Raw genomic sequence first — 115343 nt, forward strand, 5'->3', positions numbered from 1 at the left:
GGGGGTCACGGCCAGCTGAGTCGTAGGGGTTGTTGGTCACGTTCTGCCTCGTTTCACTTGGGGGCTGCGGCGCCCGCTGCTCCTGTTTCTCCCTAGCCTACCGACCGGAGCGCCTGCCCCGGGGGCTTTTAGCCATGAGCCAAGTGGGAATTTGCTGGGGAGTGGGCTGGGCTGGGCGATTTTGCTAGTAGGCTAGTCCTATGGTTTTTTCGAAGAGGGACAATGCAGGTACCCGCCCCCGTGAACGCAGGGCTGATATGCGTACGGTCAGTGCTGTGGGCGCTTTGGGGCTGTCGATGCTTTCTTTGGTAGTTCCGGTTGATTTTGTGACTGAGTCTCCCGGCCCCACCTTCAATACAATTGGTGAGTTTAACAGCAAGCCACTCATTGAGATTGAGGGTGCTCAAACCTACCCGGTCAGCGGCAACCTCGATATGACCACTGTTTCGGTTGCCGGTGGTCCTAATTCATCCCTGTTCGCGGTTGAGGCTCTTGCCACCTGGCTAGAAGACTCAACAGCTGTGTTGCCCAGCGACCTCATCTACGATCCCTCAGTAACCAGCGAGCAGGTCACCGCGCAGAACACTGCCGATATGACCAACTCCCAGGAGGTAGCTCAGGCGGCTGCCCTCACCCAGCTGGGTATCGACTATACCGAAATTTTAACGGTGTCAGGTGCCGTTGAGGGTGGCCCCAGCCAGGGCATACTCCAGGAGGGCGACGTAATTACCGCTCTCAACGGTGAGCCGCTGGCAAGCTACACTGACCTGACCGAGCGGGTGAACGCGTCCGCCGGGCAGCCCGTCACCCTCACCGTGACCCGCGACGGCAGCGAGCAGGACGTCACCGTCACCCCCTCCTACAACGAGCAGGGGCAGCGCTACGTGCTGGGCCTCTACATTGCCCGGTCCTTTGAGTTCCCCATGACCGTTAACTACGGCCTCGAAGAAGTGGGCGGCCCGTCGGCCGGCATGATGTTTGCCCTGGGTATTATCGATGAGCTAACCGAGGGCGAGATGACCGGCGGAATTCACTTTGCTGGAACCGGCACCATCGACGCGGACGGAACCGTAGGCGGCATCGGCGGCATTGAACAAAAGATGCGGGGAGCAGCGGACGCCGGTGCTACGGTTTTCTTGGCCCCGGCAGATAACTGCGATGAAGTGGTCGGTAACGTGCCTCGGCGCCTGAACGTCATCAAGGTATCAACTTTGAATGAGGCGGTAGATGCGGTCACCCGCATCGGCCAGGGTGAAGACCTCTCAACCTTCCCCACCTGTTCCTAAGGGGCGGAGCTGGTCACCCCAGAGCTGAAATGCTAAGCCTACTCTCGAAACTCACAGCTTTCTTTGGCAAAATAGTGTCTTATATGTAGCGTCGCCCACTGTGCGGCGTCACCCACCACACAGGCCGCACCTTTTGCGGCAGACATGAAACACAACTGAAGGATACCCGTGAGTACCGGAAGCACCCCTCCCCGTTCATCATCACGCGCTCCTCAACGTAGAAACCGGCCGCTGACCGTGACCGTGGCAATCATTGCCGCCCTGGTCGTAGCCTTTGTTTTTGCAACCCAGGTGTACACCGACGTCCTCTGGTATGACCAGCTGGGCTACCTCAAGGTTTTCATCACCCAAAACCTGACCCGCGGTGCCGTCTTCCTGGTTGCAAGTATCGTTGTAGGTATCGCCGTCTGGGCCAGCCTCTTCTACGCCTATAGGCACGGCCAACTACAGACTCCCAGCCCTCGCCGTTCTGCTGGCCCCCGAGTGGATGCCAACGGCAACCCTGTGCCCGACCCCTACGGCGATATGCAGGACCTCTTCAACCAGAACATGGAGCGCTACCGCCAGGGTATTGAGCGCATGCGCAAGGTCCTTCTGATTGCTGTGCCGGTTCTCCTGGGCGCTTTCGTCGGTAGTGGGGCGATGACCCAGTGGGAGACCGTCCTGCTCTTCTTCCAGGGCGAAAGCTTTGGTACCACAGACCCCGAGTTCGGTCGCGACCTGGGCTACTTCATGTTTACCCTGCCCTTCCTCAATGTGGTGACCGGCCTGCTGAGCACCGCCATTATCTTCTCAGCGATGGCAGCCCTGGTAATGCATTACTTCTACGGCGGCATTGTAGTAGGGGAGCGCGGTATCACTACCACCGTGCACTTCCGCCGCCACATCGCAGTGCTCGGTGCCCTCTTCATTCTGCTGCGAGCCGTTACCCTGTGGCTGGCCCGCTACAACGCAACCCAGGACCAGTCTGGCTCCTGGGCCGGTGCCATGTACAGCGACGTCAACGCGATCATCCCGGTGAATGCGATTCTGGCAATCGCCTCCCTGCTGGTCGCTGCCCTCTTCGTTCTGGCCGCTGTGCGCGGGAACTTCCGTCTGCCCATCATCGGCACCGCCGTGCTAGTGATTGCTTCGCTGGTTGCCGGTGGTATCTACCCCTGGGTTGTACAGCGCTTCCAGGTCGTACCGAACGAACAGGCCGCAGAAGCCCCCTACATCCAGCGCAATATCGACGCTACCCGCGCCGCCTACGGCCTGGACCAGATCGAGGTTCAGAACTACGACGCCACCACCTCAACCGCAGCGGGTGCCCTGCGCGGTGAGAGTGAGACCATCTCTAACATCCGCCTGCTCGACCCCAACGTGGTCTCCGGTGCATTTGCCCAGCTGCAGCAGTTCCGCCCCTACTACCAGTTTGGGCAGAACCTCTCGGTTGACCGCTACACCATCGACGGAACAGAGACCGACACCGTTATCGCCGCCCGCGAGCTGAACCCCGACCAGAATGCCGGGTCTTCCTGGGTTAACCAGCACGTGGTCTACACCCACGGTTACGGCGTCATCGCCGCCTACGGCAACCAGGTTGAAGCCGACGGTAAGCCCAAGTTCATCCAGTCGGGTATTCAGGCAACCGGTGCAATTAGCGGTGACTACGAGCCCCGTATCTACTTCGGCCAGAGCTCACCCGACTACTCCATCGTGGGTGGCACCGCCGAGGACGAACCGCTAGAACTTGACCGCCCCCAGACGGCTGACGACGAAAGCGGTGCGGACGCCAAATACACCTTCAGCGGCAACGGCGGCCCCGTTATCGGCAACGCCTTCAACCGTCTGGCCTACGCCATCAAGTTCCAGTCCTCAGATATCTTGCTGTCGGACGCCGTCCGCCCCGAGTCCCAGATTCTCTACGACCGCGACCCCTCAGAGCGCGTGAAGAGGGTTGCCCCCTACCTGACCGTAGACGGCAACCCCTACCCGGCCATCATCGATGGCCAGGTGCTCTGGATCGTGGATGCCTACACCACCAGCAACCAGTACCCCTACTCGCAGGCAGCCCAGCTCGATAATGCAACCTCTGATTCAGAGACCGCATCCGGCGTAACCCAGGCCCTGCCCAGCCAGCAGGTCAATTACATCCGTAACTCGGTTAAGGCCACTGTAAACGCCTATGACGGCTCGGTTACCCTCTACGCTTGGGACGACCAGGACCCGGTGCTGAAGACCTGGCAGAAGGTCTACCCCGATACGGTGCGCCCCTACAGCGAGATGTCGGCTTCCCTGATTGAGCACGTGCGTTACCCGCAGGATCTTTTCAAGGTGCAGCGAGAGATTCTGAACGCTTACCACGTGACCAACGCAAGCAGCCTCTACAACGGGGACGACCGCTGGTCGATCCCCAACGATCCCACCAATGACAGCGGCCGCCCCCTGCCTCCCTACTACATGTCCCTGCAGATGCCGGGTGAAGACTCAGCTCAGTTCTCACTGACCACCAGCTTCATTCCCCAGCAGTCAGACAGCAACACCCGTAACGTCATGTACGGCTTCCTCTCCGCCAATGGCGATGCCGGTACCGGTAAGGACGGCGAAAAGGCTGAAGGCTACGGCAAGCTGACCCTGCTTGAGCTTCCCCGCTCGTCGGTTGTTCCCGGCCCCGGCCAGGCTCAGAACGTGTTCAACTCAGATACCGCTGTATCAACAGAGCTGAACCTGCTGCGCCAGGGTGCTTCTGATGTGATCAACGGTAACCTGCTCACCCTGCCCGTGGGCGGCGGTATTCTCTACGTGCAGCCGGTCTACGTGCAGTCCTCCGGTGACGCCGCCTACCCCTCACTGCGCCGCGTCCTTGTGGGCTTTGGCGAGCAGGTCGGCTTCGCCCCCACCCTGGAGGAAGCCCTGGACGAGCTCTTTAGCGGTTCCTCTGGTGCGGAAACCGCTGCCGATGCCGGTGTCGATGAAACCGAGGCCGCTCAGGCAGCTGACGGTACTGCGACCAGCACTGACAGCGCGAGCCTGACCGGCGCCCTGCAAGATGCCCGCAAGGCGATGCAGGACGCGGACGCCGCTATGAAGGCCGGCGACTGGGCCGCCTACGGTGAAGCCCAGACCCGCCTGAACGAGGCTCTGCAGCGCGCCATTGATGCTGAAGGTATCGAGGGTACTGCCACCACCGAGGCAAGCCCCAGCCCCTCACCCTCCAACTAGGAGTTAGGCTGTAGCAGGCTTAGGTAGATAAGGACGCCGCCTCCCGCACTCAGCGGGCAGGTGGCGTCCTTTTGTGTAGAGTGCATCACAAATGCCAGTTTTGGCTTGCGCTGTGTTGGTGAAGCGCGTATAGTTATATGAGTCGCCGCGGGGTGGAGCAGTTCGGTAGCTCGCCGGGCTCATAACCCGGAGGCCGCAGGTTCAAATCCTGCCCCCGCAACCAAATAAGTCGTCCCGTTCGGTATGAATCCGATCGGGGCGACTTTTTTTCTTGCCCTTTTCATCTTCCATATATTCGGAAGTGGGTACACGAGAGACTAGAAATGAGTCGCCTAGTAGCTCACTAAGAGAAAGATTTAGAATCCCGCCAATGCTCAGAAGTTCGTTCATTGTAAACGAAACCTCAGCGCGCATTTTGAGTGAGACATTAGCAGCGCTAATGCTAAGACGATTAGCGAGCTCCTTCTGGGATAGGCCTTCTCGGCTTAGGGCTGGCTTGATTTTGCGAGTTATAACTTGATTGACCCCAATTGATAGGGGACTAGGGGTTTATAACTGAGGAAGTAAAATAAAAAGAAACCATATCATTCCATGTCATGCAGAATGATATGGTTTCCTTGTCAAGTGGCGGAGAGCTCTAATCCTTGTTCCTGCCGATGTTCTTCTGTAGATATTCGAACCAGCCAAAAAAATTGAGCGCTAGTACGCAGGGTATTACATAGAGCAAGAGCCCTGTCCAGGAGAAGGTTATGTCCTCAGTGCTGTTTCTGACCAAGAGGTCTATGTTGAACTGGAGTCGTAGGAAGTAGATGAAAAGTCCTAGTGCTAGCCCAAAAATGTTCAATGGAACAAGGTGTTTCCAGAGGGTATCTTTCGAACGGGTTGTATTGCTCATTTATACTCTCAGATCTTTGCAAGCGTTGACGATAGCCGTGTAGCTTATGACACGTCCAAGGAGAAAACTCATTTCTTTGCCCCATCTTTCTGTAACTATGTCTTGCGTATTTTATTGGTCTTGGTTATTGAGGATTTCGCTCATTCCTTGTGCAAACTCGGTAACTCCACCTATTAAAAACGTAAGCCTCAAGAGTAAACGTCCTTGATGAAATCAGGGAAGGCTAGTTGTCTAGAGGTTCACTAGCATCGTGCTCATTGAGTACTTTGATAGTTGCTGCAACCGTGGTAGCTGTCAGTACTGAGATGCTTGCGCTCGCTGCCACCAGGGTTGTGGCTATCGGGGTAATTAAATGTCTGGAATTCATCACCATCGTTCACCTTTCCGCTTTAGTGTAGCAAAAATCTGTTTGTTTTTACCCACCCTTTTTTAGGTTGCATGATTGTGACGAAGGGTTGAGTTTCATTGTTTGAGCAGGTTCGTGACTTGAGTTGAACTTTTGTGATGTAAAACTTATTAAAAATTTAAATAATTAATGTGTGCAGTCGTACCTGAAATGCTTTACCGTGATACTTTTTAGTGTCACTCATTCGCGCCAGCTTTGGGCTCGCACCCCGTGAAGGCTGGCCATCACTGCAAGAGGAGCAACAAGTATGACTGTTGCCAATAGAAGAACCCTAACTCGCGGAGCTCTCTGGGCTGCGCCCGTCCTCCTGGCATCTGCTACGATTCCTGCCTATGCTGCCTCCCAGCTGGGAACCGCAAAGACAACCGCAGGCAAGTACTACCATATGGTTTCCACGACAACTCGACCACCGTCATGACCTATTTCGATGCCAACGGCAAGCAGACCTTCACCAAGAACACAGGTCCTTCCGGTATCTAGGTAGGCATTGCCTATCGTTAACTAGCTGTACACTGTGAGGGTGCTGAATTCTTCTTGGCACCCTCACTCGCATTTGTTTATTAGGGAACTCATGTCTAAATACACACCACGCCACGCCGCGCCCAAAAACACTGGCAAACGCCGGGCAACCGCCCTCTCACTCACCGCTCTGCTGGCCCTGAGCATGGCCCCGGCCAACGCAACTGACACCGCGCCCCTGACAGAAAACAGCCAGGCCGTACAAGAAGCAGAAGCGCTCATTCAAGAAGCCCTCACCAGTGAAGGCAGCAGCCCTGCAGTCATCTACAACGATGCCCCCGAAGCGCTCACTAGCGTAAACTTCTACGACGCTCCGGCCCAGCTGCCCACCGCTAACGGTGCCCTCATCAAGAAGGAAAACTTCACCTTCAAGGTCGACGCCAACAACGTCATCGCCCACCCCGTAGCCCAGGCCCAGCGGATTATGTACAAGTCCACCGACCATCTGGGTAACCCCGTGGCGGTCACCGGCACCGCGCTCACCACCACCAAGCGCTGGAGCGGCCCCGGCGAGCGTCCTATCATCGCCATGGCCCCCGGCACCCAGGGCATCGGGGACTCCTGCGCCCCCTCCAACCAGTTCGCAGCGGGAACCGAGTACGAGAGCCTGGTCGTTACCTCCTTGCTGAACGCGGGCTACAACGTCGTCATCACCGACTACATCGGCCTGGGCACCGCTGGCACCCACAGCTACCTCAACCGCGTTGACCAGGGCAATGCGGTGCTGGACGCTGCCCGCGCAGCTACCGCCGTTGACCTCGGCCTGGGTAGCGCTACCTCACCCATCGGTCTCTGGGGCTACTCCCAGGGTGGCGGCGCGGTGGCGTCCGCCGGTGAACTCCAGGCTAGCTACGCCCCTGAACTCAACCTCAAGGGTATCTACGCCGGCGCCGTCCCGGCTAACCTGCAGGCCGTTACCAGCTTCATCGACGGCGGTCTTTACACCGGTTTTTCCCTGATGGGCGTAGTAGGCCTGGCCGATAGCTACGGCATCGACCTGAGCCACAAACTCTCAGCCGAAGGGCAGGCTGCCCTTGAGACAGTGCGTGACCAGTGCACCCTAGACGCCGTCGGAACCTTTGGTTTCAAGAACACCCGCACCCTCACCGCCAGCGGCCAGACCCTGGCCCGCGAAATGACCACCGACCCCCAGGTCTCCCAGATCATGGCGCAGAATAACCTGGGACAGCAGGGGCGGCACCCCGACGTGCCAATCCTTATCGCATCCTCCTGGGGCGATGACGTGATCCCCTACCAGACCAACCGTCAGCTGGCTGCCAACTACTGCCAGCAGGGTTCTCGGGTCACCTTCTATACTCTGGCAGGTGTCACCCACGTTGCCGGTATTTTTGAAGGCATCCCCCGCGGTCTGATTTTCCTGGATCGTCAGTTCAAGGGGCTCTCCAGCATCAACTCCTGCTGGCAGTTCTAGCTTTTTATAAAACGTACATATAACAATAGGCCCGGGCAGGGCACTACTCCTGCTCGGGCCTATTGCACGTCTTTTTCAGGTGCCTCTCTCACAACTGAGAGGCTGACTCACGGTATAGGCTGCTCCTTACTCTCTGTTGATTAGATTAGATGGAAAAGAATTAGATACCTGCTGACAGATAGCTGACGACGCCCCAGGGGGAGGTTACGGTAACTCGATACTGAGTCTTAATGACTGCTCCGCTGGTGGTGGCGGTATCGCCGAAAGTAGCTGCCGGCATGCGGGTCATGAAAGACACCACGCTGGCACCGGCCTGACCGTTGGCAATGTTGCTCATGACCTCAATATCCCAGCTCCAGCCGTCGCGGCCGTCTGCGGTGGTGTAGTGGTTGCCGTAGCCCCAGGTATGCATGGTGTTCTTCGTGACCATAGGAGCTTCTGCAAAACGCAGGTAGTTGTAGAGCTTTGCATAGGTGGTGTCTGCACCCTTGAAGTCGTCGTTGAGGCGAATCATGGGGACGTTTGCACCAAGTCCACGGGTGCCGTTGGAGCCATAACTTGCACCGCCGTTAGTAAAAATAAAGCGGTCACTACCGGTAGGGGTGGGGCGATAGACCACATCACCTGCAACGTTTTCGATAGTTACAGAAATGATGGTTCCCTGGCCTACACCATCGATACCGTTAACTGAGTTGATGTTAGCATCAGACTTACCGCCTGCCGGATAGGTCGGAGGCCAGGTGTTGGCGGTTGCGTTTGATCTAGCGAGGGGGTTGCCTGCCTGAGCGGTAGGCAGCGAGTTGTCGAAAGAGAAAGCCTGCAGCCCGTTAACACAGCTGCTGGTGGGATAGACAGCCCACTCGAGTTCTTTGGCAACGGTGCCGGTGAAGTTGCCCTGAGAAGGCCAGACATTGGACCAGGGGGGGCAGAAACAATTTTGCCGTAGGTGCAGTCGTCTTCTACCGGGGGTGTGGACGCAGCAAAAGCAGGTACAGATGTGCTGGCAAGAATGACGGGGCTGCCCAGGCTGCTCCGCGTGCCAGGGTGCGACGCTGGATCTGAGGTGTAGTCATGGTAGTTTTCCTCTAGTGGTGGTGCAAGGTTATGGATGATTCTGCAACAGCTGTTGAAACAACCGTATCACCAAATCGTTTATTTGACACGTCCGTGTTCGAATCCTGGAGGAAGTTTTTCTGTTGCTACATAGAAAAAGCCTAGTCATATCTTTTTTGTCTAGAAACTTTGGGCTAAAAAATTATTTTTGATATCTAGCTAACTTTGTACTTGCCCCTATGAAGGGACGTTTGTGTTTCCATCTCGAGGCGGGCGGAAAGCAAAATAAAAGGCTGGCCGCACCTGGTGGTGCGGCCAGCCTTTGTATATGAAGACTGAGGGAGCTTAGGCTGCGTGAGCCCAGTGGCCTGCAAGGTCTGCTGCCAGCAGGGTTCGCAGGGTGCTGGTGTAGTCGGCAGGGATTCGGCTAAAGCGATAGCCGTCAATAGTAAGGGTGTTGCCCAGGAAGGGGAGGTGGGTCAGCTTGGCCTGATCAAGTGCATTAAGGTCAAGTGAAACGCTGTTGCCTGCCTGGAAGGAGTTCTTGAGAATCAGGACGCGCTCGTTAGTGATGACCAACAGAGAGTCGCCAAAGCTGCCAAACTTGCCGGTGGCTACATCAACAACGGTCTCATCGCGCACCATGGAATCTGCCATGTGCAGAGCCTTGTGGAACTTCTTGAGCCCACCGTGGGAAGAATGGCGCTTGACGGCAGAGCCCAGCGAAGCGCTGGTGTAGGTGTCGGTTGCCCAGTTTGCAAAAATCATGGTGCTCTTCCTCAAATGGTTGGTGGGGTGGTGTACGAGCTGTACCCAACTATACACATATTTTGTCCCCCAAAGGGCAGGTTGTAGAGAAAAAATTTGTCCCCCGCTTGTCGCATCTCCTAAATTGCTCCCTGTTTGAGCTGGTAGGCCCTATATCTGGGAAAAAGCTGGGTATTAAAGTTTGGCAAAAATTTACCTGTGAAACATATAGGTAGCGACTGGGGACAAGCTGTGCCAGGATTTTGGGGGACAAAGCCGGGTAGGTGCCGTCCCCCGGGGAGCATGCCACAATAGATAGCAGTAATACTTCGACCTATAGGGCTGCACTCACATGAAACCCCTGATTATCGGTATCGCCGGTGGCACCGGCTCCGGCAAGACCACCCTGACCAACTCCCTACTTGAAAAGTTTGATGGCCAGGTAGGCGTGATTTATCATGACAACTACTACAAGCGCAATGACCACCTCACCTACGAACAGCGCTGCCTGCTGAACTATGATGCGCCCGAAGCCTTCGACAATGATCTTCTAGTGACTCACCTTAAAGCCCTCATCGAGGGGCAGACTATCGAGACCCCTGTCTACGATTTCGCGGATCACAACCGGTCAGATGAGACTCTCATCGTTGAACCCCAGCCCATCATTATCCTCGAAGGCATCCTGATTTTTGCTGAGCCTGAAATTCGCGACCTGTGCGATATCAAGCTCTTTGTAGATACGGACGCCGATGTGCGCATCCTGCGCCGCTTGCGCCGTGACGTGATTGAGCGCGGCCGCACCATTGAATCGGTTGAAGCCCAGTACCTCACCACCGTCAAGCCCATGCATGAGCTGCATGTAGAGCCCTCAAAGCGCTATGTAGACATGATTATCCCCGAAGGCGTCAATGTGGTGGCTCTCGATATGCTGTTCCACCGGATTACCGGCCAGATTGGTGCCCAGGCAGGTTAGCTCTAGCCGTAAGGCGGGGGACGAACAGTTGCAAGGGGCGTCCTTGCACTTTTAGATACAGATGTGGGGCCCACCTCCTTGGGAGGTGGGCCCCACATCTGCTTTAACCCTTGTAGCTGTTTTACTGCTTGCCGGCCTTGAGGGCTGCTAGGCGGGCTTCGAGTTCTGACTGGCGGCCGAGTTCTTCAAGGTCGTTGAACTGGGCATCGAGGGAGGACGCCGCGAGCTCCTGCTGGCCACGCACGCGGGCTTCTTCGCGGCGCACCTTGTCTTCGAAGCGGGAGATTTCGCTGGTGGGGTCCATGACGTCAAAGGCCTTGAGGGCGTCGTTGACCTGGGACTGGGCAGCGGCTGACTTCTGGCGGGCTACGAGTTCATCGCGCTTACGCTTGATTTCGTTCAGCTTCTCCTTCATCTGGGTCAGGCCGGTCTTGAGCTGTTCAACCACGGCGGTCTGAGACTCAATCTGGGGCTTAATCGCTGAAGCTTCGTTCTCTGCCTGCATCTGGCGGCCCAGGGCGATTTTGGCCAGGTTATCGAACTTGTCGGCGTTAGCGGTGTCGCCGGCGGCGCGGAACTCGTCGGCCTTGTTGGAGGCTGCCAGGGCCTTAGCGCCCCATTCGCCTGCTTCGCGCAGGTCTTCGGCGTGGTCTTCTTCGAGCATGCGTAGGTTGCCGATGGTCTGGGCGACAGCCTGTTCTGCTTCGGCGATGTTGTTGGTGTAGTCACGCACCATCTGATCGAGCATCTTCTGGGGGTCTTCAGCGGCGTCAATCAGGGCGTTGATGTTGGCCTTGGTGAGCTGGGCGATGCGGCTGAAAATGGTCTGCTTAGCCATGAGGGTACCTTTCGGTGGGTGAGGAAAGCATGAGCGGGCTTGCTGTGCCTTCTTTTATTCTGTCAAGACTTGGGGCAGATGGTGGTCTGCCACACCTTGTGGTTACTACGTTGTCAGCGAAAACTAAGCCTGTGCACAGGCAGGGGGCTGTGTGCGAGCAAGAGGAGAGAGGCGGACGGACGCCGGTGGGCTAGAAATTGCCCCCGGCACCTCCGCCGTCGCCCCAGCTGCCTCCACCGCCGAAGCCGCCGCCAAAGGTGCCGCCGCCCATACCGCCGCCAAAGCCGCCTGAGCCAAATCCACCTGACCCGAAGCCGCCGCCGGAGCTGTGGTTGCTGCCCCCGAGTAGGGTGCCGAGCAGGATGCCGCCCAGCATGGCTGAGTTGTAGTTGCCGCCGCCGGAGTAACCGTTGCGCTGGTTGAAGCGGTCCACATCGGAGCGGGCGATGCGCTGGGCTTCCCCTGCGAGGCGGATAGCGTCATTGGCGTGGGACAGGGCCGCGATGGGGTCGCTGTGCTGGAGCTGCTGGGCTTCGGTGAGGTGGCGTTCTGCCTCGCGGAGGCGGGTGCGGGCTTCGGCCTTTACGCCGCCTCGTCGTGCCCAGACGTATTCGCTGGCTGACGATACCTGGGCCTGGGCGGACACCAGGGTATGGCCCAGGGTTTCACGGGCGCTGCGCTCTTGTTCGTGGGTTTGGCGCACCGCATCGAGGGCAGTGTCTAGGTCTGACCGTACTTCGTGGAGCCGCTGGTTGAGCAGGTAGGGGTCAATCAGTCCGGCGGAGCGTTCGGCTCGAATCTGGCCGAGCACGGCCTGAACCCCGGCGGCAGCACCGGAGAGCTGGCTGCTGCTGCCCGCTCCGCTGCGGGCCAGCTCCTGGGCCTGGGCAACGTCGCGATCAGCCAAAATCAGGGCATTATCGAGTGAGGCTGCCATCTTGCCCAGGTCGGTTTCAGCGTGATGAATAGACTCGAGTAGCCCCCTGGCCTGGCCGAGCGCTTCTTCACCGGCACGCAGGGCAAGAATGGCCTGGCTTCGCTGGCTGGTCAGTAACTCTTCGGCCTCAGTAGCTTCTTGGCGAGCAAAGTCGAGGCGGGCCTGGGCTTCGCTGATGTTGTCTGCCACCGCCCCGAAGGCGCTGGGGGAATAGAGGGTACCGAGGCGATCGAGGGACGCCTGGGCGGCAGGAAAGAGCGGGGCTGCTGAGGCTATGCCCTGGTTGAGGGTAGCGAGAGCCTGGGGTGCTGTTTCTTCGAGCTTGCGCAGGTTGGTGAAGTTGGCAACCTGCTCGTTGAGGGCCTTCTGGGCGTCTTCGGTGCGGGCAAGAATTTCGTTCAGCCAGGCCCGCTGGTCAGCTTCAGTGTCGGGGATTTCATCGCCCAGCTGTTTTTGTAGCTGGAAGGAGCGCTGCATGTGGTTCTTAGCCGCCTCAATAGCAGCCAGGAAGGGTTTGACCTCGTCATCGCCGTACTGTAGCCGGGCGAACTCAACTTCCTGCTGGGAGTGGGCGATGGCGTCATCGGTGGCGACCAGCTGGGCACCTGCCCGGGTACGCAGCTCTTCGATAGAGGGCAGGGGCTGGGATGAGCTAGGTTGCCCGCTGCTGCTGCCACCGGTGTTTTTACGCGCGGACGCCCGTGAGCGGCTCAAAGCCCAGGCTCCACCGCCTGCTAGAGCGGCTACGCCCAGAAGGGTAGCGCCGCCTGCCAGGGCTCCGGAGGCACCAGAGACGACAGAGCCTGACCCCAGCTCAGATTCGATACCGGTAACGGCGGCCCGAGCCGCTGCCGCATAGTCGGAGTTGGCAAGTTCAGGATAGATGTAGGTCTGATAGATTTTTTCCTGCTGGCTGTTAGAAAGCACCGAGGTGGAACCGGCCATAAAGTAGGCCTGGCGGGCTTCGGTAGCGATGACCAGTACCACGTCGTTGGTGCCCATGTTGTTGAGTGTGGCAAAGTCACTGGTCCACTCTGAAGAGGAGCTAGGGCTTTCAAACTGATCAATAGTTATAACAAAGAGATTGACCTGTTTGTCACTGGCAAGCTGGCTGATGGCGTCCTCTAGCGAGCTTGTATTCCCCAGGGCCGAGGTTGTATCGCTCACCCGAACCCCGGCGTCCAAATCATAAGGGGCTGCCGCAAGAGCGGCGGGTGCAACCCCGAGTGCCAGAGCAGCGGCAAGAAGGGCAGAAGCAACAGGTTTGCGTGACATGGGGTCTCTCTTCTGGCGGTCAGCTGTATTTGAGCTCTATTGTAGCCCCGCTCACCCTTGTTCAGGTCAGCTCCGGTGATGACGTTCACCCTCAGCTCACGGTGAGACTGCTACTTTCTGCGCCCACAGCAAACACACAGGGACGGTTCATCTTCAACACAGACCGTTAGCGCATAGTGGGAGCTAAGAAAACACTGTATACACCTGAATCCGGTGCATACCCTCAGACCTTATAAAGAAAGCTGCTTGAGATGTCACAGAACTCATGGGAACCCACTCCCGATTCGTCGTCCGCTGATCGCACCGTTCCTATGAATCAGCAGCAGGTAGCGGCTTCTACCACGGGAGCCTCCAGCCAGGATGATCCCACCGTCGCTTTCGCTGCCCAGCAGGCTCCTGCCGCCGGGGCCTACGCCTACGCAGGTGCTGCCCCGGGGGCTGCTTACACCGGTGATTACGCGGCGGTACCCGTGCAGCCCGAGCAGAACAAGGGCAAGCACGCAACCCGCACCGTCCTTGCAGCTGCAGCTATTGCTGCCCTCCTAGGCGGGGGTATTGGCGGTGGGGTAGTAGCCGCAACTTCCACCGGTTCAGCCTCAAGCATCACAACCGCCAGCTCGGGCACCACCATCGTCAATAACACCGACTCCGTCAACGCTGTCACTGCTGCTGCTGCCAAGGCAACCCCCTCCACTGTCACCATCGCAGCCACCTCATCGAACGCGTCCGGCTCCGGCTCCGGCGTTATTCTCGATGCTGAGGGGCACATCCTCACCAACACCCACGTGGTCACCCTCGACGGGGCCACCGCTAACGCCGCCATTGAAGTTCAGCTGGCCGATGGTAGCGTTCGCTCCGCTACCGTGGTCGGCACCGACCCCACCAGCGACCTGGCCGTCATTAAGCTCGATAGCACCAGTGGCCTGACCCTCACACCCGCTACCCTGGGCGACTCTGATGCCCTGAATGTTGGCGATACCACCGTAGCCATCGGTGCACCCCTGGGACTGTCTAACACCGTGACCACCGGTATCGTCTCGAACCTGGTACGAACAATCGAGGTAGCCTCATCGGCAGCCGATGAATCCACTAGCGACTCCGGCAGCAGCACCACCGACCCCTTCGGCAGCTCGCCCTTCCAGTTTGAGATTCCCGGCCAGCAGAGTCAGAGCACCACCTCAAGCTCCACTATCGCCATCAACGTCATCCAGACCGATGCTGCGGTAAACCCCGGCAACTCCGGCGGCGCCCTCATCAACTCCAACGGTGAAGTAATCGGTATCAACGTGGCTATTGCCTCCACCGACTCATCCAGCACCTCCACCAGCGGCAACATCGGTGTTGGCTTCGCCATCCCCATCAACTACGCCAAGCGGGTAGCCCAGGAAATCATCGATAACGGCTCAGCCACCCACGGCATGCTAGGGGCTACCGTCTCCACCTCACCCGCCAACAACGACTCATCCGAAGCCTTCGGCGACGGTGCCCTGATTCAGGAAGTCACCAGCGGTGGAGCCGCCGAAGCCGCCGGCCTGAAGCCAGGCGATGTTGTCACCGCCGTTGACGGGCGCAGCATCAGCGAGGCAGCCGAGCTGACCGCCGCCGTCCGCCAGGCAGCAGCAGGTGACACCGTCACCCTCACCGTTGAGCGCAACGGCTCAACCCAGCAGGTCACCGTGACCCTGGGAGATGCCGCTAACAGCTAGAGACATCAAAGGCTCTGCAGGCTCACGCTCGCTGTCGACCCTCTTGCCTGGTTCGCTTCGCTCACGAGGCAATTCACGCCAGCCCCGGGCCAACAGCTTCGCGGTGAGTCTGCAGAGCCTTTTTGTGACTAAATCACCCCACCGGCAAAGCCGTGCTGGCGCCAGGCCTCAAACACCGCAATCGAGGCGCTGTTGGCCAGGTTGAGGGAGCGGCGGCCCGGAACCATCGGAATCTTGACCCGCTGGGTAACGTGCGGGTCGTTCTGTACATGCTCGGGCAGCCCGACCGACTCGGGGCCGAACATGAGTACGTCCCCCTCTTGGTAGTCAATATCAGCGAAGTTAGTGGTGGCCGTGGTGGTAAAAGCAAAGACGCGGGCCGGGGCTAGGGCCTCCCAAGCGTCCTCGAGGGTCTCGTGCACGGTCATAACTGCCAGGTCATGGTAGTCGAGGCCAGCCCGGCGCAGGTTAGCGTCCTCAAAGTTAAAACCTAGGGGCTTGACCAGGTGCAGCTCTGCGCCGGTGATAGCTGCAAGGCGAATCGCGTTACCGGTATTGCCGGGAATTTCAGGAGTATAAAAAAGAATCTTGAACACCCCAACAGTTTACGCGGGCTGCACGAAATAAAAGCGCGCTGGGAGTCGTTGAGAGGGTGAAGCAGTCCATAGCCTGCCCCAAGAGCGGGGGAGTATGATGGAAGGCTGAATTGTTTTGACCAATCGCCACGGAAAGGCCAGCGCCCATGCCCCGGGTCTACCTGGACCACGCCGCCACTACCCCCATGCTCCCTCAGGCTATCGAAGCCGTGGTGGAGCAGATGAAAATTGGCGGCAACCCCTCGTCCCTGCATTCAGCGGGCCGCTCTGCTCGCGCTACCGTCGAGTACGCCCGCGAGCGCATTGCCCGGGTAGCCGGCTGCGATGCCGCTGAAATTATCTTTACCTCCGGTGGTACCGAGGCTGATAACCTGGCGATCAAGGGGCTCTACTGGAAACGCCGCGAAGCCAACCCGGCTGCGACCCGCATTGTCGTTTCGGGCATCGAGCACCACGCCGTGGGCGATGCCGTTGAGTGGCTGCAGGCCCATGAGGGGGCCGAGGTGAGCTGGGTAGCTCCGGACGCTAGCGGTGTAGTCAGTGCCGAAGCGGTTCGGCAGGCGGTGGGCAAGAGCCCAGAGACGGTTGCGCTGGTGACCGTCATGTGGGCCAACAACGAGGTGGGCACCGTGCAGCCCGTCGCAGAAATCGCTGCGGTAGCTGCAGAATTTGGAATTCCCTTTCACACGGATGCCGTCCAGGCTTTTGGCACCCTGCCGGTGAACTTCAAGGAATCCGGCGCCACCACCATGGCCATCTCAGCCCACAAAATTGGCGGGCCCATGGGAATAGGCGCCCTCATCGCCACCCGCAGCGCCCAGCTCATGCCCGTACTCCACGGCGGCGGGCAGGAACGCTCCGTGCGCTCAGGAACCATTGACGCCGCCTCTATCGCGGGCTTTGGCGCAGCAGCTGCCGAAGCAGGGCAGAACCTACTCGCCGAAGCAGGCCGCCAGGCCGAATTGCGAGACCGCCTGATTGAGGGCGTCCTCGATGCTGTCCCCGAAGCCCAGCTGCGCGGGGCCGCCCCCGAAAGCGCCCAGGACCGAGCAGCCGGCATCTTCAGCCGCCTGCCCGGCAATGCCCACTTCACCTTCCCCGGCTGCGAGGGCGATTCCCTGCTCTTCCTGCTCGATATGGCAGGGGTGGAGTCATCCACCGGCTCAGCCTGTAACGCAGGGGTGCCCCGTCCCTCCCACGTCCTGCTGGCTATGGGGCTGAGCGAGGACGAGGCCCGCGGAGCCCAGCGCTTCACCCTGGGGCACACCAGCACCGAGGACGACGTCACCGCTCTACTGGACGCCCTGCCCGGCGCCTGGGCCCAAGCCAAAAAGGCGGGCATGGCGGGCCACGCCCCGGACGCCGCCCGCTGGAACTAGTTCGATAAGGCGGTAGTCCGGGCAGGCACCTGGCCGCGACCCTCTCGGGACTCGCGCGGGGCGCTCGCCCGATTCACGCCAGCCCCGAGCCAGCGGCCAGGGCTGCCTGCCCGCCCCACCGCCCATCAACGTCAACGATTACTGGATATAGGACTTAAAACATGAAAATTCTTGCTGCTATGAGCGGTGGCGTGGATTCGGCCGTTGCCGCCGCCCGCGCCGTTGAGGCCGGCCACGAGGTGGTTGGCGTGCACCTGGCGCTCTCCCGCATGCCCGGCACCCTGCGTACCGGCTCCCGCGGCTGCTGCACTATCGAGGACTCCATGGACGCCCGCCGGGTCTGCGACCAGCTGGGGATCCCCTTCTACGTCTGGGACTTCTCCGAGCGGTTCAAGGAAGACGTGGTCGATGACTTTATCTCCGAGTACGAGCACGGCCGCACCCCTAACCCCTGCATGCGCTGCAACGAGAAAATCAAGTTCGCTGCCCTGCTGGAGAAGGCCGTGGCCCTGGGCTTTGACGCGGTAGTGACCGGCCACTACGCCAAGGTCATTACGGACGAGAACGGCAACCGGGAGCTGCACCGCGCAGCGACCTGGGCCAAGGATCAGTCCTATGTTCTGGGTGTGCTGACCCACGAGCAGCTCAAGCACGCCTGGTTCCCCCTGGCCGATACCCCCTCCAAGGACGAGGTGCGCGCGGAGGCCGCCGAACGCGGCTTCTCGGTAGCTAAGAAGCCCGACTCTTACGACATCTGCTTTATTCCCGAGGGCGATACCCGCGAGTGGCTCGAAGAGCACATCGACATGACCGAGGGCGATATCAAGGATACGGACGGACGCGTGCTCGGCAAGCACCGCGGCTCCCAGGCCTTTACCGTGGGACAGCGCAAGGGCCTGGCTATTGGGCACCCTGCCCCCGACGGTAAGCCCCGCTTCGTGCTAGAAATCCGCCCCAAGACCAACGAGGTCATCGTGGGCGGTAAGGACCTGCTCGAAATTGACGAGATTCGCGGTATCCGCGAAACCTGGGCCGGTCTACCCGTAGAAGAAGCTGCAGCCTTCCTATCCGAAGAGCCCGTAGAAGGTGCCCGTTCGGCGTCCTTTGACGTCACCGCCCAGGTACGAGCCCACGCAGACCCCGTTCCCTCGACCGCCCACCTGGAATGGGTAATTGACGATGAAGCCGCTGAGCCCGGTGCCCTGCGCCTGGAAACCGTGGTGCGCCTGCACGAGAAACTGCGCGGTGTGGCTCCTGGCCAGACCATGGTGATTTACCAGGGCACCCGCGTGCTGGGCCAGTCCACCATCGCCCGCGCCTACAGCCTCGACCGAGCTGACATCACCGCTAACTAGGTAAGGTTGTGCAGGCTCGCGCTCGCTGCTGAACCTTTTGAAGCTTCTACACCCGGATAAGTCCACAGGGTGAAATCTGTGGGCTTGCCCCTGCAAACAGCACCTGAGGTTTTTAGACTAAACACATGAACACAACTCCGAAGGCCCACGATGTGCAGGCCCACACCGATTTTGATACCCGGGCAACCTCGATGACCGGGGTTGCCCCGGCTGTCCTGGAAGAACTTTTCACTATGCGTCAGACCATCGACAACATGGACGCAGCCCTGGTGCATATTCTCGCTGAGCGTTTCCGCGCGACCCAGCGCGTCGGCCACCTCAAGGCTGAGCATTCTCTGCCGGCGGGGGACCCGGGGCGGGAGGAAGCCCAGATTAAGCGCCTGCGCTCGCTGGCTGAAGCTGCCCACCTTGACCCGGAGTTTGCCGAGAAGTTCCTGAACTTCATTATTTCTGAGGTTATAAGACACCACGAGAAGATTGCGGCTGAGGCCGAACAGAAGTCCTAGCCGCTCAATTTTCAGCCCGCAACCTACGGCCACCGGCAGGTGGCAGAAAGAGTTCCCTATGCCTGTATCGAGGCCTGCTCGTCCTGCCCTCTACCTGCCGACTGACGCCGAAATGCTGGCTGCCCGTAAGGACTTAGAGAGCCCGCTGACCTTTGAGGAGCACCTGACGGTTGGGGCTACCGGCCTTGGCCCCTGGGCTGGGAGTGATGTGCTTGATGCGGTGACCCGTATCCGCGGTGAGCTGGGGGAGCCCCATATTAGTTACCTGCCGGAGCTGGCCGACCGGGGCTACAGGGCAACCCTGCTGGCACGGTCTATCGCGGCCCTGGAAGGGCTGAGCGCGGACGGCACCGCCGCAGGTTGGCGGCTTACCGGCGGCTACGCTGCTGAGGGGGAGGCTGCCAGGTCGCTCCTGGAATCTGATATCAATATCCTGGCGGACGTCGTGGGGAAGGAAAGCGGGGCTGCCCCCGGAACCATTAAGTTGCGTCTTCTGGGCCCGTTGAGCCTAGCTGCCAGTACCTACTTAACCAGTGGTGAGCGCGTCCTCTCAGATCATGGTGCCCGACGCGATGTTGCCGAGGCCCAGCGGGCTGGTTTTCACGGTGTGGTGAAGCTGCTGCGGCAGGCTGTGCCCGGTGCGCAGGTGCTGGTGCAGGTAGAAGAGCCCCTGCTGGTTGAGGTGGCGGCAGGTCAGTTGCCGACCTCTAGCGGCTACCGTACGCTGCGGGCTGTGCCGCGTCATGAGCTGGTGGCCCTGCTGGGGGCCCTGCATGATGAGCTAGAGGGCTTGGGCGCTCAGGTGGTCACCCGTACTGATTATGTGAAGCTGCACCCTGAGGTCAGACAGACCCTTGCTATCCCCCTGCTGTCGATGGCAGGCCAGCCTACCTCGGCCTGGGAGGCCCTAGCCCCCCGCCTAGAAGCTGAGCGGGGGCTTTACCTAGAGGTCGTTGACCCGCTGGTCCGGGTGCCTGCTGGCGACCTGGCCCGGGGGCTGTGGCGCACCTGGTCGGATCTTGGTCTGGGGAAGAAGCTTCTCAACCAGCTGGTGCTGACCGAAACCGGTAGCCTGGCCGCCACCGACCCGCAGCGGGCTACTACCGTTCTGGGGCACCTAACCGAGACAGCCCGTGCCCTGTCTGAAATCGCCCAAGACGCCTAAACCGGCTCACCGCCTAACCCCGGTACACTAGGGGAAGGCCCATTGTGAACCTCACCAGGAGACCCACCGTGAAAGAAACCATTCTTGTAGTTGATGACGACGATGCCCTGTCAGAGATGGTCGGTATCGTGCTGGCGCAAGAGGGCTACGAGACGGTCTTCTGCGACGCCGGTGACCGTGCCTTTGAGGCTTTTGCCACCCACCACCCCGACCTGATTCTGCTGGACTTCATGCTGCCGGGTATGGACGGCATTGAGGTCTGCACCCAGATTCGCGGGGAGTCGGACGTACCCATCATCATGCTGACGGCTAAGGGCGATACCGAGGACGTGGTCAAGGGGCTAGAGGCTGGCGCCGACGACTACATGACCAAGCCCTTCAAGCCCGCTGAGCTGCTGGCCCGCGTCCGCGCCCGTCTGCGCCCGCGTGAAGACCGCCATAACGAACCACTGCGCATCGGCAATCTCACCATTGACTTGGCAGGGCACACTGTGAGCCGCGAGGGCGAAACGATTCAGCTCACCCCCCTCGAATTTGAACTTCTGGCGAACCTGGCCCGCCAGCCCGGCCAGGTCATGACCCGCGGGGCCCTGCTGGGTAACGTATGGGGCTACGAAAAGACCGTCGATTCTCGCCTGGTCAACGTGCATATTCAGCGTCTGCGCGCCAAGATTGAGCGCGACCCCGAGAACCCCGAGATCGTGCTGACCGTGCGCGGTGTGGGCTACAAGGCCGCGGCAGGCCAGCGCTAAACAGTGGCTGGTACTTCACCTCGCGCGTCCGCTCGGACTACCGCCCCCGCAGGCCCCTCCCGGGCCTACGGGCCCCTGGCCAGCGCCCGCAGGCTCTGGCAGCAGTCCCTACAGTTTCGCGCTGTGGTGGCAGCGGCCGGCCTGCTGCTGGTTGCCTTCGTCTTTGTGGGCTCTTTTATCTCCCACCAGATTGCTAACTCCCTCTTCCGGGGCAACTTAGAGCAGGCCCTCGAAGAGTCGTCGGCCGGTTTTAGTAATGTGCAGACCCTGATCAACGGCTCTGATGCCACCGGCCGCACCGAGATCCAGCGCGATGTCTCGCGTTTCTTGACCGTACTCGAGAGCAGTAGCGCCGATAGCAACCGCAACTGGGTGCTTCTCAAGGACGCGAACGCCACCACCGATGGCTTTATCGTGGAGCAGGCCCAGAGTAGCGAGGTCACGGTCAGCGACGTGCCCCAGGCGCTCGCCCAGAGCGTGAGTGAGGGCACGGGGATTTACTGGCAGTCTTCGAGTATTACCTCAGCGGACGGACGCCGCACCCCGGTTCTGGTGGTCGGCACCAGTATCTCGATACCCCAGAACCCCGACTACTCCCTGTACCTGATTTATGACCTGTCGACCTCGCAGGCGACCGTGCAGTATATCAACCTGGTGGTTTGGGTGGGCTTCGGCGTGCTTCTGGTCGTGGTGCTAACTATCGTGTGGATGATTGCCCGTTTTGTGATTCGCCCGATTAGTTCTACCGCTATTACCGCTGAGAAACTGGCAGCCGGTGACCTTGACCAGCGTGTGCTGGTGCGCGGCCAGAACGAGACGGCGCGCCTGGGTATGTCTTTTAACCGTATGGCTGACTCCCTGCAAGACCAGATTTCTCGCCTTGAGAAGCTGTCAACCATGCAGCAGCGCTTTGTTTCTGACGTGTCGCACGAGCTGCGTACCCCGCTCACCACGGTGCGCATGGCCGCCGATATGCTGCACGATAACCGCGACAACATGGAGCCCCTCTATAAGCGCTCCACCGAGCTGCTCTATAACCAGGTGGACCGCTTCGACTCCCTGCTGGCTGACCTGCTCGAAATTTCCCGCTTCGATGCCGGCTCCCAGACCCTCGATACGGTGTCGGTCGATTTCATGGCCGTGCTCGATGAGGTACTCAAGGCCGTAGAGCCCCACCTGATTCGCACGAATACCAGTTTGACCGTGCACACCGACCACACCGAGATTATGGTCGATATGGACCACCGCCGCATTGAGCGAGTGCTGCGCAACCTGCTATTCAACGCCGTAGAGCACTCCGAGGGTCAGCCCATCGATGTATACGTGGATGCCACCGAAAGCACCCTGGGCGTTGCCGTGCGTGACCACGGTATCGGCCTGAGCCCCGAAGAAACCGAGCAGGTCTTCAACCGCTTCTGGCGGGCTGACACCTCCCGCAAACGTACCCTGGGCGGTACCGGCCTGGGGCTCTCTATCGCCGCCGAGGACGTCCGCCTGCACCAGGGCACCCTCGAAGCCTGGGGAATCAAGGGGCAGGGAGCCAGCTTCCGCATGACTATCCCCATTGACCAGGACGTGCCCATGGGCCCCTCCCCGGTCCTGCTAAGCGGCGAGCCGCTGCCCGCTCCGTCCGCTCCGGCTACCGATGCCACCCCGACCGTGAACCCCGACGCCCCAACCCCCTCGGAGCCCACCGTTGAACCCTAACCTTTCCCGCCGGTCAGCTCTCGGCCTGGCCCTGAGCTCTCTCGCGACCCTCACCGCCTGCGCCGCTATTCCCACCGACGGCGAAGTCAACCACTACGCCGACCCTCAGGCTACGGGCAGCACCTCCACCAGCGGCAACTCACCCGAAGGTCCTACTCCCGGGGCTCGGCCCACCGAGATCATCGAGGGTTTCTTGCACGCCGGGGTAGGGGTGAAGGACGACTACAGCGTAGCCAGGCTCTATCTAACCGAAGACCTGGCCCAGTCCTGGAAGCCGGACGGGCGCACCCTGGTCTACAACTCATCCTTCACCACGGCCTCCGTCAGCGACTCAAGCTACCTGGTCACCGTGCCCACGAGCACCCTGGTTGACGATAAGGGCCTGGCTACCTCCTACACCACAGTGGCTGATACCGAGGTAGAGTTCACCCTGCGCCAGGTCGACGGGGAGTGGCGTATCTCCTCCGCTCCCGATGGAACGGTGCTGAGCAGGAATGAATTCGCGGACGTCTTCAACCCCTTCACCCTCTACTTCTACGACCCCACCTACACCTATGCTGTGCCCGATGTGCGCTGGTTTGCCGAGCGCACCACGGTAGCTACCTCCCTGGTGAGGGTACTCCTTGAAGGGCCGGCCCCCTACCTCACCGGGGCTGTCGTGACCGCTGTACCGGCCGATACCAGCCTGACCCGCAACTCCGTCCCCATCGATAACGGGGTGGCTGATATCCAGCTTTCCGGAGGGTCAGCCCTGACCGCAGCTAGCACCCTGGAAACTGAGCGCCTGCGCACCCAACTCACCCAGACCCTCACCAACCTCGCCTCGGTCACCACGGTGCAGCTCACCATCAACGACCAAATCGTTGCGGCCCCCACCCTCGAGAACTACCGGGAACCTGCAGTCAACCCCGAAGCCGCCAGCAACATTGTGGGTATCGAAGATAACCGCCTGATTGCCCGGGCAGCCCTGGACGATACCGCCAGCCAGCAGACCATCGTAGAGACCTCGGCCCAGGCCCTCATTACCTTGCCTGCCATGAACTACACCCGTAACTACTACGCCTACACCAACACCGGGCAGAACGAGATTTGGCTGGCTAACTCCAACGGTGCCCGCTCGGTCTACCGGGGCACCCACGTTCTAGGGCCCTGCTTTGACCACCAGAACTGGCTCTGGGTGGGGGAGCAGGACGGCTCTGTTCGGGTTATCGCCGCAGGCCAGGAAGGCAGCGCCGCCCGCGAGGTCACCAGCTGGATTGAGGGGGAGCTCTTGCAGAGCATCTCTATCGCCCGCGACGGTAGCCGGGCCGTACTGGTCACCTCGGCAGCCGACGGAAGCAACTACGGGGCCTGGGTCTCGGCTATCCGCCGGTCGGCAGACGGTACCCCCACCCAGCTCCTTGACCCGGTGCGCTTGGGCGCAGAGATTAACCCGCGCGGGGCTGTATGGGTCAGTGACGTGGAGGTCTTCCTCTGGAACACCGACACTACCCAGACCGAACTGGTCTCCCTGACCGGCGAGAACACCCAGTACGATTCCCTGCAAGGCATTACCCGCATTGTCACCGGCAACGGTATTGACCAGGCAGTTGCGATGACCAAGGACGGCGGGCTGTATATCGTAGCCGGGCTGAGCTGGACCCGCATAGAAAGCAGCCTCAGCGAAATCAACTACGCCGGCTAAGAGAAATGGTCTGGACCACTTATCCCCAGCCCTGGCAGGTAGCCGCCTGACCCTGCCAGGCTGGGGGTATGACGTCCACCCACCCTCTTCTGCCCGATATGCTGACCAGCTGGCGGCAGACCACAGAACTCTTCTTCCCCAGGGTCTGCGCCAGCTGCCAGACCTACGGGCCCAGCATGCTGGCGTCCGCTGCCCTCTGCCCCCTCTGCGACCGGCTGGTGCGCCTGGCCACCCTCAACCTACAGACCATTACCCTGCCCGGCACGCAGCTGTCGGTGGTGTCTGCTGGCCGCTACGAGCACGAGCTGGGGCGCTGCGTCCTGGCCTATAAGGACGCCGGACGCACCGACCTGAGCCCCTACCTCGCCTCGGCCCTGGCCCGGGCTGTGACCTGCCTTCTAGAACTGAGCGAGAGCGAACTGGAGCCCGACGAGCCCATCTACCTGGTGCCCCTACCCTCCAGCCGGGCCTCGGTGCGCAGGCGGGGCTATGCCCCAGCCCCGCTCCTAGCCCGCGCGGTGCTACCCCTCCTGCGCTACCCGGCACCGGTCAAGGTGGCGGACGCGCTCGCCCAGGTTCCTGCCTGGAAGCGGGGAATGCGCGGTGCCAAAGGTGCCCAAGCCCAGAAAACACTGGGCCTCGAAGAGCGCCACCGGCAGATGCAGGGAAAACTTACCCTGGGCAAGCCTGCTCTGCACCAGCTGGGGCGTTACTACCGTCTAGAGGGGGCCCGCTGTCTGTTGGTTGACGATGTGTTTACCACCGGAGCCTCCCTGAAGGAGGGCCACCGGGTGCTGACCAGCCAGGGCGCCACCGTGATGGGAGGGGCAACGATTGCCTATGTTCCCAAGCGGCAGCCATATAGCACAGGGGAATCTAGGCCACCAAAATATTGAGCTCTTCCTGCGAAAAGAACCGTAAAAGGCTTAAAAAATGACTTAGACCACAAAAGGGCGTAGAGTTGCGTTAAGGAATCCACAAGATAGATTCCCCAATACCCGGCAGTCACAGGGTCGGGTATTCACCCCCTGAGAATGGAGGGAATTGTGGAACTCAACATCACCGGCCGCAACGTCAAAGTAAGTGAACGTCTGCAGGAACACGTTGAAAGTAAAATCACCAAGTTCGAAGCCCTTGGCGACAACGTAACCGACATCGAAGTCAAGTTCACCAAGGAAGGCCAGAACGGCCCCGCCGCGATCCGAGTGGAAATCACCGTCATCGGACGCGGCCCCGTGCTCCGAGCAGAAGCAACCGGTCAAGATAAGTTCGCAGTTTTCGACGAAACCTATGGCAAGCTCCTAGAACGCCTCCGCCGCGCCCGCGACCGTCGCAAAACCCGCCGCGCAGGGGGCAAGCACCCCATCTCGGTCTCAGAAGCCACCGGCTCACTGCCTGTCATCACCGACCAGGTCGCCCTCACCGAAATTCAGACTGACGACCTGCCGGTTGAAGAAGCAGCTTTTGCTGGCGAATACGACCTGCACGAAGAGGCAGATTCGCCCATCGAAATCCGTCAGAAGAGCTTCCCCGCCGACCACCTGACCCCTGAAGAAGCGGTTGACCGCATGGAGCTGGTTGGCCACGACTTCTTCCTCTATGTCGATAAGGCAACCGGATCCCCCGCAGCGGTCTACCGCCGCAAGGGCTGGTCCTACGGCGTCATTACCCTCGAAGAAGGTACTACCGACTAAGGTCGATACCCGCCCGGCCTAGGGCCCTCTGCCATACCCCTACCGCAGGTAGGGGAGCGCAGGGGGCCCTGCCCTGTGCCCGGCCCTACCCCTGTGAATCTAAAAGGTAGGCCCGTCAAGCCCACAGGTGAACGGCCCCAGCCCGTTTGCGGACTAAACTAGAATAGAGTGAGCACGGTGGGCTCACCCTGCCCACCTCCCATACCAAACCAATCAAGGAGCAAACTTCAGTGGCATCTCTCTTGGAAAAGCTACTCCGCAGCGGAGACCAAAAAGTCCTCAAGCAGCTGCGTGCTTACACCGATGCAGTGAACTCACTCGAAGACAGCTTTGTTGCGATGAGCGACGCCGAGCTACGCGCTGAGACCGACGCCTTCCGCAAGCGCGTTGAGGACGGCGAGTCACTGGACCTTCTGCTCCCCGAAGCTTTTGCTGTGGTCCGCGAGGCGTCTAAGCGTACCCTGGGCAAGCGCCACTACGACGTTCAGCTTATGGGCGGTGCCGCCCTGCACCTGGGCAATATTGCCGAAATGAAAACCGGTGAGGGCAAGACCCTTGTTGCTACTGCCCCCGCCTACCTCAATGCCCTCTCCGGTAAGGGCGTGCACGTGGTCACCGTCAACGACTACCTGGCTGAGTACCAGGCTAACCTGATGGGGCGTGTCTTCCGTTTCCTGGGTATGGAGTCGGGTGTTATTCTGGCGAACCAGACCCCCGATGTGCGCCGGAAGCAGTACGAAGCTGATATTACCTACGGCACCAACAACGAGTTCGGCTTCGACTACCTGCGTGACAACATGGCCTGGACCAAAGAGGAACAGGTGCAGCGCGGCCATAACTTTGCCATCGTCGATGAGGTTGACTCTATTCTGATCGACGAGGCCCGTACCCCGCTGATTATCTCTGGCCCCGCCATGGGCGAAGCCAACCGCTGGTACGGCGAATTTGCCCGTATCGCCCGCACCCTGGTGGCTGGCGAAGACTACGAGGTCGATGAAAAGAAGCGCACCGTGGGTGTGCTCGAATCGGGTATCGATAAGGTTGAAGACCACCTGGGTATCGATAACCTCTACGAGTCACAGAACACCCCCCTGATTGGCTTCCTCAACAACGCTATTAAGGCCAAGGAACTCTTCAAGGGCAACAAGGACTACGTCGTAATGAACGGCGAAGTCATGATTGTTGATGAGCACACCGGTCGTATTCTGGCAGGTCGCCGTTACAACGACGGCATCCACCAGGCTATTGAGGCCAAGGAAGAAGTCGAGGTTAAGCCTGAAAACCAGACCATGGCGACCGTGACCCTGCAGAACTACTTCCGCATGTACGACAAGCTCTCGGGTATGACCGGTACCGCTGAGACCGAGGCTGCCGAGTTCATGAACACCTACGAGCTGGGCGTCGTGCCGATTCCGACCAACAAGGAAAAGAAGCGCATCGACCAGCCCGATAAGGTCTACAAGAACGAGATCGCCAAGTTCAACGCGGTGGTCAAAGATATCGAAGAGCGCCACGCTACCGGCCAGCCCGTGCTGGTAGGTACCACCAGCGTCGAGAAGTCTGAGTACCTGTCTAAGCTGCTGGTTAAGGCCGGTATTCGACACGAGGTGCTCAACGCGAAGAACAATGCCCGTGAGGCTGCCATCGTGGCCCAGGCTGGCCGCAAGGGTGCCGTCACCGTGGCAACCAATATGGCAGGCCGCGGTACCGACATTATGCTCGGCGGCAACCCCGAGTTCGAGGCCGTTGAGACCATGAAGACCCTGGGTCTTGACCCCAATGAGAAGCCCGAAGAGTACGAGGCTAAGTGGCCCGAGGTACTCGCTGCGGCAGAGCAGGCCTCTGCTGCTGAGCACGAAGAGGTCAAAGAACTGGGTGGCCTCTACGTGCTGGGTACCGAGCGTCACGAATCCCGCCGCATTGATAACCAGCTGCGCGGACGTTCGGGCCGCCAGGGCGACCCCGGCGAGTCCCGTTTCTACCTGTCACTGTCTGACGACCTGATGCGCCTCTTCAACGGCCAGGCAGCTGCCCGCCTGATGGCCGGTGCCCCCGACGATACCGCTCTGGAAGCCAAGATTGTTTCCCGCGTCATCGCCAACGCCCAGGGCCAGGTTGAAGCCCGCAACGCTGAGCAGCGCAAGAACGTGCTCAAGTATGACGATGTGCTCAACCGCCAGCGCGAGGCCATGTACAAGGACCGCGCCCAGATTCTGGCAGGGGATGACCTCAAGGAACAGATTGCCAAGTTCCGCACCGAAGTTATCACCTCAGCAATCGACGCCCAGGTAGGCGAGGGCCATGCCGAGGACTGGGACTTTGAGAAGCTCTGGGAGAACCTGCGCACCATCTTCCCGGTTACCATTACCCCCGAAGATCTGGCTGAAGAAGCAGGTGACAAGACCAAGGTCACCCGCGACCAGATCGTCAAGGAAGTGCTGGCCGACGCTGAGATGCAGTACGGCGAGCGTGAAGAGTCCGTGGGTGAGGACGCCATGCGCGAGATTGAGCGTCGCGTGGTGCTCTCGGTCATCGGTAAGCGCTGGCCTGAGCACCTCTACGAGATGGACTACCTCAAGGAAGGCATTGGCCTGCGTGCTATGGCCCAGCGTGACCCCCTGGTGGAATACCAGCGTGAGGGTTATGCCCTCTACCAGAGCATGATGGGCGGCATCCGTGAGGAGACCGTGTCGATGCTCTACAGCGTGGACCTATCGAAGCAGCGTACCCAGCAGTCGAAGATTCAGCTGAAGATTCCTGCCCAGCCCAAGTTCCTGCAGTACTCAGCTCCCTCTGAGTCCGGTAAGACCGAGGTGCATACCGAGGCCGTGAACGACCGCAGCAACGAGCAGATTTCGATTCTGAACCAGCGCAAGAAGTAGTTCAGCACAAGAAATCGCTCAGACCAAAGGCCCTGAATCCTTGATGTAGGATTCGGGGCCTTTGGTCTAGGTTGAAGCATTTAGCCCGGTCTCGTGAGACCCCGGCTTTAGAGGGTCTTATCGGTTCCCAGGTAGGAAAGGACGGCCTCGTGCAGGTGGCCGTTGGTGGCTAGGGCGTTGCCGCCGTGGGGGCCGTCCGCCCCAGCCAGGGAGGTGAAGCGTCCGCCTGCTTCGGTCACGATGGGAACCAGGGCGGCCATATCGTAAAGGCCGAGTTCGGGCTCGGCGGCGGCGTCGACAACACCCTCTGCAACCATCATGTAGGACCAGAAGTCGCCGTAGGCTCGGGTCCGCCAGACGGTGTCGGTCAGGTCGATGAAGTTATCGCGCAGGCCCAAATCGCGCCAGCCGGTGAGGGATGAGTAGGAGAGGGAGGCGTCCTCGAGCTGGGCGACAGAGGAGACCGAGATGCGGGTAGCCTTGGCGAGGGAACGGCCGGTGTAGGCGCCGGTGCCTTCGGCTGCCCACCAGCGGCGCTGGAGGGCAGGGGCGGAGACGACGCCGACGACGGGCTTGCCGTGGTCGAGCAGGGCGATGAGGGTAGCCCAGACGGGCACTCCGCGCACGAAGTTCTTGGTGCCGTCGATGGGGTCGATGACCCACTGGCGGGGGGAAGACCCGGTTTCCCCGAATTCTTCACCCAGCACTGAGTCACGGGTGCGGACGCGGGAGAGCTGGGAACGGATGAGCTGCTCGGCTTCGCGGTCGGCGTCGGTGACGGGGGTGAGATCGGGTTTGGTGTCGACGGCAAAATCGTGGGAGGTGAACTTGGCCAGGGTGAGGCGGTCTACCGCATCAGCCATGATGTGGGCCAGGCGCAGGTCGTCGGTGTAGTTAGTCATGGTCTCGTGTGCCTTGGTGTGTTTAGAGGTCTACGACGCCGAGTTCTTTCTCAGTGTCGCCGGTTTCTTCGTCGACGCGCAGGAGCTTGCGCAGAGAGTCGAGGCGTTCTGGGCCTGCGGGGCCGGCCTGGCCCGCTTCGACGTAGGCGGTCAGGCCGCAGTCGGGGGCGGACGCCGAGTGGGTACAGCCCTTAGGGCAGTTGGCTGAGCCCGGGGCAAGGTCGGTGAAGGAGGCGACCAGGGTGTCGGGTTCGACGTGGGCTAGACCGAAGGAACGGATACCGGGGGTGTCGATAATCCAGGTGCCGGGGGCTGACTTCTGGGGCTGGAGGGCCAGGGCTGAGGACGAGGTGTGGCGGCCGCGCCCGGTCACGGCATTCACATGCCCCGTGGCGCGTTCTGCCCCGGTCAGGGCGTTGACCAGGGTTGATTTGCCCACACCGGAGTGGCCCAGGAGCACAGAGACCGAGCCATCGAGATACTCAGAGAGCTGCTCAACGAGGGTGGTGTCGAGCCCCTCGGAGCCTTCCTCGCTGGGGGCGCGGCCGTCCTTGGACTTAGACAGCAGGATGGTCAGTTCAACGTCCCGGTAGTAGTCCAGCAGCCATTGAGGGTGTTTGAGGTCGGTCTTGGTGATGCAGAGAATGGGGGTGAGCCCGGCGTCGAAGGCGGCTGCTAGGGACCGGTCGATAAAGCCGGTGCGGGGCTCGGGGTTTTCTGCGGCGACCACGATAACCAGGTTGTCAGCGTTGGCAACGACGACGCGCTCGACGGGGTCGGTATCGTCGGCGCTGCGGCGTAGCAGGTTGGTGCGCTCTTCGATCCGGACGAGGCGGGCTAGAGTATCGGGCTTGCCGCTGGTATCTCCCACGAGGGCAACCTTGTCGCCCACCACGATGGGGGAGCGGCGCAGCTCGCGGGCGCGTACGGCGGTGACGACCCGTTCGCTGCTCTTGCCCTCATCGAGGATGGCGGTGTAGCGGCCCCGGTCTACGGTGATGATACGGCCGATTTCGGCGTCCTTGTGGGCCGGGCGGTCCTTGGTGCGGGGGCGGGAGCCCTTTTTGTTGGGGCGGACGCGCACATCGCTTTCATCCCAGGAGCGGCGCATTAGGCGGCACCTGCCTGCCACTGATCCAGCATGTTCTGCCACAGCCCGGTGAAGTTGGGCAGGGTCTTGGAGGTGGTCTCGACGTTCTCAACCACGATGCCCGGTACCACCAGACCCATCACGGCAGCAGCGGTTGCCATGCGGTGGTCAGCGTAGGTGCGCATGAGGGCCCCGTGAGCTACAGGGGCGGTGACGCAGATACCGTCCGCAGTTTCTTCGGCTGAACCGCCCAGGCGGTTAATCTCGGCGGTCAGGGCGGCAAGCCGGTCGGTTTCATGGCCGCGCAGGTGGGCAATGCCGGAAAGGACGCTGGTCGCCGGTGAGAGAGCGATGAGGGCAGCAACGGTGGGGGCCAGTTCACCGGCCTCGGCCAGGTCGAGTTTAACACCGGGCAGTCCGGACGCCGCGCCGCCGGCAGGGCCGGTGACGGTCAGGTTCCCGTCAGCTAGCTCCACCTGAGCCCCGAAGAGGGGCAGAATCTTTCGCCAGTGGTCCCCACCCTGGGTAGTGGACTCGGGCCAGCGCGGAACCGTCACCGAGGCCCCTGTGGCTACCGCAGCAACCAGGAAGGGCCCAGCGTTAGAAAGATCGGGCTCAACGGTAACCTCAAAGCCAGGGAAGCCACCGGGGGCAACCGTCCAGGTATCGGTGCCGTTGAAGTCAACGCTAATACCGAGCTCACGCATGGTCTCAACGGTCATCTCAATGTGGGGCATCGAGGGCACCGGGCCACCCTCGTGCCGCAGCACCAGACCCCGCTCAAAACGGCAGGCAGCCAGCAGAAGGGCAGAGACAAACTGGGAAGAACCTGAAGCATCAATGGTCAGTTCGGGCACCTGCACCGAACCGGTAGAAACGACCGTAAAGGGCAGGGAGCCGCGACCGGCGTCCTCGACCTCAACCCCCAGGCCCCGCAGGGCCTCAACCACCGGCAGCATGGGGCGAACCCGCGCATGCTCATCGCCATCGAAATGGAAAGTACCGGGCAGTAGAGCAGCAACCGGGGGCACAAAACGCATCACAGTACCCGCCAATCCCACATCAATGGAGGCCTCACGGGCAACGGTCGCAGAAAAATCTAGGGGGGTCACCCGTAGGTCAGGGCCAAAGGCACTACCGGTTTCAATCTCTTCAAAACGGGCACCCAGAGCAGTCAGTGCGGCCACCATTAGCCGCGAATCGCGCGAATGCAGGGGAGCGTGAATCACCGAGGGGCTATCAGCTAAAGCCGCCAGCAGCAGGTAACGATTGGTGAGCGACTTAGACCCCGGAATCTCCACCCGGGCATGGGCACCGCCGGGCACCGTCACGGTGGGCGCTAGCCAGTCTCCATCGGCAACTAAGGGCTGCTTGGTCGCATCAACCACAAATAAAACCTACTTCGGAATCAGTTATTACGGCGTACTCCCTCCCTATTTTAGGTGGGCGGGGCAGCAAACAAGAAAACCCCGCACCGATATGATGCGGGGTTTATCGAAAGTTCACGGGGTCTTACACCCGGTAGGGGCCAGCTTAGGCGAAGAGGTCCTCAACCTTTTTCTGGGCGTCAGAAGCGGCGTCCTGAACATCGGATGCCAGCTGGTGGGACTTCTTAGCTACCTGATCACCCAGCTTGGAAGCTCGCCAGGCCAGTGAGGGGTTACCGTCGGTATCAACAGCTGAGATAGCAATAGCGCCCAACAGGGAGCCATTGAGCACAGCAGCATTGCGGCGGGCAGTCTTCTCTTCCTTAGTCTCAGCCTCGGTAGCGCGGTACTCAACGTAGGAGTTAATAGCACCGGTAGCCAGCAGTACGCTCGCAGAAAGACGGGGCAGCTTACCCAGAGCAAAAAGGGCACCGGCAGCTACCTGAGAGCCAGCCAAAGCCTGACCCACCAGCTTCTCCTGGCCACGCAGCACAGAAAGCTGAGGGGCAGAAGTCGCAGCCAGGTTAACCACCTTAGCCAGGTGCTTAGACGATTCGGGGTCACGCAGACGGTCAACACCCGAGATGATAAAGCTTGATGCCAGCAGAGGGCGAGCAAAACGGCGAACCAAAGACATGAGTTCCTCCTTCACGGGGTGCGAGGCCCCATTGCGATGTATCACAGATACCTAACACTACTAAGCATACATATAGACCGGTGGGTTCAGCCACTTTATTGCACCACCAGCGCAAAATTACTTTGATGCTGGGGAATAAACTCGCCTCTCTGTCGTTACACATGACGAGATTTGTTCAAGGTTTCTCAGGCTCACACTCGCTGTCGACCCTCTCGCTGGTTCGCTAGCGCTCACAAGCGATTCACGCCAGCCCCGAGCCAACAGCTTCGCTGTGAGCCTGTTCAACCAGTACAGGCTTCGTTGTACTCGGCGCGTAGCTACGCCCATTGGCAGGTACAGTAAGACAAAAGACCACAGCACACCTGGAGGGAAATGACAGCCACGCCCCCGGCCCCCAGCACTGAACCTGCGCCGACCACCGACGTCCTCGCCCCCGAAGGCAACGAACCCGATGTACGCTCCCGCGAAACCGATGCCGAGCGCAAAGCTCGTTTCGAACGAGAAGCCCTACTGTACGTAGACCAGCTCTACGCCGCCGCCCTGCGTATGGCCCGTAACCCGCAGGACGCCGAAGACCTCGTCCAAGAGGCCTACATGAAAGCCTTCTCCGCCTTCCACCAGTACAAGCCCGGAACCAACCTCAAAGCCTGGCTCTACCGGATCCTCACCAACACCTACATCAACGTCTACCGCAAACGCCAACGCGAGCCCTACCAGGCCAACACTGACACTGTCGAAGACTGGCAGCTAGCCCAGGCTGGAGCTCATGACTCCAAGGGCCTACCCTCTGCGGAGAACGAAGCCCTCGCCCACCTGCCCGACAGCGATATCAAAGAGGCTCTGCAGTCCATCCCCGAAGACTTCCGCATGGCCGTCTACTACTCCGATGTTGAAGGATTCTCCTACAAGGAAATCTCCGAGATCATGGACACCCCCATCGGCACCGTCATGTCCCGCCTGCACCGCGGCCGCAAGCTGCTCAGAGACAAACTCACTGACTACGCCGCCGAACGCGGCATCAAAACCACGACCACCGGCAAGGCCGGCGCCCGCCAAACCGCTAGGGCCTAAGAAAGGAGCCACCAATGACCGCCGTACACAACCCGAGCCCTTCTACCCCCTGCGAAGAGCGCCTGGCCAAGATCTACACCTACATTGACGACCCGCTCAGCTGCCAGGACCTTGAAGAACTCCAAGCCCACCTGGCCGAATGTGAAACCTGCGCCAAGGAATACGACCTAGAGTGCATCATCCGCCAAGCAGTGCGCCGCACCTGCAAGGAAACCGCCCCCGTCGACCTCAAAAGCCGTATCCGCGCCTGCATCGACGACATCCATACCGGAGGGCACCCGGCAGCTAACTAGCCAATAACAAAGGGCCCCTACTCGCTTCTGCGAGTAGGGGCCCTTGTTGATTGCCTTATGAGTTGGGGCGCTTACCGTGGTTAGCGCCACCCTTACGGCGATCCTTACGCTTGCGACCGCGCTTGCTCATGAGAGCCTCCTTGATCAAGGTGGAGTGCCCGTCAGGATAACGGAACACAAATGGTCGATAGCACCTTGGAACAGGCACTTCTCACTATTTTCGCATACCTTGGCTAGCTTTGCACACCCCGGGTTGGTCACAGGGGCAGGCACAAGCCAGGGGCTTCCTTAAACGGGCTCTGAAATCTGAAGCCAGTTGTACCAGCCGCGGTGCAGAACCAGCCAGGCGATCAGGCCGTAGCCGGACTGGCCGGGGCGGCCGTCATTTGCTGCCAGGTCATTGCGCCACTGCTCATGGTGCAGCAGGGGGTTGAAGGTATCAACGTAGACGTGGTTACGGCGGGTCACCACATCGGCGTAGGCTGCCGACAGGTCGGCAATCTTGCGGTTGCGCTCAGCATCGAGAGTGGGCGGGGGACCAACAACTAGAACCTTCACATTGTTCTGGGAGGCCATATCGACCATGTTCGCCAGGTTCAGGCGGGAGCGGGCACTGGTGAGGCCCAGGTCGATGTCGAAGGTCGAGGGGGCAATGACCAGGCGATTTTCGTGGCCCTGGGCAAAGCGACGGCTGGCTTCTTCAAACCAGCGAGCGTTGAGCTGTTCACTGCCCTCACCGGGAGCTGCCAGATTATAGGCAGAGATAGAGGCAGAGGTCTGAGGGGTACGTGCCATAACGCGCCCGAACCACCCGAGGGTGCGGGGGTCCCCGACGCCTGCGAGCAGATCATCGCCAACGGCTACAAGTCGAATTTTTCGCTGATCCACGTGTTTCTTTCTACAAGGTTGAGGGCTAGGTCGCCCCGCAACGTTGGTCTCGTTCGTTCTGTACCAGTCTAAACCCTGGAGCCTGCCAGCGCACGGTGGGCGCACCGCAAACAGGCAGTGCCCGAATCCTGACGGGCAAGATTCGGGCACTGGGAGCTGAGCGAGCGCCCTGCTTTATCGGTCGAATACCTCGGAGATGAGGTTATCGAGCTCGCGCTGGTGACGCTTACCGGTACCGGCTGCGGGGGAAGCAGCGGCAGGGCGGGAAATCAGCTTCATACGGTAGTCAATCTGGGGGAGCAGGTTGACAGCCATGAAGGGCCACTGGCCCTGGTTGGCAGGTTCATCCTGAGCCCAGACCAGTTCCGCATTGGGGTAGGTAGCAATCTGCTCCTTGATCTCTGCGGACGGCAGGGGGTAGAGCTGCTCGACTCGCACAATTGCGGTGCTCTTATCGCCGCGCTTAGCGCGCTCTGCTTCCAGATCGTAGTAGAGACGGCCCGAGACGAAGACCAGGCGGGTTACATCAGCGGGGTTCAGGTTACCCTGGTCCTCGATGACGGGCTTGAAGCTACCGCTGGTGAAGTCTTCAACCGACGAGGCAGCAGCCTTGAGGCGCAGCAGCTGCTTGGGGGTGATAACAATCAGCGGCTTGTGCGGACGGGAGTGGGCCTGACGGCGCAGCAGGTGGAAGTGGTTTGCCGGGGTCGAGGGAACAGCAACGGTCATGTTGTTCTCGGCGCACAGCTGCAGGTAGCGCTCCATACGGGCCGATGAGTGGTCAGGGCCCTGGCCCTCAAAACCGTGGGGGAGCAGCAGAACCAGTGAGGAACGCTGGGCCCACTTCTGCTCTGCTGACGAGATGAACTCATCAACGATGGTCTGGGCGCCGTTGGCGAAGTCACCGAACTGGGCCTCCCAGAGCACCAGGGAGTCCGGGCGTTCTACGGAGTAGCCGTACTCGAAGCCCATGACGCCGTACTCGGAGAGCAGGGAGTTGTAGATGGAGTACTTGCCCTGGGTTTCTGAGAGGTTGGCCAGGGGGTTCCACTCTTCGTCGGTCAGAGAGTCGTGGAGCACGGAGTGGCGCTGGACGAAGGTGCCGCGCTGGACGTCCTGACCGGTTAGGCGCACATCGCGGCCTTCCAGCAGCAGGGAGGCGAAGGCAGCAAGCTCGCCGAAGCCCCAGTTGATGTCGCCCTCGGTCGACATCTTGACGCGCTGTTCAAGCAGCTTCTTGAGCTTCTTGTGCACGGTGAAGCCCTCGGGAATCTTGCCGAAGGCCTGGCCAATCTGAGCCAGGGTCTCAGCGGAGATAGCGGTCTCGCCGGCAACGTGAACGGAGTCCTCATTCTGCTGGGCAGCAGGGCGCTCGATGTTAGAAACAGCGGCGGCATCTGCGGTGACCAGGGGAGCGGAGGACGACTGGGCCTCGTGGGTCTCGGTGAAAATCTGCTCCAGGCGGGACTGGTAGTCCTTCAGAGCGCGCTCGGCCTCGTCCTGGGAGATGTCGCCGCGGCCGACCAGGGCCTCGGTGTAAATCTTGCGGGTTGAGGGCAGTTCCTCAATCTGCTGGTACATCTTAGGCTGGGTCATCGAGGGGTCATCGGCCTCGTTGTGCCCGCGGCGGCGGTAGCAGACCAGGTCGATGACGACGTCCTTGTTGAAGGCATGACGGTAGGCGAAGGCGATGGAGCCTGCGCGAACAACGGCCTCGGGGTCGTCCGCATTCACGTGCAGGACGGGTGCCTGAATCATACGGGCGATATCGGTGGAGTAGGTGGCGGTGCGGCCATCACGCGGGGTGGTGGTGAAGCCAACCTGGTTGTTGACCACGATGTGCACGGTGCCGCCGGTGGTGTAGCCCTCAAGCTTAGACATCTGCAGGGTTTCCAGAACGATGCCCTGACCAGCGAAGGCCGCGTCACCGTGCACCAGGATCGGCAGTACGGGGTAGTTGCCGATGCCCTGTTCAGCCAGGGTGTCCTGCTTAGCGCGGACGATACCCTCAAGCACGGTGTTGACGGCTTCCAGATGGGAGGGGTTAGCGGCCAGGTAGACCTGGGTCTGGTTACCGTTGTGGGAGGTAAAGACTCCCTCAGTGCCCAGGTGGTACTTAACGTCGCCGGAGCCACCGGTCAGGCGGGGGTCCATCTGGCCCTCAAACTCACGGAAGATCTGGGCGTAGGACTTACCTGCAATATTGGTCAGCACATTGAGGCGACCGCGGTGGGCCATACCGATACCGACCCCGTTCAGGCCAGCGTCTGCTGCTTCAGAAATAACCGAGTCAAGTAGGGGAATCAGGGATTCGCCGCCCTCCAGCGAGAAGCGCTTCTGGCCCAGGTACTTGGTCTGCAGGAAGGTTTCGAAAGCCTCCGCAGCGTTCAGGGTGCCCAGCACACGGAACTGCTCGTCACGGGAGGGCTTGGTGTAGCCGTGCTCCAAACGATCCTGGAACCACTGACGCTCTTCGGGGTTCTCGATGTGCATGTACTCGACACCCAGGGTGCGGGTGTAGGCCTCGCGCAAGAGCTCAAGAATGGTGCGCAGGGGCAGGGATTCTTTTTCGCCAAAGCCGCCGGTGGGCCAGTAACGGTCAAGGTCCCAGAGGGTCAAGCCGTAGTTTTCCAGGCGTAGATCGGGGTGGGAGAGCATCTGGTAGCCGATGGGGTTGGTCTGGGCTACCAGGTGGCCGCGTACACGGAAGGCGTGAATGAGCTGCTGGATGCGGGCAACCTTGGAAACTTCGGCTTCGGGGTTGACCTGGTTGTCGCGGGCCCAGCGGACGGGCTCGAAGGGGATGCGCAGGTCTTCGAAGATCTGGTCGTAGAAGCCATCGCCACCGAGCAGGTAGTGCTCCACAATCTTGAGGAACTCGCCGGAGCCTGCACCCTGGATAACTCGGTGATCGTAGGTTGAGGTCAGGGTCAGAATCTTGGAGACGCCGTTGCGGGCAATGACCTTTTCTGAGGTGCCGCGGTACTCGGCAGGGTAATCCAGGGCGCCGGCGCCGATAATGGCTGCCTGGCCCTTAGAGAGACGGGGGACGGAGTGGACGGTGCCAATACCGCCGGGATTGGTGAGCGATACGGTGGTGCCGGCGAAGTCTTCAACGCCAAGCTTGCCCTCGCGGCCGCGCTTGACGATGTCGTTGTAGGCTTCCCAGAACTCTGAGAAGGAAAGCTTCTCTGCACCCTTGATGTTGGGCACTACCAGGTTGCGAGAACCGTCGGGGCGGGGCAGGTCAATGGCCAGGCCAAAGTTGACGTGGGCGTGCTGGATAGCGGCGGGCTTGCCCTTGGCGTCCTCACCGTAGCTGACGTTCATGGAGGGGAAAGCAGCAAGGGCACGGATAATGGCGTAGCCGATGATGTGGGTGAAGGAGACCTTGCCGCCTCGGGTGCGTGCCAGGTAGCTGTTGATCTCGGTACGGTTATCGATCAGCAACTTGGCGGGAATGGCACGAACGGTGGTTGCAGTGGGTACGCTCAGTGACTCATCCATGTTGCTGGCAACCGCCTTGGCGGGGCCGCGCAGGGTGACAATCTGGTCTTCTTGGGGAGCGTCGCTCACGGGTTCTTCCTTCGGGGTAGCGGGCTTGGTCGCTGAGGGGTTGCTTGCCTTGGGTGCTGCCTTCGGAGCGGACTTGGGGTCAGCTTCTGGGGCAGGGGTCTTGGGGGTAGAGGGAACTGGCGCCTTGGAGGGGACTTCGCTGGCCGGGGCGGACGCCGCAGCAGGCTCCTTTGCCTGCTGGGTGCTAGGTGCGCTCCCGGTTGTGCCTGCCCACTGGTCAAATAGGGGCCACCATGTCTCGTCGACTGAATTGCGGTCCTGCTCGTACTTTTCAAAGAGCTCTTCGACGAGCCACTCGTTACCCGCGAACTCTTCGGGAACCGTATGTTCTGGCTGGTTTGGCACTTCTCTTACGCCTCTTCCATCTCTTGTGATTGCTGAGTGCCAAAACCGCTTTTGGCACGAGGTGGGCGGGCATCGCACACTACGTTGGGCGCGTGATGTACCGCATATCTTTGTCTAGTTTAGAAGTGTTTTGGGGGTTCGTCCAACGCACTACTTTCTATGACATCTCACGTACGTGCTGTCCGGTATAAATGGGCTCACGTTTCGCAGGTGGTGAAAGGGGGCCCACTGAGTAAACCGCTAGATATTCGCTAGAATTGACCACTATGGAAGACCCTTCTAGTTGCTGTGCAAGCTCGCAGCCTTCACGAGCGCCTAGGCGCATAGAACCCCTACACCAGACCACGGGCGTCCGCACCATGGAGCAGGCACACCTAGCCCAAGAGGCGGTGAGCGCCTAAATCATGGAATGGCTCCTGCTTTTAATAGGCTTTATTCTCATCCTGGGCACCGGCTTCTTTGTGGCCGTAGAATTTTCGCTGGTAGCTCTAGACCAGTCCAAGGTGCAGCAAGAAATTGACCGAGGGGACGCCGCCGGTGAGCGAGTGCTTGTCTGCCTCAAGTCCCTCTCAACCCAGCTCTCCAGCTGCCAGCTGGGCATTACCATCACCACCCTGCTTACCGGTTACACCCTCGACAGCGGTATCAACGCCCTAGCCGGCGACACCATCGCGTCCTGGGGGCTGGCCCCCTCTGTGGCCTCGGCGCTCACCCTGATTTTCTCTATGGGTATTGCAACCTTGCTCTCCATGATTATCGGCGAGCTGGTGCCCAAGAACCTGGCGATTGCCGAGCCCTACCGCGTGGCCCGAACCCTGGCCCCGGCCCAGCTGCTCTTCACTAAGGTGATGGGCCCCATCGTCCGCACCGCGAACGGGTCAGCAAACTGGGTACTCCACCGCTTCGGTATGGAAGCTAAGGAAGAACTCTCGGCAGCCCGTTCACCCGAAGAGCTTTCTTCAATGGTGCGCCGCTCAGCCGACCTGGGCACCCTGGACTCCGACACCGCCCGCTTCGTCGATAAGACCCTCTCCTTCGCCGAACTCACCGCAGCCGACGTCATGACCCCGCGCCGTAAGGTCATCATGCTCGAAGATACAGCCCCTGTCAGCGACGTCATCGAGCTGGCCCGCACCACCGGCCACTCCCGCTTCCCCCTCTACCGGGAAGACCAAGACAACATCGTGGGCGTCGTGCACGTGAAGAAAGCTGTGGGCCTTCCCCTCGATAAGCGCGACACGCTGGAAGCCGGAACGCTCATGGAGGACGTGCTGCAGGTGCCCGAAACCGTGCACCTGGACTCCCTGCTCATGCAGCTGCGAGAGGGCGCCCTACAGCTTGCCGTGGTGCTCGACGAGTACGGTGGCACGGCCGGCATCACCACCCTTGAAGACCTGGTTGAAGAAATCGTGGGTGAAGTCTCCGATGAACACGACACCAACTCCTTCGACGAACGCCCCCTGCGCGTGGGCAATGGCGACTACATTTTCTCGGGCCTGCTCCGCCCCGACGAGGTCAAGGACTACATCGGCACCCTCGATGTGGATGATGACCCCGCCTACGAAACCATGGGCGGCTTCATGATGGACCACCTGGGCCGAGTTCCCGAAACCGGCGACGTGGTGCCCGTTGAGGGCGGACGCCTGCGCGTAGAAAAGATGGAACAGCGCCGGGTTGACCGCATCCGCTTTATTCCCGAAGCCCTCACCACAGATGACCTCGCCGCTCGAAAGGAGGGGGCCCGATGAACGACTGGGTAGCTATCGCCCTGCTCTTTGTGCTCCTTGCCGGTAATGCCTTTTTCGTGGCCGGTGAGTTCGCCATTATGTCGACCCGCCGCTCCCAGATTGAGCCGCTGGCTGAGACCGGTAATAAGCGCGCGGTCACCGTACTTTATGCGCTGGAGAACGTCTCGCTCATGCTGGCTACCTGCCAGCTGGGTATTACCGTCTGCTCCCTGCTGATTCTGAATGTTTCAGAGCCCGCCCTGCACCACCTGGTGTCTGCACCCCTGGAAAGCTGGGGCATCCCTTACGAGGTGGCTAGCGCTGTAGGCTTTGCATTCGCGCTGATCCTGGTGACCTACCTGCACGTTATCTTCGGTGAGATGGTGCCCAAGAATATGGCGGTATCGCTGGCTGCCCAGGGCGTTGCCCTGTGGATTGCCCCGCCCCTGGTCACGGTCTCGCGGGTGCTCAAGCCCCTGGTGGGCTTCCTCAACTGGATTGCCGACCATACCCTGCGCCTGATGAAGGTGGAACCTAAGGCTGAGGTGGCCTCAACCTTCACCCTTGATGAGCTTCAAAGCATTGTGGCTCAATCAACCGCAGAGGGAACCGTGGACGATGGCTCCGGCGTGCTGTCTGGCGCCCTGGAGTTCAGCTCGAAGACCGTTGCTGAGATTATGGTGCCCGGTGACCAGCTGGTTACCATGAACTTCCCCTGTACGCCCGCTGAGCTGGAAAAGGCTGTTGCCCACACCGGCTACTCCCGCTTCGTGATGAAGGACGAGCAAGACGGCACCTACATGGGCTACCTGCACATCAAGGACGCCCTGGTCTACGAAGCTGATCGCATGGACCAGCCCATTGCCTGGTCTAAGCTACGTCAGATGTCGATCGTCAAGCCCGAAACCGAAATCGATGAGGCTCTTGCCACCATGCAGCGAAACCGGGCCCACCTCTCCCACGTGGTTGACGCCCAAGGGCAGAGCGTTGGCGTGCTCTTCTTGGAAGACATCCTCGAAGAGCTGGTGGGGGAAATTAAGGACACTACCCAGGAGCATGTGCGCCGCCGCGAAGAGGCCGCTTCAAAGCACAGCGCCGACTAGTTTCCTCTAGCTAGCTACCGGTTTCTGCCGGTGCGCGGACGCCCGCCTCGCCTTTCCTGCCCCGTGGCAGGGAGGAGGGGTGGGCGTCCTTATATTCCTAGCGGGGCGCGGGTGTGATGCGGTGTACGCACTTTTTATTTGCGAACCGTTCGCAGAAAGGAGTAGGCTGGCAGAAGCCCTATCCCTTACTCCGTACCAAAGGACAGCGCCATGCGAAAGATTTTCCCCACCGTCTCATTGCTTGCCGTATCGGCGCTGACCCTCTCTGCCTGCGGGTCAAGCGGGACGAGCGCGTCCTCGTCCTCAACCGACGGAACCCTGCAGGTCGTCACCACCACCGATGTCTATGCCGATGTGGTGGCGGCAGTCGGCGGCGATAAGGTAGAGGTCACCCCGCTCATTGCCTCAACCGCTGTGGACCCCCACTCCTACGAAGCCACCAGCCAGGACCGCCTGACCGTGAAAGACGCTGACTTGGTTGTCGTCAACGGCGGCGGCTACGATACCTTCCTCACCGAAATGGCCGGCACCGATAACCCCGACCAGATTGTGGTGAACGCGGTAGAACTCTCGGGCCTCTTTAGCGCCGACGACCTGGCCCACATGGCAGAAGAGCACAGCACCACCGGTGAAGACCACTCTGACCACGTGCACTCCTACAACGAGCATGTCTGGTACGACCTGGACACCATGAAGAAGGTAGCTGACCAGGTAGCAGCCGACCTGGCTGAGCTCGACCCCGCCAACGCGGATGCCTACACCAGCGCAGCTGCAGCCTTCTCCACCGATGCTGACCAGCTCCTTGACCGTCTCAAGGCTATCGACACCGAAGAGCGTACCTACCTGGCGACCGAGCCTGTCTCGGGCTACATGCTGGAGGACGCCGGCTTCACCGACTCCACCCCGGCAGATTTGATCGCAGCGGTCGATAGCGAAAGCGACATCGCCCCCCTGACCCTGCAGGAAGCCAAAGACGCCCTCACCGGCGGCAGCATCGACCTGCTGGCCTTCAACGAGCAGACCCAGACCGCCCAGACCACCGAAATCTATACCTTCGCCCAGGAAGCCGGAGTTGCCAGCGTCTCCTTCACCGAGACCCTGCCCGAGAACACCGGCTACATGGACTGGATGACCCAGAACATCGACAACCTAGAAAAGGCAGTAGCATAAAGCCTATGGCTCACTCTTCTACCCAGCTCGCCCCCGCCCTTACGGTGACCGGGGGCGGGCTTTCCTTTGGCCACCGTACCCTGTGGCAGGATCTCAACCTCACCGTCGAACAGGGCGAATATTTTGCCGTCCTGGGGCCCAATGGCTCGGGCAAATCGACCTTTATCAAGGTCATTTTGGGTCTGACCCAGCTGAGCGCCGGCAAAATTTCGGTTCTGGGTGCCCCTGCCCGCCTGGGGAACCCCGGCGTCGGCTACATTCCCCAGCAGAAGGCAATTGGTACCGAGATGCCCCTGCGGGCCCGCGATTTTGTGGGGCTGGGAGTGGACGGCCACCGCTGGGGCTTCCGTATGAAGAACCGGGCCTACCGGGAGAAGGTTGACTCCCTGCTCGATGCGGTCGGTGCCAGCGACTACGCCAACGTGCCGGTGGGGCTTCTATCGGGCGGCGAGCAGCAGCGCCTGCGTATCGCCCAGGCCCTTGCCAATGACCCCAAGATTATCCTGGCAGATGAGGCCCTGCTTTCTTTGGACCTCAACCACCAGTACGCCGTCTCTGACCTGATTCACCGCTACAACCGGGAGCACGGGGCTACGGTCGTTTTCGTGACCCACGAAATTAACCCCATTATCGACCATGTAGACCGCCTGCTCTACCTCGCGGGCGGACGCTTCACCGTGGGGTCGGTGGAGCAGGTCATGCGGAGCGAGGTGCTCACCGACCTCTACCAGACTCCGGTATCGGTGATACAGACCAACGGCCGCTACGTGGTGGTGGGCGGCGAGCACGGGGAGCACCACTGCGCCCTAGAAACCGACCACCCCCAGCTACTTGCACCCGTGAAAGGGGGAGATAACCGATGACTTTTGCGGACTTTATGGGCAAGGTCTTTGTCTTTGACCGCTATGGTGAGCTGGTGGCCCTGCTGAGCCAGTCCATTATCGCCGGGGCTATCTTGGGTGTTATCGGTGGCTTTGTAGGGCTCTTTGTGATGCTCCGCCGTCACGCTTTTGCGGTGCACGCCATCGCCGAGATGTCTTTTGCCGGGGCTGCCCTCTTCCTGCTCCTGGGCTATAACGTGGTCACCGGTTCCCTGGTGGGCTCCATTATCTCTGCCCTGCTGATTGCCCTGATGGGCGCCCGAGCCCACGAAAACGATTCAATCATCGGTGCCCTGATGCCCTTTGGTCTGGGGTTGGGAATCCTCTTCCTCTCCCTCTACTCGGGCAGGGCAGCGAACAAATTCTCGCTACTGACCGGTCAGATTGTTTCTGTTGACTCTGCCCAACTGACCTCTATGATCATCGGTGGGGTAGTGATTATTGCGGCCCTGGCTATCATGTGGCGGCCGCTCATGTTCGCCTCGCTTGACCCGGTGGTTGCCTCAGCCAAGGGGGTGCCGCTGAAGGCCCTTTCCATTGCTTTCATGATTGTGCTGGGTATTGCCACAGCCCTGTCGGTGCAGGTGGTGGGCTCCCTGCTGGTTCTGGCCCTGCTGATTACCCCGGCAGCGGCAGCCCTGCAAATCACAGCCTCGCCCCTGCGCGCTCTAATTCTTTCAGTGCTCTTTGCAGAAACAGCCATGGTGGGCGGTATTCTTCTGGCTCTGGCAGGCTCCCTGCCTATCAGCCCCTACGTGACCACCCTGTCTTTCCTCATCTTCGTGGTCTGCCGCCTGGTACGAGCCGTCCGTCAGCGCTACTCAGCATCGGGGCGCGTCCGCTCAGCTGAAGCCGCAGCAGCACCTAGCCCTGCTGGTGGGCAGAGCAGTTAGAGCAGACCCCGGTAATCTCAATGACGTGCTTGACCTCGGTGTAGCCGTTCTTTGCCGCAATCGCCAGGGCTAGCTCTTCAAGCTCGGGAATCTCAAATTCCCGGGCAGCCCCACAGATACGGCAGAGCAGGTGATGGTGGTGGTGCTCGGAGTCGCAGCGGCGGTAGATAGCTTCGCCGTCCTCGGTCTTGAGGGCCTCTACCTCACCGGTGCCCACCATGGACTGCAAGAGACGGTAGGTGGTTGCCAGCGACACCTTATCGCCGCGTGAGAGCATGAGCTGGTGCAGGTCTTGAGCAGAAATAAAGTCTTCGAGGGTTTCGAGGGTTGCGGTGACTGCCCGGCGCTGTTTAGTGTTGCGAATTTCGGTGGGCTTGCTGGCTGACGACGCTGAGTTGGTGTTCACGGGTCATTCCCTCGTCTAAAATCGGTCTCTCTCTGTGCCTACTGTACACCAGGTTTCCAGGGGCAGAAACGGCCCTCGCGCGGGGCGAAAAACAACGTTTTCAGGTAACAGCGTATGTGTTCAGCAGAAAGAAACCGTCAGCTCCAACTAGTCTGACTGTGGTGGGAGCTACTAGGGTGGTAGGTATGAAACTTACCAAATACACCCACTCCTGCGTCAGGCTCGAAAAGGACGGCGCCGTGCTGGTGCTCGACCCCGGAAACTTCTCCGAGGTCGAGCAGGCGCTGGACGGGGCCCACCATATTCTGGTCACCCACGTACACCCCGATCACTTCGACGAGGGTAAAGTGGTTGCCTTTCTGCGAGAGAACCCGCAGGTCACCATTCACGCCCCCGCCGCTGTCATTGATGCCGTTCTTGCGGCCCTGCCCGAGGCCCTTGCAAAGTCGGTGGAAGCTGACGGGGAGCTGGCCCTCTCGTCCTTCTCTATCAAAACCTTCGGCGGTAACCACGCGGTGATCCACCCCCTGCTACCGGTGATCGATAACGTGGGATACCTGATTGACGATAACCTCTTCCACCCAGGGGATTCTTTTGTGGTACCCCACGGCATTGAGGTGGGTACTCTGCTGGTGCCGATTCATGCCCCCTGGAACAAGATTCAGGAGGTCATTGACTTCATTATCGCTGTGCGCGCTCCGCGGGCCTTCCAGATTCATGATTCACTGCTTGCCGAAAACGGTCGAAACATGATTGTTGGCCACGCAACCAACTTTGGTCAGAAGTACGGCACCACCTTTGAGTACCTGGCCCCCGGCCAGTCTGTAGAGATTTAGGAGTAAGCCCCATGAGCACTGTTTTTACCAAGATTATTAACCGAGAACTGCCCGGCCGTTTTATCTGGGAGGACGAGCAGGCAGTTGCCTTCTTGACCATCGAGCCCTTCCAGTATGGACACACCCTGGTGGTTCCCAAGGCTGAGATTGACCACTGGGTTGACCTACCTGAGGAGCTCTCTGCCCACCTCTTTGACGTGGCTCAGAAGGTATCGAAGGGTCTGATGAAGGCTTTTGAGCCCACCCGCGTGGGCATGATTATTGCCGGTTTTGATGTGCCCCATACCCATATTCATGTGTGGCCCGCTGTTGACCAGAGTGAGTTCACTTTCGAGCAGGCTAACCGTAACCCCGATTCAGCTGCTATGGATGAGGCTGCTGAAAAGCTGCGGGCAGCCCTGACCGAGCTGGGCTACGGCGACTCGGTAGCTTCCTAGCCCCTCCGCCAGGTAGGTACCATCTAAATCAGAAAAACCCACCAACTAGGTGGGTTTTTCTGATTTAGATGGTCTTTTCTGGTGTAGTGGCTGAGTGTCTGGGGCGTAGGGGCCGACGGCCTAAAAATAAGTAAAGTGTGTTTGACATAGCTTCGCGCCTGTATGTAAAGTTTATTTCACATCAACTGTAAAGTAACCTTTACATAAGGAGATAGCATGAGCATCGACAAGACCCAAAGCACCTGGGGCCGTTCTCGCTTCGGTGGTAGCCAAGCAACCCTGATACTTGTCAGTATTCTGGGTGCAACTGCACTGGCCCAGCTACTGGCCTGGGGCATTATTGTCATTAGTTCTGAGCAGGTCACCTGGTGGTGGGTGCCGGTTGCCTCGTTAGCTTTTGTTCCGGTGTTAGCCGCCACCTTTTGGGCGCTTCTGGTCGACCGAAACACCGTTAAAGGAACCACCCGCAACCCAGAATCCAGCATCGAAAACCACTGGTACGGAAAGGCAGCGGAAACTACCTTTCACCTCATGATTGCAGTGATGGGGCTGGGTGCCGGGGCTTTCGCTATCTTCGACTGGCAGGTATCGCCGTCCCTTCTGCTGGCGTCCGTCACCGTGCTGGCCATGCTGGTCTTCCTTGTGAGCTACCAGGTTTACAAGCGTAAGGGTGCATAGCCTGTGCAGAACCAGCTCAAAGAACTACGCACTGAACGGGGCTACTCTCAGCAGCAGCTCGCCGACGTGCTCGGAGTGTCACGCCAGACCGTCATCTCAATTGAAAAAGGACGTTTCGATCCGTCCCTGCCCCTGGCCTTCCAGCTCGCTGAAGTCTTCGGTTGCCGGATCGAGGATATTTTCTTCCCCGATGCACCCGAGAACAATTAGAAGAGAGAAAAGACCAGGAAAATCGGAAAAACCCACCAACGAGGTGGGTTTTTCTGATTTAGATGGTACCTAGGGCATGGACGGGCGGGCCTAAGCGTTCTTGATGGCCTCCATGGCTTCGCGCAGGGCCTTAGCCACCCGCTTCTCACTGACGGTGTAGGCGGTGCCGAGCTCCTGGGCGAAGAAGCTGACGCGCAGTTCCTCAATCATCCAGCCCACCTGCTCCAGCTCGGGAGTCGGCACCGTGCCTCCTGGCAGGGACTGCACAGCCTTGTCGTAGGCGTCCTCTAGTTCCTGCACGGTCAGCATGAGCTGGTTATCCCGGTTGACGTTCGGCCCCAGCTTTTCAATGCGCTTGGTGATGGCCTTAAGGTAGCGGGGCAGATGATGAAGCTGCACCGCACCGGTGGACGCCACAAAGCCCGGGTAAACCAGGTTCTCCAGCTGGCTCTTCATGTCGCTCATGGCGTGAATGACCGCAAGCGAGGTGGACTTCTTAATGAGCTTCTGCACCTTAGCTGTTTCCGACAGAATATCGGCAACCAGCTTGGTCATCACGAATACCGTGTCAATGAGCTCAGCCCGCACGCTGTTGAACAGGGCAGTGTACTCCTCCCTGGTAAAAGGCGGGGTAGCGGGTACCAGCTGGTCAATAGCGGCTACCGTACAGTCACTAATGAGGGCTTCAATTGACCCGTGGGGGTTCTGCGTAAACACTAGCTTTTCGCGGTTGTTCAGGTGCTCTGAAACATAGCGCTCGGGCGAGGGAGTATTGAGTTTGAGCAGGCGAATCACACCCCCGCGCTGGGCTCGGGTAGCTTCAGCCTCGGTGGGGAAGATCCGCACAGCAACGGACGCCCCCTCATCCACCAGGGCCGGGTAGCCTGCTACCGTCTGGGTAGCAATGACGCGCTCGACCTTGCGGGGTAGGTCCTGTTCCGGCCAGTCGGTTAGGCCCGAGACTTCCCGCACGGCTTTGCTGCCCACCGCCTGTTCCGGGGCGGACGCCTGTGCCCCCTTGACACCTGCACCCCGGCTCCCAGCCGCGCTGGGAGCCGCAGAGGGTGCAGAGCCGCCGCGGGCGTCCTGACCCTTCTTACCACCGGCGGCCATGGCCGCCATCTTGCCCATGGTCTCGGGGCTTGCACCCAGAGAAGCTGCCAGGGCAGAGCGAATCTCGGCGTGCAAAAGGCCCTGGAGTTCCACTAAATCCTTGCCCTCGCCCAGAATCTTATTCTGGTGGTTGCGCACCTGGAAGGTGAAGCGCAGGTGCTCGGGTACCGCATCCCAATTGAACTCGGCCGGGTCGACCACATGCCCGCGCAGGCGGCGCAGCACCAGGGCCAGGGCCTCAGTGAGGGAATCAGCAGCGGGGGAGTAGTCGGCGTTGAGTTTCTCGACGGCCTGGCGGGCAACGTCCGGGGCCGGAACAAAATTCTTGCGAATCTGCTTGGGTAGGGACTTAATCAGGGCCGTCACCAGCTCCTCCCGCAGACCCGGAATCAGCCACTCAAAAGGAGCCGGTTCAAGCTGCCCTAAGAAGAGCACCGGAACCTGCACCGCGATGCCGTCCGTCTGCGTCTGGGACGAGCGCACCCCACCAATCTGCACGCTGGGGGCGTACTCGTAGCGCAGGTCAAGGGCCAGCTCCCCGCCGGAAGTGCGGGCAGTCCAGGTGCGGGGGAAGAGGGACTCGTCGTAATCGGCGGCCTCTTCGTCAATCAGGTTTTCGGGGGTGAAATCCAGCAGGTGCTCATTGACCCGGCGTTCCTCCTTCCACCAGCGGTCAAAGTGGCGCTCAGAGACAACGTGCTCGGGTATGCGGGCGTTATAGAAGTCGAAGAGGACAGCGTCATCGACCCGCAGGTCGCGGCGGCGCAGACGAGCCTCAAGCTCCTCAACCTCAGCCAGAGCCTTCTGATTGCGGGCAAAGAAGCGGTGGCGGGTCTGCCAGTCGCCCTCTACCAGGGCAGACTGAATGAAAATCTCGCGGGCAGCTACCGGGTCAACCCTCCAGTACTGGATACGCCGGTCGGCAATGATGGGCAGCCCAAAGAGGGTAACCTTCTCGTGGGCTAGCACAGAGCCCTGGCGGGACGACCAGTGCGGGTCAGAGTAGGAATGCTTGAGCAGGGGCCCAGCCAGCTCCTCAACCCACTCGGGCTCAATCTGGGCATTCACCCGCGCCCAGAGACGGGATGTCTCCACCAGCTCGGCAGATACCAGCCAGACCGGGTTCTTCTTAAAGAGGGCAGAACCGGGGAAAATCGCAAAACGGGTGCCGCGGGCGCCCCGGTACTCGTGGCGGTTCTGCTCATCCTGCATACCAATGTGCGACAGCAGGCCAGAGAGCAGGGACTTATGCACCTCGGTCTCACTAGCAGCCGGGTCAATATCGCGCCCGCCCTCAACCGTAATACCGGCCGAGCGGCCAATCTCCCGCAGCTGGGCAAAGAGATCCTGCCACTCACGAATACGCAGGAAGTTTAGATACTCCCGGTGGCACATCTTGCGGAACTGACTCGATGACAGCTCGGCCTGCTTCTCATTGATGTACTGCCAGAGCAAGAGGAAGGACGTGAAGTCGGACTTCTCATCCTTATAGCGGGCGTGCAGGGAATCGGCCTCGCCGCGGTGCTCGGCGGGGCGCTCGCGGGGGTCCTGAATGGTCAGGGCAGCAGCCAGCACCATGATTTCCTTGGCAACACCCCGCTTGGAACCCTCCACAATCATGCGGGCTAGGCGGGGGTCAACGGGCAGGGCTGCCATGGCGCGCCCAGCGGCAGTGAGCGGTGAGGACGGACGCCGCCCCCCTCTACCGCGTGCCCCGCGCGTATCGCGGGGGAGGGCGTCCGCACCCTCACGGCCGGGGGTAGCAAGAGCTCCTAGCTCGCGCAGCAGGTTAACGCCGTCGTTGATAGCGCGGGTTTCGGGCGGCTGAACGAAGGGGAACTTCTCAATATCGGCGGGGGACTTAACCACGCCGATTGCGGTCATCTGCAGAATGACCGCGGCCAGGTTGGTGCGGAGAATCTCGGGGTCGGTGAACTCGGCCCTGGCCTGGAAGTCCTCTTCGGAGTAGAGGCGGATGGCGATACCGTCAGAGACACGGCCACAACGGCCCGAACGCTGATTGGCGGAGGCCTGCGAAATGCGCTCGATGGGTAGGCGCTGCACCTTGGTCCGCGCGGAGTAGCGCGAGATACGGGCGGTGCCGGTGTCGATCACGTACTTGATGCCGGGCACGGTCAGGGAGGTTTCCGCCACGTTGGTTGCCAGCACGATGCGGGGCCGGCCACCGGGTTTGAAAACCCTGTGCTGCTCAGCCATCGACAGGCGGGCGTAGAGGGGCAGCACCTCGTAGTCGGCCAGGCGGCGGGTGGATCGCACCATATCCTCGATAGCGTCGGCCGCGTCGCGGATTTCGCGCTCGCCCGAGAAGAAAATCAGAATGTCGCCGGGGGCTTCTTCAGAAAGCTCCCGGATGGCGTCAAGCACGCCCTCAATCGGGTCGCGGTCGTCGTCCTCGAGGCCGTCACCGGCGTCCGCCTCGTCCTCTCCGCCGTCGCCGGTGCGCGGCTCGCTCAGCGGGCGGTAGCGGATCTCGACCGGGTAGGTGCGGCCGGAGACCTCAATGATGGGCGGGGCATCATCGGGTAGGGTTGCCTCGGCGATTTCTTTTTCCTCGGGGCTGAGGGTCTCGTCGACGATGCCGACACCGGGTACAAAGCTGGGGGAGAAGTGGCGGGCGAAACGCTCGGGGTCAATGGTGGCTGAGGTAATGACGATTTTCAGGTCGGGGCGCTGCGGCATAATGCGCTTGAGGTAGCCCAGAATGAAGTCAATGTTGAGGGAACGTTCGTGGGCCTCATCAATGATGATGGCCGAGTACTGGCGTAGCAGCCGGTCGTTTTGGATTTCGGCCAGCAAAATACCGTCGGTCATGAGCTTGATAGCGGAGCCCTCGCCCACCTCGGAGGTAAAGCGCACCTGGTAGCCGACCGTCTCACCGATCTTCTGGCCCAGTTCCTCAGCGATGCGTTCTGCTACCGAGCGGGCTGCCAGTCGGCGGGGCTGGGTATGGCCAATCATGCCCTTCTCCGCCAGACCCAGTTCAAGGAGCATCTTGGGGAGCTGGGTGGTCTTACCCGAGCCGGTTTCACCCGCAACGATGGTGACCTGGTTGTCGCGGATAGCTGCCATGATGTCGTCCCGGCGGGCAGAGACGGGCAGGCCCTCGGGATAGGTGATTTTTTCGGGAATCAGCGGGGTGTAGGGACGGCGCTGGTTCGGTTTCTTCCCGCCCTGCTTGCCCCGGGGGGCTGAGCTGCGGCCGCGGCGCTGGGAGCGGGCGGGTGCGTCCGCCCCCTCACGAGGGCTGGACGCCTGCTTCCCCCTGCCACCGCGCTTTTCGGCGGTCTGGGGTTCGGTGGGCTCGGATGCGCGGACGCCCGCGCCGTGCATAGCAGCGGCGATAGCGGAGAGGGGCTGGGCAGGAGTGCGGGAAGAATCTGAACTAGACATACTGCCCTCTATTTTAGGGCAGAGCCGGCACGAACGGTCAGGTTTCACTGGTCGCGTGAAGCCTATCGACTATAGTCGACAAAAATATCAAAAAAGAGAAGTTTATCGACTATAGTCGATAAACTTTCGGTTCGTTGGTGTGATAAATGGGTTTAAGCCAGCCTACCTATTGAGCTATAACGTCTCGCGTTATAGCCTGGAGCTATGATTCAATCTTTCGCAGATCGAAACACGGAGAAGCTAGCCCAGCGCCAGCGGGTTCCCGTTTTTGACACGCGCATTGAACGAGTTGCTCTAAGGAAACTGAGATTATTGGATGCCGCTACATCACTCAATGACTTGAGAGTGCCCCCGGGTAACCGTCTGGAAGCTCTCAAAGGTGATAGGGCTGGGCAACATAGTATAAGAATTAATGATCAATGGAGAATCTGTTTTACCTGGACTCATGCAGGGCCCGAAGGAGTTGAAATCGTTGATTACCATTAGTTTGCCTCCGGTACACCCTGGGGAGGTTCTCTTTGAAGATTTTATGGAACCCCTTAGTGTGAGCCAGAACCAGGTTGCCCGAGCCATAGGAGTCTCACCGCGTCGGATTAACGACATTGTGCATGGTAGGCGAGCAGTAACAGCTGATACTGCGGCCCGGCTGTCTCGTTATTTTGGTACGAGTGCTGAGTTTTGGCTCAATCTACAGGCCCGGTATGAGCTGGATATGCTTGAAGAAACAAAGGCTGAGACTTTGGCAGCTATCGTTCCATTGAACGCTGCCTAGAGACGAGGACGCCCCGCCCTCCTGCCCTGGGGCAGGGGAGCGGGGCGCAGGCGTCCTGACAGAAAAGTTAGAGGCTGGCAGCGACGGGCAGGACGAGCTCCATCATGTCGGTGAAAGCGGTCTGACGCTGCTCGGCGGTAGTCTCAACACCCTTGAAGAGGTGGTCTGAGACAGTGAAAACAGAGAGGGCCTGCACACCGGCGGCGGCAGCCACAGCGTAGATACCGGCGGTTTCCATCTCAACAGCCAGCACACCCATCTCAGCCCACTTAGAGGCGTCAGAGAAATCAGAGCGGTAGAAAACGTCAGAAGACAGCACGTTACCCACGTTGAGGGTCTTGCCCTGGGCCTCGGCCTCCTTGGCCACAGCCGACAGCAGGGGCCAGGACGCGGTGGGGGCAAAGGTGCCGGGGAGCTTGTAGTGGTGCATGAAGTTGGAATCGGTCGAAGCTGCTGAGGCCACGACTAGATCAAAAAGGTCAAGGCCCTCAGCCATACCACCGCAGGTACCGATACGGATCAGGTTCTTCACGCCAAAGGTGTGAATCAGCTCGTGGGCGTAGAGGCTGGCCGAAGGGATGCCCATGCCGGTACCCATGACCGAAATACGTTGGCCCTTGTAGTCGCCGGTGAAGCCGAACATGTTGCGCACGGTGTTGAACTGTACGACGTTCTCAAGGTAGGTATCGGCAATGAACTTGGCGCGCAGGGGGTCTCCGGGCAGCAGGATGGTTTCGGCAATTTCAGCGCCGTTCGGGGCAATGTGCGGGGTATTGACGGCTTCTGCCATGTCATTCTCTTTTCAGGTGCGAAAGGGTGGGGTTTTCGCCCCTAGTCTACCCGGCTTCATATAAGCAACCCTACTTAGTAATTTGGTAGGGTGGGAGGGAACGCCGAAAGGAGTAGTCAATGAAGAAAGCACTCTATCTCACCCTGGTCGCAGCTTTTGGTGCCTCGATTAGCGGCGTCATCGGTCTGTTGCGGGCCTTCGCGCTCCCAGAGCAAGAACTGACGCCCTATCTTATCGGTATGACGATTGGGGCAGTTGCCCTGACTTTCATCAGCCTAGCTGCCCTGCGTTTCCCCGGCTCCGACCTTCACCTGATCTACCGTCGACAGTTTACGGCTCGCCCCTCCGGGGCCTTCCTGCTGGGCGCGGTGTTCGGGCTAGGAATAAGCCTACCCCGCATCGACCCGCAGGACTTTATCTTCGATGCTATCTTCTCTATCATTTTTGCCCTGGTTATCGGAGTGATAGCAGCAGTCTGGGTTGCCTTCCGTCGGCCTGCTCCTGACCTAAACTAGGCACATGGAGCTACGCTACTGGGCACTCATCGACGCCCCTGACCTTTACTCGATTTACCGCACATCATCAGGCCTCGAGCGGCAGATGCCAGCCCTCGCCAGCGAAGAGGACGCCCGGAACCTCATCGAAACCAGCTACCTACCGGCTGAAAACCGGGCTATTTTCTGCCTCAGTGACGAGGGACGGCCCGCAGGGCTCATCGGGCTGAACTTTACGGCCCGCAGCGATACCGGAGCCTGGGACAGGGCCTGGGTCTACTACTGGCTAGCTGACCCCTATCGCGGGCAGGGCTACACAAAAGCGGCTCTCACGGCGGTGTGCGCCTGGGCCCTGGGCGATCCCAACCCCGCACCAACCCTACCTACTCTCGATACCGGCCTGCTGGCGTCCCTACCCTCACCCCGCCTCCGCCGTCTGGAACTGGGCTACCGCGCCAACAACCTCGCGAGCGGAGCCGTTGCCGCCGCAGCCGGATTCCAGGTTGAAGGGATTGAGCGGGAGAAATTTCTCTACGCCGGGCAGACCTACGACGCGGTGATAGCCGCTAGGCTCCGCAGGGGCGGACGCACTCCGGCCAGTCTGAGCTGCCAGGAGGCAGTTTCCCGCCCCGGCTTCCACCACGTTGAACTCTGGATCGAATCCCTGGCAACAGCCCTACCATCCTGGGCCTGGCTCACCCAGCAACTAGGGTGGACGACCTACCAGGAGTGGCCCGGCGGAATCTCCTGGCAGGCTCATGATGGCTCCTACCTCGTCCTCGAAGAATCCCCCGATACCACCGGCCCCCATAACCGCACCCACGCCGGTCTCAACCACCTGGCCTTCACAGTGCCGTCCGCAGCCTTGCTCGATAAGCTCCGTAGCGAGGCTACCAGCCACGGCTGGAGTGAACTCTTCGCAGACCGATATCCGCACGCAGGCGGCCCCGACCACTACGCCCTCTACCTCGAAAATAAGCAGGGGTTTGAAGTGGAACTCGTCGCCCCAAACTAACCCGCACTTAGTCTGAAAACCCCGCAACTAGTTGCGGGTAAAACAGAATAAATGCGGGGAAGAAGGCGGACGCCGGGCACAAAAAAGAGAAGGTATGCCAAAATGCGCGAAGCGCTGGCATACCTTCTCTTTTTGTGCCCTCGAAAGGATTCGAACCTTCGACACCCAGCTCCGGAAACTGGTGCTCTATCCACTGAGCTACGAGGGCAACACTGAACCTTCACAATAGATAGTGAAACTCAGACCTGATTACTCTATCAGAAACCCCACCCCACAACACAAACCGATTACAGTAGGAACAAAGACCAGCGCACCGAAGGGCTGAATCAATGACCACACTCACCGGCAACTACGCGGGAACCAACCACCCCTCCCAGACTTTTGACTTCTACCCGCCCAGCGCGCCAACCGGTGAACACCACCCCGTGCCCCTGCTCATCTACGTCCACGGCGGAGCCTGGCGATTCGGCGATAAATCCTCCTTCCTGCTAGCTGATAACGGTCTGCACCGCGTCCGCGAACGCTTCGCCCACGCAGGCTACGCCACCGCCTCCATCAACTACCGCCTCAGTCACGAAGCCCTCTTCCCCGCCCAAATCAACGACCTCAAAACAGCCATCCGCTACTTCAAAACCAGGGCCGAAGACTTCGGAATCGACCCCAACCGTATCGTCCTCGCAGGCGGATCGGCGGGCGGGCACCTGGTCCAGCTAGCCGCCGCCACCGGCCACCTGAACGAGCCCTACCTCGAAGGCCTCTCAGCCAGCGCGCTCGCTGCCCGAACCATCGCCGGTGAGCCGGACTCGTCCGTCCGCTGTGCCGTCTCCATCTACGGGGTTAGCGATCTGCGCACCATCTTCGACGACCGCGTCGCCTGGGGGTTCCCCTATGACCACCCCGAGGACGACGGGGCGGAATGGCGTCTGCTTGGCTCCACCTACCCTGCCCCGGTAGGCACTCCAGCAGAGGTCAATTGGGCCAAGGCCCACCCCATCGACTACGCCAGAGAGGCAAAGAAAACAGGGGAGCGAACCCACGCCCCGGTCTACTACATCCACGGCAGCGGGGACACCTGCGTGCCTCCCAACCAGTCCGTCGAGGCCCACCGTGCCCTCTCAGCCGCCGGAATCGCCACCGAACTGACCCTGATTGGCGAGGCGGAGCACTCCGACCCGGCAATCTACGCCAGCGAGAGCGCCTGGGAACATATCATTCGCTGGGTAGGTCTACAGCTCACCCTGTAGACTTGACCCTATGACTCCCGAAGAACTCTCAAGTGCAATTGACGGCGCGCTGACCGCAGCGTTCGAAGCCGGCGAACTGACCCTGACCGACGGCGAAACCGCCCCCGCTGTGCGCGTAGAGCGCCCTAAGAACCGCGACCACGGCGACTGGGCCACCAACATCGCCCTGCAGATTTCTAAGAAGGTGGGGAAGAACCCCCGCGAGGTAGCCCAGATCCTGGCTGCCCGAATCACCGAGATTGCCGGCGTGGCAAGCGTAGACATCGCTGGCCCCGGCTTCCTCAACATCACCCTAGACGCTGCCGCGGCGGGTGAGCTGGCCAAGACCATCGTTGAGCAGGGCTCAGCTTTTGGTACCAACGAAACCCTGGCCGGCCAGACCATCAACCTGGAGTTCGTCTCCGCTAACCCCACCGGCCCCATTCACCTGGGCGGTACCCGCTGGGCCGCTGTGGGTGACTCCCTGGCCCGTATCTTCATCTCCCAGGGCGCCAAGGTCGTGCGTGAATACTACTTCAACGACCACGGCAACCAGATTGACCGCTTTGCTCGCTCCCTGCTGGCCCGCGCCAAGGGTGAAGCCGCCCCCGAGGACGGCTACGGCGGTGAGTACATCACCGATATCGCCAACCGGGTGCTAGAGGTCCGCCCCGACGCTCTTGAGGCTGAAGACCCCCAGGAAGTCTTCCGCGCCACCGGTGTTGAGTTCATGTTTGAGGACATCAAGGCCTCTCTGCATGACTTCCACGTTGACTTCGACGTTTACTTCCACGAGAACTCCCTCTTTGAAAACGGCAAGGTCGATGAGCTGCTTGAAAAGCTCAAGGAATCTGAGAACCTTTACTTCAAGGACGGCGCCTGGTGGCTTAAGTCCACCGATTTCGGTGACGATAAGGACCGCGTGGTTATCAAGTCTGACGGCAACGCCGCCTACATCGCCGGTGACATCGCCTACTTCCAGGACAAGACCAAGCGCGAAGAGAACCCCGCTGACCTGGCAATCTACATGCTGGGTGCTGACCACCACGGCTATGTAGCCCGCCTCAAGGCCGCTGCCGCTGCCCTGGGCGATGACCCCAACATGGTTGAGGTCATGATTGGCCAGATGGTTAACCTGGTCAAGGACGGTACGCCCGTGCGTATGTCTAAGCGTGCCGGTACCGTCGTGACCCTGGAAGACCTGGTTGAAATCGTGGGCGTGGATGCAGCCCGCTACTCCCTGACCCGCTACTCGGTAGACTCCAACATCGATATCGACCTGGATCTGCTGACCAAGCAGTCCAACGAGAACCCGGTCTTCTACGTGCAGTACGCCCACGCCCGCACCTGCGCTATTGCCCGCAACGCTGAGGCAGCCGGCGTCACCACCGACTCCGTCGATACCGCCCTGCTGAACTCAGAGGCAGACTCAGCCCTGCTCGCTGCCCTGGGCCAGTTCGCCGGTGCCGTCAAGGAGGCCGCTGACTTCCGTGAGCCCCACCGCGTGGCCCGCTACCTGGAAACCCTGGCCGGCGCCTACCACCGCTGGTACGGTGTCTCCCACGTTGCCCCCAAGGGCGATGAAGAGGTCACCGACCTGCACCGCACCCGCCTGCTGCTGAACAATGCAACCCGCCAGGTACTGGGCAACGGCTTAGGCCTGCTGGGCGTCAGCGCACCGGAGAAGATGTAAATGGGCGCAGAATCCGCACTGTTCAAGCCCGACTGGCTGAGCTACCCGTCTGCCCCGGCCGACCTCGACCCGGTGATTTGGAAGCCCTCCTTCACCCGCTCCGAGAGTGGCGAGCTTGAGGTGGACGGCACCCCCGTCAGCCGCCTGGTTGCCGACTTTGGCACCCCCGAGTACGTCTTTTCTGAGACCACCTTCCGCGCCCGCGCCGCTGAGTTCCGTTCCGCCTTTGAGACGGCTTTTGAGAAGCACGGGGCTGAGGTCTCGGTCTACTACGCCGGGAAGTCCTTCCTGGCGACTGCCGTGGCCAAGTGGGCTGAGGAAGAGGGCCTGTGCCTTGATACCGCGAGTGGCGGTGAGCTGGCGATTGCCATGCGGGCCGGGGTACCCGGTGCGAAAATCGCCCTGCACGGTAACAACAAGTCGGCGGGCGAGATTGCCCGCGCCCTGCGCTACGGGGTAGGACGCCTGGTGGCCGACTCGGTGCCCGAGGTGCAGCTGATTGCGAAGGTAGCAGCCGAGTTGGGCGTCACCGCCCCGGTCATGCTCCGCGTGACCCCCGGCGTCCACGCCTCGACTCACGACTTCATTGCTACCGCCCACGAGGATCAGAAGTTTGGCCAGTCTCTGGCAGCCGGTACCGCGCCGCTGGCAGGTCTGTCGCTTGAAGAGCTGACCGAGCTGGGAATTACCGCAGACGATGCCTACGCCACCGTGGCTGCCGCTCTGGCCCTGGCCAGTGAGCACATTGACCTGCGCGGTTTGCACTGCCACATCGGCTCCCAGATTTTTGAGGCCGAGGGCTTCGGTAAGGCCGCTGAGAAGGTGCTGACCTACATGCAGCAACTCAACGAGCGCTTTGGCGTGGTGCTGCCCGAGATTGACCTGGGTGGCGGCTACGGTATCGGCTACACCGAGCAGGACACCCCGCGCGGTTCTGCCGATATTGCTACCGAGCTGGCTGACATGGTCTCTAAGACCTGCTCCAACGTGGGTATGGCGATTCCCCACCTGTCTTTTGAGCCGGGTCGCTCCATCTCGGGGCCCTCGGGTATTACCCTCTACACTGTCGGTACTATCAAAGACGTTGCGATTGAGGACGAGCACGGAGATACCCGCGTGCGCCGCTACGTCTCGGTCGATGGCGGCATGAGCGATAATCCCCGCCCGGTACTCTACGAGTCCGATTACGCCGTGACCTTGGCCAACCGGGCCCCGGAAGGGGAACAGATTCTGTCTCGCGTGGTGGGTAAGCACTGCGAATCTGGCGATATCGTGATTCGTTACTGCTACCTGCCAGCTGGCCTGGCAGCGGGCGACATTCTGGCTGTTCCGGCCACCGGCGCCTACAACCACGTCATGGCCTCTAACTACAACTACCTGACCCGCCCGCCGGTGATCGCAACGGCAGCAGGTAAGGAACCCCGCGCCATCATCCGCCGCGAAACCGAAGAGGACATGCTAGCCCGGGACTTGGGCCTGGTCTAGGCTTTGTCATCAGGACGCCGCCCCGCGCCCTAGCCGTCAAAGGGCAGGGGAGCGGGGCGGTGGCGTCCTGTCATAAACCACTCCGTGAGAAAATAAAGTTCATACTCTGGGTTACGCTGTCTTACCCGCTAGCATGGTGAGCGTACCCCTGAACCTATTTCCCATCTACGTCAGGAGACGCTCTTGGGCAACACCACCATCAAAGTAGCGCTACTGGGCGCCGGCAACGTCGGCTCACAGGTAGCCCGCATGCTCACCGAAGATGCCGAGTCCCTGCAAGACCGCATTGGTGCGCCGGTTGAGCTCATCGGTATTGCCGTGCGCGATACCTCAGCCAAGCGCCACTATGAGGCTGCACCTGAGCTCTACACCACCGATGCTGAGGCGCTGATTGACGCCGCCGATGTGGTCATTGAACTGACCGGCGGTATCGAGCCTGCCCGCACCCGCATCCTGCGCGCCCTGACCGCTGGCAAGTCGGTGGTATCGGGTAACAAGGCCCTGCTGGCTAAGCACGGTGTAGAACTGGCTGCTGCCGCCGCTAAGAGCGGGGCCCAGCTCTCCTACGAGGCAGCGGTTGCCGGTGCTATCCCCATCCTGCGCCCCCTGCGCGACTCTCTGGCCGGTGATCAGATCACCCGCGTGCTGGGTATCATGAACGGCACCACCAACTACATCCTGGACCAGATGGACACCACCGGCGCCCAGTTCACCGATGCCCTGGCCGAGGCCCAGCGCCTGGGCTACGCCGAAGCTGACCCCACTGCCGATATCGAGGGCCACGACGCCGCCTCTAAGGCCGCAATCGTTGCCTCCCTGGCCTTCCACTCTGACTTCACCATCGACGACGTCCACTGCGAGGGCATTACCTCCATCACCGCTGACGACGTGGCGGCAGCCGCTGCCGACGGCTATGTCATCAAGCTCCTGGCGGTCTGCGAAAAGGACGGCGAGGGCGTTAACATCCGCGTAAACCCCACCCTGGTGCCCCGCAGTCATCCGCTGGCCTCGGTCCACGGGGCTTTCAACGCGGTCTTCGTACAGGCTGAAAATGCCGGTGAGCTCATGTTCTACGGCCCCGGCGCAGGTGGCGCTCCCACCGCCTCTGCGGTACTGGGTGACTTCGTTTCCCTGGCCCGCCGCCTGGTGCTCGGTGGCCCGGGTATCCCCGAGTCCTCCCACGCTAACCTGGTGGCAACCCCCATGAACGACGTTGTCTCCCGCTACTCTGTGGGCATCGTCGTGGAAGATAAGCTGGGTGTTTTGGCCAACATCGCCCGGATCTTTGCCGAGCACGGTGTCTCTATCGAGACCATGCGCCAGGCTAAGGGAACCGGCGACGGCACCAGCGCCTCCATTCGTATCGTCACCCACCGTGCTACCGACGCTAACCTGCGAAAGACCATGGCGGTAGTCGATGCCCTCGATACCGTCCGCGACATCACCTCCGTTATCCGCGTAGAAGGCTAAACACCGATTCTTATGTCACTTCCCATGATCGACGGCTCAGACGAGCCCTTCGTCCAGCCCGATGTAATCCCCGTTGGCGCGCGCGTGACCGTCAAGGTCCCGGCCTCTTCAGCCAATCTCGGCCCCGGCTACGACTCTCTCGGTCTGGCCCTGGCCCACTATGATGACCTGACGGTCACCCGCGTGCCCGGGGTGGGGGAGCTGACCTTCGATCTCACCGGTGAGGGGGCGGACGAGGTTCCGCAGGACGCCAGCCACCTGGTCATCAAGGCCATGGTGACTGCCTGGAAGGCAGTGGGGCTTTTTGAGCTACCCTCCCTACACGTTCAGGCCCATAACCGCATCCCGCATTCTCGCGGTATGGGGTCATCCGCTTCAGCCATCGTGGCCGGCGTGACCGCAGCGAACGGCCTGCTCCCCGCTGAGCTCCAGCTTGATGACGAGGCCGTGCTACAGATTTGTTCGGGCATGGAAGGCCACCCCGATAACGTGGCCCCCTCCCTCTATGGCCACGTTGTGATCTCCTACGGGGACGACTCGGGCTGGCACTCCCTGCCCGTACCGGCCCACGAGAACGTACTGCCGGTCATCGCAATTCCTGACTACGAGGTGCCGACCAAGGTAGCCCGCGGCCTCATTCCCGAGACTGTTCCCCACCGGGAAGCCGCCGCCAACTCCGGCCGTGCGGCCCTGCTGACCCAGGCACTGGCGTCCTACCCCGACTACCTACTGCCCGCAACCAGCGACCTGCTGCACCAGTCCTACCGCGCCGTTGCCATGAAGCCCTCAGCGGCCCTGGTTAAGTACCTGCGCGGCAAGGGTTTTGCTGCGGTGATCTCGGGGGCAGGCCCCACCGTCATGGCCCTGGCCAACGGGGCGGACGAACGCGCCCGAGTTCGCGAAGCTATTGAGGCTTTCGCCACCGAAAGCGAGCCTAATCAGCACGAGAGTCGGGCTGTAAGCTGGCGGGTGCTCGATATCGATATCGACACTAAAGGTGTTATGCTTACTTATAAGGAAACCGCCTAGCGCGCTCCAGCACTATTTGTGCCCGGGCTCGCCTGTGTTGGCCTCATCCCACGGTTTGGCAGGTCTGTAGAAGCCTCAGCAGGTTCAACCGTTCATTTACGTCTTTCACTGAACTAGTGGGGGGCGTTCCCTTGCCGGGTATCCCGTCAGCTACCGTTTGGTGCAGCCGGGTGCCCGAACCCGGGTCACCTGATACTCTCGCTTTCCCAGCGACAGCGTCACCTGACCCCTGAAACTATCACTCGCCCGCTCTGGGCATGGCGCATCTGTTGCGCCAGAACAACCCGCGAAATCAACGACATTTCGAGAGAAGGAATCTTCGTGGCAGAAAACACCGACCTGACCGCAGGTACGGAGGCCGCAGCAGCGGCTGAGCAGAAGTCCCCCAGTCTGAGCACCCTCAAACTCGCTCAGCTCCAGTCCCTGGCTTCCCAGCTAGGTATTACCGGCGCCCGCCGCATGCGTAAATCAGACCTGGTTGAGGCCATTTCAGCCCACCAGCGTGGCTCAGCTGTAGCCGACCGTCCTGCTGAAACCGCAGATCAGGCAGAGAAGCCTAAGCGCACCCGTACCCGCAAGACCGCAGCCGAGAAGGCTGCCGAAGCAGAAGCTCCCGCCGAGGCTCAGCCTGAGGCAGAGAAGCCCAAGCGCACCCGCACCCGCAAGACCGCAGCTGAAAAGGCTGCCGAAGCAGAGCAGCCCAAGGGGCAGGACGCCGCCGAAGCCGCTGACGCACCTGCTGAAGCTACTTCTGAGAAGCCCGCTACTAAGCGTCGCGGTAACCGCCGCGCCACCAGCTCAACCGTAGCTGCTGAATCCCAGAAGGAAACCAAGCCCGATACCTCTGCCCTTGAGGCGGTTGAAGCTGCCCTTGACGGTCTGGAGTCTCAGAAGGCTGCCCGCAATGAGCAGAACGAGGGCGAAGAGGGTGCCAAGCGCACCCGTACCCGCACCCGTACCGACCGTCGTCGCAAGAACGAGGGCGAGAACGTCGATTCTGCCGAGCAGAACGACACTACCGCTGAGAACGGCGAGAAGAACGAGCGTTTTGAGCGCAAGAACCGTCGTGACCGCAACGACCGCGATAACCGTCAGGACCGCGGCGATAAGCAGGATCGCGAGAACCGCGACCGCGGCGGCAAGAACGACCGCCAGAACAACAACGGCCCCGACGAAGACCGCCGTAACAACCGCAAGAACCGCCGCGACCGTCAGGCAGAGCGCCGCGAACGCCGTAACAACCGCCGCGACGACTACGAGCCCGAGATTAGCGAAGACGACGTACTGATTCCCGTCGCCGGTGTGCTCGACGTCCTCGACAACTACGCTTTCGTACGTACCTCCGGCTACCTGCCCGGCACCAACGACGTTTACGTTTCCCTGGCCCAGGTCAAGCGTTACGGCCTGCGCAAGGGTGACGCTGTGGTCGGTACCATCCGCGCCCCCCGCGAAGGCGATAACAACAACCGCCAGAAGTTCAACGCCCTGGTACAGCTGACCTCCATCAACGGCCTGACCCCCGAAGAGTCCAAGGGCCGCCGCGAATTCAACAAGCTCACCCCGCTCTACCCCAAGGAGCGCCTGCGCCTGGAGACCGACCCCAAGAAGCTCGGTACCCGCGTTATCGACCTGATTGCCCCCATCGGTAAGGGCCAGCGCGGCCTGATTGTGGCACCTCCCAAGGCCGGTAAGACCTTGATGCTGCAGTCCATCGCCAACGCGATTACCACCAACAACCCCGAGGTTCACCTCATGATGGTTCTGGTAGACGAGCGCCCCGAAGAAGTCACCGACATGCAGCGCACCGTCAACGGTGAAGTGATCGCTTCCACCTTTGACCGCCCGGCAGATGACCACACCACCGTTGCCGAGCTCGCCATCGAGCGCGCCAAGCGCCTGGTGGAGCAGGGCCGCGACGTCGTCGTCCTGCTGGACTCCATGACCCGCCTGGGCCGTGCCTACAACCTGGCAGCGCCCGCCTCAGGTCGTATCCTCTCCGGTGGTGTGGACGCAGCTGCCCTCTACCCGCCCAAGAAGTTCTTCGGTGCTGCCCGCAACATCGAAGAAGGCGGCTCACTGACCATTCTGGCGACCGCCCTGGTCGAGACCGGCTCCAAGATGGACGAGGTCATCTTCGAAGAATTCAAGGGTACCGGCAACATGGAACTGCGCCTTTCCCGCCAGCTGGCAGACAAGCGTATTTTCCCCGCCATCGACCTCAACGCGTCCTCAACCCGCCGCGAAGAGGCCCTGCTCTCACCCGACGAGGTCAAGATCATGTGGCGCCTGCGCCGCGTGCTGGCCGGCATGGACCAGGAACAGTCCCTGTCTGTTCTGCTCTCCAAGCTGCGCGAGACCCAGTCCAACGTCGAATTCCTGCTCACCGTTGCTAAGAGCGGCCTGGGCCACGGCGAATAAGGAAAGGACATCACCGTGATTGAATCTATCCAGGGTCTGCTCGACGAGCACGCAGACCTCCAGAAGCAGCTGGCTGACCCAGCCGTCCACGCTGACCAGGGTAAGGCCCGTAAGCTGGGTCGCCGCTACTCAGAGCTCAACGGCATCGTTGAAGCCTACAACCGCGTCAACACCCTGCGCGACGACATCGAAGCTGCCCGCGAGATGGCTGCCGAAGACCCCGACTTTGCTGACGAGGTCAAGGAGCTTGAAGCCCAGCTGCCCGAGGCTGAAGAGAAGCTGCGCCGTCTGCTGATTCCCCGTGATCCGGACGACGGCCGCAACGTCATTCTCGAAGTCAAGGGTGGCGAAGGTGGCGACGAGGCTTCCCTCTTCGCTGCTGACCTGTTGCGCATGTACACCCGCTACGCTGAATCCAAGGGCTGGAAGACTGAGATGATCTCCTCCCAGACCACCGATGTTGGCGGTTACAAGGACGCCCAGGTAGCTATCAAGGGTACCTCGAATGACCCCGCTGAGGGCGTCTGGGCCCACCTCAAGTACGAGGGTGGCGTGCACCGCGTGCAGCGTGTTCCGGCGACCGAGTCCCAGGGCCGTATCCACACCTCAGCTGCCGGTGTGCTGGTCTTCCCCGAGGTCGATGAGCCCGAGGAAATCGAGATCAACCAGAACGACCTGAAGATTGACGTCTACCGCTCATCAGGCCCCGGTGGTCAGTCGGTGAACACCACCGACTCCGCTGTGCGTATTACCCACCTGCCCACCGGCATCGTGGTTGCTATGCAGAACGAGAAGTCTCAGATTCAGAACCGTGAAGCTGCCATGCGCGTGCTCCGGGCCCGCCTGCTGGCCTGGCAGCAGGAGCAGATTGATGCTGAGAACGCCGAGAAGCGCCACTCCCAGGTGCGCACTATGGACCGTTCTGAGCGCATCCGCACCTACAACTTCCCCGAAAACCGTATTGCCGACCACCGCACCGGCTACAAGGCCTACAACCTGGACGCCGTCCTCAACGGTGACCTTGAGGCAGTTGTGCAGTCCGCTATCGAGATGGACGAGGCCGCCCGCCTTGAGAAGCTCGGTCAGGAAGACAAGTAAGAGTGGCTGATTTTAGCCTGGAGCCCGGCGAAGAGCTTGATTCAGCCCTTCGCCGGGCTGCGCTCTATCTTGGCGCAGCCGGTATTGACTCGGCTGCGGTGGACGCGCAGCTTCTTGCTGCTTATCTACTGGAGAAGGACGCCGGTGAGCCGGTATCGCGGGGCCGTGTTCAGTCCCTGGCCCTGCTGGGGCATGCGGTGCCTGAGGGCTTTGCCCGTCTGGTGACCCTGCGCGGTGAGCGTCTACCGCTTCAACACCTGACCGGCCAGGCCCACTTCCGGGGCCTGACCCTGTCGGTGGGGCCGGGGGTTTTTGTGCCCCGACCCGAGACCGAGCTGCTGGTGGAGCACGCCCTCACCGCCTACCGGGGCATGGCTGAGGCCCTGCCCGCCCAGCCCCTGGTGGTTGACCTGTGTACCGGGTCAGGTGCCATTGCAGCTGCCCTTGCTACCGAGCTAGCCGCAGATGAGCAGGTGCCGCCCCCGCGCGTCCTTGCCGTTGAACTCTCGACCGACGCTGCCGCCTGGGCCGAGCGTAACCTGGGCCCCGCCGGGGTGGAACTGGTAGCGGGCGATGCCCGCACGGCCCTGCCCGGGTACGAGGGAACCGTGACCCTGGTGGCTTCCAACCCGCCCTATATCCCTGCCGGGGCAATTCCTAAAGATCCAGAGGTTCGCGACCACGACCCGGCCCTGGCCCTCTACGGCGGGGGAGAGGACGGTATGGAGTTACCTACCGCCATCGCAGCCCGAGCCTATGCTCTTCTTGCTCCCGGTGGCTACCTGATTATGGAGCACGCCGAAACCCAGCGGGAACTGATGCGTCAGGCCCTTGCCGCCGCCGGCTTTGAAGGTATCGAATCTATTGACGATTTCGCGGGTAAACCCCGTCACACCTCGGGCTATAAACCGCTACCAGGCACCTAAGAATGTGAAAGAATAATGAGCGTGAAAGCAACCATTGTTAGTGCAACCGACCCTGAGACCCTGGGCGACGCCATCGCGACCGCCAACTCAGCAATCGGCGCAGCCAAGACCATCGTGATTCCTACCGACACCGTGTACGGTATCGCCACCGACGCCTTCTCCGTTGAGGGCGTTGGGAACCTGCTTGCCGCTAAGGGCCGTACCCGGCAGATGCCCCCGCCGGTACTCATTTACGACCAGTCTGTGCTGCCGGGTTTGGCCGACGAAATTTCCGAGGACGCCCGCGCCCTGGCTACCGAGTTCTGGCCCGGTGCTCTCACCCTGATTTTCTATTCTCAGCCCTCCCTGAACTGGGACCTGGGCGAGACCCAGGGCACCGTTGCCCTGCGCGTGCCTAACGACCCTGTAGCTATTGAGCTTCTGAAAAACCTGGGCCCTCTGGCTGTTTCTTCAGCCAATAAGACCGGGCGCCCGGCAGCTACAACCGCCCAGGAAGCCATGGCCCAGCTGGGCGATGACGTAGCCGTTATCTTTGACGGTGGACCCCGCCCCGAGAACCGTCCTGAGGGCTTTGAAGCCAAGGACGCCCTACCTTCGACCATCGTTGACTGTACCTCTGACCGCCTGGTTGTGGTGCGTGAGGGTGCAATTTCAGTAGAGCGCCTGCGCGAGGTCGTACCCGGTGTGCTAACCCGCGCTGAGTTTGAGGCCCAGGAGAAGGCCCGCCGCGAAGCTGAGTCAGCTCTGGTAGCAAGCTCAGAGGCAATGGAAGATACCGAGTTTTCTCCCCGCCAGGTGGATGAGCCTGAGACAAAAGAGGTTGAGGCTGCCTCCCGCCAGGCCGCCGCTCCTGTAGCTGGTTCGCTCGCTGCGGGTCTGGTAGGCGGTGCTAGTGGCACTGTAGCCGTTGACCAGCGCCGTACGGCAAGCGCTCATGCTCCCGAAACCCGCGTGGTACAAGACAACACCAAGCCCTACTCGGTGGCCGATGCCCGTTCGCTGGTGTTCGGCACCCAGAAAGAAGCCCCCACCGAACCGCTGACCGAAGCGGATGGCGAGGGCAAAGAAGGCACTCCTACCGTCTAGTTTTCAAACTTGCGGTCCTGCCTGGTGCCCAGTGCGCTGTGGGCGGTGCGAAGCACCTCGCTCACCCGTGCTTGGGGCACCAGGCCATTTTTTTGAGCCCACGAATCGTCAATATCCTGACCGAACCACATCACCTCAACCCGGCGGACGGGCCCGGTCAGGCGGTCCCCCAGGAGCTCAGAGACCCTGTAGCCGGTGGCTACCAGAGCCCGGCAGAGGGGGGCCGGTAGGTGTAGGGGGCGGCGGCGTCCTGCGTCAATAAGGACGGACTCGGTGGTTGCCCCTTCCCAGGGCTGCATTACGATGGCGGGCAGAGGGCCGGTGAAACTGGCTACCCGGTAGACGAATTCTGCCAGGGCGTAGTTGGAGGAGACCGGGGTGCGCCGCGGGGTGCGCCCTGCGACGGACGCCAGTGGGGAGGAAGCAATTTTTGCGAAAGCCTCGGTGGTGCGGCGGCCACGGCCCTGCACACTCGTGGCCCGGATAATGCAGATATCAACCGCGTGATCCCCGGCTACAGCGACGGGGGAGTGAGAAGGAGCCGCCGGGAATTCCGACGCTTCAGAGCCGGGAGCCTGCCCCTGAGCAGCTGTTTCTTCGATAAAGGCCCGCAGGGTCAGAAGCACCTCTTCGCCCAGGGCCTTCGAGAAAGAGTAGGCAGAGAAAGGCTGTGGTTCTGCCTCTGCACTGAGCACAGGGACCGGCCCTAAGACAGCAGCAGAGCTCAGGTGGATTACCCTGCTGACGCCGGTGCGCTGGGCAGCAATTGCAATGACCGCAGGCAGCAGAGCATTAGCGCCTAGCAGGGGAGCTAGGTCTTCCTGGTCAGGGGCAGCCAGGCCCGAAGCGTTGATGACAACCTCGCACCCTGCGAAAGACTCGGCGAGAGTGTCGATAATGCCGTCTAGCTGCCGGGCTTCGCGAATGAGCTGGTTGGCTTCGGCTGTGCGCGTGAGCAGGCGGGGAGCCTCAACCGCATCGACCTGGACGCCTTCGGCAGCTAGCCGGGCTACAATCGATGAACCCACAAACCCGCTTGCCCCAATTACTTTCCATGTGGCCTGAGCCATGCCTTTACTCCGTCCGTACGGTGGTTACCGGTGGGCCGTCTGTGCCCCTACCCCCTAGGGTGACATAGGCCGGAGCAAAAAACACGTAGGGCAGGCTACAAAGGGCAAAGGTTTGGGCTTCTGGCCGCCTGCGCTGGGATAATCCACAGGTGAGTTCGCTAAACTTAGATAGAGTTGTGTGCTTTGTGCCCTGAAATCGGGGTAAGCACGCCTTTGCAGGTGGCCTCACCCCACGAAAGGACCTGTTTGCCCATGGTATCTGCCCCGACACCCCAGGTGCGCCCCCAGGAGCGCATTGTTGCTGTAGTGGTGACCTATAACCGCCGTGAGCTGCTTGAACAGACCCTAGCCGGGATAGAGGCGGGGGAGCTGACTCCCGATACGGTCATCATCGTCAATAATGCTTCTACCGACAGTACCGAAGAGTACCTGGGCAGCTATCGGAGTTCACTGGCTACCGACATTGTGCACCTACCGCAGAACGTGGGCGGCGCAGGCGGCTTCACTGTGGGCATCGACCGGGCCCTAAACCGCCATGCAGCAGACCTGGTCTGGGCCATGGACGACGACACTGAACCTACCGAGAACACCCTCTCTGAGGCCTACCGGGCCTGGGCTGACTATTCCCCGGTGCGGGCAGAGCGCCCGGCCGTCGTGGCCTCTAAAGTGGTGTGGACCAACGGCCAGGACCACCCCATGAACACCATGCGTACCATGTTCGCCGCGGGCCCTGACCGTACCGCGCGGGCAGCCGCTGTGGGTGCCCGGCCCATCCGCTCGGCGTCCTTTGTGTCAATCCTGATGGACGCTGCCGCCATGCGGGCCACCGACCTGCCCCTGGCAGACTTCTTTATCTGGAACGACGACTTCGAATACACCACCCGCCTGATTCACCACAGCAACGGTATTGCTACTGAGAAGTCGGTAGCCCGTCACCACACCAAGACCTTTGGCACCACAGACGCCAAACCCGGCCCCCGCTTCTACAACGATGTACGCAATAAGCTCTGGGTTTTTTGTGCCCGTCGCACCCTAACCCCGCTGGAAAAGCTGCTCTACGGCGGCTCAACAGCCCGCCTGTGGGTTAGCACCCTGCTGCGCACCGATGAGAAGAAGACCTACACCGGCTACTTCCTCAAGGGGCTTCAGGACGCCGCCGCCGGCTACCGCTCCAACAGTGAGGTGCTGGACGGCGTCTACCAGCTTGAAACCCCCCAGCTGGCCCAGCGTATCAAAGCAAACTACGGGAGTGACCCCAAGTTCTCTGTCTTGATGAGCGTTTATGCCGGGGATCAGCCCGAGCACCTGCGCCTGGCCCTAGCCTCGAATACCGAACACCAAACCCTGCGCCCCAACCAGCTGGTGCTGGTGCAGGACGGCCCCGTGAGCGCTGAGCTTTCTCAGGTCATCGCTGATTTTGAAGAGCAGAGCTCCCTGCCGGTGACCGTGGTGCGCCTTGCCGAGAACCACGGGCTAGCTGCCGCCCTGCACGAGGGGCTCACCTACTGTGACTACGATATCGTGGCCCGGGCAGACTCAGACGATGTTTCTGCTCCTGACCGTTTTGCCCAGCAGGTTCCCCTGCTTGCCGCGGGCCAGTACGACGTGCTGGGTAGCGCCATGTACGAATTTACGGACGACCCCGCCCGCCCCGAGGCCGAACGGAAGGCCGTGACCGGGGCGAGAGCTATCCGAGAGATGCTACCGAAGCGCAACCCCATGCTGCACCCCACCGTGGTCTTCCGCAAGAGCGCTGTAGAGGCTGTTGGCAGCTACGTTGAGGTTCCGGGAGCCGAAGATTACTGGCTCTGGGCCCGCATGAGTCGAGCCGGGTTCGTCCTGGGCAACCTGAGCCAGCCCCTGGTAAGCTACCGGGTGGCCACCGCCTACACACGACGCGGGGGGATGGATGCCCTGCGCAAGGACCTCCAGGTCCAGCGCAGGCTCTATACCGGGGGAGTGCTGAGCCCTGTCCGCTTCGCCCAGAACCTAGCCATACGCGGTGTTTACCGCCTAGCACCAGAAGAACTGCGCACCCGGGCCTTTAGGGCCATGACCGGCCGAACCCCGCAGGGGAAGAAAGAGAAGGGCAGCAATGTCTAAAGAACCGTCCCCGCAGACCACCTCTATTCCCATTCTGACCTCGAGCACCGAGCGGAAAACCTGGTGGAAGTACGTGCAGATGGGGCTAGACTCCCTAGCCTGGCTGATAGCTCTACCCGCTGCCTTTGTTTTGCGCTACGGCATGGATCTGAGCCAGATCGATGCAGGCGGGCTCACCGCGGTTGCCCTGGTGATGGTTGCCCTGCAAATTGGTGGAGGCCTGATGATGGGTCTCTACCGTGGCGTCCATAGCTACGGCACCCTGCAAGAGGGCAGCAAGCTCTACCCCCTGATATTAGCTAACACCATCATTATGCAGATACTGCTGATGGTATCGTCCCGTGCCTTTGGAGTACCCCGCTCGGTGGTGCTGATTGCCTTCCCCATCGCTGTATTGCTGATGATGGGCTTCCGCTACAGCAAGCGGATCTATGAGGAAAAGACTAACCGCCCCAGCGGTAAAGATGTGCAGCGGGTGATTGTTTACGGTGCAGGTTTTCTGGGCCGCAACCTGGTGTCAACCTTGATGACCGACCCTAAGGCCAAGTACCTGCCGGTCGCGATTGTTGACGATGACCGTTCGGTGCGTAACGCCCGTATTCATTCGGTTAAGGTTGAGGGAACCAGCGCTGATCTGGCGGCTCTGGTAAAACACCACCAGGCTGAGAAAGTGCTCATTGCTATTGGTGAAGAAATTCCTGAACGACGCCTGGTTCGCATCGCTCAGAGTATGAAAGAACTGGGCGTAGAGACCATACGTATCAACTCTGCCGTTCCCGATATTGGTCACGGTCGCCGACGCAGTGAAGAGAATAATGAGCGGGAGCTTCTTGAGAAGATTCGCGGCACAATTGACTACAAGATTGACCATGACCTCATTCGTAGCTATGTGCAGGGTCGACGGGTACTTGTGACCGGCGCTGGTGGGTCGATTGGCTCTGAGCTCTGCCGCCAGATTAGTGCCTACCAGCCGGCTGAGCTTATGATGCTCGACCGCGACGAGTCCCTGCTCATGGATACCCGGTATTCTCTGACCGGCCTATCAAGCCTGGACGACCCCAGCGTGATTCTGGCGGACGTACGGGATGCTGAGGCATTAGAGGCGGTCTTTGCTGAACGTCAGCCTGAGGTTGTATTTCACGCTGCCGCTCTTAAGCACGTCTCGGCCCTTGAGGCTTACCCCAAGGAAGCCTACAAAACCAATACTCTGGGTACCGCTAACGTACTAAAGGCTTCAGCTCAGGTTGATGTTCAAGTTTTCGTCAATATCTCGACCGACAAGGCTGCCGACCCCACCACTGCCCTGGGGCAGTCCAAGCGCAGCGCGGAAATGCTGACGAGCTGGTACGGCGAGCAGACCGGGCGTACCTATGTCTCGGTGCGCTTCGGCAATGTTTTTGGCTCTCGCGGTTCTATTAAGCCCCTCTTTACCAAGCAGATCCTGGACGGCGGCCCCCTGACCGTGACCGACCGGAACGCCACCCGCTACTTCATGCTGATTCCGGACGCCTGCCTACTGGTCATGCTGGCCGGGGCAATCGGACGCAGCGGCGAGGTAATGGTGCTCGATATGGGCGAGCCGGTCAAGATTCTCAAGGTGGCGGAGCATATGCGCAGCCTCTATGAGCGCTTCGACGTGGCTATCGAGGTTATTGGCCTGCGTGCGGGCGAAAAGCGCGACGAGGTGCTTTTTGGCCAGGACGAAGTACACCAGCGCAGCGAAGAGAACGAAAATATCATGAGGGCTCAAGCTCCCAGGCTTAATCCCGCTGACCTTGACTACGCCCGCTGGCTTGAAAACTACCGCAGCCACCGCGGGTACGAGCGCACCGAGCACCGGGGGCAGGAGGCCTAATGACTACCTCAGAACTTCTGGCCCTGCTTCTGGTGCCCACCGTTGTCGGCCTGGTCGCCGGTCTGCTCTTACCCTTCGCCGTGCGTCCGCTCCTGCATCGCTGGAACCTGGTCGACATCCCCACCGCACGGTCTTCCCACAGCTCCCCGGTCTTCCGAGGCATGGGGCTGGCAACCGCACTTGCAGCGGTGCTGGCCTACCTGGTTGCCCTCATCGACGGACAGATTTTTACCGATCGGTCTATCGCCCTCTTCGTGCTCTTTGGCATGGTGGCATCGGGCGCCCTGGGCTGGATGGAGGACTACCGCGGGGTCTCTATCAAGGTTCGCTTTGCGGCCCAGCTGCTCATCGGCGCTATCGTCACTCTGGGAATGACCCTGATGCTGGGGACCTCCATCTTCTGGGTTCCCCTAGGCGTCTTTGCGATCGCCGCCTACATCAACGTGGTGAACTTTATGGACGGCATTAACGGTATCTCGGGCCTGCACGGCTTTGCCGTGGGTGGGGCTTATGCCTACGCGGGCTGGGTCAACCAAATGCCCTGGCTACTTGCCGGGGGAGCGGCTGTGGCTGCGGCCTACCTTGCCTTCCTGCCCTGGAATGTACGTACCGGTAAGAACGTTTTTCTAGGGGACGCCGGTTCCTACTTCCTGGGGGGAGCTATCGCTTCTATGGCGGTAGGGGCTTTCCTTTCGGGGGTTTACGTGGAATATATTCTTGCCCCCCTGCTGGTCTACCTGGCAGATACCGGGACCACGCTACTGCGCCGAATCGTGCGGGGTGAACAGTGGTACAAACCCCATCGCACCCACGCCTATCAGCGGTTGACGGACGTCGGTTTCAGCCACCTGGGCAGCGCGACACTTGTGACGCTTACTACTTTTGTGGTGACCGCTGTGACAGTGATGGCCCTGCCCTTTGAAACCCAGAACGCTGTTTGGTCTGCCCTGTTAGTTGTGCTTATCTTGGCCCTTTACATCTTTTTGCCGACCTTGCTCGGGAAGGTGCGTCAGAAAAATGGGGCCTAAGCCGCTGGGCATCAACGAGATGCCCTGGTTAAAAATCTTCCGGTCTGTCTCGCTGGCTTTGGCTATCTTGGCCCTAGTCGGTACGATAGTTGGTGTACTTATCGCAGGTAAACCGGCTGCGGGTGGGTTCCTTACGGGGCTTACCCTGGTTTATCTCAGTTTCGCGGTCGGAATCATGGTTGTGATACCGGCTGAGAAGAAGTCGATGAAAGCGGCGGCAGCGGCTCTAGCGGCCATGTATCCGTTCAAGATTATGGTTTTCACCGGCCTCTTAGTGTTCGCCCCTATACCGCAGGATTTTCGTAACGGCTGGCTTCTCACCGGAGCCGTCCTGGCACTGGTGGCCCAGCTTGTCATTGAAACGAAAATTATCTCGAAACAGAGAATCCTCTATTTCGATTCGGTAGGATGAAACTAGGCAAAGGAGCATACACCCGTGGGCAACACCGACGATAAGTGGTACAAGCAAGATAAGCAGTTACGCTCTGCTGGCGACCTGGTTGCCGGTGGCGGAACAGCCGGGGCCTTTATGACACTTCTGTACGTCATGATAGGCATTGGTATCTGGAGTTTGGTAGGCTATGGTCTGGACCACTTACTAGGTACAACCTGGATTGCTTGGGTAGGCGGATTCGTTGGCGCCTTTGGTGGTATCTACCTGGTATTTATCCACATGCAGCAGCGTAAATAAGACCAACTGAAACCGGTTGGCACACACATACTTTTGATTCTTTAAACCTCTGAGGTTGCTGGAGCCAGCGGCCAACACGAAGCAATGAAAGGACTTGCCTTGATTTCAAACGGGCTAGTTGTCGCAGCGGGAGAGCAGCAGGGCTACGTTCCGCCCACTATCGATGATATGCACCTGCCTGCCATCTTCACGATCGGTGATTTTGAGTTCAGCAAGCAGATGCTTCTGGTCATCCTGTCGGTGGTCATCGTTGCTGGCTTCTTCCTCTTCGCTGCCCGCAAGCGTGCCATGGTTCCCTCACGCACCCAGTTCGTGGGCGAAATGGGGTACGGCCTGGTCCGTAACAGCCTGGGCAAGGAACTGATTGGCGCCCACCACTACAAGCCTTTCGTTCCCCTGCTCTTTACCGCATTCTTCTTCATCCTGGTCAACAACCTCTACGGTTCAATTCCCTTCGTCCAGCTGCCCACCATGTCTCACGTAGGTTCTGCCTACGCCCTGGCAGGTATCGCTTACCTGACCTGGGTTGGTGTTGGTATCAAGCGCAAGGGTCTGGGGAAGTTCTTCAAGGACATGACCATGCCCTCCGGCGTTCCCCCGCTGGTCTACGTCATCCTGATTCCCATCGAGTTCATGTCTAACATGCTCATCCGCCCCGCAACCCACGCCCTGCGTCTCTTCGCTACCATGTTCGGTGGCCACCTGGCGATTATGGTTGCAGCATCCCTTACCCAGTACCTGATTGTTGAAGCAGGCGGCATCGCCGCTATCGCCTCGGTCGGTTCAGGCGCCCTGGGTCTCTTCCTCTACTTCCTGGAACTCATGATTCAGGTTATCCAGGCCTACGTCTTCACCCTGCTCCTTGCCGTCTACCTGCAGGGCTCGGTCTCAGAAGGCCACTAAAAATATAGGTTTTCTCCGTCGGGCACACCGGCGGACGAGAAAAGCAACCCGCTTTAGCGGGGAGTGTCCACATCAAAACTCTGCCCCTTACACAACACACAAACCGCAAGGGGCACTGTGAAAGGAAACAAACATCATGGAACTCACCGGTTCACTTACCGCAGTTGGTTACGGTCTGTCAGCTATCGGCGGTGGCATCGGCGTAGGTCTGATCTTCGCAGCCTACATGACCTCTGTTGCCCGTCAGCCCGAGTCACAGCGCACCCTGCAGCCCATGCTCTTCCTGGGCTTCGCACTGGTTGAAGCACTGGCAGTTCTCGGCCTGGTTCTTGCGTTTATCAAGTAATTTTTGGCCCCGCCGAAAGATTGACCAAACTATAGAACAGGAAAACCCCCTATGTCTCACTTAATGGCAGCAGCAGAGGGCGCGAACCCTCTGATCCCCAATGTCTGGGAAATCGCCATTACCGCCATCGGGTTCCTGCTCCTCCTCTTCATCGTCACCAAGTACGTTGTCCCGGCATTCGAAAAGATTTACCAGGACCGTAAAGAAGCAATTGAGGGTGGTCTAGCCAAGGCTGAAAAGGCTCAGGCAGAGGCCGCGGCAGCACGCGAAGAGTACGGCCAGCAGCTCGAAAGCGCTCGTCTGGAAGCTCAGAAGATTCGCGAAGAAGCACGCGCCGAAGGCGACGCCATCGTGGCAGAAGCTAAGGAGCGCGCAAACGCTGAGGCCGCTCGCATCACCGAAAACGCCCAGAAGACCATCGAGGCAGAACGTGCAGCTGCCGCAGCATCACTTCGTACCGAAGTTGGCGCTCTGGCAACCTCACTGGCTGGCAAGATTGTGGGCGAATCCCTCAACGATGATGAGCGATCCGCACGTGTAGTCGATCGTTTTCTTGCTGACCTTGACGCGCAGCAGCAGGCAGGTGCAGCCCGCTAATGTCAGCAGTATCGACTGAATCACTGAACAAGGTGGAACAGGTTCTGGTGGCCCAGCCTACCGATAACCCGACCCACCTCGCAGAAGAGCTCTTCGCTGTTGTCGACGCTATCGACAGCAATGGCGGGTTCCGGCGAGGTCTAACCGATCCTTCCCGCGAAGCAGCGCAGCGAGCAGGCATCGCCCGCTCCGTTCTGGGCGGCAAGATTTCCGACGCCGCTCTGGCTATCGTTTCTGCAGCAGCAGAAGCCCGCTGGAGTGAAGAACGCGATCTGGCTGATGCCCTCGAAACAACCGCTGTTACCTCAGTAGCGCTTTCTGCTGAACAGCGCGGAGGTATCGATGCACTGGAGCAGACCGTCAACGAACTGCTGACCTTCATCAACACCGTTGATGCCTCAGCAGAAGCACAGGCTGCTCTTGCCGATACCAGGGCAAGCAAGGAAGCACTCAAGAAGCTGGCTGTCAGCCTCGGTGGCCGTGTAGCCACCGCTGAAGGCAAGCTTCTGCTAGAACGAGTTGCCACTGCGGCCCGCGGAACCACCGCAGCCCGTCTGGCTAACGAGTTCGTAGAAATCATCGTCAAGCGTCAAAACCGTTGGATCGCACGAGTTACCTCAGCAACCGCGCTGACTGCAGAGCAGATTGCAAAGCTGCAGGGGTCACTCAACAAGACCTACGGCAAGGAGCTGAAGCTCGACATCACCGTAGACCCCGTACTTCTGGGCGGTCTGCGCGTGCAGGTAGGGGACGAAGTCATCGATGGCTCACTGTCCACCCGACTGTCAGAACTCAGCCGCGCTTTCGCATAGGCGATTTACACAGTCGAGACCTCGACGGTGATTTAGAAGATACACAGACGACACCGGGCAAGCCTAAAGGCCCAGCCCGAGCACGTCACACAAGTTTCGGTGGGCCTGCCGCCAGTCGGCAGGCACACCAACAAATTAGGAGAGCAGGGACATAAGATGGCCGATTTGACCATCAACGCCGATGATGTCCGTAACGCGCTGAACGAATTCGCAGCGTCTTACGAACCCGGCAATGCAGAGCGCGTAGAGGTGGGTCGTGTTGCATCAGCATCCGACGGCATCGCACGCGTTGAGGGCCTTCCCTCAGTAATGGCTAACGAGCTGCTTCGCTTCGAAGACGGCACCCTTGGCCTGGCACAGAACCTCGACACTCGTGACATCGGTGTCATCATCCTCGGTGACTTCACCGGCATTGAAGAAGGCCAGGAAGTTCACCGTACCGGCGAGGTTCTCTCAGTACCCGTAGGCGACGCCTACCTGGGCCGCGTAGTTGACCCCCTGGGCAACCCCATCGACGACCTGGGCGACATTGAAGCCGAAGGCCGCCGCGCCCTCGAACTTCAGGCTCCCGGCGTTACCCAGCGTAAGTCAGTTCACGAGCCCCTCCAGACCGGTCTCAAGGCAATCGACGCCATGATTCCGATTGGCCGCGGCCAGCGTCAGCTGATCATTGGTGACCGCCAGACCGGTAAGACCGCTATCGCGGTTGACACCATCCTGAACCAGAAGGACAACTGGGCCACCGGCGACCCCAATAAGCAGGTTCGCTGTGTCTACGTTGCTATCGGTCAGAAGGCATCAACCATCGCAGCAGTACGCGAAACCCTCAAGCAGCAGGGCGCACTGGAATACACCACCATCGTGGCTTCCCCCGCATCTGACGCAGCAGGCTTCAAGTACCTGGCTCCCTACACCGGTAGCGCCATCGGCCAGCACTGGATGTATGGCGGCAAGCACGTCCTCATCATCTTCGATGACCTCTCAAAGCAGGCAGAAGCCTACCGCGCGGTATCACTGCTGCTGCGTCGTCCTCCGGGCCGCGAAGCATACCCCGGCGACGTCTTCTACCTCCACTCCCGCCTGCTCGAGCGCTGTGCAAAGCTCTCCGACGAGCTGGGTGCAGGTTCAATGACCGGCTTCCCGATCATTGAAACCAAGGCAAACGACGTTTCAGCCTTCATTCCCACCAACGTCATCTCCATCACCGACGGCCAGATCTTCCTGCAGTCAGACCTCTTCAACGCTAACCAGCGCCCTGCGGTCGACGTAGGTATCTCCGTCTCCCGTGTTGGTGGTGCAGCACAGACCAAGGCGATGAAGAAGGTCTCCGGTACCCTCAAGCTCGACCTTGCTCAGTACCGCGCCATGGAAGCCTTCGCAATGTTCGCTTCCGACCTGGACGAAGCCTCAAAGGCCCAGCTGACCCGCGGTGCTCGCCTTACCGAGCTGCTGCGTCAGCCCCAGTACACCCCCTACGCAGTTGAGGACCAGGTTGTCTCAATCTGGGCAGGCACCAACGGCTACCTCGATGACCTCGAAGTTTCAGACGTTCTGCGTTTCGAATCAGAGTTCCTCGACCACCTGCGCCGCTCCACCTCAGTACTGCAGGACATCGCAGCATCAGGCAAGCTCGAAGACGAAACCGTAGCAGCTCTCAAGACTGCCATCGTTGACTTCAAGCAGGGCTTCCGCTCAGAAGGCACCAGCCACCTCGTTGAGGCCGGTCACGAAGAGCACCAGCCCCTGTCAGACAGCGAAGTATCACAGGAAACCATCGGTTAGCGATTTTCCTAGCAGGTGAGACGCCCCTCCAACAGAACCTGGGGGAGGGGCCCTCACCCTAGGAGTGAAAGGAATCTCTATGGGAGCCCAGATTAGGGTTTACCGCCAAAAGATTACTTCAACATCGTCTATGAAGAAGATCTTCAAGGCGATGGAGATGATCGCAACCTCACGCATTAACAAGGCACGTAAGAGCGCAGAGGCCGCTAGCCCCTACGCAAATGCGCTGACCAAGGCCGTCACTGCCATCGCGACCCAGCACCACATTGAGCACCCCCTGCTTAACGCACGCTCAAAGGCAAAGACCGGTCGCTCTGCAGTTCTCGTCCTCACCAGCGACCGCGGCCTTGCGGGTTCATACTCCTCATCCGTCCTCAAAAAAACCGAGGGTCTTATTGAGAAGCTCCGCGGTGAGGGACGTGAAGTCAAGCTCTATCTCATCGGTCGCAAGGCAAAGTCCTACTTTGACTTCCGCGAACGCGAATACGAGCAGGCTTGGGAAGGCAACACTGACAACCCCAACATCGAGATGGCCGTTGCAGCACGCGACGCCATCCTGGCAGCCTACGAAAACGGCGAAGTCGATGACCTTCATATCATCTACACCGAATTCGTCTCCATGGTCAGCCAGGAAACCCGCGTCCTGCGCCTGCTCCCCATCGAGGTAGCAGACGCACGCGAACTCGGTGAAGAAATCCTGCCCGGCGAACGTCTCGAAGATGACCAGTTCCAGCAGAACTCAGTCTTTGAATTCGAGCCCAGCCCCCAGGAAGTTCTCGACGAGTTGCTGCCCCGCTACATCGCCTCCCGCATCTATGCGTGCCTGCTAGAAGCAGCGGCCTCCGAACTGGCATCTCGCCAGCGCGCGATGAAGTCCGCAGGTGATAACGCTGACGAGCTCATCAAGAAGTACACCCGCTTGATGAACAACGCTCGCCAGGCAGAAATTACTCAGGAGCTCAGCGAAATTGTTGGCGGCGCCGACGCACTCGCCTCCTAATCCACCAGACAACTTTCCACTCTCTACATAGGTAAGTGAGAACAATGACTGCCACTCTGAACGAATCGGCTACCGCGCCGGCTCAGGGCGCAACCGGTCGCATTGCTCGCGTTATCGGCCCTGTCGTTGACGTTGAGTTCCCTGCCGGCCAGGTACCTGACATCTACAACGCGCTGACCGCTGATCTGACCCTCAACGGCACCACCCGTAAGATCACCTTCGAGACTGCCCAGCACCTCGGTGACTCACTGGTACGCGCAATCTCCCTGCAGCAGACCGACGGCCTCGTCCGCGGTCAGGCTGTAGTTGACACCGGCGCCCCCATCTCCGTCCCCGTTGGTGACGGCGTCAAGGGCCACATCTTCAACGTCCTCGGTGATGCCCTTGACGTCTCCAACGACGAAATCAAGGCCGACACCTACTGGCCCATCCACCGCGCAGCCCCCGGCTTCGCAGACCTCGAAGGTTCGACCGAGATGCTGGAAACCGGCATCAAGTCCATCGACCTTCTGACCCCCTACATCAAGGGCGGTAAGATTGGTCTCTTCGGTGGTGCAGGCGTTGGTAAGACCGTTCTGATTCAGGAAATGATTACCCGCGTTGCCCGTAACTTCGGTGGTACTTCAGTATTCACCGGTGTTGGCGAGCGTACCCGTGAGGGTAACGACCTCTGGGTTGAAATGGAAGAAGCAGGCGTTCTGAAGGACACCGCTCTCGTGTTCGGCCAGATGGATGAACCGCCGGGAACCCGTCTGCGCGTTGCGTTGACCGGCCTGACCATGGCGGAATACTTCCGTGACGTTCAGAACCAGGACGTTCTGCTCTTCATCGACAACATCTTCCGCTTCACCCAGGCAGGTTCTGAGGTTTCAACCCTGCTCGGCCGCATGCCCTCTGCTGTGGGTTACCAGCCCAACCTGGCGGACGAAATGGGTCTGCTGCAGGAGCGCATCACCTCAACCCGTGGTCACTCCATCACCTCCATGCAGGCAATTTACGTTCCTGCGGACGACTACACCGACCCCGCACCTGCAACCACCTTCGCCCACCTGGATGCAACCACCGAGCTTTCTCGTGAGATCGCTTCTCGTGGTCTGTACCCCGCGATTGATCCCCTGTCCTCCACCTCCCGAATCCTGGACCCCCAGTACATCGGCCAGGAGCACTACGACACCGCAATCCAGGTCAAGGCTATCCTGCAGGAAAACAAGGAACTTCAGGACATCATCGCCATCCTCGGTGTTGACGAACTCTCCGAAGAGCAGAAGGTCGTTGTTTCACGTGCCCGCCGCATCGAGCAGTTCCTCTCACAGAACACCTACACTGCAAAGCAGTTCACCGGTGTTGAGGGTTCAACCGTGCCGATCAAGGACACCATCGAATCCTTCCAGATGATCTGCCGCGGCGATGTTGACCACATCCCCGAGCAGGCCTTCTACAACATCGGTGGTATGGACGACGTCATGCGCCGTTACGAGGAAATCAAGGCACAGTCTGGAGCCAAGTAATTATGGCACTGAAAGTTGAAGTCGTTTCCCGTGAACGAATCGTGTGGGTTGGCGAAGCCAAGTACGTGCGTGCGCGCACCGTCGATGGCGACCTGGGTATCATGCCCGGTCACATCCCCACCATGGCCCTTCTCGCTGAAGACGGTGAGCTTCTGATTGAGGCAACCAGCGGTGAGAAGAAGACCACCCGCCTGCACGAAGGTTTCTTGACCGTCTCTAACGATCGAGTCACCATCGCAGCTAAGCACGCACAGATCTAACCAGATTACTGTGACGAAAGGACGCCGCCCTTCCCCAGAGATGGGGGAGGGCGGCGTCCTTATTTTTTAGCTTTCTTCTTGTTTAGAAGAGGCGGGATTCCACGTCATCGACTCCGCGCATTGCATCGTAGTCGAGAGCAACGCAGCGGATGCCGCGGTCTTCTGCCAGAGTGCGGGCCTGGGGCTTGATGCGCTGGGCAGCAAAGACACCCTGAACCGGTGCTAGCAGGGGGTCACGGTTGAGGAGCTCTAGGTAGCGGGTGAGCTGTTCTACGCCGTCGATATCACCCACACGCTTGAGCTCGACTGCCACAGAGACGCCCCCGGCGTCCTTGGCCAAAATATCCACCGGGCCGATTGCCGTGGGGTACTCGCGGCGCACCAGGCGGTAGCCCGCACCAAGAAGCTCAATCTGTTCAGCCAACAGGCGCTGTAAGTCGGCCTCAACGCCGTCCTTAATAAGGCCCGGGTCAATACCCAGGTCGTGGCTAAGTTCCCCGTGGGTGCCGAAGACTCGAATGACTAGCTTGTCGTCGCTCTTGGCGGCTTGCACGGTCCACAGCTCGCTCACATCGGGGTCAAGATCCTCGGCTACCGAGGTGCCCTCGAACTCTTCGCGAGGGGAAATATGCAGGCGGCAGGGTGGGCTCATCCAGTTTAGGGGCTTGTAGGAGCCGCCGTCGGAGTGAATCAGTACCGAGCCGTCATTTTTGATCATGAGCAGGCGGGTAGCACGGGGTAGATGGGCATTGAGACGGCCCATGTAGTCTACGGAACAATCAGCTATAACTAAACGCACCGTACCACTCTAACAGGTGGCTTGGGCGGGCACACCGGTGCATGAAAGAATGGGGGAATGCCTCGTCGTTCTTCATCTAAGCCCCGCCGCCCCAACTCTAACTCCGGGGCAGCTCCCAGCAAGTGGCAGAAAGCCCGCCCCGCTGGGCGCGATATTTCCCGTATCCTTGACCCTGCCCCGCGAGTGGAGCGGGCCCAAGACGGGGACTGGTATGTGCAATACATTCCCTCGATTAACGCTCTGAAAACCTATAAGTGCCCCGAATGTGGGCGGCCTATCCACCCAGGTATCGCGCACCTGGTGGTCTGGCAGCAGGACCACATGTTTGGTGCTCAGCGGGCTATCGAGGAGCGTCGCCACTGGCACGAGCGGTGCTGGGCAACTCGTAGATTCTGGTAGAACCCGGCGGGTTGCACCAGAACTAGGGCGTTAGAAGCGTAGAAAAACCCGGTAGCGATCCTACGCAAAGGCAGGGCGCTACCGGGTCAAGGAAAGCGGATGGGTCGTTAGAGCTGGTCCTGGCGGGGCACGAGTACCTCGTTGACTAGAATCAGCAGGGAAGCTGCGACGGGAATGGCGATGAGGGCACCGAGCACACCCCAGAGGGAGCCACCGGCAACCACCGCGATGATGGCTACAGCACCGGGCACGGCCACTGCCCTGCTCATGATGCGGGGGGAGATGAAGTAGGCCTCAATCTGCAGGTAAATCAGGTAGGGGATAAGGAAGAAGAAGGCGGTTTGCCAGCTATCGATGAGCGAGACAACCGAGACCAGGACGGCGGCACTGACGCCACCGACTAGGGGAATGAAGGCCAGGAGCAGGACGAAGAGCATAAGCAGCTGGGCGAAGGGCACACCCACAATCAGCATGATGATGGCTGCGCAGGTGGCGTTACAGATCGCCACGAGAGCCTGGCCCATGACGTACTGGCCAACAGAGCTGGTGATTTTTTCGGTGAGGTAGCCGACGCGTTCACGCTTGGAGGCAGGGGCCAGGCGGATGAACCAGGCCTTGATGGTGGGTAGGGAGGCGAGCACGTAGATGGAGAGGAAGAGCACGATAATCGTGCCGGTGGTGATTTCCGCCAGGGTGGAGCCCGCGTTCATGAGGGAGTTCATAAAGCCGCTCACCACAGAGGTGTCTGAGGTGACCTGTTCAAAGAACTTCTCTACCTCGGCATCTACCGCTGATCGGATGTGGTAACGCTCATCGAGACCTGAGAAAAGATCTGAGTTGAGGAAGTTCTCAAACTGCTGGGGGAAGCCGGTGATGAAGGAAACTGCCTGGCGGGCGATGATGGGTACTATCCAGAAGATGAGGGCGGCAGCTACCGCAACGAAGAAGAGGAAGACGACGGTGACGCCTGCCCCGCGCGGAAGGCCCCACTGTTCGAGTTTGCGTACAGCCGGGTCTAGCCCCAGACCGATGAAAACTGCGCCGGTCAGCCAACCGGCTAAGGCACCAATGTTGAGCACGAAGTACATGCCCATCCAGGCCAGGCCCACACCGACGGCCAGCATGAAACCAAAGTAGATTGGGTTGCTGATGTAGCGTCCCTTGCCGGGGGCGAGGGCGTGGGTTTCTGGGGGAGCGGGGGCGGCGCCGTCCTTATTCTCTTTGAGGTGGGCCGGTTCTTCGGGCACCTGGAGGCGGTGGCGGGGCCGGGCACCGGGGATAGTCGGTAGGGCGAACTTGTTGTTCTGTGACTGCCTGGTGCCGCTTTCTTCGGTGTTGGCCGGGGAATCTGGTTGCGCGGACGCCTGCGTGCGGTTAGTGCGGGCGGTCAGAGACCGCAGGAGTCGGGAGAGAGAAAAAGATGAGGGCATGCTGGCTACTCGGGTAGTGGTGTAGTTACTGTGTTCAACCTTATCGTGATTCTGCCCTGGGCTAGAACTAGGGCAGGGGTGCCCGCTCACCGGCTGAGCTTTGGCACCATAGAGTGTAGAGATATTTGTCGTTGTGAAAGGAAGGCCAATGGCCGGGATTGACGATCAGAACCTACCCGCTTCGGTACGAAACGCCCTGGACCTGGGGGCTACGGGTTCGGCAGGTTCCAGCGCTGAGCCTGCTGAGGAGAGCGCCGCAGCCAGCTGGCGACTGGACGTAACCGATGTGGCCCAGTTCCAGCAGCTGGTGCAGGAGTCCAACCGGGGTGCTGTGATTTTTGCCCTGTGGGCGCCTCACTCACCGGCGTCAGTCCAGATGCTGGAGCAGGTTGAGGCCCTGGTGAACTCTGCCGGTGGCAATCTGCTGCTGGCTGCCGTCGATATCACCAAGACCCCTGAGATCGGGCAGGCCTTCCAGATTCAGGGCGTACCTGCGGCCGTGGCTGTGCTCGCTGGCCGCCCGGCCCCGCTCTTCAACGGTCCCGTTGAGCCCCAGGCTTTGACTGAGGTACTGGGCCAGGTGCTGCAGCTCGCCGCCCAGCAGGGCCTACCCGGTGGGTTCGAACCTGTACTGTCAGAGGCTGAGAAGCCCCTGCCGCCCCTGCACCGGGAAGCTATCGAGGCGCTGGACCGGGGCGATTACCAGGGAGCGGAAGCCGCCTACACCCGCGCGCTCAACGAGAACCCGGGCGATACGGACGCTAAAATCGGCCTGGCTCAGGTGCACCTGCTCCACCGCGTCTCAACTCTGAACCTGGCAGAAGAACGCCAAAAAGCTGCCGCCGACGCTACCGACGTACAGGCCCAGCTCAACGTTGCCGACCTAGATGTAGCTGGCGGGCATGTGGAAGACGCCTTCAACCGTCTTATCGCCCTCTTCAAGGCTGTGGACGCGGAGACTAAAACCACGGTGCGCGAACGCCTGCTGGAACTTTTCGAGGTTGTAGGCTCAGCCGACCCCCGCGTCACAAAGGCCCGCTCAGCCCTGATGATGGCTCTTTTTTAAGGAATCACCCTAGCGGGGGAGGGAAAAGCCCGTGATGCTGGCTACAGTGGAGATATGGCACACGAGAACCTTCCCCCGCAGAATAAACCTTACGACCAAACCCGCAACCGGCCTGAAGAGGCACCCAGCAGCGGCTTGACTGAGCCGGTTTCAGCGCCGGTAGAAGCTGAAGTGGCAGAGGCCAGCAGGGGCAGCGCAGCCCTGGAGATCACCAACCTGGTGAAGGTCTTTGGCCAGCAGGCCGCGGTAGACGGAGTCAACCTCACCGTGCCCCGAGGCTCCTTCTACGGGCTGGTAGGGCGCAACGGCGCAGGTAAGACCACCACCCTCTCCATGGCAACGGGCCTGCTCAAGCCCACCGCCGGGCAGGTACTGGTGGGCGGTCTGGACGTCTGGGCCAACCCCCTAGATGCTAAACGCCGGGTGGGCGTGCTGCCGGATGGCGTCCGCCTCTTTGACAAGCTCACCGGCGAGCAGCTCCTTACCTACGCTGGCCGCCTGCACGGGCTCGATAAGGCAACCGTGGCCGAGCGAACCCGTGACCTTCTCATTGCCATGGACTTGACCGGGGCAGCTGGCCGCCAGGTCTCCGACTACTCAGCCGGTATGACCAAGAAAATTGCCCTGGCCTGCGCCATGATTCACGCCCCCTCCCTGCTGGTGCTCGATGAGCCCTTCGAGGCAGTCGACCCGGTCTCTGCCTCCAACATTCAGGATATTCTCAAGGCCTATGTGGCCGGTGGTGGAACCGTCATCATCTCCTCCCACGTGATGGACCTGGTCCAGCGCCTCTGCGACCACGTGGCCATCATGAACGCTGGCCGCATTCTGGCCTCTGGCACCGTGGAGCAGGTGCGCGGCGGCGTAACCCTAGAAGAGCGGTTTGTTGAGCTGGTGGGCGGACGCGTTGTATCGGAGGGAATCTCATGGTTGCAGTCCTCCTAAAACTCAAGCTTGACCATTTCTTGGCGATTTTCCGTAAGGGCAATGTCTGGTCCATTGTGGGCCTGGTCTTTGGCTTGCTCTACGGGCTCGGTGCCCTGACAGCTGTAGCCGGTCTAGGGTTCACCCTGCAGAACCCGGCAGACTCCCTGCTGATTCTGGGGGTGGGCGGTGCCCTGCTGACCCTGGCCTGGTGGCTCATTCCCCTGGTCGCGGCAGGAGCTGACCCCACCCTTGACCCGGAGCGCCTGGCACCTTACCCCATCACCGTCCGCCAGCTGATGGCCGGTCAGGCTATCGGTGCGCTCATAGGCCTGCCCGGTGTGCTGACGGTACTTGCCACGCTGGCTCTCATTACTTCCAACTTTTACTCGCTGGCGGCTACCCTGGCTTTCATCCCGGCAGGTTTATTGGGGCTTGCTCTTGCCATTCTGGGCGGACGCCTGACCGCAGTGGCCTCAATCCCCGTCCGCTCGCGACGCTCGGTGAGCAACGTCCTGACCATCGTGGCTTTTACCGCCCTAGTGTTTGCCGGGCCCCTGATGCTGGCGACTATCACGGGCATTACCAGCAACACCGACCAGCTCCGGCAGATTCTCAGCTACCTGCAATGGACTCCTGTAGCCTCAGCCTGGGCTATCGCCCCGCAGGTTGGGGCAGGCCGCTTTGGCCTGGCAACAGTTCTTGCCGCGCTCACCCTGGTCTACTGTGCCCTCACCTGGGTCATCTGGCAGTTCTTTGCGGCTAAGACCATGGCCAGCGTGGGGGATTCCATCGGAGTGCAGGAGAAAGGGAAAACCGTGGCTCAGGGTAACCTGGGGCTTCTGGGGCGCTTCCCCGCCACCGTCCGCGGTGCTATCGCCGCCCGTACCCTGAACATGATGCTGAAAGACTCCCGCGCTAACCTCAACGTGCTCATGATGCCGCTCATGTATATCTTGATGATCATACTTTCAGGTTCATTCACCTTCGCCCTCAACGGGGAGGCAGAGACTGCGGCCAACCCTATGCCTCTGATCGCGGTGGCCGCCTTCATACCGGCTATGGCAGGCTGCTCCCAGACCAATCTGGCCTCCTTTGAAGGGTCAGCCTTCTCCCTGCACGCTATCTCACCCCTGCGCGGTATAGATGACAGACTGGGGCGGGCCTACGGCATGATGCTGCTCTACCTGCCCATGATTGTGGTGGGCACCCTGGCTTTCGCCTTCCTGACCGGTCACGCCACCTGGGCCCTGCCCCTGCTGGTGAGCGCTCTGGGAACCTACTACATCGCTAACGGCATGGCCAACTACCTGGACACCACCTTCAATGCACCGGTAGTACCGCCGGGAACCAGCCCCTGGAAGACCCCGGAACAGCCCGATGGTATGGCCAAGACCATGGCACGTGGCTTCCTGCTCTTCATCCCCATGGCTCTCTCACTGCCGACCCTCATCGGTATGGCTGCTACCGACATTGTCGGTAGTATGGTCTGGTTCTGGCTGGGGGCTATCGTCACCGCCCTGATCGGGGTAGCGGCCTTCTTCCTGGGGGTCCGTGCCGGAGCCAAAAACTACGAACGGCACACGGCAGATATCTACCAGCGCGTAGCCCGCTACAGCTAAACCATCTCTCGGCCTGCTAGAAGCAGGCAACCCATCACCGGCGTCCGCCCCCTGCTCTATAGCAAGGGGTGGGCGCCGTCTTGACGGGGGCACTACACTGGTAGTCAAGACCACGTGCCTTGAGATAAGGAGAAAACGGTATGTCATCGATTCCCGGCATTGAAGACCCCTTCCCCGAAACCGCCCACTCCGGCGGCACCGCCCTACTGGAACGCGAAGAAGTCCAGAACGTTGAACCCGGCGACCACGAACGCTTTGCCCACTACGTGCGCAAAGAAAAAATCATGGAGTCAGCCCTCACCGGCAAGCCCGTGCGCGCCCTCTGCGGGAAAAAGTGGACGCCCGGCCGCGACCCCGAAAAGTTCCCCGTCTGCCCCGAATGCAAGGAAATCTATGAAGGCCTTGCCCCCGGGGATAACGACCAAAACTAACACACAACACAATCACTGATACAGAAGCACCTCTCATAAGGAAACACACAACACATGACCCCACCCCAAACTTCCCGCCGTACCCTGGCGACTGCCGGGCTCTGGGCAGCACCCGTCGTCGCTGCCTCAGCCGTGGTACCCGCCTATGCTGCTAGCTCCAGCGTCACCGCCCCCACCCTGACCGTACGCTGGGGGCTTTTCTCCCAGGTCGTCATCGAGGACGCCAGCGCCGGCTACAACACCAACGTCGGCGTAGCCTCAACCTTCGGCGGTACCAGCAACACCAGCGGTGACGTGCAGTTTGACGACTCCACCGGCCTCATTACGGACGGCGCAACCGGCCTGGTTGCCAACGGTGAGGGTACCTTCACCCCCGGCGGTAGCCTGGGCGGCTTCAACTCCGGCACCTACGGCGGCACCGGCCTCTGGTTCTCCAGCCCCGAAGACACCACCGGAGCACCCGTAGCGGGCACCGCCATCCTCGCCGCGGGAGCCTCCTTCCGCCTGGACTACGTGGTCACCTTCCCCGACGGCTGGGACCCCTTCCCCATCGACAGCGCGCGTGACGGCGAAACCCGCCACCTGGTCAAGCAGAGCGGCGGCAGCGCCGTAACCGCCACCGGCGTCAACAGTGCCGAAATGACCGCAACCTACGGAGCGCAGACAACCAACGGCCAGCAGCAGACCGTGAGCGTCACCTACACCACTAATGAGACCATCACCCTCACCTCCGACGGCTCAAGCACCTCAACCCTGGCCCAGCTACTTCTCAGCCAGGCCCCGGTCTACTACGGGGACAACCCCGAAGCCGACTTCGAGGTCGTTCTGACCGTAGTCTCGGGCGCCATCGTTATCAACGCCACCGACGGCCGATCTGAGACCATCAACCTCGCCGGTCAGACCCTGACCAACCTGCTGCCTGCCCTGCCGGTAGCCTAGTCAACCAGACTCATCGAGAGATGACTCATAGCCCCATTCCCTCCCGAATGGGGCTAAACTTTTGTGGTGCCCAAAAACCTTGAGGGCAGCCACAGAGGGAAGGGAAGATACGAGATGAACGACAGCCAGCTACCACTCTTCGGCGAAGGTTCCAACCCGCCCCTGCCACCGGCCTACCCCGACCGCGCCGCCTGGGGAACCGCGCCTAAGCTCCGCGCCTGGCAGGCCGAGGCCATGACCAAGTATTTCACCGAGAACCCCCGCGACTTCATGGCCGTGGCAACCCCCGGTGCAGGTAAAACCACCTTCGCGCTCACCGTCGCCAAGGAACTCTTCAACCGCGGCACCATCAACCGCATGACCGTGGTTGCCCCCACCGACCACCTCAAACGCCAGTGGGCCGATGCTGCCGCCCGGGTTGGCATCTCCATCGACCCCAACTTCAAAAACTCCGACGGCACCATGGGACGCGGCTACCAGGGCGTCGCCCTCACCTACGCCCAGGTCGCCAACAAGCCCATGCTGCACCGGGCCCGCACCGAAAACGGCCGCACCCTGGTCATCATGGACGAAATCCACCACGCCGGCGACTCCCTCTCCTGGGGCGACGGCCTGCGCGAAGCCTTCGAACCGGCCACCCGCCGCCTAGCCCTGACAGGTACCCCCTTCCGCTCCGACACCGCTGCTATCCCCTTCGTCCAGTACGAGGAGGACGCCGACGGCATCCGCCGCTCAAAGTCCGACTACTCCTACGGCTACGGCCCTGCCCTCAAAGACCACGTCGTGCGCCCTGTCATCTTCATGGCATACTCGGGTCAGATGCGCTGGCGCACCTCCGCTGGCGAAGAAATGGCAGCCAACCTGGGGGAGGGCTTTACCAAGGACGTCACCGCCCAAGCCTGGCGCACCGCACTCAACCCCGACGGCGAATGGATCCCCACCGTACTCGCCGCCGCCGACAAACGCCTGACCGAAGTACGCCGCACCGTCCCCGACGCCGGCGGCCTCGTCATCGCCACCGACCACGCTGACGCCCGCGCCTACGCCAAACAGCTCCAAAAAATTACCGGCGAAAAACCCGCCCTCATTCTCTCCGACGACAAAGAAGCCTCCAACAACATCGAAGAGTTCTCCGCAGGTCTTTCCCGCTGGATGGTCGCCGTGCGCATGGTATCCGAAGGCGTGGACGTCCCCCGCCTAGCCGTCGGCGTCTACGCCACCTCAACCTCCACCCCCCTCTTCTTCGCCCAGGCCATCGGCCGCTTCGTGCGCTCGCGCAAACGCGGCGAAACTGCCTCGGTCTTCCTGCCCTCCGTACCCCAGCTCATGATGCTGGCCAACGAAATGGAAACCGAACGCGACCACGCCCTCGACCGCAAGGGGGCAAATGATGAAGTAGTAGACCCCCTCAACGAAGGTCTAGACGACCACCTCATCGAAGAAGCCAACAAAGAAGAAGTCGCTAGCGACCAGCTCACCCGCGGCAAATTCGAAGCCATCGGCTCCCAGGCCTCCTTCCACGGCGTCCTCTTCGACGGCGCCGAATTCTCCACCGGCGGCCTGGAAGTCGGCTCCGACGAAGAACAAGACTTCCTCGGCATCCCCGGCCTGCTCGACGCCGACCAGGTAGGCACCCTGCTCCGCGCCCGCCAAAAAGACCACGCCTCCCGCCGACCGGCGTCCGCCGCCCCCCAGGTTGTCGACCACCGCCAGCTCAAAGACCTGCGCAACAAGCTGGCTAAAAATGTTGCCGCCTGGGCAGCCCGCACCGGCAAACCCCACGGCTCAATCCACAACGAACTGCGCCGCATCTGCGGTGGACCCGCCGTTGCCCAGGCCTCAGCCGAACAGCTCCAGGCCCGCCTGGACAAGCTACAGGACTGGTTCGTGGGGCGTAAGTAGGTACTCTTGCCTGGGGCCAGTGGTTGTGGTGCCAGCAGGCACCCTTAAACGCCAGCCCCGAGCCAGCCTACTGGCACCACAACCACCGGCCCCCGTAGAGCAAGCCCCGAGCCAGCCTGCTAGCATCACAACCATCAGTCGCCGTAGACCCCAGCCCCGAGCCAGCCTGCTAGTACCACAAGCACAGCCACTAGAACATCAAATTTCCTGGGCTACAGCACCTCGGCGACCGTCACCCCGGCGTCCTCAAGCTCATCGCTCACCTCATCGAGGGCGTCCTCATCAACCGGAGCCGTCAAATCAAATAGCACGCGGGTCTCGTAGCCGGCATCCACCGCATCCAGGGCCGTAGCCTTGACGCAGTAATCGGTGGCAATACCCACCACATCAACATCGGTGATGTCACGCTCAGCTAGCCAGTCATCGAGAGAGACCTTGGGGGTATCATCCTTGACCGGGGCACCGGCCTCGCGCTCACCGGTCATCACCGTATCCTCGGGAGCCAGTAGACCCTCAAAGCCCGAGTAGGCAGCCTCAAACTCGCCCTTGCGGAAGTAGGCCTCGATGTAGTCGGTATCCAAGTCCTCGTGTAGCTCAGCCCCGCGGCTCTCCGCCTTACAGTGCACCGGCCAAGAGTCCTTGAAATCGGGGTTCTCGGAGAAGTGGGTGCCGGGGTCAACGTGCCAGTCCTGGGTGGCAACAATCGCCTCGTAGTCCCCGTGATGGTTCTCTACAAACTCGCTAATGAGGGCAGCAACCTCGGCGCCGCGCTCGGTAGCGAGTGAGCCACCGGCGCAAAAATCGTTCTGAACATCAACAATAATGAGTGCTTTTGACATCGTTTAAGTCCTTACCTATCTAGGAGATAAATTCTGTGGGAATGACCGGGTCGCCGGGGGAGAGGCGGGTGGCGGCTACCGGCAGCTCCGTGAGGGAGCGGGCATGACGCTCGGCAGCTCGGCGTACGCCCTCAGCCCCGGTAAAGCCGGGCTGGATCTGCCCGTTCACCACCAGGTCTACCATGAGGGGCCGGTCGTTGGAGTCAGCGGGGGCCTCAATATCGAGCCCCACCACTTCGGCTGTGGCGGTGCCGGTGGCATCAAGACGGCGGACGGCGGTTTTCTTGCCGCCCACAGATGCCTTACCCGAGGACGCCTTAGCGACAGGCTCCATCACTCCCTGGGAGTTCTCGCGCAGAACCACCTTATACACCATGGAGGAGGTAGGAACCCCGGAGCCGGTGACCAGCTTGGTGCCCACCCCGTAGGCGTTGACGGGGGCGGCAGCTAAGGACGCGATGGCGTACTCGTCCAGGTCACTGGTCACGGTAATCTTGGTGCCGGTGTTGCCCAGAGCATCGAGCTGCTCGCGCACCTTCTGGGCCTGGGCAACCAGGTCACCAGAATCCAGGCGGACGGCACCCAGCTCCTTTCCTGCCAGCTCAACGGCCAGGTTCACTGCCTTTTCAACATCGTAGGTGTCGACCAGCAGGGTAGTGCCCACCCCCAGAGAGGCTAGCTGAGCTTCAAAAGCCTGGCGCTCGGAGTCATGCAGCAGGGTGAAGGCGTGGGCGCTGGTGCCGACGGTGTGGAGCCCGTAGCGGCGTCCTGCCTCAAGGTTCGAGGTGGCGGTAAAGCCGGCAATGACGGCGGCGCGGGCGGCAGATACAGCAGCCTGCTCATGGGCCCGGCGGGAGCCCATCTCAAGGCAGGGGCGCTTGCCCGCTGCAACCGTCATGCGGGAGGCAGCGGTAGCGACGGCAGAGTCAAAGTTAAGGATGGAGAGAATAAAGGTCTCTAACAGGCAGGCCTCTGCAAAGGACGCCTCAACCTGCAAGACGGGGGAGTGGGGGAAGAAAACCTCACCCTCGGCATAGCCCCGGATAGAACCGGAAAAACGGAAGTTAGCAAGGTAATCCAAGGTCTGTTCGTTGATCACCTTACGGGAGGCTAAAAACTCCAGCTCTTCGGTGTCAAAGCGGAAGTTCTCTAGCCCCTCAAGCAACCTGCCGGTGCCTGCCAAGACGCCGTAGCGGCGTCCGCCCGAAAGCCTGCGGGTGAAAACCTCGAAGACGGTGCGCCGGTGGGCAGCACCTGAGGCTAGGGCAGCCTGCACCATGGTCAGCTCGTAGTGGTCGGTGAGGAGGGAAGTTTTTTGAGTCACGGGTATAACTTTATCCTTTTGACCGCGCCTAAGCCCAGCCCCACCGCCGCGGTCCTGCTTGCCCCGAAAGTGAACGAGCTAGGGTGCAGCGAAAGAAGAGCCCTATGATAGATAAGGTACAAATGACCTAAGGAGTACGCCCTATGCCTTCGGCTGCCTCAGCCACCGACACCCTGGCAGATCTTGAGCTCGATCTGGCCCTAGACGAGAGCACCCAGCTCAACCTGCCCTGGGCGGTCATTGTCTGGGACGACCCGGTTAACCTGATGAGCTTCGTGACCTATGTGCTGCGCACCCAGTTTGGCTACAGCACCGAAAAAGCCCACCAGCTCATGATGCAGGTGCACACCGAAGGTAAGGCCACCGTCTTTAGCGGCTCCAAAGAAGAAGCCGAACGGCATACCACCGCCCTGCATACCTGGGGACTGTGGGCAACCATCGAGCAAGCAGGTGCATAGTCTTATGGCTGAACCCTTTACCCCAACCTCCCGTGGCATTACCGCCCGCTTCACCCCTGAAGAGGTACAGGTGCTTACCCGCCTGTTTGAGGACGTCGCCCTGGCCCTGGAGCCGGAAGAAGACCCCAATGCTGACCCCCTGGCGGCCCTGGTGGGGATCTCTGAGACCGCCAGTGTGCCCAGTGACCCTGCTGTTGCCCGTATGCTGCCGGTAGCCAGCGACGATCCGGAAGTCGCTGATGAATACCGCCGCTTCACCGACCTTTCCCTACGCCGGGCCAAAATAGAACACCTCACCCAGGCCTCCATGGACCTGCAGGCCGGGGTTGTGCGGCTAGATACCGAGCGGGCCAATAGCTGGGCCGCTGCCCTCAACGACGTGCGCCTAACCCTAGGCACCCGTTTAGGGATTAACAGCGCTGAGGACGCCGACCGCATCGGCGAACACACCGACTGGGGCAGCGTAGAGAGCACCGAAGACTACATGGCCCTGCTCTACAACTTCGTTACCTGGCTGCAAGAAAGCCTCATGCAGAGCCTCCTACTGGGCTTGGACGACGCTGGGGCGGGGCCGTCCGCACCGTAAATAATCTTTCGTGACCGATTATGACGCCCCGCGCGGGCGCCGGGGCGTGATAGTCCACTCAAAAGCTGGTCGCTGCGATGGGCGCCCTACAGTTTTCTTCAACCTTTAGCTAATGTCAGGTGTGTAATGAGCGAAACCAACCCGAAACTCGTAACCCCCTGGGGTAGTCAGGTGCTTGCCGAACCCACCGCAAGCGCCCCCATTGGCGTGTTCGATTCGGGAGTGGGCGGCCTAACCGTTGCCCGCGCCATCATGGACCAGCTCCCGCACGAGTCGGTGATTTACGTGGGCGACACCGCCCACGGCCCCTACGGCCCTCTGACCATCGCCCAGGTGCGAGCCCACGCCCTGCGCATCATGGACGAGCTGGTGGACTCCGGGGTCAAGCTCCTGGTGATTGCCTGCAACACGGCGTCGGCCGCTGTGCTGAGGGACGCCCGCGAGCGCTACACCCGCAAGTACGGTATTCAGGTGGTTGAGGTTATCCAGCCCGCCGCCCGCCGAGCGGTGGCGGCAACCCGCAACCGTAAAATCGGTGTCATCGCCACCGAAGCTACCGTGACCTCCCGGGCCTATGAAGACACCTTCTCGGTCATGAGCGACCTTGAAATCTACTCTGTGGCCTGCCCCCGCTTCGTAGAGTTCGTTGAAAAGGGCATTACCAGCGGCCCTGAGCTCCTTGAGACTGCCGAAGAATACCTGGCTCCTCTCAAGGAGGCCGGGGTCGATACCCTGGTGCTGGGCTGTACCCACTACCCCCTGCTTACCGGCGTCATCTCCTACATCATGGGCGATGACGTTACCCTGGTATCGTCTTCGGAAGAGTCGGCTAAGGACGTCTACAAGGCTCTGCTAAGAGCTGGCCTAGAGCGCCCTGCCGCCCTGCCGCCCTCCCACGAATTCCTGGCCACCGGTGAAACCGAAACCTTCGAGCACTTAGCCCGCCGCTTCCTAGGGCCCGAGGTCGCCAAGGTACGCCATACCAACTCGGTGGCAGAACGATTCCCCACCGGCTCCCTGGCAGTCGTTCCTCCCGAACTCATCACCCAGACTGTTACCACCCCGCGCATTACCATCACCACAGACACTCCCTAACCCACAGACACACACAGAAGAAGGAAGGCCACTGATGCGATTGACCGTCATAGGCTGTACCGGTTCTTTCCCCGGGCCCAATGCAGCGGCCAGCTGCTACATGGTCTCGACTATTGATGACCTGGGAAAGACCTGGCGCATTATCGTCGATATGGGCAATGGCGCCCTGGGCACCCTTCAGACCCACATCAACCTCGAAGATATCGACGCCATCCTGATTTCTCACCTGCACCCCGACCACTGCATCGACCTCTCAGGGCTGCACGTAGCGGTCAAATGGAACCCCAACGGCTGGTCTAAGGGACCCATTCCCCTCTACGGGCCCAGCGATATTCACCAGTACCTGGTCAACACCCACGGCCTGCCCATCGAACCGGGCATGCACACCGAGTTTGAGTTCCATGAGTGGACCAACCACGCCGAGGTCAAAATCGGCCCCTTCACAGTGACCCCGCACGTGGTCGTACACCCCACCAAGGAGCCCTACGCCCTGCGCATCGAGTGTGAAACCGGTGAAGGCAAGACCGTGCTCACCTACTCCGGCGACACCGACTCCTGCATCGGCCTGATTGAAGCAGCCCGCGAGGCAGACCTTTTCCTCTGCGAAGCGGCCTACCAGGAGGGCCGCGACGACGCCCTGCGCGGCATCCACCTGACCGGCAAACGTGCCGGTGAAGCGGCAGCCGAGGCAGGCGTCCGCAATCTACTGCTCACCCACCTGCCCATCTGGAACGACCCCGCTATTGCCCTGGCCGAAGCCAAGAGCGTTTTTGACGGGCCGATATCGGTGGCTGAGGCCTCGGCAACCTACCGGGTCAACCCCCGCCGTAGCCCCGAGGAATATGCCAGCAACCCGCAGACCACCACCCTGAACGTCATTAGCCGCCACCAGGGGAGCTAGTTACCGCCCCTGCCCACAAGTAGCCAACGCAGACAACACGGGTGCAGAAAAGCGCCCGTGTTTTTGTGCGCCCCGGGCAACAGACGCTAGGCTGAAACCATGACAGAAAACATGGCAGCACCCACCCTACGCGGCGACGGCCGCACTCCCGACCAGCTCCGCCCCATCACCGTCACCCGCGGCTGGTCAAAGAACGCCGAAGGCTCGGCCCTGATTGAATTCGGCAACACCCGGGTGCTCTGCACCGCCTCACTGACCGAGGGCGTGCCCCGCTGGCTCAAGGGCCAGGGCACCGGCTGGGTCACCGCAGAATACGCCATGCTACCGCGCGCCACCAACACCCGTAACTCCCGTGAGTCGGTCAAGGGCAAGATTGGCGGCCGCACCCACGAAATTTCTCGACTGATTGGCCGCTCCCTGCGCGCCGTCATCGACACCGCTGAGCTGGGCGAGAACACCATCGTGCTCGACTGCGATGTGCTCCAGGCGGACGGCGGCACCCGCACCGCCGCTATCACCGGCGCCTACATTGCCCTGGCCGACGCCATCAAGTGGGCCCAGACCCAGGGCATTATCCCGGCCAAGGCTAAGCCCCTCACCGGCTCTGTTGCCGCAATTTCTGTGGGCATCATCGACGGCGTTCCCATGCTTGATCTGCCCTACGAAGAAGATGTGCGCGCCGAGACCGATATGAACGTGGTCGTCACCGGCGAAGGCAAGTTCGTTGAGGTTCAGGGAACCGCAGAGGGCGCCCCCTTCGACCGCGACGAACTGAACTCCCTGCTCGACTTGGCCCTGCACGGCACCGCGCAGCTAGCCCAGGTCCAGCGCGAAGCCCTGGAGGACTAATGCCCGCCAAAATCGTTCTTGCCACCCATAACCAGGGGAAACTGCGCGAGTTCCGCGAGATACTGCGCGGCGCTATCGAGGGGCTGGACGTTGACACCGAGGTGATCGACGCCGGTGCAGCAGGTGCCCCCGACGTCGTTGAAGACGGCGTCACTTTTGCCCAGAACTCCCTCTTGAAAGCCCGCGCGGTAGCTGCGGCTACCGGCCTGATTGCCATTGCCGACGACTCAGGCCTGTCGGTCGACGTGCTGGGCGGTGCCCCCGGCATTTTCAGCGCCCGCTGGGCCGGCCAGCACGGAGACGATGAAGCTAACCTCAACCTGCTCCTAGCGCAGCTTTCAGACATCGCCGATGAACACCGCCGCGCCCGCTTTGTCTGCGCCGCCTCGATGGTTACCCCCGAAGGTGTAGAGGCCGTGGAAGAGGGGGAGCTTGCCGGAACCCTGCTGCGCGAGCCCCGCGGTGAGGGCGGGTTCGGCTATGACCCGATCCTGGCAGCCGACGGTTTCACCGGCGAATATGCTGGCCTCTCCTGCGCCCAGGTGCCCGCCGATGTCAAGAATGCCATCAGCCACCGGAGCCAGGCTCTAGCCAAGCTTCTTCCCCACCTACAGGCCGCCCTGGCCCAGTAACAATCCTGTACGAGGTACCCTATGGCAGCGCACCTTACACTCATTGAACAGATGAAGGCTCTTCCCGTGGTCACGGCGGTGATGGAGCAAGCCGGTTTGAACATTCCCCGCGACCGCTGGGACATCCGGACCACCGGCTCTGCCCACATCATCGTCAACATGGGGGCGGAGCTGAGTGTGCGTATCGCCAAAACCCAGCAGACCGGGCACCTGGTAGCCCGCCGCACCGAGATCCTGCGGCGGCTACCCCAGGACCTTCCCTTTGCGGTACCCCGGCCTATCACCCGGGTTATCACCCGGAACGGCTTCACCGCTGTAGGGCTAACCTGGATTAAGGGGGAGCCTCGCCTGCAGGGTTCGGCCCCGCCCAAGCAGCTTGCCACCCTGGTCAAAGCTATCCACTCGGTAGATTTCAGCGGCTACGGGCCCTACCTTGACATGGTGCACGAGCACTGGGGCGGACGCGATAACTGGGAGGTGCTCCTGCGCGAGCAGGTCGTACCTCAGTTGCTCACCGGCGCCCAGAAGGTAGCTCACGCAGCCATAGATCGGGTACTGGCTCTGGAACCGGCCTCGCCGGTTCTCGTCCACGGCGACCTCGCCGGCCACAATATTCTCTGGAACGGCGACAAACTGGTCGGCGTTATCGACTGGGACCACGCCTCGGTAGGGGACGCAGCCGTTGACCACGCCGCCCTGGGTAACTTCTACGGCTGGGATTCCCTGGCCAAGGCACTGGATGATACCCAGCTGGAACGCGCCAAAATAGTGGCCCGCCTGCTACCGCTGCAGTCCCTGGCCTACACCATGCGCAACGGCATGGGCGGAGCTATCCAACGCCTGGCCGTGGAACGCGCCGACGAATGGTACCTGGACCACCGCACCGAGGTGCTTGCAGCTTAGGAACCCTAGCGAAAGAAGGGCAGGCAGGCTCACGCTCACTGCCGACCCTCTCGCTGGTTCGCTAGCGCTCACAAGCGATTCACGCCAGCCCCGCAGCCAGCAGTTTCGCTGCGAGCCTGCCTGCCCTTACCTACACCCCAAGCTGCTTGAACCAGGCTACCTCAACCAGGTTCAGGGCTTCTGCGGCATCGGTAGCAGGGGCGAGGTCTGCTGGGAAAGTATCGTCGCCCCAGAGTGCTCCGAGCAGGGAGCCGACCAGAGCCCCGATTGAATCTGAATCGCCGGTGACAGCAATTGCCGCGCCCAGGGCCTCCCTCACTGCCTGCTGCTGGTTCAGCTTCTCCGCAGCGACGTCCGCCTCTGCCCGCAGAGCTAAGAAGAGGGCGTAGCCGAGCACATCGGGGGCCACCAGGAGTTCGCCGAAGTGGGGGCAGGCGTCCGCCACCTGCGCTTCTTGCTGAGCCAGGCGGACGGCGGTGCCCAGCGCCGTGCGGGTGAGCGCGGCATCGCCGGGTAGGGCCTGGCTTTGCTCCACCGTGCCCAGCCAGTTCAGCACCTGCTGGGTGCATGCTTCAAGCACACCGGGGCGGGGAGCCTGCCCGGCGCCCTGGCTGGCGCTACCCAGCAGATAGCGAATGAGCAGGGCGTAGGCGCTCGCCGAGATGATGGCCTCGGGGTGGCCGTGGGTGAGGGCCGCGGCGTGGGCGGATAGCTTGATGACGGTAGCGTCATCGGCCACCGGCAGGTAACCGAAGGGGGCAGAGCGCATGAGCGCCCCGGTGCCCAGGGCCTGCGGGTTGATGTTCTTAGAGATAAACTGCATTTCCCCTGTGGCAAGGGCTGCCAGGGTGGCCTTGCCCGGGCCCCGCTGCTGGCGCATCACCTGAAGCGCATCGAGGGGGCGGGGGAGAGAATAGGGGGCGGTCTCGGGTACCGGGTGGCCGGTGCCGGTGTACCAGCGCAGGTAGGCTAGCCAGATGCAGGCCAGCTCGTCGGCTGCCTGGCCCTCGTTGTTCCACTCCAGTACCTCGGTGAGCCCGTCGAGGGTTGCCAGGGTGAGCTGGGTGTCGTCTGAAACCAGCAGGGGTTCCCGGGCGATAGCCGCGATAAGGTCGGCTCCTGTACGCCCACCCCAGCGCTCAGTAATCTGGTCTGCGGTGCTGGTCTCTAGGGGGTAGCCCAGGGCATCCCCCAGGGCGGTACCCAGCAGGGAGCCACGCAGGGCCGACCGGTAGGCGGGGGAGAGGGCATCGGGGGCAGGAAAAACAGAAGTCATGCTCCCTATTCTAAAGCGGGGTAAGAGCGGGACCACTAAACTGGTGGTATGCGTATCTTGCACACCTCAGACTGGCACCTGGGCCGCACCTTTCACGGTACCTCCCTGCACTCCTATGCCGAGCAGCTGCTCGATGAGCTGGTGAACCTGGTTCAGGAACAGGGTATTGACGTGGTGCTGATCAGCGGGGACGTCTATGATCAGGCCCAGCCCCGCACCGAGACCGTGCAACTTTTTGACCGTACCCTGACCCGCCTGGTGCAGGCCGGGGCGCAGGTGGTAGCAACTAGTGGTAATCATGACTCGGCTATTCGCCTGGGCTTTGGCTCTTCTTTGCTGAGTGTTGCGGGTGTGCACCTGGTGACCTCGCAAACCCAGGTGGGCCAGCCCGTCCTGCTGTCCGCCGGGGGCGTTGAGGTGGCCTTTTACGGCATACCCTACCTAGAGCCGCGCCCGATTGCTGCCCGCTGGGGCACCGAGGCCAGCCACGCGAGCGTGCTGGCTGAAGCCATGAGGAGGGTAGAAGAGGACGCCGCCACCCGCCAGGTTGCCGCTACGGTGGTTCTTGCCCACTGCTTTGCCACGGGTTCAGAGCCCTCAGAGTCAGAACGTGATATCTCGGTAGGCGGGGTACAGCAGGTGCCGGCGAGCACCTTTGCCGCTGCCAGCTACACAGCCCTGGGGCACCTGCACGGGCGGCAGAAAGTCACCGATACCGTCAGGTACTCCGGCTCTCTTTTGGCCTATTCTTTCAGCGAGCAAAACCACCGTAAGGGGGCCTGGATCATCGATGTAGCCCCTGACGGCGCTATTGAGGTGAACGAACATACCTGGCAGACCCACCTTGTGCTCAAAACCCTCAAAGGCACTCTCGACGAGGTGCTTGCCGAAAGCACCGTGGCGGCCTACGGCCGGGCTTTTGTCAGTATTACCCTGACCGACGCTGAGCGCCCAGCCGCTGCCCTCGATAGGCTCAAAGCCCACTACGAGCATGTCCAGGAACTTTTCTTCGCCCCCGAAGGCGCTGAGAGAAGCCAAGAGCACAGCTACCGCCGCACCCGCGAGAGTCAGAGCGTTCAGGCTATCTGCGAGTCCTTCTACGAGCATGTGCGCGGTCGTGCCCTCAACGAGGCTGAAGCCACCTATCTCACCGACGTCCTAGACCAGGCCCGTACCAGGGGAGCGAGCGACTAGATGCGAATTCACCGACTAGAACTGACCGCCTACGGCCCTTTCCCGGGCACCGTCACCATCGACTTTGACGACCTCAACCGAGAGGGCATCTTCCTGCTCAACGGCCCTACCGGTTCGGGCAAGTCATCTATTCTCGATGCCATCTGCTACGCCCTTTACGGCTCCACCTCATCGGGGCGCACCGACCTGAAATCCCGTTTCGCTGACCCCCATGTGCAGCCCCGGGTGCTGCTGGACTGCACCATCGGCACCGACCGCTACCGGATCGACCGCAGCCCGGCCTATGAGCGCCCCAAGAAACGCGGTGAGGGCACTACCACCGAGCAGGCCAAAACCCTGATTGAGAAGTTTGATACCGCCACCGGCAGCTGGGAACCAGACCCGGCCATCACCCGCCACAAAGACGCCGGTGATTTCATGCTCTCTGTACTGGGCCTCAACGCCCAACAGTTTAACCAGGTCATGCTGCTGCCCCAGGGGCAGTTCCAGCGTTTCCTGGTCGCTACCTCCGGGGAACGGGAGCAGCTGCTCAAGCAGCTCTTTGGCACCGAGGACTTCGAGAAGGTACAGGATCTGCTCCACAGATACGCCAAGGACGCCGCCGCGGCAGCCGAGGCAGCCCAGCAGGATTTGCGGGTGCTAGAGCAGCGGGCAGAACGTGCCGAGCAGGCCGCTCGGGCCGACCAGGCACAACGGGCCCTGGGGCAAGAGGCGAACGAAGGCACCGAAAGCTCTTCCACCCCCGAAGACTCCGCGCCCGCCGCTGTAGCGGATCTTCCCGACCACCTGCGCCAGGTCCTCAGCCAGCTAGCAGATCTCATTCAGAGTCTAGAAGAGCGGCGGGACAAAACTGCCCACGACCTCGAAACACTGGCAAACGAGCACACCGAAACCGCCCAGCTGCAAAAAGACTGGGCCACCTATCTCAAGCTCACCCAGGAACAGGAAATCCTGGCAAACGAGGAGAGCCAGATAGCTGCCAGCCGCACCCGCCTTGAGGAACACCGGGTAGCTGCCGAGATTCTGCCTCGGGTAACAGCGGCTGAACAGGCAGCAACCGCCTATCAGCAGGCAGCAGACCGGGCAGAAACCCACCTGGACAGCACCCGCAGGCTCCTGGCGTCCGCCCGGGAAAACCTCACCGAAACCGCCCTCGAATACGACCTACTCACGCAAGCCCAGGACGCCCTTGAGACCCCCCTCACCGACGCGACCAACCAGCAGCTGAGCGAACTCACCAGCGCCCACATCGACCAGCTCACCCGCTACCAGCAGGCAGAAAAAGACATCGCCAACCTGGCCGCTCAGGCACAGGCCAGTACCAGCAACCTCCAGGGCCTGACCACCCGCCGCACCCAGCTCACCCAGGCCCTGGCAGAAGCCCAGCAGAGCCTCACCCAGCAGCGCCAGGACTACGAGAAAACCGAGCAGGCTACCGCCCGCGAAGAAGCCGCCCGCGCCCTGCTGGCCCAGGCCCGCGACCGGGTCACCGCCGCCGACCGCCTGACCCAGGCCCGCACCAGTCTAGAAGCTGCCCAGCGGGCCTCCCACGGGGCCGAAGAAAGCCGACGGAAGGCGTCCGCCCAGGCCGAAACCCTGCAGCGCCAGCGCTTTGACGCCGCCGCCCAGATCCTGGCCGAAACCCTCACCGACGGCCAACCCTGTAGCGTCTGCGGCTCCACAGACCACCCCGCCCCCGCCAGCTACGACCAAAACACCCCACCCGTCACCGAAGAAGCCCTCACCCGCGCCAAGCACCAGCGCGACGCGGCAGAAGCAAAAGCCCAGCAGGCGCTCGCCGCCCTGAGCGCAGCCCAGAGCACCCTCGACCAGCTGGTAGAGCAGGGCACACCCGAACCCGAAGAAGCCCGGGCAGCCCTGACCTCTGCCCAAGAGAGCCTCAGCCAGGCCCAGGCTGAGGTCGCCCACCGCAAAGCCCTTGCCCAGCGCATCGCCACCGCCGAAGAAACTCTTGAGACCAGCCGGGCAGACCTGGCCGAGGCCGAACGCCAGCACACGAGCGAAGAAGCCAAACTGCACCAGCTCACCGGCCAGCGAGAAAGCCTTGAAGCCGAGCTGGCCCCCCACCGACAGGGCCCCGGCTTCGCCGACCGCATCGCCACCCTCAACCAGCTGGCTCGGCAGCTGCCCACCCTACTTGCCGCCTACGCCGATCGGGAGCGGCAGGCCCAAGCCCAGGCGTCCGCCCAGGAAGAACTGAGAATCGCCCTACAAGAAGCCCAGCTCAAGGACGCCCAGCAGGTAAAAGCCCAGCTACTCACCAAGGCCCAGGCCAGCCAGCTAGAGCAGCAGATCACCACCCACCGCGACCGCACCCTGGCAGTCACAGCCCAGCTCACTAGCCCCGCCCTGGCAGCTATCGCCCGGCTCCAGGCGGACGGCGGCCAACCACCTGCCCCCGAACAGCTAGCCCAGCTCAAGGCAGCTATCGCCCAGCTCAGCGCCCAGCGCGATAGCTTCATTAGCCATGCCACCCGCCTGACCGGTGCCCGCGAGGAGCTGCACGAGGTGCTGAGCCTACTCGAAGCAACCCTAGAAAAGAGCCGCCTGCTACTCGAAGACGCCCACCTCAAACATGAACTCGCAGCGACCGCCACGGCGGCACCCGGCAGCGATAACCGCCTGCACATGACGCTGACGTCCTACGTGCTGGCCTACCAGCTCGCTGAGGTTGCCGAGGCAGCCAGCGAGCACCTCGAAAAAATGACCCACGGCCGCTACCGCCTGGAACACACCGACCGGGCAGAGGGACGCAACAAGAAATCCGGCCTGGCTATCGATATCTTCGATGCCTGGCATAACGCCAGCCGCCGCCCCGAAAGCCTCTCGGGCGGAGAAACCTTCATGGCCTCTCTGGCCCTGGCACTGGGTCTTGCCGACGTCGTGCAGCAGGCCAACGGCGGTATCGACATCGACACCCTCTTCGTTGACGAAGGCTTTGGCTCTCTCGATGATGAAACCCTCGAAGAGGTCATGACCACCATCGACTCCCTGCGCGAGCGCGGGCGGGTCATCGGCCTCATCTCGCATGTGGCCGAGATGAAGAACCGCATTAACAAGCACATCGTCCTTACAAGCTCGCCCCAGGGGTCCTCCCTGGTCGCAGATGCAGGAGCAGCGTGAGCCCTCACCGTAACCCCAAGAATCGCAGCTCTTCTCCCCGTACGGGGTTGGGCTACCGGCGTGACCGCCAGCGGTCCAGTAGCCCTGACCTGCGGAATAACCTGCGGGAGAGCGTCACTCGCCTGCGTATTTCAACCGAGTACGCCCGCACCCGTATTCGCGACCTACTGCTGGCCCATGGCTGGCGCTTCCTCTTCTTCTCCCTGCTCATGCGACTGCCCGCGGCTATGGTGATGCTGGCGGTGATGATGATGCTGGCCGTGCAGAATAATGAGGCCACCCTCGGCGGGTACGCTGCCGGTACGGTGGGGTTGAGCGCGGCGCTCATGGTGCCGGTCTACCGGTCTATCTCTGAGCGCTGGGGCCAGCGAAGAATCTTCTTTGCAGTTACCGTGCTCAATATTCTGGCCCTGATGTGGCTTATGTTAGAGTCCCTGCGCTTTGCTGAGACCAGTAGTGGGTCTATCGGCAGGTTCCTCGCAGCCTGCGCGGTGACGGGCGTGACCACCGTGCCGCTAGGGGCGATGATGCGAAGCTACTGGAGCGCCGAGTACCTCACCACTAAGGACCGCCGTAAGCTCAACGCGTCCATTTCGCTTGAAACCATGTTCGACGTCATCGCCCTGCCTGCCGGGGCCGTGATTGCCGGTATGACCACGGTCTTTTTGACGGCCCAGTCGGCCCTGTTTGCGGTGATTGTGCTCGATGTTCTGGGCCTGCTCATGCTGCTGTGGCGCCCGGAAAATCTACCGGTTGAGACCCGGGACGTTAGCGGGGGCAACCGCCGCAAGCCCCTGCGCGGTGTAAGCCGCTCCCTGCTCTGGATACCCCAGCTAGGCACCATCTGCTTGGGCCTGTCCCTGGGCGCTACCCAGGCAGCTATCGTGGCCTACGCCATTTCAACCGACCAGATAGGCATCACCGGCTTCCTCATAGCCCTACTCGGTCTGTGCGCGGTTATCTCTGCCCTGTTTGTGCTCTTTGAGCGCCTGCCCATGTTTGGCTGGGGGGCCTGGCTGGTGAGCGGGGTCGGGCTGACCCTGACCGCTATGACCCTATCTCTGCCCACCTCAGCTTTGGGCATGCTACTACCCCTAATCGGCGTGGGCCTGGCCTACGGTATTTGCCTGGTCACCATGGACTCGGTGGCCACCAGCCTCTCGGTGCGTAAGAACCTGGATCTGGCTCTTTCTACCCTGCAGGCCTGTTCCCTGGGCGGTATTGCGGTGGGGTTCGTGTGGGCAGCCGATTTGAGTGGCTCCTACAGCTACCAGGTGGCCCTGATTATTCCTCTCATCGCCGCTGCGATCTACTTCTGCCTGGGGCATCTCTACGGGTTCTTGTGGCGTCGCACCTACGAGGAGCGCCTAGCCCTGCTGCCCTAGTGCGTCCTCTCATCGCTCCAAGCACAAGGGGCCCTACCGTCAGCTGACGGTAGGGCCCCTTGGTATAGGTTGAGGGGCGGACGCCCGCGCGGCTAGTGGCCGCGCTTAATCCAGTTCTCGAGTTCGGGGGCTTCTAGACCGATGCCGGTGGAGTCCCCGTGGCCGGTGAGCACAGCGGTAGATTCGGGCAGGGGCAAGAGCTTGGTTGAGATTGACTCGATGATGGTTTCGAAGCTGGAGAAGGAACGTCCGGTAGCCCCGGGACCTCCCTGGAAGAGGGTATCGCCCGAGAAGACCACACCCTCGCTGTTCTCCCAGGAGAGGGAGGGGGCGTAGAAGCAGACGGAGCCGGGGGAATGGCCGGGTGTCGCCAGGACGTTCAGTTCGGTGGAGCCAATAGTGATGGTGTCGCCCTCTGCCAGCTTCCCATCAAAGTCCCAGGAGGGGTAGACCATCTCCCAGAGAGGCCGGTCTGCCGGGTTCAGGTAGACCGGAGCCTCGAAGCGGTCGGCGGCTTCCTTGGCTGAGCGAATGTGGTCGTCATGGGCGTGGGTGAGCAGGATTTTTTCTACCGAGCGTCCAGCTACCTTGGCAGAAATCTTATCGACGTCGTGGGCAGGGTCGATAATGACTACGGAGCTGTCGTTGCCAATAATCCAGACGTTGTTATCGACCTCCCAGGTGCCCCCGTCCAGGGAGAAAGTACCGGAGGTGATAACTCGTTCAATGCGTTCTGACATAGGAGCCACCTTCCCTAGAGCTCAACAACTGAGCGTAGAACCTTACCGGTCTTCATGGTTTCAAAGGCCTCATTGACCTGCTCCAGGCTGATGCGTTCTGAGACGAAACCGTCCAGGTCGAGGTTGCCCAGCTGATAGTGCTGCACGAACATGGGGAAGTCGCGGGAGGGTAAGGTATCGCCGTACCAGGCTGACTTGATGGAGCCACCCCGGCCGAAGACCTCGTCCAGGGGAGCTTCCCAGGTGGTACCGGGGGCGGGCACGCCCACCAGGACAACGCGTCCGGCCAGGTCGCGGGCTTCGAAGGCCTGCTTGAAAGTGGCTTCAACACCCACCGCGTCAATGACCAGGTCGGCTCCGAAGCCATCGGTCAGGTCCTTGATAGCGGCAACAGGATCCTGGTTCTTGGAATTGATGACGTGGGTGGCCCCGTGCTCCTTGGCGCGGGCTAGCTTATCGTCGTCAATGTCTACAGCGATGATGGTGGTGGCCCCGCCCAGCTTGGCTCCGGCAACAGCGGCGGTACCTACACCGCCGCAACCAATCACAGCGACGGACTCACCGCGGGCAACCTCACCGGTGTTGAGCACAGCGCCCAGACCGGCGGTAACACCGCAGCCCAGCAGGCCGATGGCGGCGTACTGGTCTTCGGTTAGCTCAGCGTCAATCTTGGTGCATTGCCCGGCTGCTACCAGAGTTTTCTCGGCAAAGGAGCCGATGCCCAGGGCGGGGGAGAGCTCGGTGCCGTCCTCAAGAGTCATCTTCTGGGTCGCGTTGTGGGTTGCAAAGCAGTACTGGGGCTTGCCCTTCTTACAGGCGCGGCACTCGCCGCAGACAGCACGCCAGTTGAGAATCACCAGGTCACCGGGAGCTACATTGGTCACGCCCTCACCCACGGCTTCGACGATTCCTGCTGATTCGTGGCCCAGCAGGTAGGGGTAGTCATTGCCGACTCCGCCCTGGACGTAGTGGTGGTCGGTCTGGCAGACACCGCAGGTGAGCACCTTGACCAGGGCTTCACCCTTGATGGGGTCGGGCACATTGATGGTGACAACTTCGACGGGCTGATCCTTGGCCAGCGAAACAACGGCCTTGACCTTGTGCATGGGGCTCCTTTTGTAGCGGGAGGGAATATCGGGGCAGATAGAGCTACCTGCTGCTACCCTCTACGCTACCGTGTGGCTAGGTTCCCTGCCAGCCGGTGAGACCGCGTGACGCGCTATGAAGTCGGCAGCTGCCCGGCGGGCTTGGCCGCTGGTCAGGGCACTAATATGGTCGCGGCCAGCTAGCTCCAGATGGGCGGACGCCGGGTGCGGCAGGGCCGCGGCAAGGGCAGGGAGCCCGGTGGCTAGGGTATCGTCGCTGCCGGCAAAGAGGAGGGTGGGGCAGATAGGTAGTTTGTTCGGTGTGAAAGGCTCAACTGGCTGGGCTGTAAAAGCGGCCAGTGCAGCGCGGGGCAGGGGGCTGGCATCGAGGACGGCCTGGAGTCCCTCTGGTAGGGAGGTGCCGGGGGTGGAGGGAGACTCCGACAGATAAGACTGCACCTCGTCGAGGTGGGTTGCTAGGGGCAGGCCTCCGAGCGTCAGGCTCTGTACCAGGTGCGGGGAGCTGAGCGCTACCTGCCAGCAGATGCGGGCGCCCAGGGAATAGCCCAGCAGATGAACCGGTGTATCTATATCTGCCAGAGCCCGGGCAAGGGCTGTGCCCAGGGAGGCCATGAGCCCTTCTTGCTGCCAGGTGACGGCTATCTGCCCGCCAGACCTTTCTGCCCCTTCGTGCCCTGCTTCTTCGAGCCGGTGGTAGGGCAAGGTGACCAGATGGACATCTGCCCCTGCTCGCTGGAACTGCCGAACCCAACCGGTCCGTTCCCAGGTCACCTCGGGGGTGGAGGCAAAACCGTGCACCGCCACCACCTGCTGGCCCTCAAGAAGCCGGGGCGGAGCGTCCGCCCCGGCAGCAGGGGCGCAGAAAGTCTCGACCGAAAGACAGGGCTCGCACATAGCGTCTACTCGGAGTCCTTCTTCTCCTGCTTCTCGGCCATCTGCTGGAAATCAACACCGTTATGGGCCAGGCGAATCTTGCGGCCTTCTTCGACCAGGTTCTCCTTCTTTTCTTGGAGCTTGATCGCCATGGTGTCATCACGCGGGGACAGCTGGAGCTCGTCCTCAGCCTTGATACCTGCCTGCAGCTCGCGGCCGCGCTGAATTTCAGCGTCAATCTGAGCACCGAGCAGCAGCACATTGTTCATGATCCAAATGAAAAGCAGCATCACGATAACGCCACCAATCAGGCCGTAGGTGGCATTGTAGGAACCGAAGTTCGAAACGTAGAAGGTGAAACCAAGTGCTGCAATTGCCATCACAATGAGAGCGATACCGGCACCGGGAGTGAGGAAGCGGAACTTAGGCTGCTTGATATTGGGGGTCGCGAAGTAGAGCAGGCTAATTAAAATAACAGCTAGAACCAGCATGATGGGGTAGCGAAGCCACATCCAGATACCGATGAAACCACCGAGCTCAACAGCGGGAATAGCGTTCTGAACTGTGGTCAGTACGTCTTCTGATGAGAGGAGAACCAGCATCATTGCAACTACAATCAGCACCATAGCAGCGGTTACCAGCAGATTGAAGGGGCGAAGCTTCCAGATAGGACGCCCTTCGACCACACCGTAAATCTTGTTCATCGCGCGGCCAAAGGCACCGATGTAACCTGATGCTGTCCAGAGGGCACCAACCACACCGGTAACCAGAGCCAGACCAGCAGCAGTTGAGCTGGTGAGCTGGGTAATGGGTTCCTCTAGGAGAGTCAGCATTTCAGCCGGGGCGTAGTCTTCAAGGAAGTTGAGAATCGCGTCAGTGGTCTGCTGACCCTGCCCAAAGACACCCAGCAGGGAGACCACGGCCAGTAGGCCGGGGAAGATAGAGAGCACCGTAAAGTAGGTGAGAGCGGCTGCAAGGTCGGTGCAGCCGTCGTTCGTGAATTCGCTGAGAGCGCGTTTGAAAATATACTTCCAGCTTGACCCGCTCATATCTGAGAGCTTGGCGGGCTTGGGAGCCTCTTTGTGGGCCTCCTCTGTAACCGCCCGGCTAATGGTTTGTTCTTTGAGAGCCATAGTGTCGTCCTTTGGGCATGCGGTGATTTAATCAGTAAACATCTTATCAGTAGCATGATAAACCTTTGAGCTGGCTGAGCGTCTGCTTCGTGATAAAACAGTAGCTGCCCCGGCGCATGATGCCGGGGCAGCTATGAGACAGGGTAGCCCACACGGTAGTGGGCGGACGCCGGTGGGCTAGTTATCGATACCCAGCACCTTGGCGGTGTGGGCAAAGAGCTCGTCAGCCAGGTCGTGGTTGTCGTTGAGCTTGACGCCGTAGCCGGGTACCAGTTCCTTGATGCGGGGCTCCCACTGGTTCATCTTGGAGGGGAAGCAACGGGCCAGCAGGGTCAGCATGATGGGGGCGGCGGTTGAGGCGCCGGGGGAGGCACCGAGCAGGGCCGCGATGGAGCCGTCGCCCGATGCAATGAGTTCGGTGCCGAACTGCAGCACGCCGCCCTTCTTGGCGTCCTTCTTAATAACCTGTACGCGCTGACCGGCGGTGATGAGCTCCCACTCATCTGCTACCGCGGTGGGGTAGTACTCGCGCAGAGAAGCTACACGCTCGTCACGGTTCTTGAGCAGTTCACCGATGAGGTACTTGGTGAGATCTACGTTGTCCAGACCCGCGCGAATCATGGGGACCAGGTTGTCCGGACGCAGGGAGAGGGGCAGATCGAGCAGGGAGCCCTGCTTGAGGAAGTTGGTCTTAAAGCCAGCGTAGGGGCCAAAGAGCAGGGAGCGCTTGCCGTTCACGTAGCGGGTGTCGAGGTGGGGCACAGACATGGGCGGGGCACCCACCGAAGCCTGGCCGTAGACCTTGGCATTGTGCTTGAGAGCGGTTTCTTCATTGGTATTGCGGAAGAAGAGGCCCGAGACGGGGAAGCCGCCGAAGCCCTTGCCTTCCTTAATACCTGACTTCTGCAGCAGGTTGAGGGCACCGCCACCGGCACCCAGGAAGACAAACTTGGCACGAATGGTCTGGCTGTGCTCGGAGTTCAGGCGGTTCTTAACCTTGACCAGCCAGCTGCCGTCACTCTGCTGCTCGAGGTTGGTGACCTGCTGGCCGTACTGAACAGTGACGCCCTGCTCGACCAGGTAATCCACCATCTGCTGGGTGAGGTTGCCAAAATCCACGTCGGTACCCTCGGGGGACCAGGTAGCGGCGATTTTCTGGTTGGGGTCGCGGCCCTCCACAGCAAGGGGAGCCCACTGGCGGATCTGGTCGAAATCGGTGGAGAACTTCATACGCTCAAAGAGCTTCTGGTTCTCAAAGGCCTCAAAGCGCTTGCCCAGGTAGCGCACATGGTCTTCACCGAAGACCAGGGACATATGGGGCACGGGGTTGATGAAACTGGCGTCCTTAATCTTTCCCTCTTCAACCAGGGAAGCCCAGAGCTGGCGGGAGACCTGGAACTGTTCGTTAATACCCAGAGCCTTAGCCGGGTCGACAGTTCCGTCAGGGCCTGCCGGGGCGTAGTTGAGTTCGCAGAGCGCTGAGTGGCCGGTTCCCGCGTTGTTCCAGGGGTTAGATGACTCTTGCCCTACCTGATCGAGGCGCTCCAGCAGGGTGATATTCCAGGTGGGCTCTACTTCCTTGAGTAGGACGCCCAGGGTTGCGCTCATAATACCGCCGCCCACTAGGACGACATCGGTCTGTACTTCGTTTGCCACGTGATTGACACTCCGTCACTCTAAGACTGTGGTGCCCGACGCTGGACACCGGCTGGGGTGGAGCCGCTCGGCCCCGTTCTCTTCTTTAGAGTAGTACAGATAGAGCGACCTACCTAACACGCGCAGTTCTTTGACGCTCTTTTGCGGACGCCCGGGGTGGGCTAGTCGTCGATGCGCACGGTGGAGAAATCGTCGATGCAAGTAGCACTCACCGTGTAGGTACGCACCCTCTGGCCCTGGGTGACGCCCGAGACAGGGTAGACCAGAGGAATTGCAGACAGCAGGTTGGCTACCTGGTTATTGATCTCTTTGTAAGCATTTCGCCAGTCTGTGATATCGGTGTAGGTGTCAGCTTCGTTGATAGCTTGGAGGATGCTGGCGTAGCTGGCGCTTGCTTTGGCAGGCTCAGCAGCTGCTGCCGTAGAGGTGGGGGAAGGTGTGGGAGTTGGGCTGGGGCTGGCCTCGCTAATGGTTGTAGGTGCGGACGCCGCCGGGGTCAGCACGTGCCCCAGAAAGGCGGTGGGGTCGCGGAAAGCTCCGATGAAGCCGGTAAGCTCCAGCCCGTAGTCGGGGTGGGCGGTAGGCACGTCCTCGGTGTCGGCGTCCGACCAGCGGTAGGGTTTGGGCACGATATTGAAGCCTGCCTCAACCAGGTTTGCCGAGATCAGCGAGTAGATACCTTCGGGGGAGGGTAGGGAGGGTAGAGAGAGGTTAACTGGGTAGTAGAAATCAATGGCCTGGTTGGCGTAGGTGCTGGCGCGCAGGAGTTCCTGGGCGCGGGTGAGGTTATAGGTATAGACCTGCTCCATGTCCTCGTTCTTCATCTGGAAGAGGGCGGGGATGAAGTCGGGCGCGGTGTTGGTGCCCTGGGGGTAGTAGGCCTCGACGATAGCGGCCCTGTCGATGGCGCGGGCCAGGGCCTGGCGCACCCGGGCGTCGTCGAAGGCCGGGTGGGAGAGGTTGATACCGATATAGGCAATTGCGTAGGGGTCGCGGGACTGCACCGCATACCCGTCCAGGGCCAATGGGACGTAGTCCTTGAGGGCCACCTGGTCGTAGGCATCGATGCTGCCTTCGAGCAGGTTGTAGTAGCGCTTTTCGGCATCGGGGATGGTAAGGAACTCGATGGCACCGAGATCGGCGGGCTCGCCCCGGTAGGAACTGTTACGGGTGAGGACGGCGGTACCGCCATCCCAGGAACTCAGCGTAAAGGCTCCGGTTCCTACGGGGGAGCCGGTGAGGTAGCCGTCCGCCCCGATACTGCTGGGTTGAACAACCCCGTAGGCTGGCTGGCTCAGGGCCTTGAGAAAACTGCGAGAAGGTCGGCTGAGAACGATGTCAAGGCTAGTATCTGTAGGTGCCGACCAGGCGGTCACCAGGGGCTTAATCTCGTTGCCGTCTGCGGCTTTAGCGCTGCCAAAGAGCTGATGAAAAGGCTGAGTCATACGGGTGAGAGCAGTTTTTCCCAGAGTAGACCAACGCTCGATATTGGCCAGTATGCTACTGGCTGTCAACGGGGTGCCATCGCTAAAGGTGGCATTCTCAACCAGATTAAAGGTGTAGGTGAGACCGTCCTCGCTAGTCTCCCAGCTGGTTGCAAGAGAAGGGGCGGGCTCACCGGTGTTGACATCAGATCGAACTAGAGGTTCTAGAATTTGGGCGCTGATGCGGTGGCTTTCTACCCGGTAGGTCGCTGCTGGGTCAAGGGTGAGTACTTGCGCGCCCTGGGCAAAACGGAAGGTGGGACCTGCACTCTCGGTGGGGGACGCGGACGCTGCGGGGTTGGCTTCAGTCGGGCTCGAACAGGCTGAAAGGGCTAGGCCAGCGGTCAGTATGGAACCATAGTGAAGCAGAGTGCGGCGAGACAGGGCTGATGCTGCCATAAGAGAATCCCCTTCGTTCTGAGGCACGTTGACCTAGACCTTACCGTCAGGTTTTAGCTATCAAAAAACCCGTCCAACCGTGGATAAACCGGGCTGAACGGGTGTTTCGTCTATGTGCGCGAGGAGGGACTTGAACCCTCACGCCGTAAGGCACAGGAACCTAAATCCTGCGTGTCTGCCAATTTCACCACTCGCGCATGCGGTGCTGTCAGCACAACAGTGTCTATGCTACAACACCTTGAGAGGTTTTGCTAAATACGGCCGTCGCGGTTAGGCATCGATGCCTAGATCTCGGCGCAGCTTTGCAACATGCCCCTTGGCCCGGACGTTGTATTGGGCGACCTCTATGATGCCCTTTTCATCGATGACGAGGGTGGAGCGAATCAGGCCTACATAGGTCTTGCCATAGTTTTTCTTTTCGCCCCAGGCTCCGTAGGCTTCCGCAACCGCGTGGTCTTCGTCAGAAAGCAGGGGGAAAGTGAGTTCCTGGTTCTCGGTGAAGGTATCGAGGGCATTGACGCTATCGGGTGAGATGCCCAGGACGGCGTACCCGTGAGAGGTGAGCGAGGCTAGATTATCTCTAAAGTCGCAGGCCTGGGTGGTGCACCCGGGGGTAGATGCCTTGGGGTAAAAGTAGACGATTATCTTCTGCCCTGCGTAGTCGGCCAGGGAGATAGTTCCACCTCCTGCAGCCGGCAGGGTGAACTGTGGTGCGGGGGTTCCCGGAGTGAGTCGTTCCACGGGCGTCCTTTCACAAAAGGTGATCAGAGTAGGGGTGCAGCTAGCAGGGGCATGCCACTGTTCACAGCTTATCAGGGGTACGTAACCCAGGATTGAGCTGAGATACAGGGTTGTTCAACAATTACTCAGTGTACGGTGGATTATGTCAAGCACCTGTCATGTCTAGGCATATAAGTGGTGAGTATGCTTATAATGGTGCTATGCCAGAAATTCGTAATTGGTCGATTAATCGACTCCTCTCAACTGCAGCGCGCATGCTGGAATACAGCTGGGACGATCAGCTGAAGTCACTTGGGCTCACTCATGCTGGCGTAACCGCTCTCGGCGTCATCGCCCGCGAAGGCATGATTTCACAGGTGAAAGTTGCCTCCCTTGTGGGTGTGCAGGCGCAGACCATGGGCAAAACCCTTGCCCGTCTTGAAGCACACGGCCATGTATTCCGTACCAGGAACACCATAGATCGCCGTAGCTACCTTCTGGGTATCACCGAAGAGGGGCGGCGTGTGTTGGCTGAAGCGGAGAATATTGACCGCAAGCTGGGATCTGCCGGCGAGCTTTCAAACCCTGAATTTCGCGAAATGCTCATTCATATTATTGAAAGTCTCAACGAGCACCATGCTGGTAGTGAGGTGCTCGATGATGTCGCCGGTGAGCGCACTGCCCAGATTGGGGCTATCACTAAATCTTTAGCAGAGGCTCCGTCGGCACAAGCCGACGTACCCGAGGCTAATGTCGCGGAGCCTATCATTGAGCGCGTCAATACCGCTGTTATGGACGTTATTACGCCAGAGATGATTGCAGAGTACCGTAAATAGTGCTTCTGGGCCTCCTTCCGATACGGCGGGAGGTCTTCTGTATGGGCTGTACACATACGCTTTTTATGAAGGTGCTCACAAACACCCTTTTCAGCTTGCGCGCCTCAAAAAAGCTGCGTATAGTAGAACCCGTTGCTGAGACAGATTCTCGGTCTGACAAGTAAATATGCGCCTCTAGCTCAATTGGCAGAGCAATTGACTCTTAATCAATGGGTTCTGGGTTCGAGTCCCAGGGGGCGCACAGCGTAAGAAGCCCGACCGGTTATCCGGTCGGGCTTCTTTTCATTTATCCTGGTTTGTCTGTGTCTATTTTTCAGGTGATGCCCAGTCTTTTGTATGCGGGCTTCACCATGGGGAGAAGGGTTAGAGCTCCCAAGCCTCAATAATGACACGCTTGAAATCTTCGATATCAAGTGCCTGGTCGAGCACGCCGCTACCTTCTGAGGTCTGTACAGTCATCTGAGGCTCGAAGGTGAGGGAAAATGAGGTGCCGTTCGTGGACTCTAGGCCAAACGAAAACTCTGAAAGAGTGAAGGTACGTGCGGCGTTGGTGTTATCGATCGAGGTGGGCGTGCCGGTACCGCGAACTTCGGGTAGAGAGAGCGGGGCAATGACGGCCTCTCGTGGGGTATCCCTGTAGCCAATGAGGAAATGGCTTTGACCCTCTTCCTGGCGGGATGCTACATCGGGGTTTCGGTAGATAGATGAACCTGTAGCAAAAACCAGGTTGTAGGCCCCATAGTTAATAATCTGACTATC

101 protein-coding genes and 4 tRNA genes (2 of these 105 cut by a window edge) are annotated in these 115343 nt (G+C 60.7%); 73 read left to right on the forward strand and 32 right to left on the reverse strand.

What is annotated here, in order from left to right:
- A protein-coding gene (locus tag L6762_RS04635; RefSeq protein WP_237185810.1) for a zinc-dependent metalloprotease crosses the window boundary here: on the reverse strand, positions 1-40 show its 5' end (the start). It extends 1349 nt beyond the left edge of the window; 40 of the gene's 1389 nt are visible here — the first part of the coding sequence; its start codon is at positions 38-40; the stop codon falls past the left edge of the window.
- Positions 41-200: 160 nt separating this feature from the next.
- On the opposite strand from L6762_RS04635, the gene L6762_RS04640 reads away from it, so the two are divergent.
- From L6762_RS04640 to L6762_RS04660, 5 genes are all read left to right on the forward strand, one after another.
- On the forward strand, positions 201-1286 hold the full coding sequence (locus L6762_RS04640) for a YlbL family protein (protein WP_237185811.1): 1086 nt from the start codon (positions 201-203) through the stop codon (positions 1284-1286).
- Between the two features lie 168 nt (positions 1287-1454).
- A complete protein-coding gene (locus L6762_RS04645; RefSeq protein ID WP_336603581.1) occupies positions 1455-4490 on the forward strand; it encodes a UPF0182 family protein in 3036 nt (1011 codons plus the stop codon).
- Between the two features lie 146 nt (positions 4491-4636).
- A tRNA-Met gene (locus tag L6762_RS04650) sits at positions 4637-4713 on the forward strand.
- A 1325-nt stretch (positions 4714-6038) separates the two neighbouring features.
- Positions 6039-6209: a hypothetical protein gene (locus tag L6762_RS04655; protein ID WP_237185813.1), complete on the forward strand. Its 171-nt coding sequence runs from the start codon at positions 6039-6041 to the stop codon at positions 6207-6209.
- A gap of 153 nt (positions 6210-6362) precedes the next feature.
- A complete protein-coding gene (locus L6762_RS04660; protein WP_237185814.1) occupies positions 6363-7742 on the forward strand; it encodes a lipase family protein in 1380 nt (459 codons plus the stop codon).
- A 160-nt stretch (positions 7743-7902) separates the two neighbouring features.
- Here the strand turns inward: L6762_RS04660 and L6762_RS04665 are convergent, their stop codons facing one another.
- Both L6762_RS04665 and L6762_RS04670 read right to left on the reverse strand, forming a co-directional pair.
- Entirely contained in the window at positions 7903-8361 is a 459-nt protein-coding gene (locus L6762_RS04665) for a hypothetical protein (protein ID WP_237185815.1), read from the reverse strand.
- Positions 8362-9140: 779 nt separating this feature from the next.
- Entirely contained in the window at positions 9141-9563 is a 423-nt protein-coding gene (locus L6762_RS04670; RefSeq protein WP_237185816.1) for a hypothetical protein, read from the reverse strand.
- 331 nt (positions 9564-9894) lie between these two features.
- Between L6762_RS04670 and udk the strand changes: the two genes are divergently transcribed.
- Positions 9895-10515: a uridine kinase gene (udk, locus tag L6762_RS04675; protein ID WP_237185817.1), complete on the forward strand. Its 621-nt coding sequence runs from the start codon at positions 9895-9897 to the stop codon at positions 10513-10515.
- Between the two features lie 121 nt (positions 10516-10636).
- Here the strand turns inward: udk and L6762_RS04680 are convergent, their stop codons facing one another.
- Complete coding sequence (locus tag L6762_RS04680; RefSeq protein ID WP_237185818.1) at positions 10637-11353, reverse strand: PspA/IM30 family protein; 717 nt, start codon at positions 11351-11353, stop codon at positions 10637-10639.
- 190 nt (positions 11354-11543) lie between these two features.
- Complete coding sequence (locus L6762_RS04685; protein ID WP_237185819.1) at positions 11544-13565, reverse strand: TPM domain-containing protein; 2022 nt, start codon at positions 13563-13565, stop codon at positions 11544-11546.
- A 251-nt stretch (positions 13566-13816) separates the two neighbouring features.
- Between L6762_RS04685 and L6762_RS04690 the strand changes: the two genes are divergently transcribed.
- Positions 13817-15271, forward strand: a complete 1455-nt coding sequence (locus L6762_RS04690; RefSeq protein ID WP_237185820.1) for a S1C family serine protease — start codon at positions 13817-13819, stop codon at positions 15269-15271.
- Between the two features lie 128 nt (positions 15272-15399).
- Here the strand turns inward: L6762_RS04690 and L6762_RS04695 are convergent, their stop codons facing one another.
- Positions 15400-15867 carry a tRNA (cytidine(34)-2'-O)-methyltransferase gene (locus tag L6762_RS04695; RefSeq protein WP_237185821.1) on the reverse strand — a complete coding sequence of 156 codons (468 nt, stop codon included), beginning with the start codon at positions 15865-15867 and terminating at the stop codon, positions 15400-15402.
- A 146-nt stretch (positions 15868-16013) separates the two neighbouring features.
- Here L6762_RS04695 and L6762_RS04700 point away from each other — a divergent pair, with 146 nt between their 5' ends.
- The 10 genes from L6762_RS04700 (at position 16014) to secA (ending at position 28991) form a co-directional block, all read left to right on the forward strand.
- Complete coding sequence (locus L6762_RS04700) at positions 16014-17246, forward strand: cysteine desulfurase family protein (protein ID WP_237185822.1); 1233 nt, start codon at positions 16014-16016, stop codon at positions 17244-17246.
- A 161-nt stretch (positions 17247-17407) separates the two neighbouring features.
- Positions 17408-18601 carry a tRNA 2-thiouridine(34) synthase MnmA gene (mnmA, locus tag L6762_RS04705; protein ID WP_237185823.1) on the forward strand — a complete coding sequence of 398 codons (1194 nt, stop codon included), beginning with the start codon at positions 17408-17410 and terminating at the stop codon, positions 18599-18601.
- Positions 18602-18726: 125 nt separating this feature from the next.
- Positions 18727-19107 carry a chorismate mutase gene (locus L6762_RS04710; protein ID WP_237185824.1) on the forward strand — a complete coding sequence of 127 codons (381 nt, stop codon included), beginning with the start codon at positions 18727-18729 and terminating at the stop codon, positions 19105-19107.
- Positions 19108-19165: 58 nt separating this feature from the next.
- Positions 19166-20272, forward strand: coding sequence for a hypothetical protein (locus tag L6762_RS04715; RefSeq protein WP_237185825.1), 1107 nt, complete (start codon positions 19166-19168; stop codon positions 20270-20272).
- A 68-nt stretch (positions 20273-20340) separates the two neighbouring features.
- Positions 20341-21024, forward strand: a complete 684-nt coding sequence (gene mtrA / locus L6762_RS04720) for an MtrAB system response regulator MtrA (protein ID WP_237185826.1) — start codon at positions 20341-20343, stop codon at positions 21022-21024.
- Between the two features lie 3 nt (positions 21025-21027).
- On the forward strand, positions 21028-22731 hold the full coding sequence (gene mtrB / locus L6762_RS04725) for an MtrAB system histidine kinase MtrB (RefSeq protein WP_237185827.1): 1704 nt from the start codon (positions 21028-21030) through the stop codon (positions 22729-22731).
- Positions 22721-24415, forward strand: a complete 1695-nt coding sequence (locus L6762_RS04730; RefSeq protein WP_237185828.1) for a GerMN domain-containing protein — start codon at positions 22721-22723, stop codon at positions 24413-24415. Before mtrB ends, L6762_RS04730 begins: the two co-directional genes overlap by 11 nt.
- Before the next feature lie 68 nt (positions 24416-24483).
- Positions 24484-25311, forward strand: coding sequence for a ComF family protein (locus L6762_RS04735; RefSeq protein WP_237185829.1), 828 nt, complete (start codon positions 24484-24486; stop codon positions 25309-25311).
- Between the two features lie 150 nt (positions 25312-25461).
- Positions 25462-26109 carry a ribosome hibernation-promoting factor, HPF/YfiA family gene (hpf, locus tag L6762_RS04740; RefSeq protein ID WP_237185830.1) on the forward strand — a complete coding sequence of 216 codons (648 nt, stop codon included), beginning with the start codon at positions 25462-25464 and terminating at the stop codon, positions 26107-26109.
- A gap of 230 nt (positions 26110-26339) precedes the next feature.
- On the forward strand, positions 26340-28991 hold the full coding sequence (secA, locus tag L6762_RS04745) for a preprotein translocase subunit SecA (protein WP_237185831.1): 2652 nt from the start codon (positions 26340-26342) through the stop codon (positions 28989-28991).
- A 107-nt stretch (positions 28992-29098) separates the two neighbouring features.
- On the opposite strand, the gene hisN is transcribed toward secA, so the two are convergent.
- The 4 genes from hisN to L6762_RS04765 form a co-directional block, all read right to left on the reverse strand.
- Positions 29099-29893 carry a histidinol-phosphatase gene (gene hisN, locus L6762_RS04750; protein WP_237185832.1) on the reverse strand — a complete coding sequence of 265 codons (795 nt, stop codon included), beginning with the start codon at positions 29891-29893 and terminating at the stop codon, positions 29099-29101.
- A gap of 22 nt (positions 29894-29915) precedes the next feature.
- On the reverse strand, positions 29916-31004 hold the full coding sequence (rsgA, locus tag L6762_RS04755; RefSeq protein WP_237185833.1) for a ribosome small subunit-dependent GTPase A: 1089 nt from the start codon (positions 31002-31004) through the stop codon (positions 29916-29918).
- Positions 31004-32371, reverse strand: a complete 1368-nt coding sequence (gene aroA / locus L6762_RS04760; RefSeq protein WP_423817082.1) for a 3-phosphoshikimate 1-carboxyvinyltransferase — start codon at positions 32369-32371, stop codon at positions 31004-31006. The genes rsgA and aroA overlap by 1 nt, the downstream gene beginning before the upstream one ends.
- A gap of 145 nt (positions 32372-32516) precedes the next feature.
- Positions 32517-33047: a DoxX family membrane protein gene (locus tag L6762_RS04765; RefSeq protein ID WP_237185834.1), complete on the reverse strand. Its 531-nt coding sequence runs from the start codon at positions 33045-33047 to the stop codon at positions 32517-32519.
- Between the two features lie 372 nt (positions 33048-33419).
- Between L6762_RS04765 and L6762_RS04770 the strand changes: the two genes are divergently transcribed.
- Both L6762_RS04770 and rsrA read left to right on the forward strand, forming a co-directional pair.
- Entirely contained in the window at positions 33420-34118 is a 699-nt protein-coding gene (locus tag L6762_RS04770; RefSeq protein ID WP_237185835.1) for a sigma-70 family RNA polymerase sigma factor, read from the forward strand.
- A gap of 14 nt (positions 34119-34132) precedes the next feature.
- Positions 34133-34411, forward strand: a complete 279-nt coding sequence (rsrA, locus tag L6762_RS04775; protein WP_237185836.1) for a mycothiol system anti-sigma-R factor — start codon at positions 34133-34135, stop codon at positions 34409-34411.
- Positions 34412-34466: 55 nt separating this feature from the next.
- On the opposite strand, the gene L6762_RS12025 is transcribed toward rsrA, so the two are convergent.
- The 3 genes from L6762_RS12025 to L6762_RS04785 all read right to left on the reverse strand — a co-directional run bounded on the left by L6762_RS12025 (position 34467) and on the right by L6762_RS04785 (position 39220).
- A complete protein-coding gene (locus L6762_RS12025) occupies positions 34467-34541 on the reverse strand; it encodes a 50S ribosomal protein bL37 (RefSeq protein ID WP_377129465.1) in 75 nt (24 codons plus the stop codon).
- 158 nt (positions 34542-34699) lie between these two features.
- On the reverse strand, positions 34700-35299 hold the full coding sequence (locus L6762_RS04780) for a GDSL-type esterase/lipase family protein (protein WP_135011505.1): 600 nt from the start codon (positions 35297-35299) through the stop codon (positions 34700-34702).
- Between the two features lie 174 nt (positions 35300-35473).
- Entirely contained in the window at positions 35474-39220 is a 3747-nt protein-coding gene (locus L6762_RS04785) for a multifunctional oxoglutarate decarboxylase/oxoglutarate dehydrogenase thiamine pyrophosphate-binding subunit/dihydrolipoyllysine-residue succinyltransferase subunit (RefSeq protein ID WP_237185837.1), read from the reverse strand.
- A gap of 404 nt (positions 39221-39624) precedes the next feature.
- On the opposite strand from L6762_RS04785, the gene L6762_RS04790 reads away from it, so the two are divergent.
- The 5 genes from L6762_RS04790 (at position 39625) to L6762_RS04810 (ending at position 44994) form a co-directional block, all read left to right on the forward strand.
- A complete protein-coding gene (locus L6762_RS04790) occupies positions 39625-40968 on the forward strand; it encodes a hemolysin family protein (protein ID WP_237185838.1) in 1344 nt (447 codons plus the stop codon).
- Positions 40965-42050: a hemolysin family protein gene (locus L6762_RS04795; RefSeq protein WP_237185839.1), complete on the forward strand. Its 1086-nt coding sequence runs from the start codon at positions 40965-40967 to the stop codon at positions 42048-42050. The genes L6762_RS04790 and L6762_RS04795 overlap by 4 nt, the downstream gene beginning before the upstream one ends.
- 210 nt (positions 42051-42260) lie before the next feature.
- A complete protein-coding gene (locus tag L6762_RS04800; protein ID WP_237185840.1) occupies positions 42261-43220 on the forward strand; it encodes a metal ABC transporter solute-binding protein, Zn/Mn family in 960 nt (319 codons plus the stop codon).
- Positions 43221-43225: 5 nt separating this feature from the next.
- On the forward strand, positions 43226-44083 hold the full coding sequence (locus L6762_RS04805) for a metal ABC transporter ATP-binding protein (RefSeq protein WP_237185841.1): 858 nt from the start codon (positions 43226-43228) through the stop codon (positions 44081-44083).
- Entirely contained in the window at positions 44080-44994 is a 915-nt protein-coding gene (locus L6762_RS04810; protein ID WP_237185842.1) for a metal ABC transporter permease, read from the forward strand. The genes L6762_RS04805 and L6762_RS04810 overlap by 4 nt, the downstream gene beginning before the upstream one ends.
- Here L6762_RS04810 and L6762_RS04815 read toward each other — a convergent pair.
- The gene (locus L6762_RS04815; RefSeq protein ID WP_237185843.1) at positions 44966-45400 is read right to left on the reverse strand and encodes a Fur family transcriptional regulator; all 435 of its coding nucleotides are present in this window, start codon (positions 45398-45400) and stop codon (positions 44966-44968) included. The two genes, L6762_RS04810 and L6762_RS04815, sit on opposite strands and share 29 nt — an antisense overlap.
- Before the next feature lie 185 nt (positions 45401-45585).
- Here L6762_RS04815 and L6762_RS04820 point away from each other — a divergent pair, with 185 nt between their 5' ends.
- The 4 genes from L6762_RS04820 to L6762_RS04835 all read left to right on the forward strand — a co-directional run bounded on the left by L6762_RS04820 (position 45586) and on the right by L6762_RS04835 (position 47561).
- Positions 45586-46236 (forward strand): MBL fold metallo-hydrolase, encoded by a 651-nt coding sequence (locus L6762_RS04820; protein WP_237185844.1) that lies wholly within the window; start codon positions 45586-45588, stop codon positions 46234-46236.
- Between the two features lie 11 nt (positions 46237-46247).
- Complete coding sequence (locus tag L6762_RS04825) at positions 46248-46673, forward strand: HIT family protein (protein ID WP_237185845.1); 426 nt, start codon at positions 46248-46250, stop codon at positions 46671-46673.
- 216 nt (positions 46674-46889) lie between these two features.
- The gene (locus L6762_RS04830) at positions 46890-47351 is read left to right on the forward strand and encodes a hypothetical protein (RefSeq protein ID WP_237185846.1); all 462 of its coding nucleotides are present in this window, start codon (positions 46890-46892) and stop codon (positions 47349-47351) included.
- A gap of 3 nt (positions 47352-47354) precedes the next feature.
- On the forward strand, positions 47355-47561 hold the full coding sequence (locus L6762_RS04835; RefSeq protein WP_237185847.1) for a helix-turn-helix transcriptional regulator: 207 nt from the start codon (positions 47355-47357) through the stop codon (positions 47559-47561).
- 90 nt (positions 47562-47651) lie between these two features.
- Here the strand turns inward: L6762_RS04835 and hrpA are convergent, their stop codons facing one another.
- Complete coding sequence (hrpA, locus tag L6762_RS04840; RefSeq protein WP_237185848.1) at positions 47652-52085, reverse strand: ATP-dependent RNA helicase HrpA; 4434 nt, start codon at positions 52083-52085, stop codon at positions 47652-47654.
- A 204-nt stretch (positions 52086-52289) separates the two neighbouring features.
- Here hrpA and L6762_RS04845 point away from each other — a divergent pair, with 204 nt between their 5' ends.
- A complete protein-coding gene (locus tag L6762_RS04845) occupies positions 52290-52571 on the forward strand; it encodes a type II toxin-antitoxin system RelE/ParE family toxin (protein WP_237185849.1) in 282 nt (93 codons plus the stop codon).
- Complete coding sequence (locus L6762_RS04850; protein ID WP_237185939.1) at positions 52531-52857, forward strand: HigA family addiction module antitoxin; 327 nt, start codon at positions 52531-52533, stop codon at positions 52855-52857. Before L6762_RS04845 ends, L6762_RS04850 begins: the two co-directional genes overlap by 41 nt.
- A gap of 67 nt (positions 52858-52924) precedes the next feature.
- Here L6762_RS04850 and deoD read toward each other — a convergent pair whose 3' ends face one another.
- A complete protein-coding gene (gene deoD / locus L6762_RS04855; protein ID WP_237185850.1) occupies positions 52925-53647 on the reverse strand; it encodes a purine-nucleoside phosphorylase in 723 nt (240 codons plus the stop codon).
- Between the two features lie 119 nt (positions 53648-53766).
- Between deoD and L6762_RS04860 the strand changes: the two genes are divergently transcribed.
- Together L6762_RS04860 and L6762_RS11990 are read left to right on the forward strand one after the other, a co-directional pair.
- Positions 53767-54162, forward strand: coding sequence for a hypothetical protein (locus L6762_RS04860; RefSeq protein ID WP_237185851.1), 396 nt, complete (start codon positions 53767-53769; stop codon positions 54160-54162).
- 4 nt (positions 54163-54166) lie between these two features.
- Positions 54167-55156: a GNAT family N-acetyltransferase gene (locus tag L6762_RS11990; RefSeq protein ID WP_336603582.1), complete on the forward strand. Its 990-nt coding sequence runs from the start codon at positions 54167-54169 to the stop codon at positions 55154-55156.
- A gap of 135 nt (positions 55157-55291) precedes the next feature.
- Here the strand turns inward: L6762_RS11990 and L6762_RS04875 are convergent.
- Positions 55292-55364 (reverse strand) — tRNA-Arg (locus L6762_RS04875).
- Positions 55365-55485: 121 nt separating this feature from the next.
- On the opposite strand from L6762_RS04875, the gene L6762_RS04880 reads away from it, so the two are divergent.
- From L6762_RS04880 to L6762_RS04920, 9 genes are all read left to right on the forward strand, one after another.
- Positions 55486-56400, forward strand: coding sequence for an alpha/beta hydrolase (locus tag L6762_RS04880; RefSeq protein ID WP_237185853.1), 915 nt, complete (start codon positions 55486-55488; stop codon positions 56398-56400).
- A gap of 10 nt (positions 56401-56410) precedes the next feature.
- Positions 56411-58072 (forward strand): arginine--tRNA ligase, encoded by a 1662-nt coding sequence (gene argS / locus L6762_RS04885; protein ID WP_237185854.1) that lies wholly within the window; start codon positions 56411-56413, stop codon positions 58070-58072.
- Positions 58073-59557 carry a diaminopimelate decarboxylase gene (gene lysA, locus L6762_RS04890; protein WP_237185855.1) on the forward strand — a complete coding sequence of 495 codons (1485 nt, stop codon included), beginning with the start codon at positions 58073-58075 and terminating at the stop codon, positions 59555-59557.
- Positions 59558-59740: 183 nt separating this feature from the next.
- The gene (locus L6762_RS04895; RefSeq protein ID WP_272878682.1) at positions 59741-61027 is read left to right on the forward strand and encodes a homoserine dehydrogenase; all 1287 of its coding nucleotides are present in this window, start codon (positions 59741-59743) and stop codon (positions 61025-61027) included.
- Positions 61028-61039: 12 nt separating this feature from the next.
- Positions 61040-62056 carry a homoserine kinase gene (gene thrB / locus L6762_RS04900; protein WP_237185856.1) on the forward strand — a complete coding sequence of 339 codons (1017 nt, stop codon included), beginning with the start codon at positions 61040-61042 and terminating at the stop codon, positions 62054-62056.
- 321 nt (positions 62057-62377) lie between these two features.
- Positions 62378-64474 (forward strand): transcription termination factor Rho, encoded by a 2097-nt coding sequence (rho, locus tag L6762_RS04905; protein WP_237185857.1) that lies wholly within the window; start codon positions 62378-62380, stop codon positions 64472-64474.
- Positions 64475-64489: 15 nt separating this feature from the next.
- Complete coding sequence (prfA, locus tag L6762_RS04910; protein WP_135011527.1) at positions 64490-65572, forward strand: peptide chain release factor 1; 1083 nt, start codon at positions 64490-64492, stop codon at positions 65570-65572.
- 2 nt (positions 65573-65574) lie between these two features.
- Positions 65575-66498 (forward strand): peptide chain release factor N(5)-glutamine methyltransferase, encoded by a 924-nt coding sequence (prmC, locus tag L6762_RS04915; protein ID WP_237185858.1) that lies wholly within the window; start codon positions 65575-65577, stop codon positions 66496-66498.
- 15 nt (positions 66499-66513) lie between these two features.
- Positions 66514-67584 (forward strand): L-threonylcarbamoyladenylate synthase, encoded by a 1071-nt coding sequence (locus tag L6762_RS04920; RefSeq protein WP_336603583.1) that lies wholly within the window; start codon positions 66514-66516, stop codon positions 67582-67584.
- On the opposite strand, the gene L6762_RS04925 is transcribed toward L6762_RS04920, so the two are convergent.
- Positions 67581-68654: an NAD-dependent epimerase/dehydratase family protein gene (locus tag L6762_RS04925; RefSeq protein WP_237185860.1), complete on the reverse strand. Its 1074-nt coding sequence runs from the start codon at positions 68652-68654 to the stop codon at positions 67581-67583. The genes L6762_RS04920 and L6762_RS04925 overlap by 4 nt on opposite strands.
- Positions 68655-68906: 252 nt before the next feature.
- Between L6762_RS04925 and L6762_RS04930 the strand changes: the two genes are divergently transcribed.
- The 13 genes from L6762_RS04930 to L6762_RS04990 all read left to right on the forward strand — a co-directional run bounded on the left by L6762_RS04930 (position 68907) and on the right by L6762_RS04990 (position 81539).
- A complete protein-coding gene (locus L6762_RS04930) occupies positions 68907-70757 on the forward strand; it encodes a glycosyltransferase (protein ID WP_237185861.1) in 1851 nt (616 codons plus the stop codon).
- Complete coding sequence (locus L6762_RS04935) at positions 70750-72612, forward strand: nucleoside-diphosphate sugar epimerase/dehydratase (RefSeq protein WP_237185862.1); 1863 nt, start codon at positions 70750-70752, stop codon at positions 72610-72612. The genes L6762_RS04930 and L6762_RS04935 overlap by 8 nt, the downstream gene beginning before the upstream one ends.
- Positions 72612-73640 carry an MraY family glycosyltransferase gene (locus L6762_RS04940; RefSeq protein WP_237185863.1) on the forward strand — a complete coding sequence of 343 codons (1029 nt, stop codon included), beginning with the start codon at positions 72612-72614 and terminating at the stop codon, positions 73638-73640. Before L6762_RS04935 ends, L6762_RS04940 begins: the two co-directional genes overlap by 1 nt.
- Positions 73630-74052, forward strand: a complete 423-nt coding sequence (locus L6762_RS04945) for a hypothetical protein (protein ID WP_237185864.1) — start codon at positions 73630-73632, stop codon at positions 74050-74052. Before L6762_RS04940 ends, L6762_RS04945 begins: the two co-directional genes overlap by 11 nt.
- A gap of 24 nt (positions 74053-74076) precedes the next feature.
- On the forward strand, positions 74077-74331 hold the full coding sequence (locus L6762_RS04950) for a hypothetical protein (RefSeq protein WP_185174458.1): 255 nt from the start codon (positions 74077-74079) through the stop codon (positions 74329-74331).
- 99 nt (positions 74332-74430) lie between these two features.
- Positions 74431-75234: a F0F1 ATP synthase subunit A gene (gene atpB, locus L6762_RS04955; RefSeq protein ID WP_237185865.1), complete on the forward strand. Its 804-nt coding sequence runs from the start codon at positions 74431-74433 to the stop codon at positions 75232-75234.
- Between the two features lie 136 nt (positions 75235-75370).
- A complete protein-coding gene (gene atpE / locus L6762_RS04960) occupies positions 75371-75580 on the forward strand; it encodes an ATP synthase F0 subunit C (protein ID WP_135011536.1) in 210 nt (69 codons plus the stop codon).
- A gap of 51 nt (positions 75581-75631) precedes the next feature.
- Entirely contained in the window at positions 75632-76177 is a 546-nt protein-coding gene (locus tag L6762_RS04965) for a F0F1 ATP synthase subunit B (RefSeq protein ID WP_135011537.1), read from the forward strand.
- Entirely contained in the window at positions 76177-76989 is an 813-nt protein-coding gene (locus L6762_RS04970; protein ID WP_237185866.1) for a F0F1 ATP synthase subunit delta, read from the forward strand. Before L6762_RS04965 ends, L6762_RS04970 begins: the two co-directional genes overlap by 1 nt.
- A 156-nt stretch (positions 76990-77145) precedes the next feature.
- Entirely contained in the window at positions 77146-78771 is a 1626-nt protein-coding gene (gene atpA / locus L6762_RS04975; RefSeq protein ID WP_237185867.1) for a F0F1 ATP synthase subunit alpha, read from the forward strand.
- Between the two features lie 79 nt (positions 78772-78850).
- Entirely contained in the window at positions 78851-79771 is a 921-nt protein-coding gene (locus L6762_RS04980) for a F0F1 ATP synthase subunit gamma (protein ID WP_237185868.1), read from the forward strand.
- Positions 79772-79815: 44 nt separating this feature from the next.
- Positions 79816-81279, forward strand: coding sequence for a F0F1 ATP synthase subunit beta (gene atpD / locus L6762_RS04985; protein WP_185174462.1), 1464 nt, complete (start codon positions 79816-79818; stop codon positions 81277-81279).
- 2 nt (positions 81280-81281) lie between these two features.
- Positions 81282-81539, forward strand: a complete 258-nt coding sequence (locus L6762_RS04990; protein WP_237185870.1) for a F0F1 ATP synthase subunit epsilon — start codon at positions 81282-81284, stop codon at positions 81537-81539.
- An 82-nt stretch (positions 81540-81621) separates the two neighbouring features.
- Here L6762_RS04990 and nucS read toward each other — a convergent pair whose 3' ends face one another.
- Positions 81622-82338, reverse strand: a complete 717-nt coding sequence (gene nucS, locus L6762_RS04995) for an endonuclease NucS (protein ID WP_237185871.1) — start codon at positions 82336-82338, stop codon at positions 81622-81624.
- A gap of 57 nt (positions 82339-82395) precedes the next feature.
- On the opposite strand from nucS, the gene L6762_RS05000 reads away from it, so the two are divergent.
- Positions 82396-82737 (forward strand): ATP/GTP-binding protein, encoded by a 342-nt coding sequence (locus tag L6762_RS05000; protein ID WP_185174464.1) that lies wholly within the window; start codon positions 82396-82398, stop codon positions 82735-82737.
- 107 nt (positions 82738-82844) lie between these two features.
- Here L6762_RS05000 and L6762_RS05005 read toward each other — a convergent pair whose 3' ends face one another.
- Positions 82845-84167 (reverse strand): AI-2E family transporter, encoded by a 1323-nt coding sequence (locus tag L6762_RS05005; RefSeq protein ID WP_237185872.1) that lies wholly within the window; start codon positions 84165-84167, stop codon positions 82845-82847.
- Positions 84168-84315: 148 nt separating this feature from the next.
- Here L6762_RS05005 and L6762_RS05010 point away from each other — a divergent pair, with 148 nt between their 5' ends.
- The 6 genes from L6762_RS05010 to L6762_RS05035 all read left to right on the forward strand — a co-directional run bounded on the left by L6762_RS05010 (position 84316) and on the right by L6762_RS05035 (position 91051).
- The gene (locus tag L6762_RS05010; protein WP_237185873.1) at positions 84316-85233 is read left to right on the forward strand and encodes a co-chaperone YbbN; all 918 of its coding nucleotides are present in this window, start codon (positions 84316-84318) and stop codon (positions 85231-85233) included.
- A 54-nt stretch (positions 85234-85287) separates the two neighbouring features.
- Positions 85288-86178, forward strand: a complete 891-nt coding sequence (locus L6762_RS05015) for an ABC transporter ATP-binding protein (protein WP_237185874.1) — start codon at positions 85288-85290, stop codon at positions 86176-86178.
- On the forward strand, positions 86160-87779 hold the full coding sequence (locus L6762_RS05020; RefSeq protein ID WP_237185875.1) for a hypothetical protein: 1620 nt from the start codon (positions 86160-86162) through the stop codon (positions 87777-87779). Before L6762_RS05015 ends, L6762_RS05020 begins: the two co-directional genes overlap by 19 nt.
- Before the next feature lie 140 nt (positions 87780-87919).
- Positions 87920-88210 (forward strand): DUF3039 domain-containing protein, encoded by a 291-nt coding sequence (locus L6762_RS05025; RefSeq protein ID WP_237185876.1) that lies wholly within the window; start codon positions 87920-87922, stop codon positions 88208-88210.
- Between the two features lie 54 nt (positions 88211-88264).
- A complete protein-coding gene (locus L6762_RS05030) occupies positions 88265-89149 on the forward strand; it encodes a hypothetical protein (protein WP_237185877.1) in 885 nt (294 codons plus the stop codon).
- 114 nt (positions 89150-89263) lie between these two features.
- Positions 89264-91051 (forward strand): DEAD/DEAH box helicase, encoded by a 1788-nt coding sequence (locus L6762_RS05035; protein WP_237185878.1) that lies wholly within the window; start codon positions 89264-89266, stop codon positions 91049-91051.
- A gap of 212 nt (positions 91052-91263) precedes the next feature.
- Here L6762_RS05035 and L6762_RS05040 read toward each other — a convergent pair whose 3' ends face one another.
- Positions 91264-91890, reverse strand: a complete 627-nt coding sequence (locus L6762_RS05040; RefSeq protein ID WP_237185879.1) for an isochorismatase family protein — start codon at positions 91888-91890, stop codon at positions 91264-91266.
- A gap of 19 nt (positions 91891-91909) precedes the next feature.
- Positions 91910-93214: a nicotinate phosphoribosyltransferase gene (locus L6762_RS05045; protein ID WP_272878683.1), complete on the reverse strand. Its 1305-nt coding sequence runs from the start codon at positions 93212-93214 to the stop codon at positions 91910-91912.
- A 143-nt stretch (positions 93215-93357) separates the two neighbouring features.
- Between L6762_RS05045 and clpS the strand changes: the two genes are divergently transcribed.
- The 7 genes from clpS (at position 93358) to L6762_RS05080 (ending at position 98638) form a co-directional block, all read left to right on the forward strand.
- Positions 93358-93672, forward strand: coding sequence for an ATP-dependent Clp protease adapter ClpS (clpS, locus tag L6762_RS05050; RefSeq protein ID WP_135013391.1), 315 nt, complete (start codon positions 93358-93360; stop codon positions 93670-93672).
- Positions 93673-93676: 4 nt separating this feature from the next.
- The gene (locus L6762_RS05055) at positions 93677-94258 is read left to right on the forward strand and encodes a DUF2017 domain-containing protein (RefSeq protein ID WP_237185880.1); all 582 of its coding nucleotides are present in this window, start codon (positions 93677-93679) and stop codon (positions 94256-94258) included.
- A 126-nt stretch (positions 94259-94384) separates the two neighbouring features.
- A complete protein-coding gene (gene murI / locus L6762_RS05060) occupies positions 94385-95353 on the forward strand; it encodes a glutamate racemase (RefSeq protein WP_237185881.1) in 969 nt (322 codons plus the stop codon).
- A 34-nt stretch (positions 95354-95387) separates the two neighbouring features.
- Positions 95388-96254: an MBL fold metallo-hydrolase gene (locus tag L6762_RS05065; protein WP_237185882.1), complete on the forward strand. Its 867-nt coding sequence runs from the start codon at positions 95388-95390 to the stop codon at positions 96252-96254.
- Positions 96255-96365: 111 nt separating this feature from the next.
- Entirely contained in the window at positions 96366-97103 is a 738-nt protein-coding gene (gene rph / locus L6762_RS05070) for a ribonuclease PH (protein WP_237185883.1), read from the forward strand.
- On the forward strand, positions 97103-97735 hold the full coding sequence (rdgB, locus tag L6762_RS05075; protein WP_237185884.1) for an RdgB/HAM1 family non-canonical purine NTP pyrophosphatase: 633 nt from the start codon (positions 97103-97105) through the stop codon (positions 97733-97735). Before rph ends, rdgB begins: the two co-directional genes overlap by 1 nt.
- A 21-nt stretch (positions 97736-97756) precedes the next feature.
- Positions 97757-98638, forward strand: coding sequence for a phosphotransferase (locus L6762_RS05080; protein WP_237185885.1), 882 nt, complete (start codon positions 97757-97759; stop codon positions 98636-98638).
- A gap of 130 nt (positions 98639-98768) precedes the next feature.
- Here L6762_RS05080 and L6762_RS05085 read toward each other — a convergent pair whose 3' ends face one another.
- On the reverse strand, positions 98769-99914 hold the full coding sequence (locus tag L6762_RS05085) for an ADP-ribosylglycohydrolase family protein (protein ID WP_237185886.1): 1146 nt from the start codon (positions 99912-99914) through the stop codon (positions 98769-98771).
- Between the two features lie 48 nt (positions 99915-99962).
- On the opposite strand from L6762_RS05085, the gene L6762_RS05090 reads away from it, so the two are divergent.
- Genes L6762_RS05090 through L6762_RS05100 form a run of 3 tightly spaced genes read left to right on the forward strand, consistent with a single transcriptional unit; the run spans position 99963 to position 105637 of the window.
- The gene (locus L6762_RS05090; protein WP_237185887.1) at positions 99963-101108 is read left to right on the forward strand and encodes an exonuclease SbcCD subunit D; all 1146 of its coding nucleotides are present in this window, start codon (positions 99963-99965) and stop codon (positions 101106-101108) included.
- On the forward strand, positions 101109-104252 hold the full coding sequence (locus L6762_RS05095; protein WP_237185888.1) for an AAA family ATPase: 3144 nt from the start codon (positions 101109-101111) through the stop codon (positions 104250-104252).
- Entirely contained in the window at positions 104249-105637 is a 1389-nt protein-coding gene (locus tag L6762_RS05100) for an MFS transporter (RefSeq protein WP_237185889.1), read from the forward strand. The genes L6762_RS05095 and L6762_RS05100 overlap by 4 nt, the downstream gene beginning before the upstream one ends.
- A gap of 92 nt (positions 105638-105729) precedes the next feature.
- On the opposite strand, the gene L6762_RS05105 is transcribed toward L6762_RS05100, so the two are convergent.
- From L6762_RS05105 to bcp, 8 genes are all read right to left on the reverse strand, one after another.
- On the reverse strand, positions 105730-106377 hold the full coding sequence (locus L6762_RS05105) for an MBL fold metallo-hydrolase (protein ID WP_237185891.1): 648 nt from the start codon (positions 106375-106377) through the stop codon (positions 105730-105732).
- Positions 106378-106391: 14 nt separating this feature from the next.
- A complete protein-coding gene (locus L6762_RS05110) occupies positions 106392-107483 on the reverse strand; it encodes an S-(hydroxymethyl)mycothiol dehydrogenase (RefSeq protein WP_237185893.1) in 1092 nt (363 codons plus the stop codon).
- 60 nt (positions 107484-107543) lie between these two features.
- Positions 107544-108377, reverse strand: coding sequence for an alpha/beta fold hydrolase (locus L6762_RS05115; RefSeq protein ID WP_237185895.1), 834 nt, complete (start codon positions 108375-108377; stop codon positions 107544-107546).
- A 5-nt stretch (positions 108378-108382) separates the two neighbouring features.
- A complete protein-coding gene (locus tag L6762_RS05120; RefSeq protein ID WP_237185896.1) occupies positions 108383-109489 on the reverse strand; it encodes a YihY/virulence factor BrkB family protein in 1107 nt (368 codons plus the stop codon).
- A gap of 177 nt (positions 109490-109666) precedes the next feature.
- Positions 109667-111145, reverse strand: a complete 1479-nt coding sequence (locus tag L6762_RS05125) for a malate:quinone oxidoreductase (protein WP_272878684.1) — start codon at positions 111143-111145, stop codon at positions 109667-109669.
- Positions 111146-111306: 161 nt separating this feature from the next.
- Entirely contained in the window at positions 111307-113028 is a 1722-nt protein-coding gene (locus L6762_RS05130; RefSeq protein ID WP_237185897.1) for an ABC transporter substrate-binding protein, read from the reverse strand.
- A 115-nt stretch (positions 113029-113143) separates the two neighbouring features.
- A tRNA-Leu gene (locus L6762_RS05135) sits at positions 113144-113225 on the reverse strand.
- A gap of 73 nt (positions 113226-113298) precedes the next feature.
- Positions 113299-113769 carry a thioredoxin-dependent thiol peroxidase gene (gene bcp, locus L6762_RS05140; protein ID WP_237185898.1) on the reverse strand — a complete coding sequence of 157 codons (471 nt, stop codon included), beginning with the start codon at positions 113767-113769 and terminating at the stop codon, positions 113299-113301.
- 200 nt (positions 113770-113969) lie between these two features.
- Here bcp and L6762_RS05145 point away from each other — a divergent pair, with 200 nt between their 5' ends.
- A complete protein-coding gene (locus L6762_RS05145) occupies positions 113970-114584 on the forward strand; it encodes a MarR family winged helix-turn-helix transcriptional regulator (protein ID WP_237185899.1) in 615 nt (204 codons plus the stop codon).
- A 168-nt stretch (positions 114585-114752) separates the two neighbouring features.
- Positions 114753-114825 (forward strand) — tRNA-Lys (locus tag L6762_RS05150).
- A 122-nt stretch (positions 114826-114947) separates the two neighbouring features.
- Here L6762_RS05150 and L6762_RS05155 read toward each other — a convergent pair.
- A protein-coding gene (locus tag L6762_RS05155) for a hypothetical protein (RefSeq protein ID WP_237185900.1) crosses the window boundary here: on the reverse strand, positions 114948-115343 show its 3' portion. It continues 57 nt past the right edge of the window; only the last 396 of its 453 coding nucleotides appear in the window; its start codon lies beyond the right edge, outside the window; the stop codon is at positions 114948-114950.

Source organism: Rothia nasimurium, assembly GCF_928381705.1.
GTDB lineage: Bacteria > Actinomycetota > Actinomycetes > Actinomycetales > Micrococcaceae > Rothia > Rothia nasimurium_G.

Excerpts from the sequence above, each read along its gene's own strand:
- argS (WP_237185854.1), top strand. The coding sequence starts at position 56,411 with ATGACTCCCGAAGAACTCTCAAGTGCAATTGACGGCGCGCTGACCGCA.
- L6762_RS04965 (WP_135011537.1), top strand. The coding sequence starts at position 75,632 with ATGTCTCACTTAATGGCAGCAGCAGAGGGCGCGAACCCTCTGATCCCC.
- L6762_RS04670 (WP_237185816.1), bottom strand. The coding sequence starts at position 9,563 with ATGATTTTTGCAAACTGGGCAACCGACACCTACACCAGCGCTTCGCTG.
- rph (WP_237185883.1), top strand. The coding sequence starts at position 96,366 with ATGGCAGCACCCACCCTACGCGGCGACGGCCGCACTCCCGACCAGCTC.
- hrpA (WP_237185848.1), bottom strand. The coding sequence starts at position 52,085 with ATGTCTAGTTCAGATTCTTCCCGCACTCCTGCCCAGCCCCTCTCCGCT.
- L6762_RS04715 (WP_237185825.1), top strand. The coding sequence starts at position 19,166 with ATGCCTGTATCGAGGCCTGCTCGTCCTGCCCTCTACCTGCCGACTGAC.
- clpS (WP_135013391.1), top strand. The coding sequence starts at position 93,358 with ATGCCTTCGGCTGCCTCAGCCACCGACACCCTGGCAGATCTTGAGCTC.
- L6762_RS04935 (WP_237185862.1), top strand. The coding sequence starts at position 70,750 with ATGTCTAAAGAACCGTCCCCGCAGACCACCTCTATTCCCATTCTGACC.
- L6762_RS05065 (WP_237185882.1), top strand. The coding sequence starts at position 95,388 with ATGCGATTGACCGTCATAGGCTGTACCGGTTCTTTCCCCGGGCCCAAT.
- L6762_RS05015 (WP_237185874.1), top strand. The coding sequence starts at position 85,288 with ATGGCACACGAGAACCTTCCCCCGCAGAATAAACCTTACGACCAAACC.
- L6762_RS05035 (WP_237185878.1), top strand. The coding sequence starts at position 89,264 with ATGAACGACAGCCAGCTACCACTCTTCGGCGAAGGTTCCAACCCGCCC.
- L6762_RS04860 (WP_237185851.1), top strand. The coding sequence starts at position 53,767 with ATGAAGAAAGCACTCTATCTCACCCTGGTCGCAGCTTTTGGTGCCTCG.
- rsgA (WP_237185833.1), bottom strand. The coding sequence starts at position 31,004 with ATGCGCCGCTCCTGGGATGAAAGCGATGTGCGCGTCCGCCCCAACAAA.
- L6762_RS05040 (WP_237185879.1), bottom strand. The coding sequence starts at position 91,890 with ATGTCAAAAGCACTCATTATTGTTGATGTTCAGAACGATTTTTGCGCC.
- L6762_RS05085 (WP_237185886.1), bottom strand. The coding sequence starts at position 99,914 with ATGACTTCTGTTTTTCCTGCCCCCGATGCCCTCTCCCCCGCCTACCGG.
- L6762_RS04820 (WP_237185844.1), top strand. The coding sequence starts at position 45,586 with ATGAAACTTACCAAATACACCCACTCCTGCGTCAGGCTCGAAAAGGAC.
- L6762_RS04770 (WP_237185835.1), top strand. The coding sequence starts at position 33,420 with ATGACAGCCACGCCCCCGGCCCCCAGCACTGAACCTGCGCCGACCACC.
- L6762_RS04640 (WP_237185811.1), top strand. The coding sequence starts at position 201 with ATGGTTTTTTCGAAGAGGGACAATGCAGGTACCCGCCCCCGTGAACGC.
- L6762_RS04810 (WP_237185842.1), top strand. The coding sequence starts at position 44,080 with ATGACTTTTGCGGACTTTATGGGCAAGGTCTTTGTCTTTGACCGCTAT.
- atpE (WP_135011536.1), top strand. The coding sequence starts at position 75,371 with ATGGAACTCACCGGTTCACTTACCGCAGTTGGTTACGGTCTGTCAGCT.
- L6762_RS04800 (WP_237185840.1), top strand. The coding sequence starts at position 42,261 with ATGCGAAAGATTTTCCCCACCGTCTCATTGCTTGCCGTATCGGCGCTG.
- L6762_RS05000 (WP_185174464.1), top strand. The coding sequence starts at position 82,396 with ATGCCTCGTCGTTCTTCATCTAAGCCCCGCCGCCCCAACTCTAACTCC.
- L6762_RS04655 (WP_237185813.1), top strand. The coding sequence starts at position 6,039 with ATGACTGTTGCCAATAGAAGAACCCTAACTCGCGGAGCTCTCTGGGCT.
- L6762_RS11990 (WP_336603582.1), top strand. The coding sequence starts at position 54,167 with ATGGAGCTACGCTACTGGGCACTCATCGACGCCCCTGACCTTTACTCG.
- L6762_RS05005 (WP_237185872.1), bottom strand. The coding sequence starts at position 84,167 with ATGCCCTCATCTTTTTCTCTCTCCCGACTCCTGCGGTCTCTGACCGCC.
- L6762_RS05105 (WP_237185891.1), bottom strand. The coding sequence starts at position 106,377 with ATGTCAGAACGCATTGAACGAGTTATCACCTCCGGTACTTTCTCCCTG.
- thrB (WP_237185856.1), top strand. The coding sequence starts at position 61,040 with ATGTCACTTCCCATGATCGACGGCTCAGACGAGCCCTTCGTCCAGCCC.
- L6762_RS04690 (WP_237185820.1), top strand. The coding sequence starts at position 13,817 with ATGTCACAGAACTCATGGGAACCCACTCCCGATTCGTCGTCCGCTGAT.
- L6762_RS04830 (WP_237185846.1), top strand. The coding sequence starts at position 46,890 with ATGAGCATCGACAAGACCCAAAGCACCTGGGGCCGTTCTCGCTTCGGT.
- L6762_RS04735 (WP_237185829.1), top strand. The coding sequence starts at position 24,484 with ATGACGTCCACCCACCCTCTTCTGCCCGATATGCTGACCAGCTGGCGG.
- rsrA (WP_237185836.1), top strand. The coding sequence starts at position 34,133 with ATGACCGCCGTACACAACCCGAGCCCTTCTACCCCCTGCGAAGAGCGC.
- atpD (WP_185174462.1), top strand. The coding sequence starts at position 79,816 with ATGACTGCCACTCTGAACGAATCGGCTACCGCGCCGGCTCAGGGCGCA.
- L6762_RS05090 (WP_237185887.1), top strand. The coding sequence starts at position 99,963 with ATGCGTATCTTGCACACCTCAGACTGGCACCTGGGCCGCACCTTTCAC.
- L6762_RS04990 (WP_237185870.1), top strand. The coding sequence starts at position 81,282 with ATGGCACTGAAAGTTGAAGTCGTTTCCCGTGAACGAATCGTGTGGGTT.
- L6762_RS05120 (WP_237185896.1), bottom strand. The coding sequence starts at position 109,489 with ATGGCTCTCAAAGAACAAACCATTAGCCGGGCGGTTACAGAGGAGGCC.
- lysA (WP_237185855.1), top strand. The coding sequence starts at position 58,073 with ATGGGCGCAGAATCCGCACTGTTCAAGCCCGACTGGCTGAGCTACCCG.
- L6762_RS04680 (WP_237185818.1), bottom strand. The coding sequence starts at position 11,353 with ATGGCTAAGCAGACCATTTTCAGCCGCATCGCCCAGCTCACCAAGGCC.
- L6762_RS04940 (WP_237185863.1), top strand. The coding sequence starts at position 72,612 with ATGACTACCTCAGAACTTCTGGCCCTGCTTCTGGTGCCCACCGTTGTC.
- deoD (WP_237185850.1), bottom strand. The coding sequence starts at position 53,647 with ATGGCAGAAGCCGTCAATACCCCGCACATTGCCCCGAACGGCGCTGAA.
- L6762_RS04880 (WP_237185853.1), top strand. The coding sequence starts at position 55,486 with ATGACCACACTCACCGGCAACTACGCGGGAACCAACCACCCCTCCCAG.
- L6762_RS05080 (WP_237185885.1), top strand. The coding sequence starts at position 97,757 with ATGGCAGCGCACCTTACACTCATTGAACAGATGAAGGCTCTTCCCGTG.
- L6762_RS05115 (WP_237185895.1), bottom strand. The coding sequence starts at position 108,377 with ATGTGCGAGCCCTGTCTTTCGGTCGAGACTTTCTGCGCCCCTGCTGCC.
- L6762_RS04685 (WP_237185819.1), bottom strand. The coding sequence starts at position 13,565 with ATGTCACGCAAACCTGTTGCTTCTGCCCTTCTTGCCGCTGCTCTGGCA.
- mnmA (WP_237185823.1), top strand. The coding sequence starts at position 17,408 with ATGAAAATTCTTGCTGCTATGAGCGGTGGCGTGGATTCGGCCGTTGCC.
- L6762_RS05010 (WP_237185873.1), top strand. The coding sequence starts at position 84,316 with ATGGCCGGGATTGACGATCAGAACCTACCCGCTTCGGTACGAAACGCC.
- L6762_RS05055 (WP_237185880.1), top strand. The coding sequence starts at position 93,677 with ATGGCTGAACCCTTTACCCCAACCTCCCGTGGCATTACCGCCCGCTTC.
- L6762_RS04700 (WP_237185822.1), top strand. The coding sequence starts at position 16,014 with ATGCCCCGGGTCTACCTGGACCACGCCGCCACTACCCCCATGCTCCCT.
- atpA (WP_237185867.1), top strand. The coding sequence starts at position 77,146 with ATGGCCGATTTGACCATCAACGCCGATGATGTCCGTAACGCGCTGAAC.
- L6762_RS04970 (WP_237185866.1), top strand. The coding sequence starts at position 76,177 with ATGTCAGCAGTATCGACTGAATCACTGAACAAGGTGGAACAGGTTCTG.
- L6762_RS04980 (WP_237185868.1), top strand. The coding sequence starts at position 78,851 with ATGGGAGCCCAGATTAGGGTTTACCGCCAAAAGATTACTTCAACATCG.
- L6762_RS04845 (WP_237185849.1), top strand. The coding sequence starts at position 52,290 with ATGATTCAATCTTTCGCAGATCGAAACACGGAGAAGCTAGCCCAGCGC.
- L6762_RS05145 (WP_237185899.1), top strand. The coding sequence starts at position 113,970 with ATGCCAGAAATTCGTAATTGGTCGATTAATCGACTCCTCTCAACTGCA.
- L6762_RS04825 (WP_237185845.1), top strand. The coding sequence starts at position 46,248 with ATGAGCACTGTTTTTACCAAGATTATTAACCGAGAACTGCCCGGCCGT.
- L6762_RS04765 (WP_237185834.1), bottom strand. The coding sequence starts at position 33,047 with ATGTCTTTGGTTCGCCGTTTTGCTCGCCCTCTGCTGGCATCAAGCTTT.
- L6762_RS04795 (WP_237185839.1), top strand. The coding sequence starts at position 40,965 with ATGAACGACTGGGTAGCTATCGCCCTGCTCTTTGTGCTCCTTGCCGGT.
- L6762_RS05020 (WP_237185875.1), top strand. The coding sequence starts at position 86,160 with ATGGTTGCAGTCCTCCTAAAACTCAAGCTTGACCATTTCTTGGCGATT.
- L6762_RS04925 (WP_237185860.1), bottom strand. The coding sequence starts at position 68,654 with ATGGCTCAGGCCACATGGAAAGTAATTGGGGCAAGCGGGTTTGTGGGT.
- L6762_RS04930 (WP_237185861.1), top strand. The coding sequence starts at position 68,907 with ATGGTATCTGCCCCGACACCCCAGGTGCGCCCCCAGGAGCGCATTGTT.
- L6762_RS04710 (WP_237185824.1), top strand. The coding sequence starts at position 18,727 with ATGAACACAACTCCGAAGGCCCACGATGTGCAGGCCCACACCGATTTT.
- rdgB (WP_237185884.1), top strand. The coding sequence starts at position 97,103 with ATGCCCGCCAAAATCGTTCTTGCCACCCATAACCAGGGGAAACTGCGC.
- L6762_RS04660 (WP_237185814.1), top strand. The coding sequence starts at position 6,363 with ATGTCTAAATACACACCACGCCACGCCGCGCCCAAAAACACTGGCAAA.
- L6762_RS04920 (WP_336603583.1), top strand. The coding sequence starts at position 66,514 with ATGAGCGTGAAAGCAACCATTGTTAGTGCAACCGACCCTGAGACCCTG.
- L6762_RS05025 (WP_237185876.1), top strand. The coding sequence starts at position 87,920 with ATGTCATCGATTCCCGGCATTGAAGACCCCTTCCCCGAAACCGCCCAC.
- L6762_RS04850 (WP_237185939.1), top strand. The coding sequence starts at position 52,531 with ATGCAGGGCCCGAAGGAGTTGAAATCGTTGATTACCATTAGTTTGCCT.
- udk (WP_237185817.1), top strand. The coding sequence starts at position 9,895 with ATGAAACCCCTGATTATCGGTATCGCCGGTGGCACCGGCTCCGGCAAG.
- L6762_RS05030 (WP_237185877.1), top strand. The coding sequence starts at position 88,265 with ATGACCCCACCCCAAACTTCCCGCCGTACCCTGGCGACTGCCGGGCTC.
- L6762_RS05095 (WP_237185888.1), top strand. The coding sequence starts at position 101,109 with ATGCGAATTCACCGACTAGAACTGACCGCCTACGGCCCTTTCCCGGGC.
- murI (WP_237185881.1), top strand. The coding sequence starts at position 94,385 with ATGAGCGAAACCAACCCGAAACTCGTAACCCCCTGGGGTAGTCAGGTG.
- L6762_RS04945 (WP_237185864.1), top strand. The coding sequence starts at position 73,630 with ATGGGGCCTAAGCCGCTGGGCATCAACGAGATGCCCTGGTTAAAAATC.
- L6762_RS04790 (WP_237185838.1), top strand. The coding sequence starts at position 39,625 with ATGGAATGGCTCCTGCTTTTAATAGGCTTTATTCTCATCCTGGGCACC.
- L6762_RS05110 (WP_237185893.1), bottom strand. The coding sequence starts at position 107,483 with ATGCACAAGGTCAAGGCCGTTGTTTCGCTGGCCAAGGATCAGCCCGTC.
- L6762_RS04805 (WP_237185841.1), top strand. The coding sequence starts at position 43,226 with ATGGCTCACTCTTCTACCCAGCTCGCCCCCGCCCTTACGGTGACCGGG.
- L6762_RS05130 (WP_237185897.1), bottom strand. The coding sequence starts at position 113,028 with ATGGCAGCATCAGCCCTGTCTCGCCGCACTCTGCTTCACTATGGTTCC.
- hisN (WP_237185832.1), bottom strand. The coding sequence starts at position 29,893 with ATGACTAACTACACCGACGACCTGCGCCTGGCCCACATCATGGCTGAT.